Source organism: Pantoea sp. alder81 (assembly GCF_020179835.1).
GTDB lineage: Bacteria > Pseudomonadota > Gammaproteobacteria > Enterobacterales > Enterobacteriaceae > Pantoea.
This window is the reverse complement of the sequence record NZ_JAIUDA010000001.1, coordinates 805,671-921,013: the sequence shown is the minus strand read 5'-3', so window position 1 is coordinate 921,013 and position 115,343 is coordinate 805,671. Positions and strand designations below refer to the sequence as shown.

The 115,343-nt window shown below is 53.5% G+C and carries 101 protein-coding genes (1 of these 101 only partly in view); 50 read left to right on the top strand and 51 right to left on the bottom strand.

The window, feature by feature from the left end:
* Nucleotides 1-14 precede the first annotated feature (14 nt).
* Both LBW88_RS04375 and LBW88_RS04370 read left to right on the top strand, forming a co-directional pair.
* Nucleotides 15-1,277 (top strand): DUF1479 domain-containing protein, encoded by a 1,263-nt coding sequence (locus LBW88_RS04375; RefSeq protein ID WP_224928265.1) that lies wholly within the window; start codon nucleotides 15-17, stop codon nucleotides 1,275-1,277.
* A 42-nt stretch (nucleotides 1,278-1,319) separates the two neighbouring features.
* On the top strand, nucleotides 1,320-2,060 hold the full coding sequence (locus LBW88_RS04370) for a DNA-binding transcriptional regulator YciT (RefSeq protein ID WP_224928268.1): 741 nt from the start codon (nucleotides 1,320-1,322) through the stop codon (nucleotides 2,058-2,060).
* 11 nt (nucleotides 2,061-2,071) lie between these two features.
* Here LBW88_RS04370 and LBW88_RS04365 read toward each other — a convergent pair whose 3' ends face one another.
* Nucleotides 2,072-3,187, bottom strand: coding sequence for a GntR family transcriptional regulator (locus LBW88_RS04365; RefSeq protein ID WP_224928270.1), 1,116 nt, complete (start codon nucleotides 3,185-3,187; stop codon nucleotides 2,072-2,074).
* A 371-nt stretch (nucleotides 3,188-3,558) separates the two neighbouring features.
* Here LBW88_RS04365 and LBW88_RS04360 point away from each other — a divergent pair, with 371 nt between their 5' ends.
* From LBW88_RS04360 to LBW88_RS04330, 7 genes are all read left to right on the top strand, one after another.
* Entirely contained in the window at nucleotides 3,559-4,131 is a 573-nt protein-coding gene (locus tag LBW88_RS04360; protein WP_058960523.1) for an SIS domain-containing protein, read from the top strand.
* A 14-nt stretch (nucleotides 4,132-4,145) separates the two neighbouring features.
* Nucleotides 4,146-4,619, top strand: coding sequence for a VOC family protein (locus tag LBW88_RS04355; protein WP_224928272.1), 474 nt, complete (start codon nucleotides 4,146-4,148; stop codon nucleotides 4,617-4,619).
* A gap of 15 nt (nucleotides 4,620-4,634) precedes the next feature.
* Nucleotides 4,635-5,624 carry an autoinducer 2 ABC transporter substrate-binding protein gene (locus LBW88_RS04350; protein ID WP_224928277.1) on the top strand — a complete coding sequence of 330 codons (990 nt, stop codon included), beginning with the start codon at nucleotides 4,635-4,637 and terminating at the stop codon, nucleotides 5,622-5,624.
* A gap of 102 nt (nucleotides 5,625-5,726) precedes the next feature.
* Nucleotides 5,727-7,208, top strand: a complete 1,482-nt coding sequence (locus LBW88_RS04345) for a sugar ABC transporter ATP-binding protein (RefSeq protein WP_224928280.1) — start codon at nucleotides 5,727-5,729, stop codon at nucleotides 7,206-7,208.
* 27 nt (nucleotides 7,209-7,235) lie between these two features.
* Entirely contained in the window at nucleotides 7,236-8,237 is a 1,002-nt protein-coding gene (locus LBW88_RS04340) for an ABC transporter permease (protein ID WP_224930238.1), read from the top strand.
* A gap of 11 nt (nucleotides 8,238-8,248) precedes the next feature.
* A complete protein-coding gene (locus LBW88_RS04335) occupies nucleotides 8,249-9,256 on the top strand; it encodes an ABC transporter permease (RefSeq protein WP_224928283.1) in 1,008 nt (335 codons plus the stop codon).
* 27 nt (nucleotides 9,257-9,283) lie between these two features.
* Nucleotides 9,284-9,823 carry a GNAT family N-acetyltransferase gene (locus LBW88_RS04330; RefSeq protein ID WP_224928286.1) on the top strand — a complete coding sequence of 180 codons (540 nt, stop codon included), beginning with the start codon at nucleotides 9,284-9,286 and terminating at the stop codon, nucleotides 9,821-9,823.
* On the opposite strand, the gene LBW88_RS04325 is transcribed toward LBW88_RS04330, so the two are convergent.
* Genes LBW88_RS04325 through LBW88_RS04310 form a run of 4 tightly spaced genes read right to left on the bottom strand, consistent with a single transcriptional unit; the run spans nucleotide 9,820 to nucleotide 14,861 of the window.
* Nucleotides 9,820-10,776: a sugar-binding transcriptional regulator gene (locus tag LBW88_RS04325; RefSeq protein ID WP_224928289.1), complete on the bottom strand. Its 957-nt coding sequence runs from the start codon at nucleotides 10,774-10,776 to the stop codon at nucleotides 9,820-9,822. The two genes, LBW88_RS04330 and LBW88_RS04325, sit on opposite strands and share 4 nt — an antisense overlap.
* 23 nt (nucleotides 10,777-10,799) lie before the next feature.
* Complete coding sequence (locus LBW88_RS04320; protein WP_224928292.1) at nucleotides 10,800-11,738, bottom strand: sugar phosphate isomerase/epimerase family protein; 939 nt, start codon at nucleotides 11,736-11,738, stop codon at nucleotides 10,800-10,802.
* A 2-nt stretch (nucleotides 11,739-11,740) separates the two neighbouring features.
* A complete protein-coding gene (locus LBW88_RS04315) occupies nucleotides 11,741-13,267 on the bottom strand; it encodes a glycerol-3-phosphate dehydrogenase (RefSeq protein WP_224928295.1) in 1,527 nt (508 codons plus the stop codon).
* Between the two features lie 10 nt (nucleotides 13,268-13,277).
* The gene (locus tag LBW88_RS04310; protein ID WP_224930240.1) at nucleotides 13,278-14,861 is read right to left on the bottom strand and encodes an FGGY-family carbohydrate kinase; all 1,584 of its coding nucleotides are present in this window, start codon (nucleotides 14,859-14,861) and stop codon (nucleotides 13,278-13,280) included.
* Between the two features lie 379 nt (nucleotides 14,862-15,240).
* Between LBW88_RS04310 and LBW88_RS04305 the strand changes: the two genes are divergently transcribed.
* The 8 genes from LBW88_RS04305 (at nucleotide 15,241) to LBW88_RS04270 (ending at nucleotide 23,029) form a co-directional block, all read left to right on the top strand.
* Nucleotides 15,241-15,894 (top strand): DUF2291 domain-containing protein, encoded by a 654-nt coding sequence (locus tag LBW88_RS04305; protein WP_224928298.1) that lies wholly within the window; start codon nucleotides 15,241-15,243, stop codon nucleotides 15,892-15,894.
* Nucleotides 15,891-17,429 carry a sugar ABC transporter ATP-binding protein gene (locus LBW88_RS04300; RefSeq protein WP_224928301.1) on the top strand — a complete coding sequence of 513 codons (1,539 nt, stop codon included), beginning with the start codon at nucleotides 15,891-15,893 and terminating at the stop codon, nucleotides 17,427-17,429. The genes LBW88_RS04305 and LBW88_RS04300 overlap by 4 nt, the downstream gene beginning before the upstream one ends.
* Before the next feature lie 22 nt (nucleotides 17,430-17,451).
* Nucleotides 17,452-18,507 carry an ABC transporter permease gene (locus LBW88_RS04295; RefSeq protein ID WP_224928304.1) on the top strand — a complete coding sequence of 352 codons (1,056 nt, stop codon included), beginning with the start codon at nucleotides 17,452-17,454 and terminating at the stop codon, nucleotides 18,505-18,507.
* A gap of 69 nt (nucleotides 18,508-18,576) precedes the next feature.
* Nucleotides 18,577-19,524: a D-ribose ABC transporter substrate-binding protein gene (locus LBW88_RS04290; RefSeq protein ID WP_100700488.1), complete on the top strand. Its 948-nt coding sequence runs from the start codon at nucleotides 18,577-18,579 to the stop codon at nucleotides 19,522-19,524.
* Between the two features lie 155 nt (nucleotides 19,525-19,679).
* Nucleotides 19,680-20,546: a DeoR/GlpR family DNA-binding transcription regulator gene (locus LBW88_RS04285; protein ID WP_224928307.1), complete on the top strand. Its 867-nt coding sequence runs from the start codon at nucleotides 19,680-19,682 to the stop codon at nucleotides 20,544-20,546.
* Between the two features lie 219 nt (nucleotides 20,547-20,765).
* Nucleotides 20,766-21,809, top strand: coding sequence for a catalase family peroxidase (locus LBW88_RS04280; RefSeq protein ID WP_224928310.1), 1,044 nt, complete (start codon nucleotides 20,766-20,768; stop codon nucleotides 21,807-21,809).
* Nucleotides 21,809-22,360: a cytochrome b gene (locus tag LBW88_RS04275; RefSeq protein WP_224928313.1), complete on the top strand. Its 552-nt coding sequence runs from the start codon at nucleotides 21,809-21,811 to the stop codon at nucleotides 22,358-22,360. Before LBW88_RS04280 ends, LBW88_RS04275 begins: the two co-directional genes overlap by 1 nt.
* 78 nt (nucleotides 22,361-22,438) lie before the next feature.
* Entirely contained in the window at nucleotides 22,439-23,029 is a 591-nt protein-coding gene (locus LBW88_RS04270; protein WP_224928315.1) for a TetR/AcrR family transcriptional regulator, read from the top strand.
* 15 nt (nucleotides 23,030-23,044) lie between these two features.
* Here the strand turns inward: LBW88_RS04270 and LBW88_RS04265 are convergent, their stop codons facing one another.
* Nucleotides 23,045-23,245, bottom strand: coding sequence for a hypothetical protein (locus tag LBW88_RS04265; RefSeq protein WP_224928318.1), 201 nt, complete (start codon nucleotides 23,243-23,245; stop codon nucleotides 23,045-23,047).
* 319 nt (nucleotides 23,246-23,564) lie between these two features.
* Between LBW88_RS04265 and LBW88_RS04260 the strand changes: the two genes are divergently transcribed.
* Nucleotides 23,565-23,774 carry a glycine zipper 2TM domain-containing protein gene (locus LBW88_RS04260; protein ID WP_038646981.1) on the top strand — a complete coding sequence of 70 codons (210 nt, stop codon included), beginning with the start codon at nucleotides 23,565-23,567 and terminating at the stop codon, nucleotides 23,772-23,774.
* A gap of 79 nt (nucleotides 23,775-23,853) precedes the next feature.
* On the opposite strand, the gene LBW88_RS04255 is transcribed toward LBW88_RS04260, so the two are convergent.
* From LBW88_RS04255 to LBW88_RS04240, 4 genes are all read right to left on the bottom strand, one after another.
* Entirely contained in the window at nucleotides 23,854-25,224 is a 1,371-nt protein-coding gene (locus tag LBW88_RS04255; protein ID WP_224928321.1) for an amidohydrolase, read from the bottom strand.
* A gap of 137 nt (nucleotides 25,225-25,361) precedes the next feature.
* Nucleotides 25,362-26,342: a VOC family protein gene (locus LBW88_RS04250; protein WP_224928324.1), complete on the bottom strand. Its 981-nt coding sequence runs from the start codon at nucleotides 26,340-26,342 to the stop codon at nucleotides 25,362-25,364.
* A 10-nt stretch (nucleotides 26,343-26,352) separates the two neighbouring features.
* Nucleotides 26,353-27,729, bottom strand: coding sequence for an MFS transporter (locus LBW88_RS04245; RefSeq protein ID WP_224928327.1), 1,377 nt, complete (start codon nucleotides 27,727-27,729; stop codon nucleotides 26,353-26,355).
* Nucleotides 27,730-27,965: 236 nt separating this feature from the next.
* Nucleotides 27,966-29,195 carry a LysR family transcriptional regulator gene (locus tag LBW88_RS04240; protein ID WP_224928329.1) on the bottom strand — a complete coding sequence of 410 codons (1,230 nt, stop codon included), beginning with the start codon at nucleotides 29,193-29,195 and terminating at the stop codon, nucleotides 27,966-27,968.
* Between the two features lie 129 nt (nucleotides 29,196-29,324).
* Between LBW88_RS04240 and LBW88_RS04235 the strand changes: the two genes are divergently transcribed.
* The 8 genes from LBW88_RS04235 to LBW88_RS04200 all read left to right on the top strand — a co-directional run bounded on the left by LBW88_RS04235 (nucleotide 29,325) and on the right by LBW88_RS04200 (nucleotide 39,020).
* Nucleotides 29,325-30,062 carry a PIG-L deacetylase family protein gene (locus LBW88_RS04235; protein ID WP_224928333.1) on the top strand — a complete coding sequence of 246 codons (738 nt, stop codon included), beginning with the start codon at nucleotides 29,325-29,327 and terminating at the stop codon, nucleotides 30,060-30,062.
* A complete protein-coding gene (locus LBW88_RS04230) occupies nucleotides 30,059-30,781 on the top strand; it encodes a 4-carboxy-4-hydroxy-2-oxoadipate aldolase/oxaloacetate decarboxylase (protein ID WP_224928336.1) in 723 nt (240 codons plus the stop codon). The genes LBW88_RS04235 and LBW88_RS04230 overlap by 4 nt, the downstream gene beginning before the upstream one ends.
* Nucleotides 30,778-31,848: a 4-oxalomesaconate tautomerase gene (locus tag LBW88_RS04225; RefSeq protein WP_224928339.1), complete on the top strand. Its 1,071-nt coding sequence runs from the start codon at nucleotides 30,778-30,780 to the stop codon at nucleotides 31,846-31,848. The genes LBW88_RS04230 and LBW88_RS04225 overlap by 4 nt, the downstream gene beginning before the upstream one ends.
* Nucleotides 31,849-32,820: 972 nt before the next feature.
* Nucleotides 32,821-34,263, top strand: a complete 1,443-nt coding sequence (locus tag LBW88_RS04220) for a cytochrome ubiquinol oxidase subunit I (RefSeq protein WP_224928342.1) — start codon at nucleotides 32,821-32,823, stop codon at nucleotides 34,261-34,263.
* 15 nt (nucleotides 34,264-34,278) lie between these two features.
* Nucleotides 34,279-35,328, top strand: a complete 1,050-nt coding sequence (locus tag LBW88_RS04215; RefSeq protein ID WP_224928345.1) for a cytochrome d ubiquinol oxidase subunit II — start codon at nucleotides 34,279-34,281, stop codon at nucleotides 35,326-35,328.
* Between the two features lie 6 nt (nucleotides 35,329-35,334).
* Nucleotides 35,335-37,095: a thiol reductant ABC exporter subunit CydD gene (cydD, locus tag LBW88_RS04210; protein WP_224928348.1), complete on the top strand. Its 1,761-nt coding sequence runs from the start codon at nucleotides 35,335-35,337 to the stop codon at nucleotides 37,093-37,095.
* On the top strand, nucleotides 37,092-38,735 hold the full coding sequence (gene cydC / locus LBW88_RS04205; protein WP_224928351.1) for a thiol reductant ABC exporter subunit CydC: 1,644 nt from the start codon (nucleotides 37,092-37,094) through the stop codon (nucleotides 38,733-38,735). The genes cydD and cydC overlap by 4 nt, the downstream gene beginning before the upstream one ends.
* Nucleotides 38,736-38,849: 114 nt before the next feature.
* Nucleotides 38,850-39,020, top strand: a complete 171-nt coding sequence (locus tag LBW88_RS04200; protein WP_224928353.1) for a YlcI/YnfO family protein — start codon at nucleotides 38,850-38,852, stop codon at nucleotides 39,018-39,020.
* A gap of 368 nt (nucleotides 39,021-39,388) precedes the next feature.
* On the opposite strand, the gene LBW88_RS04195 is transcribed toward LBW88_RS04200, so the two are convergent.
* Nucleotides 39,389-40,306, bottom strand: a complete 918-nt coding sequence (locus LBW88_RS04195) for a nucleotidyl transferase AbiEii/AbiGii toxin family protein (protein ID WP_224928356.1) — start codon at nucleotides 40,304-40,306, stop codon at nucleotides 39,389-39,391.
* Nucleotides 40,290-40,835, bottom strand: a complete 546-nt coding sequence (gene abiEi, locus LBW88_RS04190; protein ID WP_224930242.1) for a type IV toxin-antitoxin system AbiEi family antitoxin — start codon at nucleotides 40,833-40,835, stop codon at nucleotides 40,290-40,292. The genes LBW88_RS04195 and abiEi overlap by 17 nt, the downstream gene beginning before the upstream one ends.
* 395 nt (nucleotides 40,836-41,230) lie before the next feature.
* Here abiEi and LBW88_RS04185 point away from each other — a divergent pair, with 395 nt between their 5' ends.
* Nucleotides 41,231-41,890 (top strand): DUF1345 domain-containing protein, encoded by a 660-nt coding sequence (locus tag LBW88_RS04185; RefSeq protein WP_224928359.1) that lies wholly within the window; start codon nucleotides 41,231-41,233, stop codon nucleotides 41,888-41,890.
* A gap of 3 nt (nucleotides 41,891-41,893) precedes the next feature.
* Here the strand turns inward: LBW88_RS04185 and LBW88_RS04180 are convergent, their stop codons facing one another.
* Complete coding sequence (locus LBW88_RS04180; RefSeq protein WP_224928362.1) at nucleotides 41,894-42,202, bottom strand: hypothetical protein; 309 nt, start codon at nucleotides 42,200-42,202, stop codon at nucleotides 41,894-41,896.
* Between the two features lie 109 nt (nucleotides 42,203-42,311).
* Here LBW88_RS04180 and LBW88_RS04175 point away from each other — a divergent pair, with 109 nt between their 5' ends.
* Nucleotides 42,312-42,590, top strand: a complete 279-nt coding sequence (locus LBW88_RS04175) for a VF530 family DNA-binding protein (RefSeq protein WP_224928365.1) — start codon at nucleotides 42,312-42,314, stop codon at nucleotides 42,588-42,590.
* Between the two features lie 207 nt (nucleotides 42,591-42,797).
* Nucleotides 42,798-44,228, top strand: a complete 1,431-nt coding sequence (locus tag LBW88_RS04170) for a purine-cytosine permease family protein (RefSeq protein WP_224928368.1) — start codon at nucleotides 42,798-42,800, stop codon at nucleotides 44,226-44,228.
* Nucleotides 44,229-44,264: 36 nt separating this feature from the next.
* On the opposite strand, the gene LBW88_RS04165 is transcribed toward LBW88_RS04170, so the two are convergent.
* A complete protein-coding gene (locus LBW88_RS04165) occupies nucleotides 44,265-44,816 on the bottom strand; it encodes a YbhB/YbcL family Raf kinase inhibitor-like protein (RefSeq protein ID WP_414004062.1) in 552 nt (183 codons plus the stop codon).
* Between the two features lie 112 nt (nucleotides 44,817-44,928).
* Here LBW88_RS04165 and LBW88_RS04160 point away from each other — a divergent pair, with 112 nt between their 5' ends.
* Nucleotides 44,929-49,530: an ATP-dependent helicase gene (locus LBW88_RS04160; protein ID WP_224928371.1), complete on the top strand. Its 4,602-nt coding sequence runs from the start codon at nucleotides 44,929-44,931 to the stop codon at nucleotides 49,528-49,530.
* On the opposite strand, the gene LBW88_RS04155 is transcribed toward LBW88_RS04160, so the two are convergent.
* The 6 genes from LBW88_RS04155 to LBW88_RS04130 form a co-directional block, all read right to left on the bottom strand.
* Nucleotides 49,515-51,614: an FUSC family protein gene (locus LBW88_RS04155; protein WP_224928374.1), complete on the bottom strand. Its 2,100-nt coding sequence runs from the start codon at nucleotides 51,612-51,614 to the stop codon at nucleotides 49,515-49,517. The genes LBW88_RS04160 and LBW88_RS04155 overlap by 16 nt on opposite strands.
* Before the next feature lie 349 nt (nucleotides 51,615-51,963).
* Nucleotides 51,964-53,079, bottom strand: a complete 1,116-nt coding sequence (locus LBW88_RS04150; protein ID WP_224928377.1) for a lactonase family protein — start codon at nucleotides 53,077-53,079, stop codon at nucleotides 51,964-51,966.
* 9 nt (nucleotides 53,080-53,088) lie between these two features.
* Nucleotides 53,089-54,432 carry an enolase C-terminal domain-like protein gene (locus LBW88_RS04145; RefSeq protein WP_224928380.1) on the bottom strand — a complete coding sequence of 448 codons (1,344 nt, stop codon included), beginning with the start codon at nucleotides 54,430-54,432 and terminating at the stop codon, nucleotides 53,089-53,091.
* On the bottom strand, nucleotides 54,410-55,765 hold the full coding sequence (locus LBW88_RS04140) for an MFS transporter (RefSeq protein ID WP_224928383.1): 1,356 nt from the start codon (nucleotides 55,763-55,765) through the stop codon (nucleotides 54,410-54,412). The genes LBW88_RS04145 and LBW88_RS04140 overlap by 23 nt, the downstream gene beginning before the upstream one ends.
* Nucleotides 55,766-55,962: 197 nt before the next feature.
* Complete coding sequence (locus LBW88_RS04135; protein ID WP_224928387.1) at nucleotides 55,963-57,195, bottom strand: type II toxin-antitoxin system HipA family toxin; 1,233 nt, start codon at nucleotides 57,193-57,195, stop codon at nucleotides 55,963-55,965.
* Entirely contained in the window at nucleotides 57,188-57,439 is a 252-nt protein-coding gene (locus LBW88_RS04130; RefSeq protein WP_224928389.1) for a helix-turn-helix domain-containing protein, read from the bottom strand. The genes LBW88_RS04135 and LBW88_RS04130 overlap by 8 nt, the downstream gene beginning before the upstream one ends.
* A 141-nt stretch (nucleotides 57,440-57,580) precedes the next feature.
* Here LBW88_RS04130 and LBW88_RS04125 point away from each other — a divergent pair, with 141 nt between their 5' ends.
* Nucleotides 57,581-58,615: an NADP-dependent oxidoreductase gene (locus tag LBW88_RS04125; protein ID WP_224928392.1), complete on the top strand. Its 1,035-nt coding sequence runs from the start codon at nucleotides 57,581-57,583 to the stop codon at nucleotides 58,613-58,615.
* A 309-nt stretch (nucleotides 58,616-58,924) separates the two neighbouring features.
* Here LBW88_RS04125 and rluF read toward each other — a convergent pair whose 3' ends face one another.
* Complete coding sequence (gene rluF, locus LBW88_RS04120; protein WP_224928396.1) at nucleotides 58,925-59,806, bottom strand: 23S rRNA pseudouridine(2604) synthase RluF; 882 nt, start codon at nucleotides 59,804-59,806, stop codon at nucleotides 58,925-58,927.
* 190 nt (nucleotides 59,807-59,996) lie between these two features.
* On the opposite strand from rluF, the gene LBW88_RS04115 reads away from it, so the two are divergent.
* Nucleotides 59,997-60,743 (top strand): HPP family protein, encoded by a 747-nt coding sequence (locus LBW88_RS04115; protein WP_224928399.1) that lies wholly within the window; start codon nucleotides 59,997-59,999, stop codon nucleotides 60,741-60,743.
* Nucleotides 60,744-60,778: 35 nt separating this feature from the next.
* On the opposite strand, the gene LBW88_RS04110 is transcribed toward LBW88_RS04115, so the two are convergent.
* The 5 genes from LBW88_RS04110 to LBW88_RS04090 are packed head-to-tail and all read right to left on the bottom strand — an operon-like array spanning nucleotide 60,779 to nucleotide 65,848.
* Nucleotides 60,779-61,690: a metallophosphoesterase gene (locus LBW88_RS04110; protein WP_224928401.1), complete on the bottom strand. Its 912-nt coding sequence runs from the start codon at nucleotides 61,688-61,690 to the stop codon at nucleotides 60,779-60,781.
* 12 nt (nucleotides 61,691-61,702) lie between these two features.
* On the bottom strand, nucleotides 61,703-62,521 hold the full coding sequence (locus LBW88_RS04105; RefSeq protein ID WP_224928403.1) for a carbohydrate ABC transporter permease: 819 nt from the start codon (nucleotides 62,519-62,521) through the stop codon (nucleotides 61,703-61,705).
* A complete protein-coding gene (locus LBW88_RS04100) occupies nucleotides 62,518-63,429 on the bottom strand; it encodes a carbohydrate ABC transporter permease (RefSeq protein ID WP_224928406.1) in 912 nt (303 codons plus the stop codon). The genes LBW88_RS04105 and LBW88_RS04100 overlap by 4 nt, the downstream gene beginning before the upstream one ends.
* A gap of 10 nt (nucleotides 63,430-63,439) precedes the next feature.
* A complete protein-coding gene (locus LBW88_RS04095; RefSeq protein WP_224928409.1) occupies nucleotides 63,440-64,717 on the bottom strand; it encodes an ABC transporter substrate-binding protein in 1,278 nt (425 codons plus the stop codon).
* A gap of 27 nt (nucleotides 64,718-64,744) precedes the next feature.
* On the bottom strand, nucleotides 64,745-65,848 hold the full coding sequence (locus tag LBW88_RS04090; protein WP_224928412.1) for an ABC transporter ATP-binding protein: 1,104 nt from the start codon (nucleotides 65,846-65,848) through the stop codon (nucleotides 64,745-64,747).
* 176 nt (nucleotides 65,849-66,024) lie between these two features.
* On the opposite strand from LBW88_RS04090, the gene LBW88_RS04085 reads away from it, so the two are divergent.
* On the top strand, nucleotides 66,025-66,336 hold the full coding sequence (locus LBW88_RS04085; protein ID WP_224928416.1) for a hypothetical protein: 312 nt from the start codon (nucleotides 66,025-66,027) through the stop codon (nucleotides 66,334-66,336).
* Here LBW88_RS04085 and LBW88_RS26580 read toward each other — a convergent pair.
* The 8 genes from LBW88_RS26580 to LBW88_RS04050 form a co-directional block, all read right to left on the bottom strand.
* Nucleotides 66,333-66,500, bottom strand: a complete 168-nt coding sequence (locus tag LBW88_RS26580; RefSeq protein WP_414004063.1) for a DUF4225 domain-containing protein — start codon at nucleotides 66,498-66,500, stop codon at nucleotides 66,333-66,335. The genes LBW88_RS04085 and LBW88_RS26580 overlap by 4 nt on opposite strands.
* A complete protein-coding gene (locus tag LBW88_RS04080; RefSeq protein ID WP_320442518.1) occupies nucleotides 66,490-67,107 on the bottom strand; it encodes a DUF4225 domain-containing protein in 618 nt (205 codons plus the stop codon). Before LBW88_RS04080 ends, LBW88_RS26580 begins: the two co-directional genes overlap by 11 nt.
* 219 nt (nucleotides 67,108-67,326) lie before the next feature.
* Entirely contained in the window at nucleotides 67,327-68,292 is a 966-nt protein-coding gene (locus tag LBW88_RS04075; protein ID WP_224928419.1) for a sugar-binding transcriptional regulator, read from the bottom strand.
* 107 nt (nucleotides 68,293-68,399) lie between these two features.
* On the bottom strand, nucleotides 68,400-69,257 hold the full coding sequence (locus tag LBW88_RS04070) for a phosphogluconate dehydrogenase C-terminal domain-containing protein (protein WP_224928422.1): 858 nt from the start codon (nucleotides 69,255-69,257) through the stop codon (nucleotides 68,400-68,402).
* Nucleotides 69,254-70,072, bottom strand: a complete 819-nt coding sequence (locus LBW88_RS04065) for a sugar phosphate isomerase/epimerase family protein (RefSeq protein ID WP_224928425.1) — start codon at nucleotides 70,070-70,072, stop codon at nucleotides 69,254-69,256. Before LBW88_RS04065 ends, LBW88_RS04070 begins: the two co-directional genes overlap by 4 nt.
* Nucleotides 70,069-70,845 carry a triose-phosphate isomerase family protein gene (locus LBW88_RS04060; protein WP_224928428.1) on the bottom strand — a complete coding sequence of 259 codons (777 nt, stop codon included), beginning with the start codon at nucleotides 70,843-70,845 and terminating at the stop codon, nucleotides 70,069-70,071. Before LBW88_RS04060 ends, LBW88_RS04065 begins: the two co-directional genes overlap by 4 nt.
* A gap of 11 nt (nucleotides 70,846-70,856) precedes the next feature.
* On the bottom strand, nucleotides 70,857-72,593 hold the full coding sequence (locus LBW88_RS04055; RefSeq protein WP_224928431.1) for a dihydroxyacetone kinase family protein: 1,737 nt from the start codon (nucleotides 72,591-72,593) through the stop codon (nucleotides 70,857-70,859).
* A gap of 1 nt (nucleotide 72,594) precedes the next feature.
* Nucleotides 72,595-73,929 (bottom strand): MFS transporter, encoded by a 1,335-nt coding sequence (locus LBW88_RS04050; RefSeq protein WP_224928434.1) that lies wholly within the window; start codon nucleotides 73,927-73,929, stop codon nucleotides 72,595-72,597.
* A gap of 443 nt (nucleotides 73,930-74,372) precedes the next feature.
* On the opposite strand from LBW88_RS04050, the gene LBW88_RS04045 reads away from it, so the two are divergent.
* From LBW88_RS04045 to LBW88_RS04035, 3 genes are all read left to right on the top strand, one after another.
* A complete protein-coding gene (locus LBW88_RS04045) occupies nucleotides 74,373-74,831 on the top strand; it encodes an RpiB/LacA/LacB family sugar-phosphate isomerase (protein ID WP_039328632.1) in 459 nt (152 codons plus the stop codon).
* Nucleotides 74,832-74,860: 29 nt separating this feature from the next.
* Nucleotides 74,861-76,852 carry a transketolase gene (gene tkt, locus LBW88_RS04040; RefSeq protein WP_224928438.1) on the top strand — a complete coding sequence of 664 codons (1,992 nt, stop codon included), beginning with the start codon at nucleotides 74,861-74,863 and terminating at the stop codon, nucleotides 76,850-76,852.
* A 247-nt stretch (nucleotides 76,853-77,099) separates the two neighbouring features.
* On the top strand, nucleotides 77,100-78,116 hold the full coding sequence (locus LBW88_RS04035; protein WP_224928441.1) for a lipoate--protein ligase A: 1,017 nt from the start codon (nucleotides 77,100-77,102) through the stop codon (nucleotides 78,114-78,116).
* Here the strand turns inward: LBW88_RS04035 and LBW88_RS04030 are convergent.
* From LBW88_RS04030 to LBW88_RS04020, 3 genes are all read right to left on the bottom strand, one after another.
* Complete coding sequence (locus LBW88_RS04030) at nucleotides 78,109-78,687, bottom strand: TetR/AcrR family transcriptional regulator (protein WP_224928444.1); 579 nt, start codon at nucleotides 78,685-78,687, stop codon at nucleotides 78,109-78,111. The two genes, LBW88_RS04035 and LBW88_RS04030, sit on opposite strands and share 8 nt — an antisense overlap.
* Nucleotides 78,684-79,280: an NAD(P)H-dependent oxidoreductase gene (locus LBW88_RS04025; RefSeq protein ID WP_224928448.1), complete on the bottom strand. Its 597-nt coding sequence runs from the start codon at nucleotides 79,278-79,280 to the stop codon at nucleotides 78,684-78,686. Before LBW88_RS04025 ends, LBW88_RS04030 begins: the two co-directional genes overlap by 4 nt.
* Before the next feature lie 498 nt (nucleotides 79,281-79,778).
* On the bottom strand, nucleotides 79,779-80,459 hold the full coding sequence (locus LBW88_RS04020) for a pirin family protein (protein ID WP_224928450.1): 681 nt from the start codon (nucleotides 80,457-80,459) through the stop codon (nucleotides 79,779-79,781).
* Between the two features lie 222 nt (nucleotides 80,460-80,681).
* Between LBW88_RS04020 and LBW88_RS04015 the strand changes: the two genes are divergently transcribed.
* Nucleotides 80,682-81,245, top strand: coding sequence for a TetR/AcrR family transcriptional regulator (locus LBW88_RS04015; RefSeq protein WP_224928453.1), 564 nt, complete (start codon nucleotides 80,682-80,684; stop codon nucleotides 81,243-81,245).
* Between the two features lie 2 nt (nucleotides 81,246-81,247).
* Here the strand turns inward: LBW88_RS04015 and LBW88_RS04010 are convergent, their stop codons facing one another.
* From LBW88_RS04010 to LBW88_RS03995, 4 genes are all read right to left on the bottom strand, one after another.
* On the bottom strand, nucleotides 81,248-81,832 hold the full coding sequence (locus LBW88_RS04010; protein WP_224948303.1) for a TetR/AcrR family transcriptional regulator: 585 nt from the start codon (nucleotides 81,830-81,832) through the stop codon (nucleotides 81,248-81,250).
* Nucleotides 81,833-81,964: 132 nt separating this feature from the next.
* On the bottom strand, nucleotides 81,965-83,389 hold the full coding sequence (locus LBW88_RS04005) for an efflux transporter outer membrane subunit (RefSeq protein WP_224928459.1): 1,425 nt from the start codon (nucleotides 83,387-83,389) through the stop codon (nucleotides 81,965-81,967).
* Between the two features lies 1 nt (nucleotide 83,390).
* A complete protein-coding gene (locus LBW88_RS04000) occupies nucleotides 83,391-86,552 on the bottom strand; it encodes an efflux RND transporter permease subunit (RefSeq protein ID WP_224928462.1) in 3,162 nt (1,053 codons plus the stop codon).
* Between the two features lies 1 nt (nucleotide 86,553).
* The gene (locus LBW88_RS03995) at nucleotides 86,554-87,702 is read right to left on the bottom strand and encodes an efflux RND transporter periplasmic adaptor subunit (protein ID WP_224928465.1); all 1,149 of its coding nucleotides are present in this window, start codon (nucleotides 87,700-87,702) and stop codon (nucleotides 86,554-86,556) included.
* A 142-nt stretch (nucleotides 87,703-87,844) separates the two neighbouring features.
* On the opposite strand from LBW88_RS03995, the gene LBW88_RS03990 reads away from it, so the two are divergent.
* Nucleotides 87,845-88,072 (top strand): hypothetical protein, encoded by a 228-nt coding sequence (locus tag LBW88_RS03990; RefSeq protein WP_224928468.1) that lies wholly within the window; start codon nucleotides 87,845-87,847, stop codon nucleotides 88,070-88,072.
* Nucleotides 88,073-88,122: 50 nt separating this feature from the next.
* On the opposite strand, the gene LBW88_RS03985 is transcribed toward LBW88_RS03990, so the two are convergent.
* From LBW88_RS03985 to LBW88_RS03975, 3 genes are all read right to left on the bottom strand, one after another.
* Complete coding sequence (locus LBW88_RS03985; RefSeq protein WP_224928471.1) at nucleotides 88,123-88,521, bottom strand: hypothetical protein; 399 nt, start codon at nucleotides 88,519-88,521, stop codon at nucleotides 88,123-88,125.
* A 109-nt stretch (nucleotides 88,522-88,630) separates the two neighbouring features.
* Nucleotides 88,631-89,776 carry a YncE family protein gene (locus LBW88_RS03980; protein WP_414004070.1) on the bottom strand — a complete coding sequence of 382 codons (1,146 nt, stop codon included), beginning with the start codon at nucleotides 89,774-89,776 and terminating at the stop codon, nucleotides 88,631-88,633.
* Between the two features lie 38 nt (nucleotides 89,777-89,814).
* Entirely contained in the window at nucleotides 89,815-91,815 is a 2,001-nt protein-coding gene (locus LBW88_RS03975; RefSeq protein WP_224928474.1) for a TonB-dependent receptor, read from the bottom strand.
* 468 nt (nucleotides 91,816-92,283) lie between these two features.
* Between LBW88_RS03975 and LBW88_RS03970 the strand changes: the two genes are divergently transcribed.
* Nucleotides 92,284-92,799 carry a DUF6622 family protein gene (locus LBW88_RS03970; RefSeq protein WP_224928476.1) on the top strand — a complete coding sequence of 172 codons (516 nt, stop codon included), beginning with the start codon at nucleotides 92,284-92,286 and terminating at the stop codon, nucleotides 92,797-92,799.
* A gap of 47 nt (nucleotides 92,800-92,846) precedes the next feature.
* On the opposite strand, the gene LBW88_RS03965 is transcribed toward LBW88_RS03970, so the two are convergent.
* Nucleotides 92,847-93,488, bottom strand: coding sequence for a glutamate racemase (locus LBW88_RS03965; protein WP_224928479.1), 642 nt, complete (start codon nucleotides 93,486-93,488; stop codon nucleotides 92,847-92,849).
* 138 nt (nucleotides 93,489-93,626) lie between these two features.
* On the opposite strand from LBW88_RS03965, the gene LBW88_RS03960 reads away from it, so the two are divergent.
* The 3 genes from LBW88_RS03960 (at nucleotide 93,627) to LBW88_RS03950 (ending at nucleotide 96,360) form a co-directional block, all read left to right on the top strand.
* Complete coding sequence (locus LBW88_RS03960; RefSeq protein ID WP_320442519.1) at nucleotides 93,627-94,247, top strand: LysE family translocator; 621 nt, start codon at nucleotides 93,627-93,629, stop codon at nucleotides 94,245-94,247.
* The gene (locus tag LBW88_RS03955; protein WP_414004064.1) at nucleotides 94,244-94,798 is read left to right on the top strand and encodes an AAA family ATPase; all 555 of its coding nucleotides are present in this window, start codon (nucleotides 94,244-94,246) and stop codon (nucleotides 94,796-94,798) included. Before LBW88_RS03960 ends, LBW88_RS03955 begins: the two co-directional genes overlap by 4 nt.
* 95 nt (nucleotides 94,799-94,893) lie before the next feature.
* Nucleotides 94,894-96,360 carry a catalase gene (locus tag LBW88_RS03950; protein ID WP_224928485.1) on the top strand — a complete coding sequence of 489 codons (1,467 nt, stop codon included), beginning with the start codon at nucleotides 94,894-94,896 and terminating at the stop codon, nucleotides 96,358-96,360.
* A gap of 59 nt (nucleotides 96,361-96,419) precedes the next feature.
* Here LBW88_RS03950 and LBW88_RS03945 read toward each other — a convergent pair whose 3' ends face one another.
* Entirely contained in the window at nucleotides 96,420-98,780 is a 2,361-nt protein-coding gene (locus LBW88_RS03945) for a membrane-bound PQQ-dependent dehydrogenase, glucose/quinate/shikimate family (RefSeq protein WP_224928488.1), read from the bottom strand.
* Between the two features lie 368 nt (nucleotides 98,781-99,148).
* Here LBW88_RS03945 and LBW88_RS03940 point away from each other — a divergent pair, with 368 nt between their 5' ends.
* Nucleotides 99,149-100,078, top strand: coding sequence for an aliphatic sulfonate ABC transporter substrate-binding protein (locus LBW88_RS03940; RefSeq protein WP_224928491.1), 930 nt, complete (start codon nucleotides 99,149-99,151; stop codon nucleotides 100,076-100,078).
* Nucleotides 100,075-101,394, top strand: a complete 1,320-nt coding sequence (locus LBW88_RS03935; RefSeq protein ID WP_224928494.1) for an NtaA/DmoA family FMN-dependent monooxygenase — start codon at nucleotides 100,075-100,077, stop codon at nucleotides 101,392-101,394. Before LBW88_RS03940 ends, LBW88_RS03935 begins: the two co-directional genes overlap by 4 nt.
* Before the next feature lie 63 nt (nucleotides 101,395-101,457).
* Here LBW88_RS03935 and LBW88_RS03930 read toward each other — a convergent pair whose 3' ends face one another.
* Nucleotides 101,458-102,750 (bottom strand): Fic family protein, encoded by a 1,293-nt coding sequence (locus tag LBW88_RS03930; RefSeq protein ID WP_224928497.1) that lies wholly within the window; start codon nucleotides 102,748-102,750, stop codon nucleotides 101,458-101,460.
* A 270-nt stretch (nucleotides 102,751-103,020) separates the two neighbouring features.
* Here LBW88_RS03930 and LBW88_RS03925 point away from each other — a divergent pair, with 270 nt between their 5' ends.
* The gene (locus tag LBW88_RS03925) at nucleotides 103,021-104,340 is read left to right on the top strand and encodes an MFS transporter (protein WP_224928500.1); all 1,320 of its coding nucleotides are present in this window, start codon (nucleotides 103,021-103,023) and stop codon (nucleotides 104,338-104,340) included.
* Nucleotides 104,341-104,343: 3 nt separating this feature from the next.
* Here LBW88_RS03925 and LBW88_RS03920 read toward each other — a convergent pair whose 3' ends face one another.
* Nucleotides 104,344-104,976, bottom strand: coding sequence for a DapH/DapD/GlmU-related protein (locus tag LBW88_RS03920; protein ID WP_224928503.1), 633 nt, complete (start codon nucleotides 104,974-104,976; stop codon nucleotides 104,344-104,346).
* A 131-nt stretch (nucleotides 104,977-105,107) separates the two neighbouring features.
* Here LBW88_RS03920 and LBW88_RS03915 point away from each other — a divergent pair, with 131 nt between their 5' ends.
* Nucleotides 105,108-106,010 (top strand): ParB/Srx family N-terminal domain-containing protein, encoded by a 903-nt coding sequence (locus tag LBW88_RS03915; RefSeq protein WP_224928505.1) that lies wholly within the window; start codon nucleotides 105,108-105,110, stop codon nucleotides 106,008-106,010.
* A gap of 62 nt (nucleotides 106,011-106,072) precedes the next feature.
* Here the strand turns inward: LBW88_RS03915 and LBW88_RS03910 are convergent, their stop codons facing one another.
* Nucleotides 106,073-107,167 carry an NADH:flavin oxidoreductase gene (locus LBW88_RS03910; RefSeq protein ID WP_224928508.1) on the bottom strand — a complete coding sequence of 365 codons (1,095 nt, stop codon included), beginning with the start codon at nucleotides 107,165-107,167 and terminating at the stop codon, nucleotides 106,073-106,075.
* Nucleotides 107,168-107,272: 105 nt separating this feature from the next.
* On the opposite strand from LBW88_RS03910, the gene LBW88_RS03905 reads away from it, so the two are divergent.
* Together LBW88_RS03905 and LBW88_RS03900 are read left to right on the top strand one after the other, a co-directional pair.
* Nucleotides 107,273-108,181: a LysR family transcriptional regulator gene (locus LBW88_RS03905; protein ID WP_224928512.1), complete on the top strand. Its 909-nt coding sequence runs from the start codon at nucleotides 107,273-107,275 to the stop codon at nucleotides 108,179-108,181.
* Nucleotides 108,182-108,224: 43 nt separating this feature from the next.
* Complete coding sequence (locus LBW88_RS03900; protein ID WP_224928515.1) at nucleotides 108,225-108,770, top strand: NUDIX domain-containing protein; 546 nt, start codon at nucleotides 108,225-108,227, stop codon at nucleotides 108,768-108,770.
* A gap of 225 nt (nucleotides 108,771-108,995) precedes the next feature.
* Here the strand turns inward: LBW88_RS03900 and LBW88_RS03895 are convergent, their stop codons facing one another.
* Both LBW88_RS03895 and LBW88_RS03890 read right to left on the bottom strand, forming a co-directional pair.
* Nucleotides 108,996-111,389: a TIM-barrel domain-containing protein gene (locus LBW88_RS03895; protein ID WP_224928518.1), complete on the bottom strand. Its 2,394-nt coding sequence runs from the start codon at nucleotides 111,387-111,389 to the stop codon at nucleotides 108,996-108,998.
* Between the two features lie 15 nt (nucleotides 111,390-111,404).
* Nucleotides 111,405-112,706, bottom strand: a complete 1,302-nt coding sequence (locus LBW88_RS03890; RefSeq protein ID WP_224928521.1) for an MFS transporter — start codon at nucleotides 112,704-112,706, stop codon at nucleotides 111,405-111,407.
* Nucleotides 112,707-113,081: 375 nt separating this feature from the next.
* On the opposite strand from LBW88_RS03890, the gene uxuA reads away from it, so the two are divergent.
* Together uxuA and LBW88_RS03880 are read left to right on the top strand one after the other, a co-directional pair.
* Nucleotides 113,082-114,260, top strand: coding sequence for a mannonate dehydratase (uxuA, locus tag LBW88_RS03885; protein WP_224928523.1), 1,179 nt, complete (start codon nucleotides 113,082-113,084; stop codon nucleotides 114,258-114,260).
* A gap of 134 nt (nucleotides 114,261-114,394) precedes the next feature.
* On the top strand, nucleotides 114,395-115,343 hold the 5' portion of the coding sequence (locus tag LBW88_RS03880) for a fructuronate reductase (protein WP_224928527.1). Its footprint extends 533 nt past the window's final position; the window shows 949 of its 1,482 coding nt (coding positions 1-949); it begins with the start codon at nucleotides 114,395-114,397; its stop codon lies beyond the right edge, outside the window.

The window sequence follows — 115,343 nt, the reverse complement described above, 5'->3', positions numbered from 1 at the left end:
ATTGGAGCGACAAAATGAATACATCCTTTACCTCAGTACAACAACCCGAAGATGCAAAGCAGCAAATCCGCCTGATGAAACAGGTGCTCAGAGAGCAAATCGGCGATGTTGAGGGGCTGTTTGAGCAGGTCAGGAGCAAAATCCTCAGCGAAATTGCTGCAGCACGCGAGGAAGAAGCGCGAAATGGCACAGCCTGGCCGCAGGTACATTGGGAGGACATCGCCGCAGGGCGTATTTCCGAAGAGGTGAAGGATCATATTCGTCGTCGCGGTTGCGTGGTGGTGAAACAGACCTTTGCGCGCGAGCAGGCGCTGGGCTGGGATGCATCGATGCTGGAATACCTTGATGAAAATGATTTTGATGAAGTTTATAAGGGACCGGGTGACAACTTCTTTGGCAGCCTCGATGCCTCACGCCCTGAAATCTATCCGATCTACTGGAGTGAAGCGCAGATGTCGGCGCGTCAGAGCGACGCCATGGCACAAACCCAATCCTTCCTGAATCGCCTGTGGAGATTTGAGTCCAACGGCACGCGCTGGTTCGATCCTGATGTCAGCATTATCTACCCCGATCGTATTCGCCGTCGCTTACCAGGCACCACATCAAAAGGGCTGGGTGCGCATACCGATTCTGGCGCGCTGGAACGCTGGTTACTGCCGGCTTATCAGCAGGTGTTCAGTAAAATCTTCAATAACCAATTCGATCAATACGATCCCTGGGATGCGGCACATCGCACGGAAGTGAATGAATATCAGGCCGGCACCACCACCAAATGTTCAGTCTTCCGCACTTTCCAGGGATGGACTGCGCTGTCAGATATGCAATTGGGTCAGGGCTTGCTGCATGTGGTGCCAGTACCGGAAGCGATGGCGTATCTGTTGCTGCGTCCGCTGCTGAAAGATGTGCCAGAGGATGAACTCTGCGGTGTTGCGCCGGGCAAAGTACTGCCCATCACAGAGCAGTGGCATCCTGAACTGATCGAGGGATTGTGTTCCATTCCAGCAATGGAAGCGGGTGATTCTGTCTGGTGGCACTGCGACGTCATCCATTCGGTTGCACCGGTTGAGGATCAGCAAGGTTGGGGTAATGTGATGTACATTCCGGCTGCACCTCTGTGCGAGAAGAATGCCGCCTACGCCACTCAGGTTGCCCAGGCGCTGGCAACCGGTGCCTCACCGGGTGATTTCCCTAAAGAGGACTACGAAGCCAGCTGGCGCGATCGTTTCACTCTGGACGCGTTAAACAGCAACGGGCGTCGCAGTCTCGGATTGGGTTAAGTTTCTGGTAAGCTGAATAAAATTTAAATTGAAGCAGGCACTATGAACGCACGTCATCAGCACATTATCCAACTGGTCAGCGAACGCGGCAGCGTCAGCGTCAGTGAACTGGCGCAGACCACCGGTGTTTCCGAGGTGACGGTGCGTCAGGATCTGAATGTTCTGGAAAAGGGTGGCTTTCTGCGCCGCGTGCACGGTTCTGCCGTGGCGCCAGAAAGCGATGATGTCGGCGCACGCATGCAAACGCGTTTTGCCGTCAAAAAACGTCTGGCGGAGTACGCCGCTTCGCTGGTTAATGCGGGTGAGACGGTGTTTATCGAAGGCGGCAGTACTAACGCCTTGCTGGCACGCGAGCTGAGCGAACGCGGTGATATCACGATCATTACCGTCAGCCATTACATCGCGGGATTGCTGCGAGAAAAGGGCGGTGATGTGATCATTCTTGGCGGGTTGTTCCAGAAGAGCAGTGAGTCGGTAGTGGGGCCGCTGACGAGATTGTGCATCCAGCACCTTAACTTCCATAAAGCCTTTATCGGTATCGACGGCTGGGATGCCATCACCGGTTTTACCGGCCGAGACATGCTGCGCTGCGACGTGGTTAACGCCATCATGGAAAAGCAGACGCACACTGTGGCGCTCACCGATTCATCCAAATTTGGTCAGATACACCCTTTCGCTCTGGCACCCACGCTGCCGTTTAAGCAGGTGATCACCGATAGCCAGCTTTCTCCGGTGTATCAGGATATATTGCGCCAGCAGCCAATGGAGTTAACGCTGATTTAGCGAGAAGGAGGCTAACAGGCGTGACAGGAAGCACGTACGATCAGTTCACCCTGTGCGATAAGGTGGAGTGGGCTGGCCTCAGGATTGTCCAGACGGTGCTTCATCGCCACCACCGCATTATGTCCAATAGCATTGAAGGGCTGTTTCCAGGTGGTTAACGGGATACCCAGTAACGCGGAATATTCATTGTCATCAAAACCCACGACGTTGATTTTGACTCCCTGCTGACTGCAGAGGGATAGCAACTTCATCGCGGTAAAGTCATTGGCACACACCACATCACGCGCGCCACTGGCCAGCAACTGGTGGATAAAATCAGCGTGATTCAGTTCGCCTTCATGCTGCCATTCCGGCTGGGGAGAAATGCCGGCTTCCTGCAACGCCAGTTGATAGCCAAGCATGCGCATATAAACCGTGTTTGCGGAGAAACGTTCACAAAGGAAATCAATGCGGCGAGGGCGATCGGCCAGTAAATGGCGCGTCATCACGGCACCTGCTGCGACGTTATCGATGCCAATTAAATCCCATCGGCTGCGCGCGGGCCAGCGCACCACGTCACTGTCAAGCAGCACCACACTCATGCCGTCGCGTTCCAGTTTACTGAGAATCAGTTGATTGATTTCAGCAGCGAAGGGATGAAATTCAATGGGTATAAAGAACACGCCTTTCACACCGCTACGTTGATAGCGCTCAATCACACCCTCAATCTTGCTGATGATGGCCTGCCGCGAAGCTCCCGTGCCCAGCGTCATGACACCGTTCCACACCAGATCAAAGTTGAAGGGCTGAGACAAGGCGGCAATGGATTTGAAGATCTGTTCAAACAGAAATCCACTTTCATTGGCTTCCATGCGTGGCGAAAGAATACCCAGCGCCATCGCGGGAGGCAGGTGAGCAATCTGACTGGGTTCAGAATAGGTAATGTAATGACCCGAACCCTGGGTACTGCTGATGAGTCCCTGTTCTCGCAAGCGTGACAATGCGCGAGACAGCGTTGGGCGTGAAACATTCAGCTCAGCACACAGCATCATTTCCGTCGGCAAACGTTCACCGCTGGCGTAATCGCCACGTTGAATACGTTGGGTTAATTCAAGATAAACGCGATCCAGCTTGCCTGATTTCGCCATAGTGCGGTTTGCCCGTTGATCAACAATTCCAGCGATGGAACACATTAAGGGAGTTAATAAGTAAAATCAACAATCTGAAAAACGTGCAAATTTGTAAACTATCTGTGGATGAAGATGAATATGGAATGATTACATCTGAACGGCTTGAAAGGAAAATAGCGCACATTCCGAGCGAAAACTTGTGATCAACTTCTCTAAACCTCTTTTTCTGCTCGATATGTAATCCATTTGTGTTTGATTTGTGATCAATTCCAAAAGAAAAAGTAAAAATGTTGCGTAAGGTTGTCATCAGTTGTCAGGCATTTAATTTTACAAATTTGTAAACATAAACCCTACATCTGTGCCTTTTAGGGCCAACTGAGGAATGACACATGTCTCAATACGCAGCATTGGTAGAGAAGGTCATTAATGAAAACCGCGACACGCTGTTGGCGGTTGATCCGCAGCAAATTGACCAGCTCATCACAGAAATCCGCCAGGCGAAAACCATCCAGCTCTATGCCATGGGCCGCATGCAACTTTCAGTGCGTGGCTTTGCCATGCGCCTTAAGCATATGGGATTTGACAGTTACGTCGTTTATGACACCACGTCGCCCTATCTTGGCAAGGGTGATTTGCTCATCGTGCATTGTGCCGTCACCAACGTAGAACTGAATATCATCAAGCTGGCGAAAGAAGCCGGTGCGCGCATCGTGTTGCTCACTGCCCACCCTGAAAATGAACATGGTCAATATGCGGATTTAGCCGTGCGTGTACCCGGCCAGATATTTGGCGGCGATCAGGAAATTCCCTCCATTCAGCCAATGTCCACCTTACTGGAACAGTCGCTATTCCTCTTCACCGATATCGTCACCATGATGCTGATCGAGCAGTGCGGTATCCAGATGGATGCGATGAAAGCCAGCCACACCAACCTCGAAGGGTTGCCTCATAAGTTTGCCTGAGCGGAGCGCATGCGATGAAAGACGGTGACATCATTCAGATTGCTCATCTGGTAGAAGATCTTGATGCGGCAATGCAGCACTACTGGGAAGCCTTCAACATGGGCCCGTGGGATGTCTATACCTACGGGCCACATAACGTGAATCAGTCGATTTACCGTGGCCAGCCAGCAGAGCACATCTACAAAATTGCTGTGTGCTGGATTAATGGCGTACAGATGGAATTGATGCAGCCAGTCTCTGGCTACAGCATCTATGACGAATACATCGAAAAGCACGGGTACGGCTTACATCATCTCAAACTCTATTTTGCCGATTGTGAAAAGGCGCTCGAAACCTACAAGGCACGCGGATATGACGTCGTGCAGAGCGGCAACATTGGTGATGACGTTTTCTATTACCTCGATACCGAGGAGCGTTTTCAGGGTGCCGTGATCGAAATCGGTAACGCTGGCTCCATTCCTGAACCTGAACGGCGCTATCCCGCCTGATAAAGGACACATATCATGATGAAAACGCGTAATGCTCTGACGTTAGCACTGCTGCTGGGCATAACCTCACTCTGCGCATCGCTGCCAGCACAGGCGGCAGATGAATACACTATGGTCGGCATTCCCAAGCTGCGTTCTGCGTGGTTTAACGACTATGAAACCGGTCTGAAAAAAGCCGCCAAAGATTTCAAAATCGATGCCTATCAGCAGGCGCCAGCCTCCGCTGATGAAGCGCAGCAGGTGCGCATTATCGAAGACAGTATTACTCAGGGTGCCAATGCCCTGCTGGTGGTGCCGAATAATGCCAGCTCGGTCGAGCCTGTGTTTAACCGTGCGCGCAGTCAGAAGATTGTGGTCATCACCCATGAATCAGTGAACCAACCGGGCGCCGACTATGACGTTGAGATGATCGAAAACGAAAAATTTGGTCGCTACATGATGGATGAATTCGCCAAACATGCCGGTGGCAAAGGAGAGTTTGCCATTTATGTAGGTTCACTGACTGTACCTGCGCACAACACCTGGGCAGATGCCGCGATCAAAGAAATGAAAGAGAAATATCCCGATATGAAGCTGGTCTCCGATCGCTTCCCGGTGAGTGAAGATCGCAACGCCTCGCGTCAGAAAACACTGGAGTTGCTCTCTACCTATCCAGATTTGAAAGGCGTGCTGGCATTTGGCAGTCAGGGTGGTCCAGGTGCGGCACAAGCGCTGCGCGAAAAAGGTCTGGTGGGCAAACTCACTGTCATCGGAACGACGTCCCCGAAAGAGAGTGCCACCTTCCTGAAGGATGGTTCCTTAACCGAATCGATTCTCTGGAGCCCGGGTGAAGCCTCTTACGCCATGGCCTACATTGCCAAAATGGTGCTCGATGGCAAGCGGGATCAGATTAAACAAGGTTTGGAAATCCCCACGCTTGGCGTCCCGACCATCAATGGTCAAAACATCATCTTTGATAAACCACTGACGGTCACCAAAGACAATTACAGCAAGTACGATTTTTAATCATAAGGGCGGCATTCGTGTCGCCCCAAACCCTGAACGTTTTATTGTTGAGGCGTCATCGATGATGCCCGTCTCTATCACCGCAGAGTGTGCGGAGGTCGTATGCAGTTTTTGTCTGTGGCGAACGTCACGAAAAAATTTGGCGGCGTGACCGCACTCAACGATGTCAGTTTTGATATCAATGAAGGTGAGGTGCACGGCCTGGTGGGTGAAAACGGCTGCGGTAAATCCACCTTAATGAAGATCATTGCTGGTGTTGAATCACGCGATCGCGGCAGCCTGGCCATCAAAAATCAGTCCATCCAGCGTTTCACCGCCATGGATGCGGTGAAGCAGGGCATTGGCATCATCTATCAGGATCTCTCGCTGTTTCCCAATCTCAGCGTGTTAGAAAACATCTATATCAGCCAGATGCTGAATGACCGTAAAGCACTGGTGCGCAGCAGCGCTTACAAAGATAACGTCGTCAAAATCATCGCTCAATTGGGGATTCATCTCGATTTAGACGCGACGGTAGACGAACTGCCGATTGCCAAACAACAATTGGTGGCGATTGCACGTGCGCTGGTTAATCAATCAAAACTGATCATTCTCGATGAACCTACGACCGCACTGACACGCAGTGAAATCAACAACCTGTTTGCCATTTTGCGCCAGTTAAAGCAGCAAGGCATCGCCTTCATTTTTATCAGCCACAAGCTGAATGAATTACTGGAGATCTGCGATCGCGTTACCGTAATGCGCGATGGCAAAGTGATTGACTGCCAGCCCACGGAAAAACTCACCAGCGGTGATATTGAAAATCTGATGTTGGGCTATGCCCTGACTTTTGAAACGCGGGCATCGAGTGCGACTGATGACGTGCTGCTCAGTGTGCGCCATCTCAGCAAACGCAACAGCTTTCAGGACGTCAGTTTTGAATTACGCAAAGGTGAAGTCTTAGGCATTGCCGGTCTATTAGGTGCCGGACGCACCGAACTGGCCATGGCGCTGTTTGGCGTGGAACCGGCACAAAGCGGCGAGATTTATTTGCATGGCCAACCCGTCACCATCAACAGCATCCATGCTGCGGTAAAACACGGTATCGCCTATGTTCCCGAAGATCGTCTGGCACAAGGGCTCATTATGGAGCAGAGCATCGCGGCAAATGCGGCCATTTGCACCCTGGATCACTTTCTGACCCCGATGCGACTGCTTAACAGTCAAAAAATGCGCGATACGGTTGAGGACTTGCTTAAGGGAATGCAGGTGAAATACGGCAGTCAGGACCAACCGATTCGCATGCTTTCCGGTGGCAATCAGCAAAAAGTGGTGCTGGCAAAATGGCTGGCGATGCGACCTCAGGTGTTCATTCTGGACAGCCCAACCGTGGGCATTGATGTGGGTGCCAAAAACTACATCTATCAAACCGTGAAAGCGAAAGCGCAGGAAGGCATGGGCATCATTTTTATTTCCGATGAGCTGCCAGAGCTGTTGGCCAACTGTGACCGCATCATCATGATGCAGCGCGGCAGGCTGGGCAAAAGCTGGCGCAGTGACGAAATTGATAATGAAACGCTGCAACATGAGATGGAGCGGCAATAACGCCCGCCGGAGGAGAGTATCGTGGATATGATGAAACTGCTCAAAGCGCGTGAGACCTTGCTGTTGGTGCTGATCGTCGTGCTGTCGATTGTGATCACCAGCATCAATCCCAACTTCATCAGCTTTGATAATCTGACCGACCTGCTGAAATCCTGGACGGTACTGGGCATCTTTGCATTGGGTGTGTTACTGGTGCTGATTTCCGGTGGGTTTGACGTTTCGTTTACCGCCATCGCTCAGGTGGCGCAATACGTGGTGGTATTCTGGTTCTTGCAACTCGGACTCGATAATATCTGGCTGGCGATATTATGTGCATTGATCCTCGGCGCATTAATGGGACTGCTAAACGGTATCATCATTTATTACTTCAAGATCACCGCCATCATTGTGACGATAGCCACTAACAGTCTGTTTTACGGCACTCTGTACGTGGTGACTCAGGGTGATTTGATTTACGACTTGCCGCCATCACTGCTCAGCCTGGCTGAGATCAAAATCTTCCCGTTACAGGCGGCAAACGGCGCCTGGTATGGCTTAAGCCTGGTGACCTGTTTGTGGTTTGCTCTGGCGATTTTCCTGCATCTGTTTCTCAAACATACCGTGCTGGGGCGCAGCATATACGCGGTAGGTGGCAATGCGCTCTCTGCGGAGCGCGTAGGTTTCAACCTGCGTCGCACAACGTTGTTCATTTATACCTTTGTCGGGGCCATTTCGGGATTTGCCAGCATTATTCAGGTGTCGATTGTGCAGACGGTGATCCCCAATTCCATTGTGGGCTCTGAGTTGCAGGTAATTGCAGCCGTGGTACTGGGAGGTGCATCGGTCACCGGTGGGCGTGGCAGCGTAGCGGGAACCCTGCTAGGCGTATTGCTGTTCGCAATCCTCAGCAATAGCCTGACACTGCTGAAAGTCTCGCCTTACTACTACAACGTCTTCACCGGTTTGGTGATTCTATTTAGCGTGTCACTCAATGCGCTGCAAATTCTGCGGCAGAAAAGGGCGCAGGTGCGTGTGGTGGTGGAACAATGAGGAGCAAAGCCATGAAAACTTACGCGCCCGCGCGCCTGCGTCTCAGTGCCGTTATTGCGGAGAATCTGTCACTGTATGTGGTGCTGATTGCAGTATTTATCCTGATGTTCGCACTCAACGGCGAGAAGTTTATTCGCACGCAGAACCTGATATCGATGGCCTATCAGTTACCGATTGTGGGTTTGCTGGCGATTGGCATGATGATTTCAATGCTGTCCGGCGGAATCAATCTCTCCATCATCTCAACGGCAAACCTCAATGGCATTATTATCGCCCTCGTCCTGCAAGCCCTCTCCTCACAGGGCATGAAACTGGCGGGTGTGGAACTGGTGTTACTCGCCGTACTGCTCGGGTTTGTAGCCTGCCTGCTGGTGGGGGTGATCAACGGCTTGCTGATCTCGATCCTCAAGATCCCCGACATTCTGGTCACACTAGGTACTATGACGCTGATTGCCGGACTAAATGTAGTGCTGACTCGCGGTTACACACTGTCGGGTTTTCCTGATTCACTGCTAAATATTGGCAATGGCACCAGTTTCGGCATCCCGAACGCGCTGATTCTGTTTGTGGTGGCGGCTATTGTGGCGTCAATCATCCTGAACAAAACCCGATTTGGTTTTAGCCTGTATATGATGGGTTCAAACGCGACGGCGGCACAGTACGCCAACGTTAATCTGGTGAAAATCACTGTGATGCAATATGTGTTCTCCTCGACGTTTGCGGCGTTGACTTCGCTGGTGATGATGGGGCAACTTAACTCGGTCAAAGCCAGCTATGCGGATTCTTATCTGCTGGTGGCGGTACTGGCCGCCTTTCTCGGCAAAGTGAGTCCGTTTGGGGGATTCGGCCGGGTTTCGGGTGTGGTTCTGGCGGTGATTATCCTGCAGATGATATCCAGCGGATTGAACCTGTTGCGCCTCGATCCTTTTATGATTACCGCGACATGGGGTGCGATAATTATCGCGATTGTGGTGTTCCGGGGATTGTTCTCTCAGATTAAACTGCGTATGGCTAAATAAAACATCAAAAAGGCGAATAAGGATTCAATGTTCCCTGAAATCACCTCCAAAAGACTGCACTATCGCCAGTTAGTTGCCGATGACTGGCGATTCTTTCTCTCGCTGCAACAGGATGAGCGCGTGATGCGTTATGTGGCCGATCCTCAATCTGAAGAAGAGATTCGACGTGACAGGTTCGAGATAAGATTGCCACGCTGGCAGAAAGGCAGCACCCATTGGTTGTGCCTGGTGATAATAGAGAAGGGTTGTTCAGCGCCGCTAGGTGTCACCGGATTTATCGATCGCGGTGACGGCATCGTGGAAGTCGGTTTTTTGCTGGCAGCAGAGTCTCAGGGCAAAGGGTTTGGTACCGAATCACTTCACGATATTGCGCGTTATGCGCTGAAGGATCTGGGCTTCCGTAAGCTGGTTGCCACCGTAACCGCCGGAAATGAGCCCTCACGTAGAACGTTACTTAAAGTAGGATTTCAGCAGGAAGGCACTTTGCGGAAAAGTTATAACCTCGCCGGTGAGTGGCGGGACGATTGGGTGTTTGGGTTATTCGCGGATGAATTAATGCCACTCTAATCTGCAATTAACGCCTGTGCCGTTAACTCATCGGTAATTAATCCGGTTACTAGACCGCTGGCCAGCACCGCGCGAATCGCGTCGACTTTGCTTAATCCGCCCACCAGCGCGACAATTTCCGCGCGGTGAGCAAGATCCAGTTCCACCGACAGCGTACGCGCCGTCAGGCTGTTGTGGATCATCTGTCCGTTGGCATCGAAGAAATGGCCGAGCAGTTCACCGACGGCGCCTGCAGCAGAAATATCGTTAATTTCAGCTTCATCGATCATGCCCGCTTCAACCAACTGCGCGGCAGGTTCTACGGTGCCGATCCCCACCAGTTTCACCTCGCTCTGCGCCGCCATGGCAAACACTTCGCTGACGCCGCGCTGTTTAAGCAGCACGTCGCGATCTTCCTGCGTGTTGGCGAAAAACGGCACCGGCATCATATACGCTTGCGCACCGGTTTTTTCCGCTATGCGATGCATTACATCATGTGGATTGAGCGCGTAGTTGCGCGTCAGACAGCCCAGCAGCGAAACGAATCGCATATGCGGGGCGTCAATGCGTGGGAGTTGGTGAATAGCTGCGGAAAGGGTGCGGCCATGTCCCAGTCCCAGCGTAATAGCAGGCTGAGCCGTGAGGAGATTGCGCAGGTAATCTGCGCCAGCCATGCCAAGCGTTCGCACCGGCAAGCCTTCTTCACCGAGGTCAGGCGCAACGTGGCAAAACCGCAGTCCGTGCTTTTCGCGCAGCTGATCTTCCAGCGCCACGCACGCCATGATATCGCCATCAATCGACACCTTCACCGCGCCCTCCGCGACCATTTTGGCAATCATGCGATGGGTTTTAACGGAGGGTAATCCCAAACGTTTGGCGACTTCAGCCTGGGTCAGGCCGCCCACGTAGTGCAGCCATGCGGCACGCAGGGCCAGAGAGTCATCGCGTTCAGCGGGAGTTGGAGCCGGTTTCATGTTTCTTTTCCTGATGATTAGGCTTAGGAAGCCAGATGCAAATCCTGCACGCCTGTATCAATATGCGGTGCCCAAAACGCAACGCTTTCCGCGATATCTGCCACCACCTGACGGTCTGTGGGTTCACGTTCCTTAAAACTCAGCTCAAGGCAAATCTCGTTATCCGTTGCGCCGCCGCGCGACAGTGCATCCAGCAATGGCTGCGGCTGAATGCGGCCGCCCGCATTGTACTGCAATGTGAAAGGTCTGTGACCGCCTTTGTCCATCATGCTTTGTTTTATATGAATAATCGGCGAGTATCGCGGCACCGCTTCTGCCCACGCGTAAGGGTCGTAATCACGTGGGTCCGCAGAAGTCACATCGCCATGATCGATATCCGCCATCATCCACATCGGCAGGGCAAAGGACTCACTGCTCAAACGCTGCTGCAGTGCGAGGCAAGCCGGAATGGTTTCACCAAACTCGCGTCCGATGCTCATCGGTTCCCAAAACAGGTACTTCAATCCGGCAGATTGGGCATGCTCAGCCACCTCGGCCCAGCAATCTATCGCGATATCGATCAACGCGTCCCGCCGCGCCGCATCGTTGAAATCCTGCTGCGTAAAAATGGCGAACTGCGATCCAACAGCATCGCCACCCAGTTCTGCGGTGATATCGGCGAAGGTTTTAAACCAGTCCACGTAGTAGCGCCGCACTTCAACGTCCGGATGACCAAAATGGTTGAGCCGACCATAAGGACCGGTCATACCCGACGTCACCCGCACGCCAGTTTCTCGCAGCGCCTGCTGCATCAGGCGTGTCATGCGCTTGATGGTGGCGGCGGGCCAGCCGGGATTAATAAATTCATGCGTTAATTGCAGATCGCGGATGCGGATCTGCTGTGCCACGGTGTGAATCAGATCCTGCGGATCGGCAAAGCGATTCACCAGCGGATTGGTATTCAGTGAGAGCGTCAAGGGCATGATTACGCCTCCTTACGCAGGGGTACAGCGGCAGCAAAGGTCGCGTCAAACCATTGGGCAAAATCCTGCTGCTGAACTTCGGTCAGATGCAACTTGTGCTTAGTGCGACGCCACAGCACATCTTCCGCCTGTTGCGCCCACTCATTTTCTACCAGATAACGCACTTCGGCTTCATACAGCTGTGCGCCGAAATGGCGGCCAAGATCGCTCAACTCACCGGCATGGCCCAGCACTTTCTCAATGCGCGTGCCATACAGGCGTGCATAGTGTTTACGCAGCGACGCGGGTAGCCATGGCCAGCGCGTTTTCACTTGCTCGAGGAAGCTCTCGAAATCGCCATTCGCCATGTCACCGCCCGGCAAAGTGGCCTCGCGTGTCCAGTCTGTTCCCATATTGGGGAAGAAGGGCGCGAGTTTCTGGATAGCGTGCTCTGCCAGCTTGCGGAAGGTGGTAATTTTGCCGCCAAACACATGCAGCAGCGGGGCGTTTTGCTGATCGTCGAGATCGAACACGTAATCACGGGTGACAGCAGAAGGATTCCCTTTACCATCATCAAACAGCGGACGCACGCCCGAGAATCGCGTAATCACATCGCTGGCGCGCAGTTTCACTTTGAAGTAGCGGTTGACCACATCGATCAGATATTGCTGCTCGCTGTCATCGGCGGTCACCGCTTCTGCCTTGCCCTGCCATGGGATATCGGTGGTACCGATTAACGCCTTATCACCTTCATAAGGGTTGATGAAAATGACACGCTTGTCGGTGTTTTGCACCAGGTAGGCCTGCTGACCTTCCCAGAATTTCGGCACGATGATGTGTGAACCTTTCACCAGCCGCACGCTGCGGTTGCTTTTGGTCTGGGTGACCTGGTTAACGATATCCAGCACCCACGGCCCCGCCGCATTCACCAGCACTTTGGCAAACACCGTACGTTGAGCGCCGCTGGCCTCATCCTGAATCATCACTTCCCACTTGCCGCTGACGCGTTTGGCGGAGACACAGCGGGTACGCGGCAGAATTGTCGCGCCGCGCTCTGCGGCATCCACGGCATTGAGCGCGACCAGGCGTGCATCATCGACCCAGCAATCGGAGTACTCGAAGCCTTTGCTGTAGCTATCAAGGATTGGGGCGCCTTCGGGATCGCGCATCAGGTCGAGGGATCGCGTGCCCGGCAGCTTTTTACGCCCGCCTAAGTTGTCATAGAGGAACAGCCCTAAACGCACCAGCCACGCCGGCCGGTCGGTCGGGCTATGCGGTAATACAAAGCGCATCGGCCAGATAATGTGCGGCGCGGCATTCAGCAGTACTTCGCGCTCGATCAGCGCCTCACGCACCAGTCGGAATTCATAGTATTCGAGATAGCGCAGCCCGCCGTGCACCAGTTTGCCCGAGCGCGAGGAGGTGCCCTGTGCCAGGTCATCCTTTTCACACATCATCACGGACAAGCCGCGCCCGGCCGCATCACGTGCGATGCCCGCGCCATTAATGCCACCGCCAATGACAAACAGATCCAGCGTATTTTCACTCATGGTTTACTCCTTAAAACTTATTCAGTGCGTGCCAGGCGGCAGGGAGATCGCTGCGGATCTGCTGATAATGGGGAAACAGCTGGTTATAGCGCTGCGACAGCTCAGCGGAGGGCGGTTCAGGCGCATCCAGCAGCGGGCGTACCCAGGTTTCCACGCACTGTGCCATGGAGGGATACGCGCCAATCGCCACCGCGGCCATCATCGCAGCGCCCGCTGCACCGGCTTCATCACGCTGGCTGATACGTACCGGCGCACCAATGCAGGAAGAGAGAATCTGTCGCAGCGGTTGAGAACGTACCGCGCCGCCAGTGAGACGAATTTCACCCGGCAAAGTACTACCCATCGCCTGATAACAATCACGCGCGGCCATACCAATGCCTTCAATCACGCCGCGCACCAGGTCGGCAAAGTTGTGCTGGTAGTTGAGTCCGGTGAAGCTGGCGCGCGCATCGGCGTTGACGAACGGCCCGCGTTCACCGGCAATCGAGATGTAGGGATGGAACAGCAGCGTGCCGGGTTCAGTTTTATTGAGCCACTGGTCGATGTGCGCCACCAGCCGCGCATGATCGATCTCACAGCCGAAACCGCTCAGCAATTCACTCGCCACGTTCAGCAGCCAGTCGAGATTGAGGGTGGATGCCATATTGGTCTGCACCTGCGTCACATAGCCTGGCCACGGCAGCGGAATGACATAACCAGTTTGCGCCGGATTGAGCCACACCTCATCAATGGTCACGCTGCGCAGGTGCACGCCAGTGGAACCGACAATCGAGCAGGCGGTATTGGATTCGCCGGTGTGCACGCCCGCGCCCAGTGCGGTCATCGCCATGTCCACGTAACCCAGCGAGATCGGTGTACCGGCGCGCAGACCGGTGAGAACAGCGGCCTCAGCGGTTAACGGATGGGTGATTTGCGTGCCATCAATAATTTCCGGCAGCAGATAGCGGCGATGTTCCAGCCCCAGCGCCGCGATAACGGTATCGTCATAACGCTGGGTGCGGAAGTTACCAAAGGTGAAGCTGGCCTCGGAAGGATCGGTGGCACGTACGCCCGTTAGATTGAGGTAAAGCCAGTCTTTGCAATGCAGCGCCACTTCGCTCTTCGCCAGCAGCTCGGGAAAGTGCTGGTCCATATGCGCCATCTGCGAACCCTGCTGGCAGGTGTTCAGCCCGGTACCGGTGGCTTTAAAACGCTCGGCCGCCAGGGCGTGTTGATTTAAAGCATCCACGGTATGCGCCGCACGCGCATCCAGCCAGATCCAGGCATCTCCCACTGGCTGATTGTTGGCGCCCACCAGCCAGGTCCCATCCCCTTGCGCGGTAACGGCAACAGCCACCACGCGGGAAGCGAGGTTCTCCACGCGATCGCCCAGTTTCTTTATCGCGTCCACGGCATCTTGCCAGGTCTGCGACATGGATTGCTGCGCGGCACCGCCTTCGCTGCGGTAATAGCGGTTACGCACGGAGGCGCACGCCAGCTGTGTGCCTTCCAGATCAAACGCCACCGCTTTCACCACTGAGGTGCCGGAATCCAGACCCAGAATGATATCGCTGTTACCCACGTACACCTCCGAAGGGAAGAAAAGTTGACTCATCACGCTGTGTTAATTCCCTGTGATGAATTTGCTAAATAATGTCTTACACCACTTCCCATGGAGATAACATATCTCATGTATTATTTTTCGATAAAACGAATAAATTTCACTTCAGTTAGCGAGTTCGATCACGAAAATGGCGATGATCACCTGCAAAGTGAAATGAGATATCACATGAGGAAGGCTTGTATGGCGGGCATCTTTAGCGCAAATGCGTGTGAGGGAGGGAATTTAGCGATCCAGATCGCGCTCCTGAAAAATTCGTGCGTCTGCTGTTGACAATTTAGTCACATCAGCACAATTCTCATCACAAGAGTTATCACATTTATAACATTTAATGCGGCGATTATCGCAGCAGATAACAGTGAGAGGTCACGTAATGTCCGATGTCTCAATGCTGGCACAGCAGCTCTCCCGGAAGCGCATCCGCCGCTACAGCATTATCGGTGTCGTAGTGGTCGCCGTGATCGCTGCCATGGCGCTGGATACCAAAGTCGTGAAGATCGGTTCCGAACAAGATGTGCAAGAGCAGGGTTTCTCCCCCGATAGCTTTGGTGAGAAAACTTTTCCCGGTATTCAGCAGGATGTGGAAGCGCGCGCAGTGGATGCCAAAACCCTCGCCGATGCGCTGAAAGCCAATCAACAGGAAGCGGTGCAGAAATACGGTGTGGGTTCGCCATTACCGGTGATCCCCGTCAAGCTGGAAGGTGTGGTTCAGCCAGGGCAGATGGGCATTTTCCCGGTGAAAGTGGACGGTTTACCGGACGGAAATGTGATTCGCCTGCAAACCGGTCCGGCCATCACCGGCACCGATTTGCGTGACGCCAGCGGCAAAATCCAGTTCGGCGATTTTACCAACCAGATTGAGTATCAAAATGCCGGATCGGCGATCAATCGCGCCATGAAAGCCAAAGTGCTCGATAAACTGGAGCGCGACACGTTGCCCGGCAAAACAGTGCAGGTGGTGGGCGTGTTCCGCCTGCTGACACCGAACAACTGGATGGTGACGCCGGTCAGTCTGGAGGTGAAATGAAACCTTTCAACGTGAATCCAGCGCTGCTGAAAGGCGAAGTGATCCTTGAAGCGCGCAACATCAGCAAGATCTATGGATCGACCCATGCATTGAAGGGCGTGAATTTTGAAATTCGTCGCGGTGAAGTCACCACGCTGTTTGGTGAGAACGGCGCAGGCAAATCCACGCTAATGAAAATTTTGTCTGGCGTGATTACGCCAACATCCGGGGAAATTCTCTACAACGGCGAAGAGAAAGTGTTTCGTTCCGCCACCGAAGCGCGCGACTGCGGCATCTCGATTATCCATCAGGAGTTGAATCTGGCTCCCAACATGAACGTGCGCGACAACATTTTTATGGGGCGCGAAATCATGAAGCCGGGTGGGGTGGATTATGCGGAAGAAGCGCGCATTACCGCCCATCTGATGGCGGCGCTGGAGGAGGAGATTGATCCGCTGACGCCAGTGGAAAACCTGCGTTTAGGGCAACAGCAGATTGTGGAAATTGCCCGTGCGCTGTCGGTGAATTCACAGATTTTGATTATGGATGAACCGACATCGGCGCTCAGTGCCACGGAAGTCGCGGTGCTATTCCAGGTGATCCGCGATCTCACCAGTCAGGGCGTGGCGATTGTGTATATCTCCCACCATCTGGAAGAGGCGCTGGAGATCACCGATCGCGCCGTGGTGCTGCGTGATGGCGTGATGACCGCCTACGCCAAACGCGATGAGATCGATCTTGAATGGATCGTGCGCAATATGGTGGGCGATCACTTTGACCTCGGCTCGCCACCAGAAGGGTATGACTTTGGCGAACAGGCGCTGACCGTGCAAGACCTGACGGTGAAAAGCAAAACCGGGATTCGGCTGGTGGATAACCTCTCGCTGGCAGTGAAAGCCGGGGAAATTGTCTGCATCTACGGCCTGATGGGCGCGGGTCGCACCGAACTGCTGGAGTGCATCGCCGGCCGTATTCATCAAAGCCAGGGCCGCGTTCTGCTGCAGGATACCGATGTCAGCGGGTTAACCATTCAACAACGTATTCAAATCGGCCTCGCGCTGGTGCCGGAAGATCGGCAGCGCGATGGCCTGGTGCAGACCATGTCGGTGGGCGAAAACCTGTCGCTCGCCAGTATCAGCGAATTTGTGCGCGGACTGGTGCTGTCACCGCGGCGTGAAAAGCAGCTGGTGACGGAGAGCATCCGCAACGTCACGGTGAAAACCGCAGGCGGCGAGGCGGCCATCGGTTCGCTCTCCGGCGGCAATCAGCAAAAAGTGGTGATCGGCAAAATGCTGGCCACCCGTCCAAAAGTGATCCTGCTGGATGAACCCAGCCGCGGCATCGATATCGGCGCCAAAGCGGAAGTGTTTCGTCTGCTGGCGGAGAACGCCAAAAAGGGGCTGGCGGTGGTGTACACCACCTCGGAAGTGGGCGAATGCCTGAGTATTGCTCATCGCATTGTGGTGATGAGCAAAGGGCGCATTAACGCCATCTTCGATTCCAGCGTGAGTAAAGAACGCATTATGGCCGCTTCAGGCGAGTCTCTGGTGGCATGACATGAAAAACGGAGCAAACGGTATGACAGACAGAACACACACGCTGGATTCGCCGCCAGTCGCGAGCAAAAAGAAGGCTGACAAAAGCCTTAATCTGGCGCGACTGCTGCTGGAAGGGCGCGCCTTTATTGCGCTGCTGGTGATTATTGCCACTTTTTCCCTGCTCTCGCCTAACTACTTTACCGGCGCCAATTTCCTGACCATGGCATCGCACGTGGCAATTTTTGGCTTACCGGCGATTGGCATGCTGCTGGTGATCCTCAACGGCGGGATTGATTTGTCCGTGGGCTCGACGCTGGGTCTGGCCGGGGTGATGGCCGGATTTATGATGCAGGGCATCAACCTTGAAGCGCTGGGCGTGGTGCTGTATCTGCCGGTGTGGGCAGTGGCGATATTAACGCTGGTGATTGGTGCGCTGGTGGGATTGGTGAATGGTGTGCTGATCGCCTGGTTTCGCGTCCCGGCGTTTGTTGCCACGCTCGGCACCATGTATGTAGCGCGCGGTATTGCCCTGCTGATCACTAACGGTCTGACCTACAACAAACTCTCTGGCACTGAAGCGTTGGGCAACACTGGCTTTGACTGGCTCGGCTTTAATCGCATCTTCAATATCCCGGTTGGCGTACTGGTGCTGGGCGTGGTGGCGCTGGCCTGTGGTTTTCTGCTGAGCCGTTCGGCGTTTGGACGCTGGCTGTATGCCTCGGGGGGTAATGAGCGCGCCGCCGATCTCTCCGGCGTACCGGTGAAACGCATCAAAATCAGCGTTTACGTGTTGTCGGGTATCTGTGCCGCGATGGCGGGGCTGGTGCTCTCTTCACAGCTCACTTCAGCCGGTCCAACGGCGGGCACCACTTATGAATTGACCGCGATTGCCGCGGTGGTGATTGGCGGTGCGGCCTTAACCGGTGGTCGCGGTAACGTGCGCGGCACGCTGTTGGGCGCATTTGTAATCGGTTTTCTCTCTGATGGCTTAGTGATTATCGGCGTCTCTGCCTACTGGCAGACGGTGTTCACTGGCGCCGTGATTGTGCTGGCGGTATTGCTCAACACCCTGCAATACGGCAAGCGCGGTCGCTAACTCACGCGCGCTGTCTGGCAGCGCGCGGTTATCCGTAAAACCTGTACCCTAAATAATAACGGAGCACCTATGTTCACAAAACGTCTGTTTATTGCTGCCGCCGCTATGGCGATCACTACTTTCGCCGCACCCACCTGGGCGGACAATGGGTTGATGACCATCATTGTTAACGATCCCTCCAACCCATACTGGCTGACGGAAGGCCAGGTGGCGCAGAAAGCGGCTGAGAAACTCGGCTACAGCGCGAAAGTCAGCGCGCACAAAGGCGATACCAATACCGAAAGCCAGCTGATTGATACGGCGATCACCAACAAATCCAAAGCGATCATCCTCGATCCTGCCAATGCCGACGGTTCCGTGGGATCGGTGAAAAAAGCCATCGCGGCGAATATCCCGGTGTTTATTATCAATGCCGAGCTGAACCAGAGCGGATTGGCCAAAGCACAGCTGGTTTCTAACAATGCGCAGGGCGCGGCGGTCGGCGCGATGGAGTGGGTGAAGCAGGTGGGCGACACCGCCAACTACGTTGAGCTGGTCGGCCCGCCGTCAGATAACAACGCCGCCACCCGCGCCAACGGCTTTGATACTGTGCTGTCACAGTACCCCACGCTGAAGAAAGTGGGTCAGGAAGTGGCCAACTGGGATCGTACCCAGGGCTTTAACAAGATGCAGTCACTGCTGCAGGCTAATCCGAACATTAAAGGCGTGATCAGTGGTAACGATGAGATGGCACTGGGAGCGATTGCCGCACTGAAAGAAGCCGGCAAGCTGAACCAAATCAAAGTCGGTGGTTTTGATGGTTCGCCGGATGCGGTTGATGCCGTGAAAGCCGGGACGCTGGCGTATACCGTGATGCAGCCAGTGGCGCAGTTCGCGCAGAAAGCGGTAGAGCAGGCCGATAGCTTCCTGAAAACCGGTAAAACTGGCGCAGCATCGGAAAAGCAGCTGTTTGACTGCATTTTGATTACCAAAGAGAACGCCGGTAACTTCGCGTCACCGTTTGTGTTGAAGCAGTAATGCGTGAAGTGCGGCTTTCGGGCCGCACACTGTCCAGCGGACGCGCTTCGGTGCGCCGCTGCAACCGTCCGAACTTCACATCATTTGCAAAAGGCGCGTTTCCGCGTTGTAATCACCCCGAACCCGCATTTCTGCATCACTTTCCTGGACGAAATATGGCGCACAACCCGCAGGACTCTTCTCTAAACGTCTTCATGGCCGAACCCTTACCCAGCGACAGCCGTCAGGCGCGCCAGCTGGCGCGACGTCAATTGATCGCGGAAGCCGTGATGGCAGAAGGCGCTATTCGCATTGAAGATATCACCGATCGTTTCGGCATCAGCCTGATGACCGCGCACCGTGATATTGATGAGATGGTTGAACGCGGGTTGCTGCACAAATCGCGTGGAGTGGTCTCCGCCACGCCAACCAGCTTAGTGGAATCCAGTGATATCTATCGTGCGACGCGTCAGCTGGAAGAGAAGCAAGCCATTGCTGAAGTGGCGGCTACTTACCTGGAACCGGGCCAGGCGATCTTCCTCGATGATTCCACCACGGTATTGCAGATGGCGCGTTTGCTACCGGCGCGCGCACCGTTAACGGTGATCACCAACTCCCTGACGCTGATGAATGAGATGCGCAACGGCCGCGATATCACGCTGATGGGGCTGGGCGGTCAGTTTTATCACTGGTGTAATGCCTTTATGGGCCGCATGACGCGTGAAGAGATCGCCAGCCTGCGCGCCGACGTGTTCTTTGTCAGCATGTCCGCCATCATCGATGACGCGGTGTTTCATCAGTCCGCGGAAACCGTCGAAACCAAACGAGCGATGTTTGATGCCGCGCAGAAACGCATTCTGATGATGGATAACACCAAATTCGAACGCCGGGCGCTGCACCGTTTTGCCCATCTCAGCGAGTTTGATGTGGTGATTGTCAATCAGGGCACGCCGGTGCCGGTGCTGCGTCGTCTGCAGGATTTGGGTGTGAACGTTGTGGTTGCGCCCATGAAGACCCACGCTATCTTGCGCGAAGAAGTCTGATTCCCTCTGTAGATTTACCCATTCAGATATCATAGTGCGCGGTCGGTCGGCCGCGACAGTCGTTATCCTGCCTGCAAATGGGTTTGACAACCCAATCTACCTACTAGTAGATTGGCACCTCTGCAACCGTGAATGATGACGGTGCAATTGATTGCCACGCGCTAATCATTCAGCTCGGGTAACTGCCTTGTCTTAATTTATGCCATGTTGAGCGAACCTATGAACAAGCCTTCTCTTACGACCGGCCAGACACTCACCCGTCTGGCCGCTATTGCAGTGGTTCCATTGATAGTCATCGCGCTGTTTCTTTGGGCGGGCGGCTGGTTAACACCGGATAAGTTAACCTCCGATAAGCTCATTACCGTGCTACAAAAATCTGGCGGGGAGCATCCCGGTTATCGGCGCAATCATGCCAAAGGCGTGTGCATCAACGGCAGCTTTGCCGCTAACGGCAATGCCAGCGTGCTGTCGCGTGCCGGGCTGTTTGCGCCGGGCGAAACCCCGGTGATTGGGCGCTTTGCCATTGCCGGTGGTAATCCGAACGCCCCGGATTATGCCGTGCCGGTGCGCAGCATGGCGTTAGCGTTTTATCAAAAAGATGGTCAGCAATGGCGCACCGGGATGAATGCCATGCCGATATTTCCGGTGAATAGCGTGGAAGGGTTTTACGACCTGCAAATTGCCACGCTGCCCGATGCGAAAACAGGCAAGCCCGACCCCGCAAAAATTCAGGCCTTTGTCCAAAAACATCCCGAAATAAAGCCATTCTTTGGCTGGGCGCAGCAGTATGTTCCTTCCTCAAGCTGGGCAAGCGATCGCTTTAATAGCCTTAACGCCTTCAACTTTGTTGATTCGGCCGGCAAGAGCCATGTGGTTCGCTGGAGTATGGTGCCGCACACCGAATATCAGCCGATTAACGCCGCCGATAAAAATGACAGCAACTTCCTGCAGAGCGATTTGCAACAGCGTCTTACTAAAGGGCCGCTGCAGTGGGATCTGATCATCACTGTCGCAGACGCACAGGATAAAAGCAGCGATGCCTCGATTGCGTGGCCAGCGGACCGTCAGACCGTCAATGCGGGCACCCTGACCATCAACCAAACCACGCCGCAGCAGCAGGGCGCGTGTAACGATATCAATTACGATCCTCTGATCCTGCCCGAGGGCATCACTGCTTCAGACGACCCGATCCTCAATGCTCGTTCATCGGCGTATGCCAAATCCTACAACGCCCGCACCCGTGAACAGGCAGGAGCACACTGATGAAACACACTGAGACTTTCCATCCGGCGCTGCGCGCCATTCACTGGCTGATGGCCGCCGCCATTATGGCCATGTTGTTTATTGGCGTAGCCATGGTCGCCACCGTCTCGTCACTGCACAGCCTGCTGGTGGCGATTCATAAACCGCTGGGCGTGATGATTTTGCTGTTGGTGGTGGTGCGATTGTGGCTGCGCTTTACCACCGTCAAACCCGCGCTGCCGTCCACGTTATCAAACGGGCAAAAAGTGCTGGCCCATCTTTCACATTGGGCGCTGTACGCCATGATGCTAGCGCAACCATTGATAGGTTGGGCGATGCTGTCGGCGGCAGGCTATCCGGTGAGTCTGGGGAGCAGTCTGGTGCTGCCGCCGATCACGCCAATCAGTAATGACCTGTATGCCTGGTTGCGTCCGTTGCATACCTGGGTTGCCTTAGCGCTGTTCGTCACGGTGATGCTGCATCTTGCCGCTGCGTTGTTCCATGCGCTGATTCTGCGGGATGGTGTGTTCAGAAGTATGACCGGCCGCCGTAAGCGCCCTGAAGCGCCTTGACATCCCGGCTGCAGGTCAGTAGGTTCAGTGCCAATTTACTGATTTGCAGCCATTTCATCTTCGCTGCCGGAGCCCCGCATGACCGTCGAACGTTCGCCCAAAGCCACCGAAATCATTAATCACACCCGAACGCTGCTCACCTCCGGCGGTTACAAAAGTTTCAGCTATGCCGATTTGGCAGAGCGCGTGCAGATTCGTAAAGCCAGTATCCATCATCACTTTCCGGGTAAGGCCGATCTGGTGCTGGCGGTGGTGAGTGATTATCGTGAGGAAGCGCGAGCCGGTATGGCCGCGACCAGTGAGCATTTCAGCGATGATCCGCTGGCGGAACTAAACGGTTATGTGAACTTCTGGGCAACCTGCATTAAGGAAAACAGCTCGCCGTTCTGTATTTGCGTGATGCTGGCGGTGGAATTGCCGACCTTGCCGCAAGAGGTGGCGGCTGAAGTGACCGGCCATTTCACCGATCTTTCCGCGTGGCTGACAGACGTGTTAACTAAGGGCGAAAAGCGCGGGGTGTTTATTCTGCGGGAAGGGGCGGAAAGGGAAGCCAAATCGCTGATGGCGACAGTGCACGGCGCGATGATAGCCGCGCGAGCGTTTAATAACCCCGAACTGTTCTTATTAATGATTAAACCGGTGCTGAACAATCTGGTTGTTGCCGCATAATAGCCTTGCGGCCATTTAGCCTCGCGACTCTTTCATCAGTAACAGAATCACTTTATCGACCAGATAAGGTGCCTGTTTATTTAATTCAGGATCATTGCGTAATTGCGCGGCAATATTCAACGCAAAGTCGCGTATTTTCTGCTTATCCGATTGCGTAGATCCAGAATCGGGGATCCGGTGGGCGGGATGTTGGTTGGGAAAATGAATGACACTCACGTTGCCCCCTGAAATATGTCGCTAGCGTTAGCTGAATAAACATTAATCTACTAGTTGGTAGGTTGGCAGTCAAGGAATGGATTATCAGTAAAGCACAGCAGGTTTAAACGCCCGTCAGGCGCCGAAAAAGGGACGTTTTGCACGGATTCTCGCCGCTTCGCCAGTACCGCCTGAAAATAGGAATTTTTACCTTCCGCCGTTTCACAAATCCTCTTAAATTAGCGCCGACGAGCAGTGCAAGTCGCCAACGATTTGGTGTCTTAACAACAATCAAATTAAAAACTATTGCATTCCATTTTTAATGGTAATGAGGATTTCGATGCTTTTAAAACGCAGCTGCAGTTTCGCCATTGTCGCATTAGTCTGTTTATCGGTTACCGCTTGTGGCATGTCGCACCGTGGACGTAATACGGCGATTGGTGCGGGCGTTGGCGCAGTAGGTGGCGCGGTATTAACCGGCGGAAGTACCTTTGGTACGCTGGGTGGTGCGGCCATCGGTGGTTTAATTGGTCATGAAGTCAGCCGTTAATACTTTCCGCTAAATTATTTCGTCGCACACTGAATGTGCGACGAAATAATGCCGAAAACACTTTGCCTCTATTTATCCATTAAATTTTCTTTAGCTGGCCAAATACCTGTTTACCGTTATGGAATGTCGCCATCACCGGAGCAACATGCGCCACCGCTTCAGCAGAACAACTCGCCGCCACTAACATCATCGTCGCGCTATCCTGTAACTTCGGCCACTGCTGTTCTCCCTGGCTGTTCAGCGGCAGCACCTCATTGGTGGCGATACCCAATGCGCGACTCAGTGAAAACTCATCCGGGCCACGATACAGCTGTGCATAGACATTGGCTTTTTCCAGCATGCTGCCGCTGCCAAAGGGTTGCCAGTGGTCGGCAATGGTATCGGTGCCGGACCATACCGGGACGCCCGCCGCACGCAGTTGTGGCAACGGCATGATGACGCGCCCAATCGGCACGGTGGTGGCGATGCTGAACTGCTGTTCTTTGAGCTCCTCGATCATCGCATCCAGTTCTTTACCGGACAACGTGCCCAGCGCAAACGCATGGCTGATGGTGACTTTGCCTTTTAGCTGCGGATTCTCGCGCACCGTTTTAAGCATATAGCGTATCGCGGCCAAGCCGTGCGGTTCGGTTTCATGCAGGTGGATATCCACCGGCGCAGCAAAATCGAGCGCGATGCTGAACATGGTATCCAGCGACTTCTCCATCGCGCCATCAACGTTGGTCGGATCCAGGCCGCCGACAAAATTGGCGCCCATTTTCATCGCTTCACGCATCATACCTTCGACCCTGGACCGCAACAGCCCATGCTGCGGAAAGGCGACAATCTTCGCGGTAAAGTCCTGACGGTGGTTAGCAATCGCCTGTTGCAAGTGCGCCAACCCGTCCAGCTTGCTGATCGGATCGATATTGCAGTGGCTGCGCGCTTCGGTGCTGCCTTTCGATTGCAGCAGGCCAATCAGCTTCTCGGCACGCATTTCTGAGGTCGGCACAATCTCAGGAAGAATCTGTTCCTCCTGATGAATCATATCAATCACGCTCTTACGCGGCAGCGGAGCGCGCCAGCCATCGCCATAAAAGGTTTTATCGAGGTGGATATGCATATCGCGCGTTGCGGGAAGCAGGATGTGACCCGCTGCATCCCAGGCGGGAAGGGTGCTGCTGAAACCCGCCGCGTGGATACCCGCGATAGTTGCGCCGTTGATTTCGATATCGTACAAACCGGTGCGCGTCGCGGTAATAACGCCATGATGACGTACAAAGGCTTCTTCCAGACGCACATTGCGCAACAGATAGTGGCTGACATCGATGTGCGTCAGGTTTTCAGGGCTACAGGCAGCCGCTGCAGCGGTACGGCTACTTAATCCGGCACTGAGCAGCGTACCTGCCGCAGTGAGTTTGATGCCAGCGGAAAGAAAGTCCCGGCGGTTGCCGGAAGTCATGAGGCTCATAGGTTATTTTCTCCTTGTAGGGGAGAATTACCCTACAAGGAGCGATAAGCGCTGTGCTGTGATTTTTTCCACTGATAACTATGGAGAAAAGTAATGACGCATCGGACAGCATCGCTATCCGATGTTCTGTTGAAGGGTTAATGATTTTGCGATTTGGGCATTGGCGGTGTGCCATGAGTATGAAACGTCTCAATGGTTTTCAGGCCCCACGCCTGGCCTTTCTTGCGTTCGCTTTCCGTCCAGACCACTGTCTGCCAGTCCGGCGCCAGAATCAGACGAGCGCCGGAATTGGCCAGCTCGACACGATTTCCCGCCGGTTCCCAGACATAGAGGAAAAATGTGCCCTGAATGGCATGTTTGTGTGGGCCGGTTTCAATGTGCACGCCGTTTTCCAGGAAGATGTCGGCCGCGCGCAGAATGTCTTCCCGCGTGTCGGTGGCGTAGGTCACATGATGCAGTCGCCCGTTGCCGCCACCGTGCTCTTCGGTACAGGCCAAATCATAGGTTTTATTATTGATGGTGAACCAGCAGCCACCAACGCGGCCATTATCCAGCTGAATCATCTCTGTTACGCGGGAGCCTAAGCAGGTTTCCATGAAGCGCTTGAACTCACTGACATCGGCTGCCAACAGGTTGAGATGATCGAGACGGCGCGGACAGGCGCCACGCGCATGGTAACGCTGAGACAGATTTTTCAGCGACGGGCGTTGATCGTCGGGAGCCTGATATCGGACCGTGTCGTAATAGATCTCAAAAATGTGGCCAAAGGGATCGGTAAAGCGAAATGCCTGGCCGTGGCCCTGATCGTCGTTGACCCAACCGAGCACTTCATAGGGGCTGGCTTCAATCGCCGCTACTCGTCGTTCCAGCGCGGCCTGCGAGGCGGCGCGATAGGCAATATGACCCACGCCGGTAGTGTGATGCCGCGTGAGTTTCAGGCTGTGAAATTCATAATCATCCCAGGCGCGCAGCCAGGCGTGATCGTCGTCCTGCGCGGTGATCGTTAAGCCATAAACATTGACGAAGAAGTTGAGGCTCTCTTCAAACTTGTCGGTGTAAAGCTCCACGTGAGCAAGATGTGCAATATCGAAGCAGGGTTCAGAAAGTTGAGATGTCATGAGGCCATTCCTATTTATTGAGGGTTTGTGACAGCGTCGGAAGGTCATCCAGCGCTGCGCCCTTTATTTTCAGAGACAGAGAAACATTACGATGAAGCACAATACTGATCGCGGCCAGTAAAGCGGGTAGAGCAAGAATATAGAAAATTGCCGACTGCGCCGGGAATGCGCCCATCAGCAATCCGCCAATCGAAGAACTCAGGATCGCACCGGTGCGGCCAATGCCGTGCATCCAGCTCACCCCGGTGGCGCGCATTTCAGTAGGGTAATAAGCAGGAGAATAAACCTGCAGACCATTCTGTGCGCCATTAATACACATGCCGATAATGAAAATGAATATGCCCAACGCCACCCCGGTAAACGCGAAGATGCCCTGTGCTAACAAGCAGAGACAACCCAGCAGATAGACCACGCCAATTACCACTCTCGCGTTGCACTTATCCATCAATGCACCGACCAGAATACCGCCAAGTGGTCCGCCTAACTGGAATAATCCCGCCAGAATCGCCGCTTGTTCAAGGGAAATGCCGCCCGAACGCATAATGGTCGGCAGCCAGCCGTTGAGCAGATAAATCACAAACAGCCCCATGAAATATGTCACCCACAGAATGATCGTGCCGCGGGCAAAACCGTGGTGGAAGAGCTGGGAAATGGTGCTGTTGCGATTGATCCGGGGAGAGTTGAGCACGAACGCCGTATCCTGCTGAAACTGGCCGCCCATGCGATTAAGCAGCGCGGCAATCTGCACGCGTGGTGCCCGGCGCACCACCAAATTCAACGCAGATTCAGGTAGCAGATAACTTAATAAGGGCAACAGAAGCAGCGGCAGTGCACCGCCGAAAATGAGCACAGCATTCCAGTGATAGTGCGCCAGCAATCCCGCGGCGATAAAGCCACCCAGCCCGGAACCGATATTAAAACCGCTGAACATCAGGGTAATCATCACGCCTTTGCGACGCTCAGGCATATATTCTGCCAGCAGCGTGACACAGTTGGGCATGACTGCGCCCAGCCCGAGTCCGGCAATGAATCGTATCATCGCCATTTGCAGCGGCGTGGTGGCGAAGGCGCAGATCAGACTGAAAGCGGAGAACATCAGTACCGCGAGCAGGATGATTTTTTTACGGCCAAAGCGATCGGATAAGGGACCGGCGATCAGTGCGCCAATCGCCACGCCAAACATCGCCGCGCCCAGAATCGGCCCCATCGCGGCGCGTGAGATATGCCACTGCTCTATCAGCGCCGGCGCAATAAATCCCATCACGGCGGCATCGTAACCGTCGAACATAATGATGATCAGGCAGAGGAATAACACGCGCCATTGAAAGGCCGAAATGGGTCGTGAATCAATCCAGGCTTTGATGTCGACCAGCTTATTTGTATTCATACGTTCGCTCTCTCTACGGGCACGCAAAGTCTATTGAATGACAAGTCATGATTAACTCATCCAGCTCCACGGTAAGCACCGTGCCGCAGGCTGTCTGTCAAAAAAGGCTTTTAGCGGTATGAGTTACGTTTATATTGTGAGCGAGTTGTCATAATCCACGGTGTAAATGCGGGTTTGTGCTGCCCGGTGGAAAGGGGGTATGGGTAAACGGCGTACTAACATTGTATGAATTTCGTTTAGGTCGCTGTTGTATGAGCTTCGGCGTTGATGCACTTAATCAGTGCCAGCGTGGCCGGGGAATGCAGCGCACCCGCGCGCAATGTGATGCCAATATCACGATGCGTATCGGGCAGAGTGAAGGATAAAGGTTTGAGCGTGCCCGACTTCAATTCGTACTCCAGTTGGTGCCATGACACGGCTGCCACCATGTCGGAGTCCATTAATAAGCCGCGCACGATCGCCAGGTCACCGCTCTCCACCACGGGTTTGGGTGCCGGAATGTGCAACGTGGCAAGGGCGTGTTCTAACAGATGGCGGGCCGGGCTGTTTTCACGTGGCAGAATCCACTGTGTGTCGGCGAGATCGGCAGCGGTTAACGTTCGACCGGCTAACGGGTGTTGTGGCCTGGCGAGCAGCACCAGTTCTTCGCTAAACAGTCGGCGATTATCGATATCAGTGACGTTGCTGTCATGACGCAAGGCACCGACAATCAGGTCAACGTCGCCTGCGCGGAGTTCGGTAATCAGCGTGCTAAAGGCACTTTCATTGGTCACGACCTTGATCGCCGGATGTGCCGTCACCAGGCGGGTGATCGCGCGGGGCAATAACACACTGCGACACAATGGCAGGGCACCAATATGCACGGTGCCCTGCAAAACCCCTTGCTGTGCGGCAAGATCTTCCGGGATATGGCGAATTTCATTCAGGGCGCGGCTGACATGTGGCGCCATTTCACGTGCGGCGGCCGTCGGCTGCATACCTCGCGGGGAGCGCTGGAACAGCACAATATTGGCTCCTTTCTCCAGCACCTTGAGCGCGGCACTGACGGCGGGCTGGCTGATATCCAGCGAGCTGGCCACGCTTTGCGTGTGCTGCAAATGAAACAGCCGTAAAAATATCTGCAGGCGTCTGACGTTGAACAACCAAATCGGTTCGGCGTCATCACGCATAGATTCGCGCTGTTTAAACCGGGCGAGAAGTGCGGGTATCTGTTTGAGTTCCTGAAGGGCGCGCTGGGCGCGGGGCAGCACGCATTTTCCCTTCTCGGTAAGCAGCATCCCGCTGGCATGACGTTCAAACAAAGGCGTCGCCAGAGTGTGTTCCAGATCACGTATCGATCGCGTTACTGCCGATTGCGTGCGAAATAAATCTCCTGCAGCTTCCGAGACAGTTCCCCGTTCGGCAATCATACAAAGTGACCTTAGCTGCATGATTTTAATGTGGTTACCGTCTTCACTTTCCAGCATGCCTTCTGCTCCTGATCCTCTGATAGTGATCACAACATAAATAAAAATCATAGCTCGTACAATGAAAGGCATTATTCGGCCTGGATGCTGCGTGTCAGGATGAAAAAAACGCAACAGAAGGGGAACACAATGGAAAACGCAGTGAAAAAGAGTGCTCTGGTGGTCAGTGCCCATTCAGCTGACTTTGTCTGGCGCGCAGGCGGTGCCATCGCTTTACACAGTGCGAGCGGCTATGACGTACACGTTGTCTGCCTCTCTTACGGGGAGCGCGGTGAGTCGGCAAAACTGTGGCGCAAAGGCAACATGACCGAGCAGACCGTGAAGCAGCATCGACAGGCCGAGGCCGAACGGGCAGCGGATGTGTTAGGTGCGAGCATTGAGTTCTTCGATCTTGGCGATTATCCCCTACGCGCAGATAAGGAAACGCTGTTCCGCCTGGCCGATGTGTTTCGCCGCGTGCAGCCACACTTTGTTCTGACGCACTCGATTGCCGATCCTTATAACTACGATCATCCACTGGCGGCAAATCTTACGCAGGAAGCGCGCATCATTGCGCAGGCAGAAGGGTATCGTCCGGGAGAACCGATTATCGGCGCACCGCCGGTTTACTGTTTTGAACCGCATCAACCTGAACAATGCTTGTGGAAACCGGATGTGCTGCTGGATATCACCCCGGTTTGGGAAAAGAAATACCAGGCGATTCAGTGTATGGCCGGTCAGGAACACCTGTGGGAATACTACACCCGCGTGGCATTGCAGCGCGGTGTTCAGGCCAAACGTAATACGGGGATTGCTTCGACGCGTGTCATCACCCACGGCGAAGGCTATCAAAGCCTGTTCCCACGGGTAACGGAGGATCTCTCATGATCGCGGTGAACCAGAAAGGCATCGTTGTCACGCAGATTGAGCGGGCCGATTCTGCTCTGATTGCGCAGTTTGCTCACGCCGGAGTGGCGACCGTCCACGAAGCGCAACAGCGGCAAGGTCTGCTTGATGTGCGGATACGGCCGATCCAGCAGGGCAGCTCGATCGCCGGCAGTGCCGTCACGGTGCTGGTTTCTCCCGGTGATAACTGGATGTTTCATGTGGCCGTGGAACAGTGTCGGCCGGGCGATGTGCTGCTGGTGGCGCCGACCTCGGATTGCCATGACGGCTTTTTCGGTGATCTGCTGGCCACCTCGCTTAAAGCGCGCGGCGTAGTGGCGCTGGTGGGTGATATCGGTATCCGTGACAGCCAGACCCTGCGTGAAATGGGTTTCCCGGTCTGGTCGCGAGCGGTGTTTGCTCAGGGAACGGTAAAAGCCACGCTGGGCTCGGTGAACGTGCCAATTATCTGTGCCGGCCAGCTGGTGTATCCCGGCGATATTGTGGTCGCCGATGACGACGGCGTGGTGATTGTGCCGCGAGCGGATGCGAACACCGTTGCCAAGGCAACCCAACAGCGGGTCGCCAATGAGGAGAGTAAACGAGTAAGACTGGCTGCCGGGGAACTTGGGCTGGATATTTATCAGATGCGTGGCACATTAGCGGAGAAGGGATTGCGCTATGTCGATTCACTGGATGCCTTGCAAAAGAGTACGTTATGAAACAGACGCTGATACCCTGCGTGTTGATGCGAGGCGGCACCTCTAAAGCCGCCTGTTTCCTTGCCAGCGATCTGCCGGAAGCGGGACCGCAGCGAGACCGCGTGTTGCTGGCCGTCATGGGTTCACCGGATCCCCGTCAAATTGATGGCATTGGCGGAGCCGATCCGCTGACCAGCAAAGTCGCGATTATCTCACCTTCGACGCGGCCTGATGCGGATGTCGATTACCTGTTTGCACAGGTTAACGTGGATAAAGCGGTGGTCGATTATGGACAGAACTGTGGCAATATCCTTGCCGCGGTGGCGCCCTTTGCAATAGAGAAAGGCCTGATAAGCGCGCAGGATGACATCACGCGCGTGCGCATCTTTATGGTCAACACCGGGCAAATCGCGGTGGCGCAACTCGCCACGCCTGATGGCATGGTGGAATATCAGGGCGATACGCAGATAGACGGCGTGCCCGGTTTTGGCGCAGAGCAAATTCTGCAATTCGAGGATATCGCCGGTTCCAGCTGCGGATCGCTGTTGCCGACCGGAGAGGCGCGTAATCGTTTTGACGGGATTGAGGTGACCTGCATTGATAACGGTATGCCCGTGGTGATCCTGCGTGCTGAGGATGTGGGATGCACTGGACAGGAAACCCGCGAGCAGCTGGAAAGCAACGCCGGGTTAAAAGCCCGTCTGGAATCCATCCGCCTGCAAGCCGGTCCGCTGATGAACCTTGGAGATGTGACCAAACGAACCGTGCCGAAAATGACTTTGATTGCGCCACCCGCTAATGGCGGTGCACTCTCCACGCGGACATTTATTCCCCATCGCTGTCACGCTTCTATTGGTGTACTGGGTGCGGTGAGTGTGGCCACAGCCTGCCTGATCCCCGGTTCCGTGACGCAGGGAATCGCGCAGATTACCGATGCCAGGCAGCAGCGTCTGGCGGTAGAGCATCCCAGCGGCGAGATTAGCGTGATGCTGACCTGTGATGAGGCAGGGAAGGTGACGCAAAGCGGCTTGATACGCACGGCACGACTGTTATTTGACGGACGGGTCGCCATTCCAGCCTCACGCTAAAACACGAAATACCCTGCACGCTGACGTTCTCCTGTGCTGACAACTTTATGGGTTGCCGGCATTTTCCATTCGCTCGCAAAACTCTTCGTTTCCACGCGTAACTTCATGCTTCCACTCACACTGCCTGGCCAGCCCCTTATTTGCCTTAAATTAATGTCGGCTAATTCATTATTAATGTGACAAGTGTGCGCACGGTGTGTCTTTAATGTTACGAGTCGGTATATTTAATAGCGAGATTTTTAAAGATTTAAAGGCGCAGGAATTAAGTGTTCTGAAAGTGATAATTGTTTTTTGTTTGTTAAATTAAATCGCTCGAGCTGTTATTAAAATACAATAACTCAATGCTTGTTAAAATTCCGTATTATTGATGTTGACCGTATGTCTACGGTAATTGTAACCCTGCTAAATAATAAGATAATCGCATCATTGCGGGATGAACGCTGATGATTTCTCCCTTCAATGCAACATGATTAACGCTCAAAACCCCGCTAAAACCTTGAATTAAGTTGATAAAAATCAAAGATTATTCATAAATTAACTGCCTGATTACATTTAATTCACATGAAAATCATTCATTTATACAGCGAATTTTTTCTTTTTGTTACAAGTTACCCCTTTAATTAGGATGCCTTTGTGTAAACGAAAATATAGAATAATTTACAGAAAAATTCTTATTACGAGCCGTGTCGATACCTACGCCTGCAAGTGTTATCGACAGACATTTCGTTAACAATCATGATTTATTTTCCCCGTTCTTTCTCCGGAACGAACGCCGAAGTGAATATCCTATTTTCCAGTCGTCACCTGTCTGGAAAATAAACTGTGGTTGTTGCTCGTAGTTAAGAGAAAGACGACAGTGCGGTACCGATTTCAACTTGTTATGCACGAGCTTGCTTCATCTCACTCCATAACATGTGAAACGGCGCTGGATTGCCGTTAACTAACTCGGTCACTCAAAAAAAGAAGATAGTCATGTTAAGTAACGATCTTACATCGCTGATCACGCGTATTGACTTCGCGCTAATTTCATCTATTCACATCATTTTTCCCCCGCTAACCATTGGACTGGCTGCACTGTTGTTCATCTCTGAACTGATGTGGGTCAGGAAGCAAGATGAGAAGTGGTATCGCCTGTGTCGCTTCTTTGAAAAGCTGTTTATCGTTAACTTCGGTGCTGGCGTGGCAACCGGTGTCACCATGGAAATGGCCTTTGGTATTCTTTATGGCCGCTTCTCGCAGGCTGCCGGCCCGTTCTTTGGTCAGGTGCTCGGCTATGAGACCATCACTGCCTTTATGTATGAAGCCGGCTTTATCGGACTGATGATCTTTGGCTGGGGCAAGATCAGTAAAGGGATGCACCTGTTTGCGACCTTTAACGTGGCGCTCTCTTCGACGCTTTCTGCGATGTGGATCCTGGTGGCTAACTCCTGGATGCAGACACCGACTGGCGTTGAGCTGCATAACGGCATCTTTATTGTGACCGACTGGCTGGCCGCACTGTTTAACCCGAATGCGCGCAGTGCTTTCCCGCATATGCTGCTGGCGAGCTTCGAGCTCTCGCTGTGCTTCGTGGTGGCCACCTGCGCCTGGTATGTCCTGAAACAGCGTCATGTTGATCTGTTCCTGAAGCCGCTGAAGTATTCACTGATGGCGCTGGCCGTGGTTGCCGCCGTTCAGATCTATATGGGTGACGTGCTGGGTGAAGCCACGCTGGAACATAAACCGGCCGCGCTGGCAGCGATGGAAGGGCACTACGATACCTATGATTCTGCGGGTAACGTCAACAGTGCCTGGCACATCCTGGGTTGGCCAAACAAAGAAGGCACCGGCCTCGCATGGTCAATCGACATTCCGCACGGTTTAAGCCTGATTGAAACCAAAACCTGGAACGGTACGGTAACGGGCCTGAACAGCTTCCCGAAAGATCAGCAACCGCCTGTGGTATTACCGTTCTACGCCTTCCGCGCCATGTCGGGTGCTGCGGGTGCCATGCTGCTGGTTAGCCTTTGGGGCGTCTGGCTGATTGCACGTCGTCGCATGACCACTGAGCTGGCTCCGCGCAATAAGCTGTTCCTGGCGCTGGCCGTTATCATGGTAGTCCTGCCTTATATCGCAGTGATTGCGGGCTGGTGGACGCGCGAAATTGGCCGTCAGCCATGGATCGTATATGGCCTGATGCGCACCGAAGACGGCATGAGCCCGATGACCATGGGTCTGGCGATCTTCTGGCTGGTGGGCTTCGCTATCTTTGAAACCGCTGTGGTGGCGGGCACCATCTGGTTCCTGGCAAAAGTGGTGCGTATGGGACCAGATTTGACCAGCAAAATACCGGGCGAAGGGCACGAGCATTTAGGTCACCTTGATATGCCTGCCAGTGGTCATGCTGACCATCCTGAATATATCCGTCCGGTTTGATGGGAGAAGAAATCCATGGACATGCTTAACTCGACTCAGCACTTCCTGATCATCGCCTGGTGGTTAGCATTTGGTATCAGCGTTCTTTTATATATCGCACTGGATGGTGCCGACCTGGGGGCGGGGATCTTCTCGCTCTTCGTCCGCGACCATGACGAGCGCGGTGCCATTATGTCGGCGATGGCCGGCACCTGGGATGCCAATGAAACCTGGCTGATTGTCGCCGGCGGTATTATGTTCGGCACCTTCCCGTTTGTGTACGGTTCGGCCTTTAGCTACCTGATGGTTCCGATGTCGCTGGTGCTTTGGGGCATTATGTCCCGCGCCGTGGCACTGGAGTTCCGTCATCTGGCTTCGCCATTCTGGCAGAAGTTCTCAGACGGCATCTTCGGCGTCGCCAGCCTCGCCGTCACCTTCTTTGGTGGAATGTGCGTGGGCGCATTGCTGCAAGGTTTCCAGATGGATTCTCCTGCACAGGGTGTTCCGACCTACGTGGGTGGCGCATTTAACTTCATCTCCGCTTTCTCCATCTGGACCGGTGTGGCTTCTTGTGTCGCCATGACGCTGGCTGGCGTATTGTTCGTGCGTGCTCGCTTCGAGAAAAACGAACCGATTCGTCAGGACGCTGCTCGCTGGACCGCGGTAATTTTCTGGCTAGCCATCGCCGCCGTGGTGATTACCTGGGTATGGAGTGCAGTGATCTTTGACTGGGCACGTACGAAATGGTTTGGTCCTCACTTCTGGATCTGGGGCTTGTTTGGTCTGATTGCGCTGGTGTGTATCGACCAGGTTCGTCGTGACACCCTGAAGGACAAAGATTTCGCCGCGGTGTTGTGGTTCAATGGCGCTGCGTTCATTCTGGGCTTTGGTATGCTGCTGACCATGTTCCCATGGATTGTGCCAGGCACCTGGACCATCTGGGCGGGCGCCAGTCCACAGGTTTCGCTGATTACCTTCACCATGACCATGGGTGGGTTTGTACCGGTAATGCTGATGTACAACTGGTATCAGATCTGGGTATTCCGCGGCCGTATCTCCAAGCTGGTTGGTCACGGGGGTCACTAAGACATCATGTCTGCTAGCTCTCCTCCTGGTAGAATAGCTGCCCGCCTGGCAGAACGTTGGCTTTCGAGCCTGCGTCGCCAGGCGGGCGGGTTATTTTCACTGTCCATCAGTATGGCGGCGCTCAATGCCATACTGATGATTGCACAGTGCTGGCTGTTAGCCTGGCTGATCAGTAACGCTGTCCTCGGCGGTAAAAACTTCACTGCGCTGTTGCCATATCTCTTATTGCTGCCGGTTGTGATGTTACTGCGCTCAGGTATCGATATCCTGCGTCAAGGCTTTGCATTCGAAGCGTCCGCGCGCATCCGCCAGGGTCTGCGCGGCATGTTGTTAGACCGCATCGCCACACTGGGTCCGGCATGGAGCCAGAATCAACGTACGGGCAGTATCGCCAGCTCGCTTGGCGAAGGCGTCGAAGCTATCGAAGCCTATTTTTCCGGTTTTCTTCCGCAAAAAATCATCATCGGCATTGTGCCGCTTGCCATTTTGGTGGCGCTTTTTCCTTTTGATTGGGTTTCCGGCTTGATCATGCTCATCACCGCACCGCTGGTGCCGCTGTTCATGATCGTGGTAGGAAAGGGCGCGGAGAAAATGAGCCTGAAGCAGTGGCACAAACTCAGCCTGATGAGTGCGCACTTCTTTGATGTGATTGCTGGCCTGACAACATTACGTCAGAGCAATGCGGCGCGTCGGCAAGCGAACATTATCGCGGCGATCTCGGACAGCTATCGCCAGACCACCATGAAGGTGTTGCGACTGGCATTCCTTTCATCATTGGTGCTGGAATTTTTTGCCACCATCAGCACCGCAATGGTGGCGGTGTATGTGGGATTCCGTCTGTTCTATGGCGAGATGGGCTTTCTGCCAGGGCTGTTTGCCTTGTTGCTGGCACCGGAATTTTTCCGTCCGCTGCGCGATTTGGGCACGCATTACCATGCCCGTATGGATGCGATTGGCGCGACGGAAGGTTTACTGGCGATCCTGAATGCGGAAGCGCCTGAATCGCCAGAGGGTCATGACGTGCTTCCGGCGAAACCGCGTGAAATCAACGTCGAAGGCGTTAGCTACCAGTATGAAGAGGGTGGCGGTGTCACGGATGTTTCCTTTACTTTGCGTAGCGGGGAAACACTGGCAATCGTCGGCACCAGCGGTGCCGGTAAAACCACCTTATCGCGAATGCTACTGGGCTTTATCTCGCCCAACTCAGGGCGCATCGTCATTGATGGCAAGGATCTTTCTTCATTAGATCTTCCCGCATGGCAGCAGCAGATTGGCTGGCTCCCGCAGCGGCCCACTCTGTTTGCCGGTTCGATTGCTGAAAATATCCTGTTGTCGCGTTCGGGTATCAGCCAGGCGGAGGTTGAAGCAGCGGCACAGCTGGCTCAGGCTGACACGTTTATCCATTCATTGCCGGCGCAATATGATTACCGCCTGGGCGACGGTGGAAAAGGGCTGTCCGGTGGGCAGATTCAGCGTATTGCGATGGCACGTGCTGTATTGAGTGCGCCAGCCGTAGTGGTTCTCGATGAACCCACTGTGGCGCTGGATCGCCAGACGGCACAGAAGATGATTGCCGCTTTGGGTGACTCATTACCGGATAGCGCACGCTTGATCATCACCCACGATACGGAGATCGCCGCTACGGCTGACCGAGTCATCGTGCTGGAGAAAGGGCGGGTGGTTGAATCGGGGACGCCGCAGGCATTGCGCGACCACGCTGGCGTATTCGCGGAACTCGAACGCCTGCAAAAAGGAGATCTCGCATGAATGATCTTTGCCATCTCCTGCGCCTGGCGCGGCCATGGCGTTTACGCATGGCGGTGGGGATTTTGCTCTCTGTGATTGTGATTCTCTCCAACGTTGCGCTGCTCGCCTTATCCGGCTGGTTCATCACTTCCATGGCGCTGGCTGGCGTAGGCTCACTGGCTCTGGAGTTTTTCACTCCGGCGGCGGCGATTCGTGGGCTCGCGGTATTACGTACCTTCGCGCGTTATCTGGAAAGACTGGTGACGCACGACGCAACCTTGCGCTTGTTGTCGGTTTTACGCGTCTGGTTCTATCAGCAGTTAGCGGATCTTGCGCCCGCGCGACTGCAGGATTTCCGTGATGGGGATGTGCTGGCGCGTTTTCGTGCTGATATTGACAGCCTCGACAACTTCTATCTACGCATTCTGACCCCAGCGATTGCAGGGCTGATCTCGGCGCTGATTATTTTGGCCGGGATTTGCTGGTTCTCACCTTCAGTGGCAATCATTGATGCCGTGGTGTTGATACTTGCGGGCGTGGTTGTGCCATGGATTGTGGCATCGTTGACGCAAGCCAGTGGCAACCAGATTGCCACCGTGCGTTCATCCGTTCAGGCTGCATCCACCGATTTGGTACGTGGATTAGCAGAGTTACAGATGGTCGGCGCCGTTAGTCATCAAACCGATCATTTGCGCCAGCTTTCTCAGCAACTGATCAGCGCACAGCGTCGGCAAGCCTGGATCAGCGCCAGCGGCGGGGCGATCTGCGCCTTAATGGGACAGCTCGGGTTATTTTTCGCGTTTATCCTGCTCTTCAACACCGGGCACGCGAGCGGCATTTCTGCCAGTGAAATCGTGATGTTGCTGTTCACCATACTGGCGAGCACTGAAGCGGTGGCTGGATTGCCTGCTGCCTTTGCTGCACTCGGCACTACGCGTGAAGCGGCACGCCGTCTGTTCTCCATGACGGAGTTGACACCGGCGATCGTCTTGCCTGAAACCAGCCCGATACCGGAAAGCAGCGAATTATCATTTGCTGCTGTGACAATGCGTTACACGCCTGATGCGCCTAAGGTACTGGATAAGCTGAGCTTTACCGTGCCCGTCGGCCATTGTCTGGCGATTTTGGGACCTAGCGGAGCGGGTAAAACTACCGTACTGAATCTGGTGCAAGGATTCTGGGAAACAACAGCTGGAGATGTGTCTATTGGTGGTCGCCCGGTCAGGACGCTTTCAGAAGATACGTTGCGTCAGATGATTTCGGTGGTTGGCCAGAAAACCTATCTCTTTAACGCGTCGATTCGAGACAACCTGCGGCTGGTTTCACCGGATGCGGATGACGAGACATTATGGGATGCACTGGCACGTGCTGCCTTAGACGAAGAAGTCCGTGCATTTCCGCTGGGGCTCGATACCCTGGTGGGCGAGTTAGGAGGGCGTCTGTCTGGTGGTCAAGCCCGCCGGATTGGGATTGCCCGCGCTTATCTTTCCCACGCGCCGATCGTACTGCTGGATGAACCCACCGAAGGGTTAGACGCAGTGAATACGGAATTGGTACTTAACTGCTTGAAAGAACTCATTAAGGGTAAAACCACGTTGCTGGTGACCCATCAGATTCAGCCACTTTCTCTAGCGGATAGTCGGTTACTGCTCGACAGATAATAACAAGAGCAGGGATCTGTTTTTTGGTTTATTTACATCTGCTTAGGGTCAATCTGAGCAGATGCTTAATCAATACAATAATAAAACTTGTGAGATAACTGACCAGGGATCACCATGGATAAAATGACAAACTCCAAAACCCGACGAAAGCATATTCGTTTCCCACATCTGCTGATTGATCAGATCGAAGAGAGTATGAAGAGCGAAAACATTCAAAACTTCTCAGCCTGGGTAGTTGAAGCTTGCCGTTTGAAAGCGCGGGATGCAGGCAACGAAAAGAAGTAGTTTTCAATTTCCCGTCAGTGGCAGGTCATCTTCGCTGGCGTGTTGCAGACGGGAAATCCAATCTGGTTTAAATCCTTCAAATTTCATCTCACATAAGTGTTCCGCGCTAGAAACAGCAGCGCCAGTAGAACGCAACACAGCATATTCAGCTCAACAAAACACAGGCATATTCGAGGCGGTCATCTTAAGTTAGCCAGATAATCAAAGGGCGCATAATGTATATTATGTTAAATAAGGCATCTGAAGGCGCACTCCAGACTGCGCTGGGCTATCTCCTACTGATATTTGATTGCGTTGCACTAAATTGCTAATGCCCCGTACTGACGTAAACGACTTCCGTTTCTCACTTGTCTTCACTTCTCAGCCGTTCACATCGTAAATGGCTCATCCTGGGCTTTACCGCTCAACTCATTCTGCAGCGATACGAGTAACGACAATAACCGCTCGCTCGCATAAGTGATGAATTCCTTGCGCCCTAATGTCCGGTCAAAAACCTGCTGTGGCAGGAATCTTTTCATCTCATTGTAAAAGCGTCCATCACCTACGATTGTTCCAACGCTTTGGATACGTTGTGACAGCAACGCTTCATAGTCAGGAATCTTATAGTCATTAATTTTTTTCCTCACTAAATCAATTTCATAAACAGCATTCTGCTGTAGTAACCAAGGCAAATCCCATAAATCGCGGTAACGAATATACCTGGTGGTTGCAGCTAATGAGATGAGCTTATCACTCATGATTTCGTCGAGAGATTCACACATAACCAGCGTATCGCTGTAACCATCAGGCAAAACGCTGTAATTGCGTGTCAATGACAACGGCTTTCTGGTATATGCAGGAATATTAGCGATTTCGATCTTGATACGTTGTTTCGGCATATCTCGTCTTTCTGGTGCTGTGGTTACTGACACCTGCCATTTATCAATTCGAATCTCTTCGTAACCGGGTTCATTCCTTAACTCAGCGGGTTCTTTCACCGCAACTTCTAATCCATACCGAGTGCCAAGGTAATCCTCGATACAGCTTTTAAGATTTTTAAGATCCGTGCCAGAAAAACCAATTCCACCTGCAAAATCAAGGTCTTCGCTAAAGCGATTGCCGCCATAGCACAGCCTCAATGAGGTACCGCCCTGGAATGTAAGGTCCTGCAGTAATCCTTCTCTATCCAGGCAAAATAGAATGTCGTAATGCAGTAGCTCTTTCTCAACCACATTTCGCATACCATCAAGTTCAGCTGACTCCATGGCTTGACCCACCAAATCGGCAAAATTAACCCTCTGATTCATTCTGGAGCTCCGTTGTATCGACCAGATGCAGGTTACGCCCTACCCGCCGCAAATCTCTAAGTGCTGTCTTCATCGTTGCCTGACGTAAAGGCGAGTCACCGATGTATGTGTCTTGCAAAATCTGTTCGGGAGAACGCTTGGTGTGCGTAAACTCAATGACGCCATAGGGCGTTTTATGTTCTTCAGAACGTCCAGTGGTCATCACTGTAATTCTGCTCATTGGAATCTGTGAGATAGCACCATAAGCAGATAACGCTGATTCCAGACTGAGATAGTTGTATTCCCCTCTACGCAGCGCCAATACCACCCTTTCAAGCGTGTAGGCATCTTTACTTCTGGCTAAGGCGTAAACATAAACGCCTCGAATAGCACGTGTAAGGATGCCGTCTTTTACTAGTCGATTTAAACCTGCTTTAAGGGTTTTCGCGCTATCTTCAAAAAAAATTTTGGCTAAATCCCGAAGAGTAAAGACATAGCGTCCTCTCTTATCAAACAGGTTCAGCTGCATAATAGCCGTCATTCTGTTCATAATTAAGTCTACACAAAGGCCAATAAAAGATGACTTATATGTAAACATAATCACATCCAAAACGTCAAGTGCACATGAAAACACCATATGTGTAGCCTTCATGTAGACTTACTTGATAGTCGATGCTCATGTTTAATATCACTGAGGTATTCACCTCAACCTCCATGAATCGCTTAAAATACCGACAAAAAAAGGCATCGCTACGTCAATAATCAGTAGCAATCCCACACGCGTAATCTCAGAATTCACGTAGCGACGTCAGCCAATATTGCTTTCAGTCAACTTTTAACCCGTCAGCGCGTCTGATTTCGATAGGATTCTCAGCCGTCAGCTCAGGCGTTTTTCCTGCCATCAACTACAGTTAACTGATTCAAACCTCAATAAAAAACAACATCATGCCCTTTTCTCTCACCACACATCTGTTCGCGCGGCTGCGTCTATTGATCTCGATTGTTGCCGGTGTTGTCTGCTATTTATTGCTGCCTGTAAAATTGGGAGAACTGCAACGCGTATTGATTGGCTGGAATGTGCTGGCGTGGCTTTATCTGTGGTTTATCTGGTTTCGCATGCTGCGTACCGATGCAGGTGAAATCAAGCGTATCGCTCAGATGCAAGATCAGAGCGCTGCGTTGGTTCTTGGCATGGTCATTGTGGCCTGCATGATCAGCATCGTGGCGATCATGAGTGAGCTTCCGGCTCTCAAACATCTCACCGGCACACCGCGTGTATTGCATCTGCTGCTGACCGCCATGACGTTGATTGTCTCATGGGCATTACTGCCGAGTTCGTTCGCCATGCATTACGCACATCAACATTACTTGCAGCGTAGTCAGGATGTCACACCGATGATATTCCCAGAAAAACCGGACGAACCGGCGTACTGGGATTTTCTCTATTTCTCATTCACCATCGCAGTCGCATCACAAACCGCTGATGTGGCAACGGGCACCACCGAAATGCGTAAGCTGGCGCTGCTGCAATCGGTGATCTCGTTTATTTTCAATCTGGCCATTCTGGGATTGTCGGTGAATGTGGGGGCCGGATTGCTGAGTTAGCGCTTAGCGACGCCCTTTATTAATGGTTGCGGACCAGTTGAAGTCACTGACCTCACTGGCAGACTGCGCTTCAGGTTTCTTACGGCGCGTCGGTGTCTTTTTCGCTTTGTCCGCTTTGGCTTTTTCTTTGGCTAACTTAATGGTCATGACTTGCTGACGCGCATCTGCGGTATATTCTTTCTCTTTTTTCGCATCAGGCTCTTTACCACTGCGCTGGCGATGTTTTTCCATTAACCCTTTGAAGATTTCATCCACTTCAATTCGCTCAGCTTCATTAAACTGGTCGATTGAAATCATTTTCTTATCGCTCATCGCGTTATTTCCTCAGTAAATGGCTAAGCTCAAGTCTACACCATTGCTGCCGGCGCGGCTTTCTTGTAATCTTGCCCGCCAATCATCCGCCTGCAAATTAGGACGTAACATGACCACTCACTCTTCTAAAGATCCCATGCACGGCGTGACGCTGGAAATGATTATTAATGCGTTAGTGGCGCGTTATGGCTGGGTCGAACTCAGTAAACTTATCAATATCAACTGCTTCAAAAGCGATCCTAGCGTAAAATCCAGCCTCAAATTCCTGCGCCGCACGCCATGGGCACGTTCTGAAGTGGAAGCACTCTACCTCGACTCTCTCGAGGAACCCACCAAACAAGATTCGGTAGATAGCGATTTTAACCCCTGGACTCAGGGCCAAAAATAAACACAGCGGCTAACCTTCTCCTCGCCCTTTCATTTTGATGACAACCTTGCCAGCGTCATCACAATTTCCAATGACCGGCTGCCTTGTAACTTCGTTTATCGCGTGACAATATCGATACATGTATATACATGTATCGCCTAATGCCATCACAACAGATAAACAAAAAATAACATAACGCACTGCGTTCATTGTTTCAGCGAGGAAACTATGTCAGCCGAATCACCTGCAGCCGATTATTCAGGCACAGAAAACCAGCGCCTGTCTGAAACCCGATCAATCGATTACATTCCGCTCCGCGAACGTCATGGCCACCCTTTCAGCCAGTTCACACTCTGGTTTGGCGGTAACCTGCAAATTACCGCTATTGTTACCGGTGCTCTCGCCGTAGTGTTGGGCGGCGATGTGGTGTGGTCGCTTGTGGGTCTGTTGGTGGGCCAGATTATCGGTGCCGCCATTATGTCGTTGCATGCCATTCAGGGCCCGCGTCTTGGCTTACCGCAGATGATCACCAGCCGCATGCAGTTTGGTGTGTTTGGTGCGGTGATCCCGCTGGTGCTGGTATGCATTATGTATGTCGGATTTTCGGCCAGCGGCACCGTGCTGGCCGGTCAGGCACTGGCAAAGCTGATTAATGTGAGCAACGCGATGGGTATGATCCTGTTTAGCGCCATCATTGTGGTGATTGCGGTGCTCGGATACCGGGTGATTCACAAGCTGGGAAAAGTGGCGAGCGTGATCGGTGTGCTGGCCTTCGCTTATCTGTTCATCACCCTGCTTTCCACGCATGATTTATCGGCGGTGTGGCAGAATCAGCACTTCACTATCGCCAACTTCCTGCTGGCCGTTTCACTCTCATCTTCCTGGCAGATAGCCTTTTGCCCGTATGTTTCTGATTACTCGCGCTACCTGCCTGCTAACGTATCGGCGAAGAAGCTGTTCAGTTCGGTGTTTTTCGGCACTGTATTAGGCACACAAGCCTCGATGACATTGGGCGTCATTGTGGCAGCAATTGCCGGAAAAGCGTTTTCCGGTAATGAAGTGGGATATATCGTTGGTCTGGGCAGTAGCGCCACTATGGCGATGGTGATCTACTTCGCCATCTGCTTTGGCAAGATTACTTTCACGACTCTGAATGCCTACGGCAGCTTTATGTCACTCACCACCATCGTGTCAGGCTTTCGTCAGCAAACGTCCCTCAGCCGAGGCGGACGTATTTTGTTTGTGGTGCTGATGGTCACGATTGCCTGCATTATCGCCCTGATCAGTGAGCCTGCCTTCCTCAAGTCGTTTACCCATTTCCTGTTGTTCCTGCTCGCTTTCTTTGTCCCATGGAGCGCAATCAGCCTCACCGATTTCTATCTGATCACCAAAGGGCGCGTGGATATTCCGGCGCTGTCACAGCCTGATGGCCGATACGGCCGCTGGAACTGGGTTGGGATTGTGGTGTATTGCCTCGGCGTGATGGTGCAACTGCCCTTTATTGATAATCCGCTGCGCCATGGCTCATTAACCTGGATATTTGCCGGTAATGATGTGTCGTGGATTATTGGCTGGTTTGCCACCGCATTAATGTGGTTAGCCGCGCGTAGATGGGATCGACGCGGGACGCTGGAAAGGTCAATCTACCCTGCTGAGTGACGTTGTCACGGCCGCCGTCTAAGGCGGCCGTTCTCTTTACTTATCGTTAGTAAAACGCCCGACAAGGGTTGCGGCACCCAAACTGTGACCTTTCAATTTGGCAATCAATTCATCATGTGTAAGTCCCGCAGGTAATTGATTCACCGGCAAGTCTGTGGCCACCATAACGAAGTTATAATGATGCATACCACTTCCCACCGGCGGACAAGGACCATAATAACTTGTGGTGCCTGGCGAATTCTTACCGCCGGTATAACCTTCGCCTTTAGTTAACTCGCCCTGCGCAAACTGCGTGCGATCCGCCGCGATGTTATAGGCCACCATGTGCGTCACGCCTAAGCCTTTGCCACCCACGGGATCGGTGAGCATCAGCGCAAAACTGCGGGTGCCGGCCGGCGCATTTGACCAGCTTAAAGCAGGCGACACATTGTCGCCAGTGCATGACGGGTTACTTTTATTGTTGCCCGCAAAGGTTTTATCCAGCATGGCACTGTCGTTAAAATCCGATGATTGCAGCGTAAATACCGGGGCAGCCAGTACGGTTCCCGGAAGCAGCGCCAATAATAGTGCGCGTTTGAACATCATCATTTCTCACTCCTGTTGATGAAAAAATCAGCCAAAACATCAAGTATATAACCTGATCACAATCATGCCGCAGACTACACTGCTGAAAGCCCTCTTTGAAACGCAGGAGCATCGGATGCCAGCCTCATCACTCGCGTTGTTTACCGCCGCCACGCAGCAATGGTTTCGCCACACTTTTAAAGCAGCGACGCCCGCTCAACAGCAAGCCTGGCGAGCCATTTCGAGCGGTAAAAATTGCCTGGTGATTGCGCCTACCGGTTCAGGTAAAACGCTGGCGGCATTTCTTTATGCGATTGATGCCCTGTTCCGTGAGCGCAGTGGCGCAGAACTGCCTGAGCGGAGCCACAGGACGCGCATTCTTTATCTTTCACCGGTCAAAGCACTGGCGGCGGATGTTCAGCGCAATTTGCAACGACCTTTGGCGGGAGTGGCTGACGAGCGGCGCAAACTCGGTGAACCGGAGATCGCGATTGAGGTGGGCATGCGTTCAGGCGATACGCTCAGCAGCGAGCGGGCAAAATTACAGCGCCGTCCACCTGACATATTGATCACCACGCCCGAATCCTTATTCCTGATGCTGACGTCGAAAGCTCGCGACACGCTGAGCGGCATCTCCACCGTGATTGTTGATGAAGTACATGCCGTGGCGGGCAGTAAACGTGGCGCGCATCTGGCGCTCAGTCTTGAACGGCTGGATGCACTGCTCGCGCACCCTGCGCAGCGCATCGGTCTCTCCGCCACGGTAAAACCCCCGGAAGCCGTCGCACAGTTTCTTGGCGGGAGTCGCGAAACGCTGATCGTTAATCCTGCCGCACAGCGTCCATTGCAGCTCACCATCCGTGTACCCGTTGAAGATATGACGGATATCCAGCAGCGCCCCGATAGCCGTTCCGTTCAGGATGCCACACTCTCTGCCGGTTCCATCTGGCCACATATTGAAGCCGGGATTCTGGATGAGGTATTACGCCATCGCGCCACATTGGTGTTTACCAATTCTCGCGGCTTGGCTGAAAAACTCACTGCGCGACTGAATGAACTCTATATGCGCCGCCTGGGAGAACAGCCCCCTGCGCCAGAAGCATCCTTTGCCTACGGTTCTTTTACCGCCGGCACGGAAAAACGCAATATCACACCGGATGACTTATTGGCCCGATCCCACCACGGTTCTGTCTCCAAAGAGCAACGGTTGGAAATTGAAAACGCGCTCAAAGCGGGAGAACTGCGCTGCGTTGTCGCCACATCAAGTCTGGAGCTGGGGATCGATATGGGCGATATCGATCTGGTGATCCAGGTGGGTGCACCGCCTTCGGTTGCCAGTGCGCTCCAGCGCGTCGGGCGCGCGGGTCACCAGGTCGGTGGCACGCCGAAAGGCATCATCTGGCCGCGTACCCGCCGCGATTTGGTGGATGCGGCAGTTATCGTCGAGTCAATGATGGCAGGTGAACTTGATGCGATTACCCTGCCACACAGTCCGCTGGACCTGCTGGCGCAACATACGGTCGCCGCCGCCTCAATGGACACCCTGGAAATCGACAGCTGGTTTGAGCTGGTGCGGCGCGCAGAACCGTTCAAAACGTTACCGCGTAACGCATTTGACGCCGTATTGGATATGCTAGCCGGGCGTTATCCTTCCGATGAGTTCGCCAACCTGCGACCCCGCGTCATTTGGGATCGACAAAACAATACCCTCACCGGGCGGCCTGGCGCGCAGCATCTGGCCGTCACCAGCGGCGGCACCATCCCGGATCGTGGGATGTTCAGCGTTATGCTTCCCGAAGGTGAAGAACAGACGGGCGCACGTCGCGTCGGGGAACTGGATGAAGAGATGGTCTATGAGTCGCGAATTAACGACATCATTACCCTGGGCGCGACATCCTGGCGTATTCAGCAAATCACCCATGACCAGGTTGTGGTGGTGCCTGCGCCGGGCCGTTCAGCGCGTCTGCCATTCTGGCATGGCGACAGCCTTGGCCGTTCAGCGACACTCGGTGAAACGATTGGTGGCTATTTACGACACGCCAGTAATGAGGCGTCACTGCCCGGCGACAGTCTTGACGCTAATGCCCGACACAATATAAAAAGCCTGATCGCAGAACAAATTCAGGCAACGGGCGAATTGCCAACCGATCGCAACCTGTTGATTGAGCGCTGTCGGGATGAAACCGGCGACTGGCGTCTGATCCTTCATTCGCCATATGGCCAGCGTGTGCATGCACCCTGGGCGCTGGCGGTTGCGGAACGCATTGGGCGCATCATGGGCATCGATCCAGCCGTGGTCGCCAGCGATGATGGCATCGTGGCACGTTTCCCCGATAGCGAAGGCCGGGTGCCCGGTGCCGAGCTCTTCTTGTTCGAGCCCGATGAACTGCAACGCGTCGTGACGGCATCCGTTGGGCATTCGGCGCTGTTTGCCGCCCGTTTCCGTGAATGTGCTGCCCGCGCCCTGCTGTTGCCGCGCCGCAATCCCGGTAAACGTTCACCGCTTTGGCAGCAACGTTTGCGTGCAGGCCAATTGCTCGAGGTGGCACGTCAGTTTGCAGACTTTCCCATCCTGATTGAGACGGCACGCGAATGTTTGCAGGACGTTTACGACCTGCCTGCACTGCATCATTTGATGGCACGTATCCATCAGGGTGACGTGCGGTTAACCGAAGTCACGACAGAAACACCCTCGCCGTTTGCCGCACCGCTGCTGTTTGGTTACGTCGCCGAATTTATGTATGCCAGCGATGCGCCTCAGGCGGAACGGCGCGCTTCGATGCTGGCACTCGACAGCAATCTGCTGAGTGATTTACTGGGCCAGGTGGATATGCGCGAACTGCTGGAACCCGCAGTGATTGCGCGTGTTGAACAGGAATTGCAGCGTACCGTGGCGGAGTATCAGGCGCGCAGTATTGAAGCTCTGATAGATATGCTGCGCGAGCTGGGTCCGCTATCAACCGAAGAACTTGCCGCCCGTTTTACGGGCGATGACCCGCTTGAGCCCGGTTTGCTCGCCCTGCAGCAGGTGCAGCGAATCATCAATGTAAACATTGCGGGTACCGCGTGCTGGACGGTGGCTGAAGATGCAATACGTCTGCATGATGCGCTGGGTTGCGCTCTGCCTGACAATCTCCCTGCTGCACTGCTCGAACCGGTTAACCGCCCATTGCATGATCTGCTGGGGCGCTACGCACGCACGCATGCGGTGTTTACCAGTTTGCAGGTAGCCCAACGTTTTGGCCTCGGACGCGCCGTTGTCGATGAAGCTCTGGAACAACTTCGCCAGCAAAATAAATTGTTTAAAGGCGATTTTCTGTCCCCCGAACCTGATGAGTCCGCGCAGTGGGCAGCCGAAAGCGTGTTCCGCCGCTTGCGCGTGCGGTCGTTACAGTCCGCGCGCGACGCGACTCAACCCGTTGTACCGGCCGCCTATGTGGCGTTTCTGCTTGAGCGTCAGGGGCTGTTGAGTGATGCGAGCGCCCGGCAGACACAAGGCGCCTTCTCAGGGCTGAATGGCGTGGTCAGAGTCATTGAACAACTGGCGGGCGTGGTGCTGCCAGTATCATTGTGGGAATCACAAATCTTCCCTGCACGCGTTCGGGATTATCAGCCTGCGATGCTGGATGAATTGTTTTCATCGGGAGAAGTGATTTGGGTCGGTCATACTTCATCAAACGTGCATGACGGTCTGGTTTCCCTGCATTTGACTGAGTTCGCCAGCGAAACAATCCCTGCTTTAGATAATCAAGTGACGTTGTCACCCATTGAGGCGTACTTACTGGCGCTGATGCAGGATGGCGCGGGTTGGTTCGTCAGGCAGCTGCTCCCGCGCATAACCGAAAGCCTGGATAACGGAGAAATGATTGATCCAACGGACGTTTATCAGGCTCTTTGGCAACTGATCTGGCGCGGAGTCCTCACCATCGATACCTGGTCGGCGTTGCGACATCTTAGCCAAATGGCCATCACACCCAAACCGCGCCCTGTGCGTGCACGCCACGGACGGCACAGTCGCGCCAGTTTTAACGCCAGTCGCGCCGCAGAACCCCGTTTATCACTGAACACCATGGCCGGTCGCTGGTCGTTGATCCCTCGCCAGCCGATTGCCGACACCGAACGCGCGCTGGCATTAGCAGAAAATATGCTCGATCGATTTGGTGTCATCACGCGGGGATCCGCTATCGCCGAGCAGATCCCCGGCGGCTTTCCGGCGTTGCAACCAGTGCTGCGCGGGATGGAAGATGCCGGCCGACTGTTGCGCGGGCGTTTCATTGCAGGCATGGGCGCGGCACAGTTTGCCGATAACCCTGCTATTGATCGACTGCGTCAACTCGATGCGGGCAAGCCAGTGCGGCATGCTCACGTCGTCGTATCTGCAGTTGACCCCGCGAACCCCTACGGTTTAACACTGCCATGGCCGCTCAGTATCACCGGAGCCAAACCCACGCGCCGCACGGGCGCTTTCGTGGTGATCGCCAGTGGGCACGTGCTGCTTTACCTTCCACCTGGCGGTAAAGAGCTGATGACCTTTGATGCGCAGGATAGCGACGAAGACCTTCATGCCGCGCTGGTAGCGCTGGGCCAGGCATTAAAGCGCGAGAAGCACCTTAATTTCATCCTCGAGCGCATTAACGATCAATCTGTCGGACAATCCAGTCTGCTCACCGCGTTAAAAGAAGCCGGTTTCTCCCGCGTACCCAAAGGCTACAGCTGGGACGGCTACCAGGCGCGCTGACGATAATCCTGTAGTTGCATCCTCTCCAGCTGGCGCGGCGTAGCAACGGGCCACGGTTGCTGCGGGAACAGGTAGAGCCGGATGCTGAACAGATGGAACAGCGGCGTCAGCAAACCGTCATCCTGTTTTGCCAGCCGTTCCAGCATCAGCAGCAGCCAGTCGAGTTCGTCCAGTAAATCCTGATGAGGCGGTGTTTGCAGCGATTTCAGGCGACGCTTCAGGAACAAGGCCAACTCGTGAAACATCTGTCCGCTGTCCAGCTGATGTTTTGCCAGCAGATCTTTATGGCGGGCGTAGTAATCAAAACTGTTCACGCCCAGCCACACTTCCGTCAATAACATTCCGGCAGTCGACATATCCGGTTGTGGATCCAGTCGTAAACGCGGCAGTACCACGTTGACTTTATCCAGCATCAAACTGATAAAGCGTTGTCTGCCCAGCAGCGATGAACCGGTACGTTCAAGTTCTTTAATGAAGCGCAACAGCTCACGTAACCCCTGACGTACCGCGCGCCGCGCCGTCCATGAGGGGCGTTTGTTGCGCATCAGCACGGTCACAATCACCGCAAAAAGCACGCCAGCCAGCGAGGCAATCGCATTGTTAATCAACAACACCAGATCCGGCTTGAGATGATGGCCTAAACCGATAAAACCAGGAATCTGGATAGCAACGCTGATACCAATCATATTGGTTGAGGGGCGCGCAATCATCAGGCCCAGTATCAATAAGCCCGGCAGCAGACAAATAATCAGTGCTTCAAATGAGGTCGCCTGCGGCAACAGCAGCGCCACATAAATCACGCTGATAAAGATGGCCACAATCACGCCGCGCACAAACAATTTCATTGAGGTCAGTGGCGTATCCATACTGGCAAAAAGTGAACTCAGGATGGCGGCCATCACCGGTGCCGAAGCGCCATCGTGCCAACCCGTGCCAATCCACAGTAAACAGGAACCAAAAATCGCGCAAAAGGCGGTTAATGCAGAAAGTCTGATCAACCCTTTGTCGTAGAAACGATGGGTGCGTTTGCCGCGGGCGGGCGTGGTGTCGCCCGAGAGATCGCTGACCAGCCCGCCGACGCTTTGATAGGCACCCGCAATGCGCACAAAGTCCGCCATGCGCTCCAGTAAACCGGTAAACAGCAGGCAGTGCTCAATCGGTAACTCCCCGTTACGCCAGGCTTGATTGATATCATTCTGACAACGACTTAATTCCAACTGTATACCGCTGGTCTCCCCGACGGCTTCGCCATCGTTTAGCCAATGCAAAAACAGACGGAACGCCACCGCGACGTTGTCCGGGAAGGTAATCTGCAGCGCTGATAATCGCTGCAGGCGCAGCTCAATCGCGGTGAGCGTGGGGATCAAATAAGAGAGATGTTGATACTGCACGCTGACCAGACGAATCAAACGCCGCGCCGCATCGCCTTCATAGACGCAGTGCGTAATCAGAATTTCCACTTGCTGTGGATTAGTCGCCATACGCGTCAGAATTTCATCGCGCTCAGGAGATTTATCGCCAGAAATGCCTGACAGCAAATCGTGGCACAACTTGCGGGCATTCAAATACCACTGGCTGACACTCTGCTCCAGCAAGCTACGCATCGATACCGGAAACAAAAGTGCGTGCACCAGACTGCTGCACACTGTACCGACCGCGATCTCTTCAATACGGGATAACACGGTATTGGTGATCGACAACGGCGTCATGACTTCAGGAAAACCCATGATTGCGGCGCTGTAGCCTGCCAGCATGAACACATAGCTTTTCGGTGTGCGATCGTGCAGCGAAAGGTAAAGACACACACTCACCCACAGCGAAATGATGAAGCTGAAAAGTAATGGGTGTTCAACGGTAACGGGAAAAACAAAGAAGATAAACACGCCGCCCAGCAAGGTGCCGAGCATACGAAACAATGATTTTGAAATGGTGGACGCAGAATAAAGCTGGGAAGCGATGAAGACCGTGGTAATCGCCCAGGCCGGTTTATCCAGGTTGAGTTCGAGTGAAAAGTACAATGCCAGAAAGGCAGCCAGACAGGTTTTTACAGCAAAAAAAACGGTGTTTTTTGTAAACCACTGCATGACAGTATTGAGACCAGACGGCACTAAGTGCGGCGTATCCTGCCAGAATATTCAATCTACTCACGGCGATAAATATGTCAGATTGTTACAGCATCAAATTTGGTGATATTGGCTGGCAATCAATATCAGGATAATTGTTAAGGGTTACTAATGGTCAAGGCAATAAATCCATATCCATTTACAGAATCTCTATGATTTATAAGCCTATTGATCCAAGACTTGTCATCAGTCAGATAAATGTGTTCTGGATCACACTTTTCCAAATAACCCCTGTGATAACAACGGCTCCATAAAAACATTTCGCGCAATCTGGCGCAGAAATTTGCGCCAGATCATCGCAAGGTGAAAGTCAGTTGCTCACCACCATTACCCAGTTCGCATCTTTGCCAGCCGGTGCTTCACCCACACGCTTCAGCGAACCACTTTTGGCATCAATGGCGTAGCTTCTTGTCACCGCGCTTTTTTCACCGCTGGCGATGAGCCATTTTCCGTCTGGCGTTATGGCAATACTGCGCGGCTGCTTCTCAACCGGCCAACTGCCAATTAGCGTCAGTTTGCCACTGTGTGGATCAACCTGGTATCCGCTTACCGTGCTGCTGGTACGTTCGGTCACATACAGGAAATGACCGTTTGGCGTTAGGTGAATATCGGCTGACCAAATCCGTGGCGTGGTATCACTGTAGCCCGCTGGCCGCTCAAGTCCATGCTGCAACTTATACTCTGTGGCCACAGCGTTGGGTGTTTCACTGACTTTGACCAGCTCGCCGCTCGGTTCACGGCGAAACTGGGTGATGATGCCGCCCATCTCGCCGACGTTATATAGATAGCGTTGATCCGGTGATAACACCGAATGACGCGGGCCATTTTCGTCGGCGGTTTTTACATAACCGTTGCCCAGCGCGCTTAACTCACCCTCACCACTCAGCTTCAACTGCAATACGCGGTCAGTGCCGAGATTGCCGACGTAGGCGGTTTTACCAGCATCATCAACGATCACCGAATGTGCCGCATGGCCGGTTTTATAACTGCCAACCGGTGGCGCGATCACTTTGCCATCTTTGCCTAGCCGATAGACATGCACCACATCGCCATCGTAAGAGGCACCCAGCAGGAATCGCCCCTGCTTGTCGGTGCTGATATAGGGATAACTGGCCGTAGCCGGCACTGCTGCCTTCTGATTAAGATCGCCGGTTTCGCGATCGATCTGCCAGCTAACCAGTTGCAGTGGTTTGCTGCGAATGGCCGCATATAAATGCTGATGGTCGGCACTCAGTGCCAGCGGCATCACTTTTCCGCCTGCCTGAGTGCGGCCAAGCAATTGCAATGCGCCGGATTGTTCGTCCAACGCGTAGCGGGCGATGGTGCCATCATCGGCTTCTGAGACGTAGACAAAGGTCTTTGCCAGCAGCGGCGCGCTGAGCGCCATCGCTGTGAGTAATGTGGCTACCTGAAAGGTTTTCTTCATGTAAATTCCTTAGCGAACCAGAGCCGGACGTTTCGCGTCAAAACGCCAGTTATCAATCAAAAACTGCATGCCCAATGCATCGTTACGGTTTTTATCAGGCAGTGCGTTATAGAGGGCATGTGCCTGTTCGACGCGCTCCATATTCAGTTCAATGCCCAAACCTGGTCCCGGCGGCAGCTCCAGATAGCCATCACGAATTTGCGGGGGCTGGTGGCTGAGTTGCTGGCCATCCTGCCATATCCAGTGCGTATCAAAGGCGGTTTGACGATCGCCGGGCGCTGCGGCACCAAGATGAGCAACCATCGCCAGTGAAACATCAAAGTGATTATTAGAGTGGCAACCGGTGGTAAGGCCCCATTCGTTACACAGCTGCGCGACAACGTTGGCGTTGCGCATCGTCCAGAAATGGGGATCGGCGAGCGGGATGTCGATAGCATTGAGCTGCAGAGCATGCTGTAACTGCCGCCAGTCATTGGCGATCATATTGGTAGCAACCGGCACACCAGTGGCGCGACGGAATTCCGCCAGCGTCTCGCGCCCGGAATATCCCTGCTCTGCGCCACAAGGATCTTCCAGGTATGGCACTTTGCCTGCCAGCTGTTTACCAAAGCGAATGGCTTCATCCAGCGACCAGCTGGCATTGGGGTCCACAGTGACGCGAGAGTGTGGAAACCGCGACAGCAAGGCTTCTACGGTTTCTACTTCCTGCTCGCCATGCATGACGCCGCCTTTTAGCTTGAAGTCCCGAAAACCATATTGTTCTACTGCCGCTTCTGCGAGCCGCACCACCGCAGCACTGTCCATTGCCGGTTGATGGCGTTGCCGGAACCAGCCATCCGCTTCGTCATCACCCGAACGGTAGTGCATATTCGTGCGTTGACGATCGGCGATATAAAACAGATATCCCAACACCGGAATGCGCTCCCGCTGTTTACCGCTGGCGAGCAGATCCGCTACCGGCAGATCAAGGAATTTACCCTGCAAATCGAGCAACGCAGCTTCAATGGCCGCCGCCGCGTTGTAAAACTTCTCAGGATTCATCTGCGGAATATGAATGTCGTTGGTGTGCGAAGTCTGCTGCTGCCGCGCGTCGCTGGCAAAGAGTTGACTGAGCGTGGCGTTAGCGCGCATCAGCGAGCTGCCAATGATCAGAGGGCGAAACTGTTCCAGCAGTTGCAACGTTGAAGCGTGGCACGGTGATTCCCCCACGCCGCTGTTGCCCGCTGAATCAGTCAGTAGCACCAGAATACGGGTGAAGTAGCAGTTATGCGCCCCGCCGATGTTCAGCAGCATGCTGTCGTATCCGGCAACCGGAACGATGCGCATCGATTTAATGACTGATGTGTCGGACATGGTTTCTCTCCGTGTGACCGAATGCAGGGGGAACAGGTTTACGACGCAGCAGCAGCCAGACCCCGGTGATAACCGATACGCTGGTCAGCGCATACAGCCCGCCGGTGGTGCTGCCGGTATGCAGTTCAAGATAGCCAAACACGGTGGGTGCAAAGAATCCGCCGAGGTTACCGATTGAGTTGATGAGAGCAATGCCGGGCGCGGCGATTGAAGCAGGCAACTCGCTTTGCGGCATTGGCCAGAAAAAGGCGGCGCTGACTTTTGAGCCAATACAGGCGACGATCATCGCGACAAAGCCAAACCAGGGTGTCCCGGTGGTGGCCATAAAGGTGCCGCAAGCGGCAATGAGCATGGCAATGCCCAGCCCTTTGTCCAGCTTATCGCGGTAGCGGTCGGTGGTTTTACCCAGCAGGAACAAGGCAACAATGGCACATAACCAGGGAACGGCGGTCAGCAAACCAATTTCAAAGCTGTTATAGCCCTGAATGCGCTGGATAATTTGCGGCAGCCAGAAGACCAGGGTGTAACCGGTCATGGTCATGGTGAAAAAAATCAGGCAATAAAACAGCAAGCTGCGATCGCGCAGTAAACCCCAGCGGCCATACTCTCTGGCATTCACCTCACGTGCGGCGTCTTCTAAGGCTAACTGTGCTTGGAGAGCACGCTTTTCACTGTCACTTAGCCATTTGGCATCCTGAGGTTTCGAGACCAGTACCAGCGCGGCCAGCAAACCGATCACAATCGATCCGCCCCCTTCCAGGAACATCACCCATTTCCACCCGGCCAGCCCATTCACCTCATGCAGCATCAGAATGGCGCCGGTCAGCGGGCCGGAAAAGAGAAACGCGCTGGCTGTGGCACTGAGCACCATCGCGGTTGCCCGTCCGCGCCATGCGTTCGGGACCCATTGGCGAAAGTAGAATAAGACGCCAGGGAAAAAACCAGCCTCTGCCACGCCCAACAAAAAGCGCAGGACATAGAAATGCAGCGGCGTGCTTACAAACCCGGTTAACACGACGACCATACCCCAGGTGATCATGATGCGAGTCAACCACACGCGCGCACCCAGTTTTTTCAACATCATATTGCTGGGCACTTCGAATAGCGCGTAACCAATAAAGAACAATCCTGCGCCCAAACCAAAGGCCGCGGCACTGATCCCCGCATCCGTCTGTAACTCGGCTTTGACGAATCCGATATTGGCTCGGTCAATCTGGTTAACAATCAGCATCAGCGCCAGCATCGGGATGATGCGACGGAAAAACTTAGCGATTGCGGAGGCGATATGCGCGTCGTGATCTGCTGCTAAATCATAAGATTGTTGAACCGTCATGCGTCACCTGTTGGGTTAATTGCACCGCTATAGGTATACGCAGCCGATTAAAGGGCGGTTATGTGAGAATGCCCGAGACCGTTTGTGCAGATGTTGAAGGGGCTTTAATGTTCAATGCGTTAGCGGTTTTCACTGCGTAAAGTTTTGTGTGGGTTTGTGCGCTGGCTCACTGGGAAGGTAGATGCCTCTCTACGCTATCAAAGTAGTGAGTCAGTTTTTCGTTTTTTAGGTCGTTTGACGTCAGTGGTTAAAAATACATTGTTAGTCGCCACGCTGCGAGTAAGAGAATGGGCAATGGATTCCCTAAGCGCAGGGAAATCATCGAAAATCGGGTTGTTATTTATTTGGTCACTGATGATATCTGCGAACTGTTCAATGATATCAGAAGGCTTGATGATTTTAAGTTCACGCGCAAACTTCAGCAGATTATCTCGATTGGGGAATGCTTTGCTTTTATTTAATTTAAGCGCCAACTCTTTATCCGTAGTTGGATAAATGTCTGTATTGACCACGTCATAGAGTGGGGATAACTTTGGCGATCCATTATTGTCACTGGCATACAGTAATGAAAAGTTCTTTAAATGCGCGTCACCGTTCCCTACCATGCAGCTAAAAATAACATAGCGCCAATACAACTCAACCTGGGACTGATCGCGCGTAAACAAACTCACAATTTTCCCACCCGTTTCATAAGAACCACTGTATTTATGATCTGATGTTTTCCCCGATAGCACACAGAAGTCCTCCATGGCGAGACGCTTATTATGCTGAATATCAAAGCGTTCCATGATAAATAATTCTTTATTATCAGAAAGCCAAAAGTCGGCCACCGGCAAGCCACAAAGCTTCGCCAGGGACATACAGATAAATTCATTTTCTGCTAATCGTGGGTACTCCTCATCACCCGTTTTCGCTATAAGATTGGGGTACAAGACGGTGCCACGATTCTCAGTACTGATCATTACTTTAGGTTGCACACCTGAAATAGAGGTTTGTAGCAGGTATTTATTCAGCAAATATTGAAAAGCGCTTTCTTTATGATCCCAGCGCAGTAAATCGTCCAGTTTTTCCGGCGAAGGCCGGGGGAAGTCAATCTCACTTTTATACGATAATGCGCCTATTCCAGTGTCCTGCTGTAATGCGAGAAAAAGCATATCACTCACGTTTCCCACATAACGGCGTAAACGTTCAGCAATGTGGTAGCGAACATAGCCTTCAGGTATGTTCATCTCAAAAATATTAAATAATCGACTACCGTTATAACCGATCCGATTTTCCGCCAACATGGTAAGCGATACTGGGCGCGCCATTTCAGACAAATAACTGAAATTGTAACTTCCCCGTTCATGCAACAATCTGCCGCTGTACTCACCCCCGCTAAACACGTCAATGTAACGCAGTGGCTTTGCCAATTGGTTGAAATCATTCATCGTTAAACAGTGCCTCCAGTTCATCCAGTTGCGGTATGCCCGCTGACTGCACGGAAAGTTTTAGTTCGAGCGCATTGAGATACAACGTCAACACCTTGAGCGACCCTGAATAAAGGCCGTTCTCAATCTGTGAGATCACTGTGCGGTGAACACCTGAATGCAAGGATGCTATGGCTTGCGTCCACTTTTTCGCCTTACGTTTTTCCTGGCACTTTCTGCCGATATCTTGCATGCCTGGCAGCATACGCCTCCAAATGTTGTTATATAGCAACATTCATGTAAAAAAGACCTGATTGTTATTATATAGCAACATTTTAAGATTGCGACAAACTCTTAAACAGGTTTCAACTACACTTGCCTGATTCAAATGAGTAAAGAGGTTTACATGACGCAATCACCTGACAGCAATCAAGCTTGGCTACTGGCATCTCGCCCCGATGGCGAACCTGTTAAAGAGAATTTCCGGCTCGTTGAACAACCTATTCCCTCTATCAAAACCGGTGAAATGCTGCTCCGCACGGTGTACCTCTCACTGGATCCTTATATGCGTGGGCGCATGGATGACAGTAAATCCTATGCGCCTCCGGCACAAATCGATCAACCCATGGTCGGCGGTACGGTTTCTCAGGTGGTTGAATCGCAGCATCCCGATTTCAAAACCGGTGACTGGGTACTGGCAGGCAGCGGATGGCAACGTTATGCCGTCTCGGATGGCGCCGGCGTGGCGAAAATCGGCGATCTGCCCCACCCATCCTGGGCGCTGGGTATTCTGGGGATGCCCGGCTTCACCGCTTACATGGGCCTGATGGACATTGGCCAGCCAAAAGCGGGCGAAACCCTGGTGGTTGCCGCCGCGACGGGTCCGGTGGGTGCCACCGTCGGGCAACTGGGCAAGCTCAAGGGCTGTCACGTTGTTGGTGTTGCGGGCGGTGAAGAGAAATGCCGTTACGCGATTGAAAAATTGGGTTTCTCCGCCTGTATTGATCACCATCGTGAGGATTTTGCTGAACAGTTGGCGAATGCCTGCCCGGACGGGATTGATATTTATTTCGAGAACGTAGGCGGTAAAGTGTTTGATGCCGTGTTCCCGCTGTTGAACACCGCCGCGCGCGTTCCGGTTTGTGGACTGGTTTCAACCTATAACAGTAGCAAAACCCTACCCGCTGGCCCTGACCGCACGCCGCAAATTCTCTCGGGGATTCTCAAACGCCGTATTCACATGCAGGGCTTTATTATCTTTCAGGATTACGGTGATCGGTATCCGGAATTCCTGCAAGCGATGACGCCATTGGTTGAACAGCAGAAAATTCATTATCGCGAGCATATGATCGATGGATTGGAAAACGCGCCTCAGGCGTTCTTCGATATGTTGAAGGGCAAGAACTTTGGTAAAACCGTGGTGAAAGTGGCTGAAGAATAGTGACTGAAGCCGGTTATTCCAAATATTAAATAGCCGGCTAAATAACGGCGTTATGTCTGTTTTGTTTGCGGTAATAGCAGTTCTTTCAGAATCTTAGTGCGCTGCCGTTGAGTTAGCCAAAACGCGCGCGGAACCCAGGCTGGACGTGGCTGGGCTGCATACAGGTGCTGCATTTCTTTTAACCAGGTTACGTTACTCATTGTTCCCTCCTTTGTTGAAAAAAGTATGGAGGGAGAAACCCTGAACAAATAGTGAGAAGATTATAAAATTTGTTCAGGGTTTAATCAGTGATGGCGAAGCTATTACCGTTTAACGCCCTTTCTTTTTACGGCCAGGCTGCGCAAAGCGCTGACGTCCTGCCGGTTTAGCCGTGGTTTTCTCAGGCAGCTTTGCACCGTTCGATGCAATTTTTTTTGCTGCTGTTGCCGGCTTCTTCTTCGCCTGGCTTTGCTGTGTTTTTTGATCTTCTGAAGAGGAATCTTCGATCAAATTAAACAGGTCAATCAATTCGTCATCGGTGAAATCGCGCCATTCACCCAGCGGGATGCCTTTCAGGCTCACATTCATGATGCGGGTACGTTCAAGCCTGGTGACTTCAAAGCCAAAATGCTTGGTCATACGACGAATCTGGCGGTTTAGCCCTTGAACCAGCACGATGCGGAATACAAAGGTCGATTCTTTCTTCACCTTACATTTTTTCGTCACGGTACCCAGCATCGGCACGCCTGCGCCCATCCCGGCAATAAATTCATCAGTGATCGGCTTATCCACGGTCACCAAATACTCTTTCTCGTGGTTGTTACCGGCTCGCAAGATTTTATTGACCAGATCACCGTGGTTGGTAAGGAAAATCAGGCCCTGCGAGTCTTTATCCAGACGACCGATCGGGAACACGCGTTTGCTGTGGTTAACAAAATCGCCGATGTTATCGCGCTCACCCTCTTCCATGGTGGTGATAATTCCCACTGGCTTGTTGAGCGCAATCAGCACCAGGTCTTCTTCATTGCGCGGCTCAATCAGCTGCCCATTCACTTTCACTTCATCCCCGGCAAAGACCTGTGCGCCAACGGTAGCGCGCTTGCCGTTAATAAAAACGTTGCCCTGTTCGATGTAACGATCGGCATCGCGTCGCGAGCAGATTCCGCTCTCGCTAATGTATTTGTTCAGGCGCGTGGATGAGTTAGGCAGCATGGTTCCTCCGAAAAAAAACGGACTATACAACAACCTTAGACGTTGTGTAAGACACGGTTAAACATCATTGCACCAGCTTGCAACCTCATCACCACTTGATAACAGCACACTAACATTGTGGTTGTTACCAAAGGATCGATCAGCGACAATCGCCATCCATCGCTTTTTCTTATGACAGAGTATTATCTTCATGACACACCTGCGTCGCGCCAGCTGGATAACATCGCTGCGGACTTTCCTCGCCCGTCTTTGGCCTCATCCGTTGCCGGTCGCCAAAAAACAGATGGCTATAGCCAGCATCGGCGCGGGTCTCGGCCTGATGATCACCAGCCTGACCAGCCATTGGCTACTTGGCGAGGTCAACTTATGGTTTGTGGCCCCGATGGGAGCTTCAGCGGTGCTGCTTTTCGGACTGCCGAATAGCCCGCTAGCACAGCCCTGGTCAATTGTTGGCGGGAATCTGGTCGCGGGTGTGATCGGTGTAACAACGGCAATGTATGTGCCCTATCCCGCTGTAGCTTGCGGCATTGCAGCTTGTCTGGCGATTGCCGTGATGTTTCAGCTTCGCTGCCTGCATCCACCCAGCGGAGCAGTGGCGCTGACAGCGATTCTGGGTGGCAGTGGTGTGCAGCAACTGGGGTATCAGTTTATTCTCTCTCCTGTGCTACTCAATTCCGCGTGCCTTGCTCTGCTGGCGATCATTTTCAATAATCTTGCTGGTCGGCGCTACCCGCATCCGCTGGCCGCCAACGAACCCAAAACGAATCCAGTGGCATTAGAAGTACCCATCACTCGTGATGACCTGCATCAGGCGCTTGAGAACGGCCAGCTTCTCGACATTGACGAAGATGATTTGCAGCAGCTTTTACAGCGTGCTGAAGAGATTGCGCGTCGTCGCCAAGACCTGCCGGTACAGCCGCTGAAGCGCGCCAGTTAAATAGCAGGCGGCATTAAACCCGCCTGCTAATAGCATCAAAACAAACCGCGACTTATTTCCCCGCCGAAGCCGTTAATCCTTACAGCATTTCCATCCACTTCTACCACCGCAAAGGGTACTTCGCTTGGGCCATCGAGCATGCCCTTCATGGTATAAAAGCCTGTCTCACCAATGGTCGCAGAGTTGCCGCGGTGGTCATGTCCAGAGAAGCAAAATCGTATGTTGTAACTAGTTAGGAGATCCACCAGCACATTGGCGTTCATCAGAATATGAGTGGTGTGAGGTGCCAGCGGATAATGGCCAAACACACCCACTTTCTCACCCAGTTGCTGAGCTTCAATCAGCTGCTGTTCAATCCAGATCAACTGCTGTTGGCCTACGGAACCGTTCCATGGCTGAGCCTGGGGTTGTCGCTGCGCCTGTAGCTCCCTCAGCAAAGTTTCCGCCTGGTAGTAGTCATCACCATTCTGCGCATTGCAGTACAAACTGACATCATTGCCGTCATAAACGATAAAGCGCCACCCCGCCAGGCGAAACGCGTAATAACTTTTGGGTAACGCCGCACGGTTATTGAGATGCCCGGCAATAGTTTGCGCGTCATGATTCCCCAGTACCACCGCATGTGGATGTATCAACTGGTCATAGAGCGGAAGAATGGCAGCATAGCTTGTCCAGTTACGGTCAACCAAATCACCCAGCGTCACGACAAAATCCAATGGCTGCTGATTCAGAGCTTCAATCGCCTGCGGCAACTTGTTGAGAGCATTGCGATAATAGAGATTATTCGCAATATCAGCCCCGACATCGGCATATTGCGGATCTGCAATGACACCGAAGCGCAGCACGTTATCCATCAATGCAGGACGTAAATCAGGTAAGGCATAAAGCTCGGCCACATCACCGAGAAGTTCTTGCTGCGAGGATGTCAGTGGATGCGGAATTGTCACGGAAAGCACTCCTTAGCGAATACCGGCACGCATAAACGACTGAATAAATTGACGCTGAAAAATCAGGAACAGCACCAGCAGCGGCAAGGTGGTCATCAAAGTTGCGGCACCAATTAGCGCCCACTGCACGCCCTGCTCTGGCGCGGAGAACAGCTGTAATCCGACAGTGAGCGGTCTGACGTTGACGGAATCGGTAATCACCAGCGGCCACAGGAAATCATTCCAGTGGAAGCTAATCGAGACCAGGGCAAAAGCGATGTAGATCGGTTTCGCCAATGGGATGTAGATTTTGCGCAAGATATAAAATCGGCTAGCACCCTCCACGATAGCGGCCTCTTCCAGCACCAGTGGGATGCTTTTGAACGTCTGACGCAGCAGAAAAATGGCAAAGGCTGAGGCGAAATAAGGCAATGCAATTCCCGTTAAGGTATCGCGAAGGCCTAACGCACCGATGGTTTTGTAGTTGTTCAGAATCAATACATCCGGGCTGATCATTAACTGCAGCAGGATCAGCGCGAAGATAACGCCTGAGAGCTTCATTTTGAAGCGCACCAGCGCATAGGCCGCCATCGTCGCTAAAACTAGCTGGACGGCCACGATCATCAACACCAGCAGCGTGGTATTAAGGAAGTAGCGTGCGAAAGGCGCGGCATGCCAGGCCTTAATAAAATTATCAAAGGTTAGCGGCGAGAACAGCGAGAAACTGGCCTGGTCCGATGCCGGATGGATTGCCACCCACACCGCTACCAGAATCGGCAGTAGCCACAGCAGTGCCGCCAGCCAGATGGTCAGGTTCAGACACCAGCCACCCAACGAGTTCGTCTTCTTCATTGATAATGGGCTCGCTTGTCCAGCAGCGTAAATTTAATCAGCGCAATCGCCGCCAGGATCACCAGTAACACCACGGTCATCGCCGCAGCAGCAGGCATATCCCAGAAACTGAATGCGGTGCGATAGATATAGAACAGCAGCAAACTACTGCTGTTATTGGGTCCGCCGTTGGTCATGGCAATCACCTGATCGACAATGCGGAACGCATTCATCGAAGCATTGATCAACACAAACAGCGTGGTCGGCATCAGCAGCGGCCATTGCACACGACGGAAAAAGTAACCGCGTGAGGCCCCTTCAATCGCCGCCGCTTCATTGAGGCGAGGATCGATCTGTTGCAACGCGGCGAGATAGAAAATCATAAAGAAGCCCGCCTCGCGCCAGACAGAAACCGCCATCAAACAGTAGAGCGACGTGCCCGGCTCACCGAGCCAGTTCACGGCCGGCAGTGAGAACAGTGCCAGCAACTTGTTTAATAGCCCGAGCTGCGGGGTATAGAAAAACAGCCACAGATTGGCGATGGCAATCATGGGGAGCAGTGAAGGAATAAAGAACGCGGCGCGCACCAGCGAATTCGCCGCCAGACGCCGGTTCACGGCCAGCGCCATCATCAAAGCCAGCGTGACGGCCAGCGGAATGGTGATAAGTGCATACAGTAAGTTATTCCACAGCGACTGGATGAAGATATCGTCATCCAGCAAAGCCATGTAATTATCCAGCCCAACAAACTGGGCCGGATGATTATTACGGGAAGCGCTGAACAGACTCTCCCAGATCGTCGCCACCGCTGGATAGTGGGTGAACAGCAGCAAAAAACTCAGTGCTGGCAAAATCAGCAGGTAACCATAAAGCTGCGTCGACCAAAATGCGGGGCGACGCTGTGGCGTACTGGCAATCATCGTGCTCATCGCGCTTCCGTTACTGGTAGGACTTTAACAGACGATCCGCTTGCTTCTGCGCACCTTCTAGCGCTTCTGCCGGAGTTTTCGCTTGGGTCACAGCCGCTTCGACAGCATGGTTCAACGCATCCTGAATCTGGACGCTGTTATAGGTCGAGAGTTCCGGCTGGGCATACTTGAGCTGCTCACGCGCAACCAGCGCCTGCGGCACCTCTTTCACGTAGTCTTTCATCACCGTGGTGTCCCATGCAGCCGGAGATGTCGCCACATAACCGGTCGCGATACTCCAGCGCGCAGCCTGCTCCGGTGACGTCACCCAGCGGATAAACTCCATCGCGGCTTTCTGCTGCTCTGGTGAGGCATTCTTAAACACGTAAAGGTTACCGCCGCCGGTTGGGCTGCCACGCTGGGTTTTTTCTGGCAGCATCGCCACACCAAACGGGAATTTGGCGTTATCGCGCACGTTGGTCAGGTTACCGGTGGTGGTGACCATCATGGCGGTTTTACCGCTGATAAAGTCCTGTGGCGTGGTACCCCAGGCAATTGCGCCTTTTGGTGACACTTCCTCTTTCTGACCCAGGTCGGTCAGCCACTGCAGCGTCTCAACGTTGCCCGGTGTATTGAAGTTCACGGCGGTGCCTTTACCGTTATCCAGACGACCGCCGTTGGTGGCAGAGAGTCCCTGGAAGTTCCAGTAGCCGTTAGGCGTTGAAGGAATCTCGATACCCCACTGACTCACGCCGTTAGCATCTTTCACCGTCAGCTTTTTACTGAACTCGACCACTTGCTGCCAGTTTGCCGGCGGTGTATCGCCATTCAGGCCGGCTTTTTCGAAGGCCTGCTTGTTCCAGTACATTACCACCGTTGAACGCTGGAAAGGCACGCCCCAGACTTTGCCGTCAATGTGACGCAGGAACGCTGGGTAGAATCCATCGATCCATTTTTTGCCTTCATCACCCAAAGCCAGATCGCTGGCAGCGACAATCGCACCGGCATCAATCAGGGAATACGCTTCGATGTCGCCGATCACGGCCAACTGAGGCGCATTACCACCACGAAACGCGGTCAGCGCTTTGGTGACAGTGGTGGCGTAGTCACCGGTATACACCGGCTGAATGCTCACTTCTGGATGCACTTTTTCGAAATCAGCCACCAGCGCGTCCACGGTGTGGCTGACTTTGCCACCCACCGCAATCGGATAGTACATCTGCAATTTGACAGGATCGGCCGCAAAAGCGGAAACCGTAGTGCAGAGCAGTAAAGCAGAGGCCAGACGTGAGTAACGAATCGCAGACATGATTATCCCTTGGGCGAAAAACAACGGTTAAACAGCGTATTTTTTCTGTGAAACAAACATCTGTTGCTCAGCAGACGCACAGCGCTTGCCGGTCGTGGTGGAAAACAGATATTGGCGGGCTGCGGACCACTGCAAGCCGACCTGACTATCCTCGACAAAATGCTGCATGCCGGGCACTTTTACGGTGATGGCATCGGCCAGGCCAGCCAGTTGGCACACCAGCAAGGTGTCAGCGCCCATGTATTCGTAACTGATCACCCGAGCTTTTAACGCAGCGTGTTCAGGTGAAATCAGCTGAATATCCTCGGCGCGCAGGCCCAGACTCAAAGCGATTTCTTCGCATTGCTCAACCACCGGCGCCTGCAAATGGCTCAGATAATGACGGTTATCTTTGTTGTGCAACGGCAAGATGTTCATGGGTGGTGCGCCGATAAACTGCGCGGCAAAGACGGTGGCAGGATTGTTGTAGAGATCGTTCGGCGTGCCTTGTTGCTCAATGTGGCCGTCATTCATCAGAATAATGCTGTCCGCCATGCTCATCGCTTCGGTCTGGTCGTGCGTGACATACAGCATGGTAAGCCCCAGCTTCTTCTGTAAGGCACGAATCTCACGGCGCATGCTTTGGCGCAGCTTGGCATCGAGGTTGGACAGTGGCTCATCCATCAGACACAGGTTGTTATTCGCGATAACCGCCCTTCCCAACGCCACACGTTGCTGCTGGCCACCAGAAAGCTGCGACGGCAGACGATCAAGCAACTTATCCAGTTCCATCAGCTTGCTAACGTCTTCAAGCCGGGCCGCAAAAGTCTGCTTATCTTCACTGCGCGCCTTTAAACCAAACAGCAGGTTCTCGCGGACATTCAGATGTGGAAACAGCGCATAGGATTGAAATACCATCGAGAGCTTGCGCTGTGATGGAGGCAGATGAGTGATATCGCTGTGCCTGAAATGGATCTCGCCGCGATCGGCGGTTTCCAGCCCGGCAATGGTGCTCAGCAGCGTGGATTTGCCACAGCCGGATGGCCCAAGCAATGCAACAAAGCTCCCTTCTGCAGCATCAAAGGTGATGTCATTAAGGGCAATTTTATCGCCCCAGGCTTTAGTGATGTGATGTAGCGAAAGGTGGCTCATGCATCCGCAGTCCTGAAAACAGAATGGCGGTAAGCTAGCTCAGGGAAATGAAGGATTTATGTTGCTGAAGTGACGGTTGAGTGACTGAAATAAATCTCAGATAACATGACGATAAAATTGGCATTATTCTGTGGTAGTCTCGGATAAATACCCCATTGAGTGAGGATGCAAGACTGATGGCCACCAACGAACAGACATTATTGGATTCCGGATTTACTCAGAAAGACGTTCTGAAACTCAATAGATACCAAAGAAATAACCAATTAACGCTCGATAACGTCATTAGCGACTTGTCTAAACGCTTCCAGTCTGCATTATTATTGACGTCTGGTCTGGTGCTGATTTATATCATTACGCTATTCATCGCCTCACGAGAAAACCTCATTTCAATGGGCATTGCACTGATCGTCGCCCTGGCCATCACCTGGTTTTTTCAACCTCCGGTTTTGGCCTGGAAATCATGGCAGTTTCATAAAAAGCAGCGTTAGTGTTGTGGTTCTTGATTGCCAATAAGATCAACGATGATCTTCGCTTTTAACCCATACCCCACCATTTTCATCGTGATCTTAGGCATGCTCATGCTACTGACCTTGCGGTAATAGTCACTCGGCAGGTAGTGGAAAAGTCGCCATGTTCCAGGTTTACGCAGCAAGGCTCACTGTGTTATAGAAGACAAGTCCGCTTTCCGCTTTAAATCCCATAAATTCTGCAGCATGCATCGCGCCATCAGCAATAGCCCCTTGTGACTCAGGCTTATTCATCAATTGATGGTTCACCTCACGAGAAATCCCATTCACACCGTCCATGACGAGGGTTGCACCCACTAACATACCAATGGGCGTCATGGTGCCAGCTAACGCGACACCGCCTGCAATTGCCAAACCTGATAGCACCACCTTCACCGCACTGATGACATAGCCAACAATGCGATCGTTCTCTTTGACCCACTCAACCTTGGCGTAAAGTTGCGCGGCCCTGGTCTTCAGCATCGTTGATTGCTGAATTAAACTGTCACGCTCAGCACGCAAGTTTTTAATACAGAGCATACATTCTTCATCAGTCTTGGCCTTACGGGCCAGAGTAAACTGCTGATCAATATAGCCCTTAATCTCTTGCATAAATTTGATCCGGGATAGGCCATCACGTAAATGCTGTGAACCTACACGATTCGCGGCCTGGATAAGATTGCGTGCTTCGAGATTGACCATAGTATCGCTCCATGCACGGTTTTGTTGTCCGGCCAATAATGCTGCATCCATCAGTCTCACTCCTTTTAATATGCCCTAATATTCTTTTACCTGAGCTTGAATACATTAAAGTGACATGTGAATAAGATTTATGGAGATAATGATGATTAATTCGTGACGTTTTTCAATTTAAGGAGTGTTAACTGAGAATGGGCGTAATAGTAGGCGCAGTAAGAAAATTGGATGGCGACAAAAGAGCTGCACCGCTTAGTGCCGCCATGAAATAATACCCTACTGCGACATACTCAAAATCGTCCGAATATTTTGCGCCGTGGTGGCAACAATATCGATCGCGCCGGTACGCAGTGCCCCGAGCAGCGCCATTGCTTTGGTATTCTCGGAGGCAATCGCAATCACGCAGGGAATTTTACGCAGTTCTTCGATGCTAAGACCAATCACGCGATCATTCATCACCGTATCCACATGCTGCCCCTGTGAATTGAAGAAGTCATAGCCTGCGACATCCCCGGTCACACCTTGATTAACGTGCGCATCAATGATCTCATGCGGCGTAAACCAGCCGAGTTTCACCATGTAGCTGTTTTCATTCATATCACCGATACCCACCAGCGCGACATCCGCTTTGCGTGCACGATCGAGCGTCTCTTTGATGGTGCCGTTCTGCATAAAGGCATCGCGCAGCGCGCGGTTCTCAACATAGGCGGGGGCGTACAGGGTTTCACTGATGCCGCCAAACTTCTTGGCGAGTCGACGGCTGATGTGATCGGCATTAATCGCATCACCAGGACGATGAGTTCCACCAATACCGCTGATGAACAGGCAGTTACGTGTGGACACCTGGCCGGGATAATCGGCGACAGCGGCGACGTTGCGCCCTTGCCCAACAGCAACAATGGCATTGTCTTTTAATGATTGCGCAAGATGGGCTGAGACTAACGCCGCCACCTGACGACGCTGTTCTTCATCGTCCGGAGAATCCAGTGCGATGAGGGCACGTTGCAGTTGAGGGAAACGGTTTTGCAGTTGTTGTTCCAGACGCGTACTGAACACCGGATGGTAGCGCACATTAATTTCGACGATGCCCTCTTCGCGGGCGCGCTTAAGCAGTCGGCCAACCTTAATGCGGGATATCCCAAACTTACGCGCAATCTCCTCCTGGGTGATTTCGTCCTGATAATAGGCCACCGCAATTTCTGTCAGCAGCTCGGAGTCCTGAGAAAGCGTGTTTTTTTCCATCCGTTACCTGTCTTGTATCGTGACACCTGATTTAGGGAAGGAGTTATATCATTGATACGACTCGCTTCGCCAGACAGCAGCGAGGCGAGTCGCAGGTTGCGTCACGCTTAACGCTTGATGGCGTCGATTTTCAGCATGCGAGCAATCACGATATCCAGTTCTTTCTGATCGAAGATCTGTTTCCAGTCTGGCTTCACAATCTTCTCGCGACCGTATTCCATCGCGATCATGCAGGCATCAGAGAACGGGTTGGTGGCGCGGAAGGCCACTGCCAGTGCGATCTGAATATGGCCATACAGCATCGCTTTGGCGGCTTCTTCCGGCACGCCGCTGTGCTTCACGGTCTCATCCAGCGCTTCTTTCATAAATGCGCCCACCATGCAGGCAACGGTTTCCACCAGCGTTGGCTCAAGATAGGCCAGCTGCGTCACAGTCACCCAATGCACGGCTTCTACCGGACCATACATCACGCTGATCACTTTGCTCAGTTCTTCTTTCTGCGCATCGGAGCCGGTTTCATAGGACGCTGCTACGTGCTGTACCGCCGCGATACCACCGAAGGCATCCGCGTGCTCTTCTTTGGTGTAGCGCTCAAGGAAGACGGATGGATGGCATGGGTGCGCCACCGCATATTCGATGCCATCACGATGGGCGATCAGGTTTGCATAAGCTGCGGCTGGATCCAGCGTCAGCAGGATCGCGCCAGCCTTCATCTGCGGCACAACACCTTCAGACACTTTACCCAAAACGATATCCGGCACGGCCAGAATCACCACGTCACTGACCGGCACTACAGAGGCGGAATCTGACAGTTCACGACCTTGCGCCGTCACTTGTTCCTGCGCCTTCGGTGAGTTCTCTACGTAAAACACCTGGTAATCGCTTTTCTGGAAGTTGGCAGAAATGCGCATACCCATTTTGCCGCCTGCGCCAATTACGGTGATGGTTTTCAATGCATTGCTCATTGGTATAACTCCTGATCTTGTTTACTACGTAAGAATTCAACGGTGCGGCGCGTCCATTCGGCTTCGCGCTCGCAGGTCAACACGGCATCGTCCTGCCACGGCAACCAGTGTTCGACGATTTGGTTAATCTCTCTTTCTGCCGGGCGCACGCTGGCGATCATCCGGTCATAGTCCAGTAAGCCCTCGCCCATCAGGCAACCAGCATAGGTAAAGCCGACCCAGCCATCACGACGCGTAAAGGCAAAGTCTTTGATATGCAAATTGCCGACGCGGGCCGCCGTATTGGCAATCACCTGTTCTGGCAACTCCAGTCCTGCCACGCAGTTGGCGGGATCGAGACACACGCACAACCAAGGCGACAGAAACTTGTTAATGACCGACATCATCGCGCCGCTGTTGACCTGCTCATAGGTCTCCAGACACAGACGCACCTGCTGACGCGCGAAATCAGGAAGCACCGCCGCAATTAACTCTGCCGCTTCATCGAGTGACGGACGGTGATCGGCGGTGTAGAACATGGAGCGCACCACGTGGGCATCGAGAATATTCGCCATGTGCAGATAGCGACGTAGATGTGCGGTGCCCAGTCCACGCGTGCCCAGCTCCAGCGTGATGCCCAGCTTGTCGGCCAGATGACGGAGATCCTGCAACTGCTCGTCAGACCAACTTTCAATCGCCGGATAATCACAAATCTGGAACACCGACACGTCCATCTCGGCGGTCTGCTGCAGCATCTGCTCCAGCGTCAGCGGATGCGGGACCTTGCTGGACATGCGCCAGAAAAAGGCATAGGTACTGAGTCCGATACGGCTCATGAACGGATCTCCTTCGCCAGCGCGCTGGCTTCTTCAATGATCTGCGCCAGTGCATTCGGATCGTGGGCAAAGCGGCCAAGGAACAGGCCATTAACGTCTGCTCCCAGGCGCTGAATCAGCCCCGGTCCGGCGCTGCCGCCGTAAATAATTTTCAAGGTGATGCCATCCGGCGTTTTCAGCTGTTGCAGGCCAGAACACACTGCACGGATATAGCTATCGGGTGCAGGTTGTGGGGCACCAATCGCCCATTGCGGCTCATAAGCAAAGAACACTTCGCCGCGTAAACCTTGTTGCACTGCATCGGCCAATGCTTCCGCCAGTTGCAGCTCGCACAGCGCGATGGCCTGCTCAGGCTCGGCCTGCTGTTCTTCACCGATGCACAGCACTGGCGTTAATCCGTGGCGCAGCGACATGGCTACTTTGGCGGCGATCTGCGCTTTATCTTCATGGAAATGGCGACGACGTTCGGCGTGCCCGATTTCGGCCAGTGAGCAACCGAGTTCCTGCAACATGCTGGCACTAACTTCACCGGTCCAGGCACCATTTTCAGCCTGACAGACATCCTGACCGCCAAAACGCACTGGCGTTTTTGAGAAAATTTCAGCCACGGCGGGAATAGCCGGGTATGCAGGCAGGACAAACAACCCGACATCACCGTTCTTCACCGCTGGCAGCTGCGCCAATCCGGCCACTTTGCGGCACCAGTCCAGCGTCTGCTGATAGCCGAAGTACATTTTCAGGCTAACGCCAAGCCAGATTTTAGGCTGAGACATCATTACGCTCCTTACTGAGAGGCTTTATGTTCTTTGAGCAGCTCGCCAACGGTATTGACGATCATCGCCAGAGAAATCGCACCCGCATCCGGGGTACCGACACTTTTCTCGGCTAACGGACGCGCGCGACCCATTTTCGGCACCAGCTGTGCCGTGTCCTGTGCGGCCTTATCGGCAACTATCGCGGCGGCCAGCCAGGCATCCGTCAATGAAGCACCCTCCGCAACCGCTGCATTCAGGCTGTCGCTAAATGGCACCAGCACATCCACCATGGTTTTATCACCGACTTTGGCTTTACCGAAATGCATAATGCCGTCTTTGGCATCGCGCACGCCGGTAGCGACGCGTTGTGCATCAGGCGACTGGCTATCGCCGATGGCCGTACCCAGCGCAGTCAATGCCACGCCCCACAGTGCACCCGAGGTGCCACCGGCTTTATCGGCCCAGGCATCCGCAGCACGGCACAACAGGCTGCCTGCACCTGCGCCACGTGCAGCCACTTCACGCGCTTTCTCAACCGCGCCTAGCACGCCTCGTTCCATACCGATACCGTGGTCACCGTCACCGGCTACCGCATCGATATCTCCTAATTTTTTTGCGTTACGCTGCAATAAATCCGCCACCGACTCCAGGATGTGTAACACGCGCTGCGCGCTCTGCTGTGACTCAGCTGAAGCCTGCGGTAATGCTTCTTCCGTGCTCTCTTCACGCTCTTCCGCACTTAAGGGTTCAGCGATCAGCACGCTTCCTTTGCGATAGGCCGGTGCATTTGCCGGCGCACACCACAGTGTCTCCAGCTCATCGTCCAGCCACATCAGCGTCAGCGATGCGCCCGCCATATTGAAGCTGGTAACAAACTCACCGACATCCGGCTGAACCACTTTTAGTCCTGCGGCGTCCAGCAGTTGTGCCACGCGGCGATACACCACGAACAACTCTTCATACTTCACCGATCCCAAACCGTTGAGGATCACCGCAACGCGATGACCTTCAATCTGTTTAACGTCGGCAGGCACTTCGCTCAGCAGACGTTCAACAAACAGCTCGGCCAGCTCATCGGCACTCGGCACATCAGTCTCACTGATGCCCGGCTCACCGTGGATGCCCAGTCCCAGCGCCATGCGCCCTTTTTCAACTTCAAACAGTGGATGCGTGGCACCCGGCAAGGTACATCCGCCAAATGCCACACCGAACGTCCGCGTACGATCGTTAGCATGCTGGGATTTGCTGAGCACGGTCGCTAAATCGTCGCCCGCTTCTGCCGCGGCACACGCCGCTTTGAACACACATAAATCACCGGCCACACCGCGGCGCTTCGCCAGTTCGTCTTTACTGGCGCTGGAGATATCATCCGTCACCGCCAGAATTTCACAGGCAATCCCTTCGGCACGCAGGCGTTCGCATGCCTGGCCGAAGTGCAGTACATCGCCTGCATAGTTACCGAACATCAGTAACACGCCAGCGCCGTTGTGCGCCGCTCTAGCCACGTTGTAGATCTGCTGAGCAGACGGCGAAGCGAACAGATTCCCCATTGCCGCGCCGTGAGCCAGACCTTGTCCAACCAACCCGGCGAAGGCCGGATAATGACCGGAACCGCCGCCCACAATCACCGCTACAGTATTGGGTTGGCTACGCGTGCTGCGCACCACACCACCGGTGACCTGACGAACTTTATCGGCGTTGGCGGCGACAAAGCCTTCAATGAGTTCAGCGGCAAAGGCTGAAGGTTGATTAAACAGGTACGTCATTTTAGTGCTCCTGTGCGATAGAGGTCGGCTGAGACTGCGGGCGTTTACGATTCAGTAACAGCATGAGGACGGCAGACAGCAGCATGAATCCGCCGACCACGAACATCGGTAACTCATAGCTGTTGGTGGCATCGTGCAGTGCACCGGTGATGTAGCCCGCGGAGAAGCCCGCCACGTTTCCTAAGGTATTAATCAGTGCGATGGCCGCTGCGGCTGACGCGCCGGTCAGGAACTGCGTTGGCAGCGTCCAGAAGTTAGGCAAGGCAGCAAAAATGGAGCTGGCGGTAATCGCGATCACCATGATGGTGGTGAACGGTGAGTCCATATACAGCGCGAGTGGCACGCTGATGCCGCCAGCCAGCGCCGGAATCGCGATATGCCAGGTTTTGCAACCACGACGCGTGGCGTCTTTTGACCAGAAGTACATCACCACGGCAGCAATCAGGTACGGCACACCGGTGATCAACCCTTTCTGCATCACGTTAAAGGTGGTGCCGAACTGCTGCTGGAAGCCCGCGATAATGGTTGGCAGGAAGAACGCCAGAGCATACAGACCATAGATAAAGCCGAAGTAGATCAGGCACAGCATCCACACGCGACCGTTACCCATTACTGAACGCAGACTGTGTTTCTGATGGCCCTGCTTCTGCTGATGCTCCGCTTCCAGTTCGTTGGTCAGCCAGGTTTTCTCTTCAGCCGTTAACCACTTCGCCTGACGCGGTGAATCCACCAGCCAGAACAACGCCACGATACCGATCAGAATCGCGGGGATGGAAACCCCCAGGAACATCACGCGCCAGCCATCCAGTCCAAACAGACCGTGCTGCTGAATTAAGCTTGCGGCCAGCGGTGCGCCGAATACCACGGTTAGCGGCTGGGCCAGATAGAACAGCGACAGGATTTTGCTGCGATGGCGTCCCGGCACCCACATGCTCAGGTAAAGGATGGCACCTGGGAAGAAGCCCGCTTCAGCGATACCCAGTAACAGGCGCAGCGTATACAGGCCTTCGACACTGCTCACCCAGGTGAACAGCAGCGAGACGATACCCCAGCTGATCATGATGCGCGCCAGCCAGCGACGTGCGCCGAACTTATGCAGCGCCAGGTTACTCGGCACTTCCAGCAGGATATAGCCGATAAAGAAGATGCCCGATGCCAGACCGAACTGCACGCCCGTCAGGCCAAGGTCCTGCGTCATGCCGTTAGGGCCAGCAAACGAGATCGCGGTGCGATCGAGGAAGTTGATAAAGAACATCAGTGCCACGAACGGCACCAGACGCCAGGAGATTTTGCTGATAGCGGATTTCTCAACCGCCGTCATGTTTTGCTGACTCATAACGCACCTCCGTGACGTGCGTGGTTAAAGCTGTTGTTTGGTGTTGACCAGACGCCAAAAGAGCGCTGGCTGCAGGTGTACTGAGAGGTACGGTGTAAATGACACATGTTCGAGTCCTCAAGGGGTCTTCTTGTACATAGGTATCGTTATGCGAACAAATGAACACTACACGTATAAATGTACATCTCTCAACCGCAATGATTGAAAATGTGAGCCTGCTCATGAGATTTGATTTTGGTCCTGAATCGGAAAAATACGCAGAAATGCGGCGGAATCAGCGTGGTATCAGCGCCCTTCACGCTTTTCATCACAAAATCAGCACGCAAGACATATGAACAACCATTGAACATATGATTGTATTTATGGCAGGCTATCGATGAACATCTTCTCGCCTGCATAACAAACGTTCAGGCATCAGAACTAAACCCTGCTGGAGAATGACGATGAAAACTATCGCAATTGGCGCCGATGATGCGGCTATCGAATTGAAAAACATCATTAAAAAACTGCTTGAAGAGAAAGACTTTCAAGTGACGGATTACACCAATGACGCGCAAAACGACCGTCCGATGTACCCGGATGTGGCTTTTGCACTGGCAACCGCTATCCAGAAGAACGAATTTGAGCGCGGAATTCTGCTGTGCGGCACCGGTATCGGCGTGGCAATCGTGGCCAATAAAGTAGAAGGCGTGCGTGCGGCACAGTGTCATGACACTTTCTCCGCTGAACGTGCCCGGAAAAGCAACAATGCTCAGATCATGACCATGGGCGCACGCGTTATCGGTCCAGAGCTGGCGAAGAACATCGTCAATGCCTGGCTGGCCTCTGAGTTTGAAGGTGGTGGCTCCACCGCCAAAGTCGAGAAGATCGGTTACTACGAACAAGTTTCACATACTAAATAATCACCGACTTCTCACCTCTGGAGAACCTTATGTCAACACGCCGGGAAAGAGCCAACGCCATCCGTGCTTTAAGCATGGATGGCGTGCAACAAGCCAAATCAGGCCATCCGGGTGCCCCCATGGGCATGGCGGATATTGCGGAAGTTTTATGGCTCGACTTTTTGCAGCACAACCCTTCCAACCCCAAATGGGCCAACCGCGACCGCTTCGTATTATCGAATGGCCACGGTTCGATGCTGATTTATAGCCTGCTGCACCTGAGCGGCTACGACCTGCCACTCAGCGAACTGAAGAATTTCCGTCAGCTGCATTCAAAAACGCCGGGTCATCCGGAATACGGCTATACGCCGGGCGTTGAAACCACCACCGGCCCGCTGGGTCAGGGGATCGCCAATGCCGTCGGCTTCGCGATTGCCGAACGTACGCTGGCGGCGCAGTTTAACCGTCCTGGCCACGACATCGTTGATCATCACACCTATGTGTTCATGGGTGACGGCTGCATGATGGAGGGCATTTCGCATGAAGTGTGCTCCATCGCCGGCACCCTGAAGCTGGGTAAGCTGGTGGCCTTTTATGATGACAATGGCATCTCTATTGATGGTCACGTGGATGGCTGGTTCACCGACGATACCGCCGCCCGTTTCGAAGCGTACGGCTGGCATGTGGTGCGTGACGTAGACGGTCACGACGGCGACGCGATTACGAAAGCGGTTGAAGCAGCCAAAGCGGTCTCGGACAAGCCTTCTCTGCTGATGTGTAAAACGGTGATCGGTTTCGGATCGCCAAACAAAGCCGGCACCCATGATGTCCATGGTGCACCGCTGGGCGACGACGAAATTGCACAGACCCGCCAACAGCTGGGCTGGAATCACGCGCCGTTTGAAATCCCTTCAGAACTCTATGCACAGTGGGATGCCAAAGAAGTCGGTCAGGCAAAAGAGTCCGCGTGGGATGCCAAAATAGCGTCTTATGCCGAGGCTTATCCGGAACTGGCCGCTGAGTTTACACGCCGCGTGAACAACGAGTTGCCTGCCAACTGGGAAAGTGAATCACAAGCCTTTATCGAACAGTTGCAGGCGAATCCCGCCAAAATTGCCAGCCGTAAAGCGTCGCAGAATACGATTGAAGCCTTCGGCAAGATCCTGCCGGAATACCTCGGCGGCTCTGCTGACCTGGCACCAAGCAACCTGACCATGTGGTCGGGCTCAAAGCCGATCAATGAAGATCCTGCTGGGAATTACATTCATTACGGCGTGCGGGAATTCGGGATGACCGCGATCGCTAACGGTATCGCGCTGCACGGAGGTTTCCTGACGTACACCGCCACCTTCCTGATGTTTGTTGAGTACGCGCGCAACGCGGCACGTATGGCGGCGTTGATGAAAGTGCGTCAGATCATGGTCTACACCCATGATTCCATCGGCTTAGGCGAAGATGGCCCAACCCACCAGCCGGTTGAGCAGATGGCGAGCCTGCGCGTGACGCCGAACATGAGCTTATGGCGTCCGTGTGATCAGGTTGAATCTGCGGTGGCATGGAAATATGCGATTGAGCGCGTCAACGGCCCTACTGCCTTGATCTTCTCGCGTCAGAATCTGGCGCAGCAAGATCGCAGCGCGGAGCAACTGGCCAACGTGGTTCGCGGCGGTTATGTGCTGAAAGACAGTGAAGGGATTCCAGAACTGATTCTTATCGCCACCGGTTCCGAAGTTGAACTGGCGGTTGCTGCTTATGAGCAATTGACAGGCGAAGGCCGTAAGGTGCGCGTTGTTTCGATGCCGTCTACCGATGCTTTTGACAAACAGGACGCGGCTTACCGTGAGTCTGTATTGCCGAAAGCGGTTGCTGCACGAGTGGCTATCGAAGCGGGCATCGCCGATTACTGGTTCAAGTACACTGGCCTGCACGGCGCGATTGTCGGCATGACCACGTTCGGCGAGTCTGCACCGGCTGAACTGCTGTTTAAAGAGTTTGGTTTCACCGTTGAAAACGTGGTTAAAACGGCAAAATCGATTCTGTAACCCGTAGCGTAGTCGCCGCCCCTGGCGTTATGTTGGGTTGCATGCACCTTCAGGCGGCAGCAATGCCGCCTTTCCATTGAGATACCTGCACAGCATCAATAACTGATCGGCGTAACGCCATATATTGCGTCCCCACACCAACAGGATGCGCATCCGACACTTTACGACACTTCCCCCGCTTATCTTTGCATCCGATTACGCGTATTCTGTCCTCCGCTTGCCCCTTTCTCACGGAACTGGAGGAAACATGTCCACCCTACGTTTGCTGATCTCTGATTCACACGATCCCTGGTTTAACCTCGCAGTGGAAGAGTGCATCTTCCGTCAGATGCCCACCACTCAGCGCGTTTTATTCTTATGGCAAAACGCTGAAACCGTGGTGATTGGCCGCGCTCAAAACCCGTGGAAAGAGTGCAATACGCGTCGGATGGCGGAAGATGGCATCAAACTGGCGCGACGCAGCAGCGGCGGCGGTGCGGTGTTTCATGATCTGGGCAACGCCTGTTTTACCTTTATGGCCGGTAAACCGGAATACGATAAAACCGTCTCGACGGCGATTATTTTGCGGGCACTGGAAAAACTGGGCATGCCCGCCGAAGCCTCGGGGCGCAACGATATCGTGGTTAATGTGAATGGCGATATGCGCAAGATTTCCGGTTCCGCCTATCGCGAAACGCCGGACCGCGGTTTTCACCACGGCACTTTCCTGATGAGCGCCGATCTGTCGCGCCTTGCCGATTACCTGAACCCGGACATCAAAAAGCTTCAGGCTAAAGGGATCACCTCAGTGCGTTCCCGCGTAGCGAATATCGCGGACTTTATTCCTGATATCCGTTTTGCTGACATCCGTCGTGAGGTGATTGCTGCTTACTTCGCGCATTATCATGAAACCTGCGAGCCCGAATATATTTCACCTGAAGCCTTACCCGACCTTCCCGGCTTTAAGGAGCAGTTTGCACGCCAGAGCAGCTGGGAGTGGAATTTTGGCCAGGCGCCTGATTTCTCACATCTGCTGCAAGAGCGTTTTGTCTGGGGTGGCGTTGAGATTCACTTTGACGTCGAGCGCGGCAACATTACCCGCAGCCAGATTTTCACCGACAGTCTCAATCCCGCACCGTTAGAAACGCTGGCGATGCGGCTGCAAGGAGTGGCCTATCGCCCGGAGTCACTGCAGGCTGCAATGTTAAAACTCATTGCGGAGTTTCCGGAGCAGCAGAAGGAACTCACCGAATTAGCAAACTGGCTGGTGAACAGCATCAGATAAGATGGCGCTGCACCAGCGCCTCAATCAGCCCCTGCAACTCTTTAACGCCATCCAGTTGTCGGATATCGCTACACACCACGGCATTTGAAATGGCGTCTGCCGCTCCCAGCAATCCCCACAGGCTGGATTGCGGCAGCTTCGCTTCAGCAAACCACAGACGAAACTTCGCCATAAAATCGAGTTGGTATTTGCGCTTCACCTCGGCCAGTTCTGGCGTGCTGTTGAGCGCTGACAGCACATCGGGGATCTCGCGCCCCTGAGTGAGCACACAGTTCACGTAGCAAGTCGCCACCGTGCTGGCGCGTTCTGCCAAATCGTCACCTGCTTTAACCATCGCCGCATCAATGACAGCGTTTTGCCGCACATCAAAGTCCTCATACAGCGCAGCGATCAGCCCGTGGCGGGTGCCAAAATGCTCATACACCACGGGCTTGCTGACACCCGCTTCAATGGCCACTCGCCCAAGAGTAAGGGCATCGCTGCCGTGCTCTCGCACCAGATTCCATGCTGTGCTAATCAGCTGCTCGCGGCGGGCGTCGAAGGTCATACGCTGGCGCGTGGGTGAGCTCATACAGGTTCCTTCAAAGTGAAAAGTCGCTGCCCTAATTGCCGGGCAAGCGCGTAATGCGCATCAGGATAACCCTCATCGGACGGCAACAACAGTTCGCTGGTGATCACCGGCGCGCCGCAATAGCCAAATATTCCCTCATCAATCTGAATTCGCATGCTGCTGAAATAGCCACGTCGCAGGTAAGTGCGCGTATTCGCCGCGCCCAGTGCCAGCAGATGCACCTGCAGATGGCCCAATTTCTTTATGACCTTTTCGCCGGTGTCGTCATATGCCCAGCCTTGAGTAAACACCCGGTCAATCCACCCTTTCAATTGTGCCGGGAAGGACCACCAGTAAATCGGATACACCAATACCAGCGCATCGGCACGGTTCAGACGCTGCTGTTCCGCCAATACATCAGCAGGCGAAGGAGTTCCCGATTTGAACTGATCGATATCGGCCTGATTGAAGCGGGGGTCGAATTCCTCAGCCGCTAAATCAGCAATTTCAACACTGTGTAAGCCGCTGGCTGTGATGCCTTTAACCAGCTGTTCAACCACAGTATGCGTGTGTGAATGGTGGTCTGGATGGGCGGTAACGATAAGCGTGTGCATGGGGTTAACCTCCGATATTGATTGACCTACTATTGGTAACTTACTGTTGGTAGGTTGTCAATTATTCGTTTGCTGCTGGACTTGAGCGTGTGATGCCATTGGTTGGGATGATGGGTGATCACAGCGTTTTGGGATTGGCTAGTGGCCGCGTGGTGGCGTCGATAATAAAGGCTGAGGTTGGTTGACTCGGTTGCTGAGTGGCGAAGGTGGTTTTGTCAAAACGGGCACCGTGTTAATGGCCGTAGCACCTCTGATGCTGCAAGGGCTATTCGCAGCGCTGAGGCTTTTACGTTGGGCCAGGAGATCCACGCAGGGATGCGTGGATCAGTTCGGGGCCGACCAGGGATGGTCGATCCCCGAACGTTCCGTAGGCACGACGTGGAAGCCGAGGGCACCGCGTCAGCGGCGCGAGGACTGCCCGGCAGCAGCAGAGGTGCTACGGCCCACACCACCGCACACAAAAAAGGCTACCATTGATTTAACAATGGCAGCCTTCAATTACACAAACGTGACAACGTCACTGACCAAAAATGCAATCACAGTCGCGTCACGCTCGCCTCGGACTACATGCAAGGCGCCCTGCTCGCTGATGGAATCCCCCGGCATCAAGCGCTCATCACCAACACGCACAATACCATCCAGCAATGTCAGCCATGTTGAGTAACCGGCGATATAAGGCACTTCCACTTGTGCGCCCCGCTCCACTTTCAGATCATAAATAAAAACTTCCTGACCCAACCGCAGCGGTGCATCGCTATTTTCAGGTCCCGCCAGTAGCGTCCACTCATTAAGCGGTAACCCATCAGCGCGAGTGAAATCCAGAGTGCGTGGCGCACCGCCGCTTTTTGCCGGACGGATATAAACCTGCAGCATCTCGGTTTCAATAAAAGGCGCAGACTCTTCATAACGCACCCCAGTGCCCGCACTCACCACCATGGCGCGTTTAGCATTGAGCGCGGTCTTCTCGCCATTTTCAGCAAGGTGCTGAGCCGACCCGCGCCACACGTAGCTAAAAATCTCTTCGTCCTGACGCGTGTGCATCGGAATACGCGCATCCATTTTCAACGACATCTGATCAATAATCGCCAGCGGGCCAAAAGCCTCACCGGGTCTTTGCCGGCGGATGGTAAAGGGGCCGTATTCAAACAGTTGGTCCCGCTGGGCACGCATTACGTTCATGGTTTGCTCCTCAAAATGTTGCTATGCACATCATGATAGCGACATGAAAATCGCAGAACAGGTGTTCAATTTGCTCGCTTATGTCAAAATTTTTGAATATTGATAACCAGTAGCAATAATAAGAGTGAGAAACGAGTCAAATGCCGCCAGTTTTCAGCATTCAGGATTAGTCAGCCTGTTCATTTTTGCGTAAAATACGCTTTTCCGTGATGAGTAAATAACATGAATCGCAGCGAACAGATTCTTGATGCAGCCGAGCAGTGCATGCGACTAAAAGGTTTCCATCAAACTTCCATTCAGAATATTGCCAGCCAGGCTAATGTCAGCATTGGTTTAATTTATAAATATTACAAAAACAAAGAAGCCATTATTGAAGCGCTGGTGACCAATGTCGTGCAACGCATGATTGCATTATTAAATGCTGATTTTGAGCGAATTGCCCATGCGGGTGGCATGACGCATTCGGTGCAGGATATTGTGCCGCCTGAGGTCGAGCACAGTATTGTGTTGCTGATGGAGGTGTCATCTGAAGCCACACGCAATGAGCGTATTCGTCAGATAATGAATGATGCGTGGCTGGTATTAAAAAACAACTTTATTGCTCAGGAGCAGACGCTTAATCCGGCGCTGAAAGCCGACGTCATCAACACCCGGCTGCATACCATCTCACTGGTGATTGATGGGATGATCATTCGCCGTTGCATGAAACAACGTGACGTTCCCGACGGGTTTATGCCTTTTTTTGATGCTATCACGCGTGACATCAATCAGCATGATATGGCCTGAAATCAGCCAAACAAATGATGTGAAAGGATGCCATTGATCCTCCCCTGTTCTTGATGATCCAGGTTCTTATCGCCAAATGCGCGACAGGCAACACCGTCTACCAGCATTAACAAAAATTGGATACGCTCATTGCGCTGCTGTGGACTCACGTGAGCATACTGACGGCTAAAGGCTTTTTCCAAATCAGCAATCAATAGCTGTTCTTCCTGTGCCAAAACTTCCCGCACAGATTGATTGCGCGATGCTTCCGAATACATCTCCAGCAATAAACAGCGGTCCTGATAGGGCCAATCCTGCCAAAACGAAGATTCCGCATTAATAATATCGGTGGTGCTGATTTGGTGCGGCAGATTATCTTGCAAAAAAACGCGCCAACTCGTGGCGATACTTTTTATTGTTTCGCTAACAATTAATTCTTTGCTATCAAAGTAACGATATATCTGCCCTGCTCCCAAACCTGACTCACGACTGATATCGGCCATGCTGGCACCGTGAAAACCGGAGCGGCTAAAACATATTTTTGCAGCGGCGATAATTATTTGCTGCCGCTGTCGCACGAAGGCGTCATTCTCTGATTTGCTCAACATAACTCCTAAAATGACCGTCACGTAATTATTATTTTTTCATATCATACGCGAAGGGATTTATAGCCGAAATGGCGGCTATAAATCCGGTTACATTTTTCCCCAGGTCGTTAACGCATCGACCTGGGGCGATCATCACAGTTTCAGTTCAGATTCTTTCAACGCCGTACCACCACCCAACACTTTGTAGAAGGTATTAAGGTTTTGGTAATAGGCCTGCTGCACGCTAACCAAACTGGTGCGCGCGGTATACAAGGTGCGCTGAGCGGTTAACGCATTCAGATAAGTGTCCACACCATTCTGATAACGCAGGTCGGCCAGATGATAGTAAGTCTGCGATGCGGCAACATTATTACGTTGGCTGGTCAGCTGATCGTTAATGGTGCCGCGCCGCGCCAGCGCATCCGCCACTTCCGAAAACGCGGTTTGCACCGACTTCTCATACACCGCCACGTAATACTCTTTCTGCGCTTTGGTGTAGTTGAGATAGGAAACGTTATAACCGCCTTTGAAAATCGGCAACGAGATGCTGGGCGCAAACGACCAAATGCCCGCACCATTTTTGAACAGCGATGACAAATCAGAACTTCCGACGCCACCGCTAGCGGTCAGGGTAATGCTCGGGAAGAAGTTAGCGCGTGCCGCCCCGATATTGGCATTCGCCGCTTTCAGGTTATGCTCGGCCTGCAACACATCAGGGCGATTATTCAGGGCATCCGAAGAGATCCCTGCTGGCACAGTTTTCAATGCATTGCCGATGGACTCGATATTCTCAGGCAGCAGCGCGTCAGGCACGCTTTTTCCCACGACCAAATCCAGCGCATTCTTATCCTGCGCCACGCTGGTGGTATAGCTGGCCACATCCGCTTGCGCAGAGTGATAGGTGGTTTCTGCAGAAGCAACATCCACCATCGAATCCACGCCATTTTGCAGACGTTTGCGCGTTACTTCCAGCGACTGGCGCGCACTTTCCGCCGTCTCTTTGGCGATCGCCAGATTGCTGCGGTCGGCGGCCAGCTGTAACCAGTAATCCACGGTGTTATACAGCACCGTCAGGCGCGTGCTGCGTGCGCCCTCCAGCGTGCCGAGATAGGTTTCATACTGCTGACGCGACAGGCTTTGGTTCTTACCAAACAGATCCAACTCGAAGGAGCTGACGCTGCCCTCCGCCGAATAGGTATTACTGAGGGCCGTTTGATTTCCCTCCCCGGTTAAGGCACGTGACCGCGTGCCGCTCACGCCTGCGCTCAGGGTTGGGAACAGATCCGCACGCTGCTCACCATATTGAGCATGAGCTGATTTCACACTCGCCACTGCTTCACGCAGATCGCGACTGCTGTCCAGCGCCATCGCCACCACCTGGCGTAACTTCGCATCCAGCACATAATCCTGCCAGCTGATATCACGATAGTTAGCCGGTGTCCCTTGCAGTGAGCGATAGGCATCACCGCTTGGCGCAGTGGTGCTTATCGCATCCTTAGGACGATCGTAGTGCGGATCGAGTGACACGCAACCCGCGAGGAAGCACGGCAAAAACACCATTAAAAGTTTTGCAGACATATTACTCCTCCGCCTTCACAGCAGATTCAGTTGACTGTGCATCGTCATGCGGAATCGCCGGGAATACGCGACGGACCAGAACAAAGAACAGCGGAACAAAGAAGATGGCGAGCAAGGTCGCGGTCAGGGTGCCGCCGATGATGCCGGTCCCGATCGCAATACGGCTGTTAGCCCCGGCACCCGTGGAGATGGCGAGCGGCAGCACCCCGGCGGTGAACGCCAGTGAGGTCATGATGATAGGACGCAATCGCATGGTGGCAGCGTGAATCGCGGCTTTCACCAGATTCTCGCCTTTGCGGTAGTTATCCTCCGCGAACTCCACAATCAAAATCGCGTTCTTCGCTGATAGCCCGATGATGGTCAGCAACGCCACCTGGAAATAGACATCGTTTTCCAGTCCACGCAGCGTAATCGCCAGCAACGAACCGATAACGCCCAACGGCACCACCATCATCACCGAGAACGGCACTGACCAGCTCTCATACAGCGCAGCGAGACACAGGAACACCACAATCAGCGAGATGCCATACAACGACATTGCCTGGTTGCCCGAGAGTTTTTCCTGATATGAGAGCCCGCTCCACGCAAAGGTGGTGCCAGCCGGCAGTTTGGCCGCCAGTTTCTCCATCGCGGTAATGGCATCGCCCGAACTCTTACCGGAGGCTGACGATCCCTCTATCTCATACGAGGCCAGACCGTTATAACGCGACAGCACATCAGGTCCGTACGCCCATTGCGACGAGGCAAATGAAGAGAACGGCACCATGGTGGTATTGCTGCTGCTATCCGTTCCGCGCACGTACCATTGATCGATATCTTCCGGCTTACTGCGGAACTGCTGGTCGCCCTGAATATAGACTTTCTTCACGCGGCCGCGGTCAGTGAAGTCATTGACGTAGCTGCCGCCAATCGCTGCGCTCAGCGTAGTGTTAATGTCACTGATGGTCAGACCCAGCGACTGCGCTTTGGCATCATCAATGCTCACATCTAATTGCGGCAAATCAGGCAGTGAGTTTGCACGTACCGCACTCAACACCGGATCCTGATTGGCTTCGGCTATCAGCTGGTTACGCATCTTCAACAGCTGGTCACGGTCGGTCGCCCCGCGCCCTTGCAGTTCGAAAGTAAAGCCGTTTGACTGTCCAAGGCCAGAGACCGAAGGCGGTGACAAAACAAAAATCTGCGCATCACGAATGCTGGAGAGTGCCGCCATGGCGCGGCCGGCAATCGCATCAGCGCTGTTCTCGGTGCCTTTACGTTCACTCCAGTTTTTCAGCGAGATAAAGCCAATACCGGCGTTTTGTCCGCTACCGGCAAAACTGAAGCCGTTGACCAGCATGCTGACGTTAACGTTATCTTTCTCTTTGGTGGCGAAGTACTGCTGCACCTGGCGACGGACTTCACTGGTACGGTTTTCCGTGGCGCCCGGTGCAAGCTGATACTGCACCATGATATAGCCCTGATCTTCGGTTGGCAGGAAGCCGGTCGGCAGACGCATATAAAGCACGGCACAGCCAATCAGCAGCACACCGTACAGCAGCAGATAGCGCACTGAACTCTTCACCACATGGCCGACGCCGTTCTGATAGCGTCCCTGCACTTTTTCGTAGCTGCGGTTGAACCAGCCGAAGAAACCTTTGGTGCCACTTTCGTGATTATGCGGTTTCAGTAAGGTGGCACAGAGTGCCGGCGTCAGCGTCAGCGCCACAATCACCGACAGCACCATTGACGACACAATGGTGATCGAGAACTGACGATAGATCACGCCGGTTGAGCCACTGAAGAAGGTCATCGGCAGGAACACCGCTGACAGCACCAATGCAATCCCCACCAGCGCGCCGGTGATCTCTCTCATCGATTTTTCGGTGGCCTGTCGTGGTGGCAATCCCTCTTCGCGCATCACACGCTCGACGTTTTCTACCACGACGATCGCATCATCAACTAATAAGCCGATGGCGAGCACCATGCCGAACATGGTTAAGGTATTAATCGAGTAACCGAACAGTGACAGCACACCAAAGGTGCCCAGTAACACCACCGGCACGGCAATCGCTGGGATCAATGTGGTACGAATGTTCTGCAGGAACACGAACATCACGATGACCACCAGGATCACCGCTTCAATCAGCGTTTTTACCACCTCTTCAATTGAGATTTTCACGAAATCGGTGCTATCGAGTGGATAGGCAATTTCATAGCCAGCGGGCATGCTGCTGCGGAACTCATTGATGGTGGATTTTACCGCTTCAGCAGTGGAGAGCGCATTGGCACCCGATGCCAGCTGCACGGCGATACCCGATGCCGGATGACCGTTCGCCAATACGTTGGCGCTGTAGTCTTCATCACCCATCTCGACGCGTGCCACATCACTCAGGCGCACCACCGATCCGTCCGCCTGGCTTTTCAGTACGATATTGCGGAACTGTTCTGGGGTTTGCAGACGTGAACGCGAACGCACCGTCGCCACCAATTGCTGCTCTTTACTGGCTGGCTGTGCGCCCAACTGACCGGAAGAGACCTGGGTGTTCTGGCTCTCCAGCGCGGTGGTGACATCCGACGGCATCAGTGAATAAGAAGCAAGCTTGCTTGGGTCCAGCCAGATGCGCATCGCGTATTCGGCACCAAACACCTGTACGCTACCCACACCGGTCACACGGGCCAGCGTGTCTTCCATATTACTGACCATATAGTCAGCCACATCGGAAGAGCTGCTTTTATTGGTTTTATCGTACACCGCGAGGATCAGCAGGAAGTCGCTCTGCGCTTTCTCTACGGTGACACCCTGAGTGGTCACCGCGGTAGGCAGACGGCTCTCTGCTTGCTGAACCTTGTTCTGCACCTGGACCTGAGCGATATCTGGATCGGTGCCCTGCTGGAAGGTGACGTTGATTTTCACCTGCCCGGTCGATGCCGTGCTGGTGGAGTTAAAATAGAGCAGACCATCCAGTCCGGTGAGCTGCTGCTCAATCACCTGAGTGACGCTGCTCTCCAGCGTTTCCGCCGATGCACCGGTATAGGTTGCCTGGATACTGATCTGCGGTGGCGCAACGTCAGGATATTGCGCCACAGGCAGACTGTTAACACTGAGCAAGCCGAACATCATAATGCAAATGGCAATAACCCAGGCAAACACCGGCCGACGAATAAAGAACTGAGCCAACATATCAGTTACCCTCGCTGGTCGCGGCTTTATCGTTTGGCATCACTTCCACGGCTTTCACACTCATGCCCGCCTGCACTTTTCCTGTACCTTCAACAATCAGCTTGTCACCGCTGTTGAGGCCAGAGGTAATCAGCCACTTATTCCCAATCACGCGGTCAGCCACCACTTCACGGCTCTCGACTTTGTTCTCTTTATCCACCACCAGCGCCGTGGCGTTGCCTTTAGCATCACGCGTGATGCCTTGCTGCGGTGCCAGAATCGCATCGGATTTTACGCCGTTGGTCACATTGGCTCGCACATACATGCCCGGCAGCAGTTCATGTTGCGGATTAGGGAAGATGGCGCGCAGCGTCACGGTACCGGTGGCTTCGTCTACCGACACTTCCGTCAACTCCAGCTTGCCCGGATGGTCATAGGCACTGCCATCTTCGAGTTTCACTGTAACCGGTACGGCGTCAGTGCTCTGCTGCAACGACGCCTGCTGACGTTTCAGTTTCAGCAGTTGCACGCTGGATTGGGTCAGGTCGACATAAATCGGGTCGAGGGCACGAATGGTCGCCAGCGCGGTGGTTTGACTGGCAGTCACCAGCGCTCCTGGCGTCACCGATGAAATACCAATACGGCCGCTGATCGGCGCTTTGATCTGGGTGTAATTCAGATTGATGCGCGCACTTTCCACGGCGGCACGATATTGATCCACCGACGCCACGTTTTGTTGATAGGTTGCCAATGCATCATCAGCATCCTGACGCGATACGCCATTCTCTTTCACTAATGCAGCGTAACGCTCTGCTTTTAATTTGCTGCTTTTGACTAACGCCTGTGCGTTCTTTAATTGTGCGAGCGCTTGATCGTAGCTGGCCTGATAGCTGGCAGGATCGATTTGATATAGCACCTGACCCGCTTTCACTTCATCGCCTTCAGTAAACAGGCGCTTGAGGATAATGCCTTCAACCTGCGGGCGAACTTCGGAGGTCATACTGCCAGTAACACGCCCGGCAAGTTGGCTGTCCAGCGTAACCGATTCGTTTTGCAACGTTTTCACGCCCACTTCCGTGGTGGTTGCCGCGGCTTGTTGATTGCTGCTTTGATCACAAGCGGCGACTAACATCACCAACCCGGCGATCACACTGCGCTGAAAATTCTTCATGAATAACCCTGTAGTGAACGTTCATTCTCAAGTTGAAGTCTATCAAATTAGCACTACCTCAACTGTCAGGAAAATGAAAAGAGATTAATCGTGCCGTGCTATCGCTCCAACAAAACCTTTAGTAGTGGTGGCCGAGCAGAATATGACACCGTCATCTAAAGCCACTGTGGCGCCTGCCCCTGCTACACCCGCGCAGATTTATTTGCGCGCAGCGGACGCTACCCAGCTCACTCAGTTAGAAATCAACGGCAAGCCGCAAAACACGGAAGAACAGGATGGCATGAAAAGGTTGAGTTTGGTTCCGGGAGACTATCAGTTGCAGGTCACGCTTAAGCAAGGGGGACAACTGGCAGCATTCGCTACAAATTGATGAGGGGAGCGGCACCTGGCTGGTAAATGTGCCGACTCCCGCAGGCTGATTTATTCGACCACGTTGCCATTTTCGCTAAACAGCACCTTGTCGCCCTGCGCCTGGTGCTGTGAAACCTGCAGCGTCCAGACGTGGTTGTCGTCGTTACCCGCACCTGCTGCAGGTGACAGCACATAGCTATAATCGCCGTTGCGGAATATATAGCCGCGGAAATCATGTGACGGGCCGATGTTCAGCGTCGAACCCTTAATCGTCAGTTCGTGATGGTTCTTTTTATTGATCGAGTGATAGATGATGCCATCGCACTCCACATCGCCCTCAACGCATTTGCTGGTGTCCAAATACACCTGATAACTTTTGCTGTCGAAAAACGGTTTTTTGGCAGATGGCGTCTGTGCCATCACGTGGAGTGAAAAACAGACCAGTGATAAGGCAATTAACTTTTTCATAATTTGATATAAATTCCTTTGTGAGGCAGCGGTGGATTGATGACGTTTTACGGCTCCCGGTTACTGCAGGATTACATCATCAATCACACCGCGACTTCATACCGCGCTGTTACTCGCTGATACGTACCACACTCTCTAATGTTCCCGCTTTGGTCGCCGCACCGTCATTTTTCACGGTGACAAACAGGGCCTGATTAGCTTCGTCCAATGCCAGGCTATTGGGGTGCGGAGGCAACGCCAGGGTGTTAATTCGTTGCAGCGATCGAGCATCAAATATCGTCACCGTCCCTGCGCCCTTTTCGACTCTGACACCGTTGCGGTTGGTGACATAAATACGCTGCTGCTGCGCATCCAGCAGTAAACCAATCGGCACCTGATCGGTATCCACCTTCGCCAGGACCTTGCCGCTGTCTGCATCCAGGGCAAACAGCTGATGTCCGCTGCTGCGCCGAGTGTAGGTGCGTCCCAGATAGTTATTACGCGGCTTGTCACGATCGATACCCTGGTCAACGCCCAGCAGACGATGTCCCTGCGGGTCATAGACCAGATTAAGCAGTTGATCGGCTTCAATCTCCTGCGTATGCGTGATCTGCAGCGTATCCGCGTTCAGCGTCATCAGCTGCCCCTGCATATTGGAGACAAACACGCGGCGCCCCGCTTCATCAATCGCAATACCGGTGGCGTAAAAGCCAAAACCTGGAATGACTTTCTCAAGCTGCTGCTTGCGGGTCTCCACCACGAACAGCACGCTTTCCACGCCGTAGCCCAGACCGGGTAAAAACAGTCGACCGCTGCGCGCGTCATATTTCACTTCACGTACTTTGTACAAGTAATCATCGCTGATACCGAAGCGCTGTAACTCCTCCAGCAGATAGGCTAAACGCTGGCCGCCAATCCCCGCCGTGCGATAAGCCGCGGCCAGATTAACTTTGTTTTGCAACACGATATCGTGCAGCGCCCGATTAGCGGCGGTATCTACCACGCCAACGGCGCCGTTAAATCCCTGGCTAAGATAGAGGCGATTGTGACTGTCATCCAGCGCCACACCGAAACCTTTAACCTGCTGTGGAATGGTGGCTTCGGCTTTTAACGTCAGCGGATTAAGGCGCAGTACGCTGGATTTTGCTTCCTGTTTCCAGTCGGGCGCACTGACAAACAGCGCATTTTGCTTCGGACTGTAGGCCATTTCTACCAACGCCGGAGCCAGCGCCTGACGCACGTTTTCCGCATTCGCTGCAACACTCGCCAGTAGCATCAATGAAGCCATGAATTTTCCTTTCATCATCTCTCTCCTTAGAATGTCAGTTCTAACGCCGCACCTATCATGCGCGAGCGTTGCAGCGTGGCACCATAAACATCGTTGCCGCTGACCATGGTTTTACGATCGGAATCAAACAGGTTTTGAGCGAACAGCGTGGCGCGGCCATACAGGAAGGTGTAAGCCAGTTGCGCGTTGGCTGACCAGTAAGAACCAATACGTCCGCGTGAGTCGTTGTCATACGCTGAATAATAGGAGTCGGAGAAGGCGACGTTGCCGCTGACTTCCCAACCGGCAGCGATTTGCCAGCTTGCCCCCATGTTTGCGGTGTAAGCGGGTGCACGCGCCAGGTCATGCCCTTCAACGCCGCTGTTGGCAAACTTCTTAATCCGCGTTTTCAACAAACCCACGTTGCCAAACAGATTGAGATCCCAACGTGGCGTCCAGTTAGCCCCCAGCTCTGTGCCATAGGTTTCAACCTTATCGGCATTGCGGATCACCGATGAACCGCTGGCCAGATAATACGGTAGCTGCATGTCTTTATAATCGTTGTAGAAAATGTTGCTTGTCAGTACCAGATTTTCCGTCGCCTGATGGCGGCTATAAAGCTCGTAGTTCCAGACGTACTCGGAATCATAGGTGTAGCTGGTAATCGGCGCGCTGAGGGTGATCCCGGCTCCGCCGGCGTTATATCCGCGCGCGATACGAGCACCATAGGTCTGTCCCGGCTGCGGCTTCCAGGCGACATCCACTTTTGGCAGGAAGACGTTGTAGGTTTCATCGAGATCGACGCGCACGCTGCTGCTGCCACCTACGCGGCGTCGATGTTCACTCTCCACACGGCTGGCGGCGGTGATGTCCACCTGTGGCGTAATGGCGTAGGTCATTTCGGCGTAGGCCGATTGGGTGCGCGTTGAGTCTTTGAAGGTCGATCCGCCAAAGATATAGACCGATTCATCCTGTGAGGCATCAAAGTAGCGCAGGCCTGCCAGGCCGCGCAGGCGGCTATCACTGTCACCAAAATGCAGCACCGGCTCGACATGCACTTCACGTCCATCAATTTTCGCGTGTGGCTGAGTGAGCGCGGTATAGCGGTTGATGTTGAAGCCGGTATAAATCAGTTTGTTCTCCAGCCTCAATGTGGGGCTGGCTTCCCACGCCATGTCCCAGATACCGCTGTTCACATTGCTTTTGAACACCGGTCGCCGCCATTCATAGCGTGAATTGGTGGGATGCGGCATGGGGTTGAGGCTCTCGTTTTGCGGCGCACCGGCATCCGAGTGGTTAAAGGTCAGTTTAGTGGTGAGATCACGCAGCCCCGCCGGATTGAGCAGCAGTTTGGCGCGCGCATTGGTGGTTTGCACTTCGCGCGGATCGCCCACCGGCGTGTAAGCGGGCAGATCGATGTCACTGCGGCGGCGCTGCCGATCAACGCTGACACGAAACGCCAGTTGATCATCAATCAGTGGGCCACTGGCCATCGCCGCCAGTTGTGAGGCGTGCTGATTACCGAATCCGCCCTTGAGCGCACTCTCCCATTCGAAGCTGGGATCTTTGGTGGTCATCACAATCGCACCGGCGATGGCATTGCGACCCTGAATGTAACTTTGAGGCCCACGAAACACTTCAACGCGGTCTAAATCCCACAGCGATTGCGGTCCGTAAGCCTGTTCATTGTAGGTGAGCGCTCGGCCGTCCAGTGATAACCCTAAACGCGGGCGAGTGCCGCTGAGGAACGCCCCTGCACCCGTCGAGGGACCGGAGCCATCCACCCCGCGCACCGTTGGCAGATCGTTGCCGATACCGACATCGACGGTGTTCGCGGTCATGCGCAATAAGTCTGAAACGGTTTCAGCGCCGGGCAGGGAATCAATCCTGCGGCTATCAAAAACCTCAACGCTCGAACCGGTATCAAAAATCGATCGTTCCGTTTTCTCTCCGGTGACCACCAGCTCTTGTTCATCCTGATAGTTACGCTCCCGGCTACTGGCAACTTCCTCCGAGTCCTTTTCTGCGGCGGCGGCGGAACCCGACATGCCAATACACAGGCCGATAGCGATACTGATGGCTTTACGACGCGCATAATAGCCGTGGTGTGTGGTAATAGACTAACGCATTTCGCGTGTCTCCTTCATCCCAAAGGTTTAAAAAAACATTCATGTTTATTGACACAACCCACATTTTATTGAGTGCCATCAGCCTTTATTCCCCTGACTAACGGCAATAGCAGAGCCACCTCTTTTGCAGAGGTTGTTATAAGAAGATGATCGTGAAGCGTAAAAAAGTGTTGCCAACCATAATCACTAATATCGATTGATGCAAATAAATATTACACCGTTGTGAAAGCGTATTGTTATTAGCGGATCTATTAACCTGTAGGGTTAAACGGTTTTTACCGCCCAACCAACATTTGCACTAAAATAATCTCACAGTGATGTGATTTTAAATCACAAGCGGGTTATTAATGCTTTTTGTTAACCTTGCTCAGGCTACTGGAGACAAAAATGGGACTTATTGAACTGATTAAACATACGCCAGCCTGGGTATGGGTATTATTCATCTATCTGATTTTCCGTGGCATTAAGGCACTAAAGACCCGTGAAGTCGCGGTACAGAAGCTGTTCTACATTCCTGTGCTGTTTTTAGTTTGGGGCTTTTATGGCGTATTTCGGGAAACCACCTGGGTCGCTTATACGCTTTTTTCTATGATTATCGGTTTACTGATTGGGGGTATCATCGGTGCCATGTTGTCTCACGCGACAGGCAAACCCACCTCCAGTGAAAATCGCGGCACGATTATTCGCCCAGGTTCGGTGTTGCCATTAATATTTATGTTATTAGCCTTTTCCGCCAAATATACGCTTTCCGTTTCTGTGGCTTTACACCCTGAATTAATCGCTTCCCTGTCATTTAATCTGATTCACGGTGCAATCAGCGGCGTTACTGCGGGGATATTCTGGGGGAGCATGCTGGTTTATTTCATTCCCTGGTATCGACAGCGTAAGAGATTATCCATTTAGCGGGTAAAAAAGGGAGGACGCCACCCTCAGGCGCCCTCTCCGCGACATTAACGCTTTGCGATCACCGCGGCTAATGCCAGCTGCGGAATCGTCAATGGACGCTCGCTCTCCGGCATGCTGTTTGCGGCGGCCGCCATCGAGACCTGCGCCAGTGCGACCTGTCGTGCGCCCTGCTCACGCCCCCGTTTTACCGCATCGGCGATAAGCGCGTGATAGCGTTGATGATCACCCGCCTTAAATGCGGCCCAGGCGTCAGGAATCAGTGCGACCTGCGGCTGTTTTTCCGCTGGCAGCGTCGGTGGACAGAACAACAGACGGGTAGCCGCTAAAGTTGATTCAGCCGCGCAGAGCACCAGTGCAGCCCCTGCCATTTGATGCAGATGATCTGCCAGCATCCGATCTGCGCGATATACCGGGCAGCCCGATTTTTGCGGCTGGAAGGTGTCGGCCACGGGCCCCAGCGTTGAACAGGTGATCACTATCGCATCGAACCACGGAGTGAAACTGTGCAGCAGCTGTGCCAAACGGTGCCGCTGCTCCTGCGTCATACCGCCACTCAGCTCGGCTTCAGCCAGCAGGTGTGGCATCACAATATGGCTCAGTGTATGGGGAGGTAATTCAAGGGAGTGTGCCGCGTGATCGAACAGTGCGATATTACTGGCGGCGGTGTGCAGGCAAGCGATGGTCATGGTCGTCCTTATTGTTGTGCTATTTAAATGTCCGCTTAGTCCTGGCGGCGTGATTGCAGCGGTAGATTATTGCTTCACCGTCTAATAATATTCAAAATTATTTAACATTCATTAGCCGTTACCCTCATGAACCTGCACGTGCTCGCCTTTATCATTGCGATTTTACCGGTGGCCTTGTCGCCAGGAGCGAGTTTCACCCTCGCGATTAACAACACGCTGGTGGCAGGCTCGCGCGGGCTGGCGGCGATCATTCTCGGCACTGCGCTCGGTATTTATACCCATGCGCTGCTGATTGGCTTAGGCATCAGCGCCCTGTTAGTACGATCTCCCATTATCTTTAATCTGTTAAGCGTGGCGGGTGCCGCTTATCTATTGTGGCTTGGCATACAGCTGTTGCGTCGAGGTCGTCATATTTCCCAACCCGTAGCCTCCTACCGCAGCGCCCGAATGGGGATTAAAGATGCCTGGCTAGCCAATGTGCTTAACCCCAAAGCGGTGATGCTGTATCTCACCGTGGTATCGCAATTTGCTGGTCGTGATCATGCATTACTTCATTATTTGCTGCTGGCCTCAATACATGTCGCCATCATGGCGCTGTGGCTGGTCATCATCTGTTTTACGCTGCTGACTTCAGCGCGAGTGATCAATATCCGTAAGCTGTCCATCGCCATCAACATCGGTGGCGGGCTGATACTGGTGTTCTTTGCTATCAGCAATTTGGTTCAGCTTTTTATGACATTAAAAGGATTTTCATCATGATGGCATTAAGCGACTTCGGCCCACGCATCTGCATTTTGGGGCCCTCAAACAGCGGTAAATCGACGCTGGCTCAGGCTATCGCCAGCAAGACAGCGCGCCCGCTCATCCACCTGGACCAGCTTTATCATCTGCCGGACACGCACTGGCAAGCGCGTGCTGAAGCAGATTTCCGGCAACTGCATCTCGAGGCTATCGCAGGGGAAAGCTGGGTCATGGACGGCAATTATGTGCGCACGCTACCCGACCGCTTAACGCGTGCCAGCGGTATCATTCTGCTTGACCTGCCACCGACTCAAAGTTTCTTTCGCTATCTTCGTCGTACGCTGTTTGATGCCCAGCGCATTGGTGGTGTTGTCCCCTCACATCAGCGCGAGAAGTTGACCTGGGAAATGACGCGTTATCTGCTTATCACCTCTCGGCGCCATCGCCCGCGCAACCAACGCATGTATGCGGAATGGACCTTACCCAAGCTGTTGCTTAGCTCCTCAGCAGACATTAACCTGGCCTATCGCGAATGGGGTCTTCTCTCAGAGCACCCTTCAATACGTTAGTTCTGCTCTTAACCAATCTCCCGCTTCGCCTGCAAGTTTGGCCTGCGCTGCTACCTTTAGTGGGTTGTATTAACCTTACAAAAGCTGGAGATATTATGAGCAATGACGATCGTAAACCGACCACCACGGATGCAGGCATTCCGGTTGCCAGCGATGAACACTCTCTTTCAGTTGGGCCAGATGGTCCGCTGGTGCTGCACGATCACTACCTGATCGAGCAGATGGCGAACTTCAACCGCGAACGTATTCCAGAACGCCAGCCTCACGCCAAAGGCAGCGGCGCATTTGGCCATTTTGAAGTGACAGATGATGTCAGCCGCTATACCAAAGCGGCAGTATTTCAGCCCGGCACCAAAACTGATGTGGTGATGCGCTTTTCAACCGTTGCAGGTGAACGCGGCAGCCCGGACACCTGGCGCGATCCACGCGGTTTTGCCCTTAAGTTTTACACCAGCGAAGGCAACTACGACATGGTGGGCAACAACACGCCGGTGTTTTTTATTCGTGATCCGATGAAGTTTCAGCACTTTATCCGCTCGCAAAAACGCCGTGCCGACAACAATCTGCGTGACCACGATATGCAGTGGGATTTTTGGACGCTGTCGCCAGAATCGGCGCATCAGGTCACCTGGCTGATGGGCGATCGCGGCATTCCCAAAAGCTGGCGTCATATGAACGGCTATTCAAGCCACACCTACATGTGGGTCAACGCGCAAGGTGAGAAGTTTTGGGTGAAGTATCATTTCAAAACCGATCAGGGCGTGGAGTTTCTGGCGCAGGAAAACGCAGATACGCTGGCTGGACAAGATGGTGACTACCACACCCGCGATCTGTTTAACGCGATCAAAAGCGGTGAGTTTCCCAGCTGGACCCTCTACATGCAGGTCATGCCGTTTGCCGAAGCCGAGACCTATCGCTTTAACCCGTTCGATCTCACCAAAGTCTGGCCGCATGCCGACTACCCGCTGATTAAAGTGGGCAAATTGCAGCTCAATCGCAATCCTACCGACAACCATTCGCAGATCGAGCAGGCTGCGTTTGAGCCAAACAATCTGGTACCGGGCATTGGTCTGAGCCCTGACAAAATGTTGATTGGTCGTGTGTTTGCTTATGCCGATGCACACCGCGCGCGGTTAGGTGTGAACTACAAACAAATTCCGGTCAATGCGCCGCATTCCCCGGTGCACAGTTACAGCAAAGATGGTGCGATGCGGATGAATCCGGTCTCCGATCCGGTGTATGCACCCAACTCCAAAGGCGGTCCGGTGGCGGATGGCGAGCGTTATCCCACCGACTCCACCTGGGAATCACAAGGCAACATGGTGCGTGCGCCGTATACGCTGCGTAAGGATGATGATGATTTCGGTCAGGCCAATACGCTGGTGAATAAAGTGATGGATGATGCGGCACGCGATCGGCTGGTGAACAACGTCAGCGGGCATTTGTTAGATGGCGTTGAGGAACCCGTGCTGTCACGCGCGTTTGAGTACTGGCGCAACATCGATAGAGTTATAGGTGACCGTATTGCACAGCAGGTGCAGGCGGAACGTGCAAAACGCTAAATAAAAAAAGGGCGCCGCTGCGAATAGCGTGCGCCCCTCTTCATTACTTCATTACTTCATTACTTCAAACGGAACGCCACTACGCTGTCACCCGCCTGGGTACCCAGCGAACCGTGACCGCCTGCCGCAATCACCACGTATTGCTTACCGTCTTTACCCATAAAGGTCGACGGCGTGGCTTGTGCGCCAGCGCTCAGCTCGGTTTGCCACAGCAGTTCACCGGTGGTGCTGTCGTAAGCGCGGAAGAAGTTATCCGCGGTTGCGCCATGGAACACCAGGTCACCTGCTGTCAGCAGTGGACCACCGTGCGCCACCATGCCCATCGGGAAGCCGATTGGGAAGCGGCCTGGCAGGAAGCTGGTTTTCAGGTTTTTAGTCACACCCACACGGCGCAACCACTCGGTTTTACCGGTTTTCAGATCCACACCGACCATGCGACCCCAAGGTGGCGCGATACATGGAATGCCGAGGCCTGATGCCAACTGCTGAATGTGAATCGCGTAGTCACCCTGGAAGTTTTCGTTCCAGTATGGCTGGCCATCTTTGGTGAACATACGCTGTGTTTCAGTCTGCGGCGTACGCTTGATCAGATTGTATTTGTAGGCCAGACGCACGGGCGCGGCAATCAACATCTGACGCTGAGGATCGACTGCCACTGAACCCCAGTTGAACACGCCAATGTTACCCGGGAAGATCAGCGAACCGGCTTCAGTTGCTGGCGTCCATGGGTTGCCATCGTAACGCAGTGAACGGAAGTCCATGCGGCATGACATCTGATCGAACGGCGTGATGCCCCACATTGATTTTTCGGTCAACGGGTCTGGGATGAAGTTCAGGCTCGACACCGGTTGTGTCGCGGCAAACTTCTCACCCGGCACACCACCTTCAGTGGACACCTTCACCTGATTAACCGGATACACCGGCTGACCGGTCAGACGATTCAGCACAAACAGGTTGCCGGTTTTCGTTGGCAGGATCACCACAGGCTGTTTCTGGCCCTGGTAATCGATATCCAACAGCGACGGCTGTGATGGGTTATCGCGGTCCCACAGATCGTGGTTGGAACTCTGATAACGCCATTTAAACTGACCGGTCTGCAGATCCAGCGCCACTAATGCGTCGCGGAACTTCTCGGTATTGCTGTTGGCATCACGTTCGATACCCACTTCATCCGGTGACGCGTTACCAAACGGCACATACACCAGACCATTTTTCAGGTCAGCACTCAGCGTGCCCCAGGCAACTGGCGTATCCTGCGGATAGTTCTGTCCCGCAGCGATTGGCGCAGTATTTTCCGGGTTCGACGGATCGAAATTCCATACCAGACGACCGGTTTCGGCGTCATAGGCACGAATCACGCCTGACGGGTTGCCACTGTTGAAGCCGTTGTCCATCACAGAACCACCGACAATCACCAGCTTGCCTGCCACCAGCGGTGCTGCGGTTTGCATCAACGCATGTGGACGCACTTCGCCCATGTTGGCATGCAGATCCACCACACCGTTGGTGCCGAAATCAGCACAAGGTTTGCCGGTATCGGCATCCAGAGCAATCAGCTGTGCATCGGTAGTGGCGTTGAAGATGCGCTTACGGCAGATAGCCGGGGCGGCTGCTGAATCCTGCGCGGCAACCGGGCTTTGCTCGTAATAGCTCACGCCACGACAGGTCTGGTGCTGCTGCAGGTAAGAACGATCTTTATTCGGCGTATATTTCCATTTCACCGCTCCGGTTTCCGGATCGAGTGCGTGCACTTCGTTATGTGGGGTACAGAAATACAGCATGCCGTTGGCTTTCACCGGCGTCGCTTCGAAGGTGTATTCGCTGGCATCCGCATCCTGACGCAGATCGCCAGTGTGGTAAGTCCAGGCCACTTCGAGGTTTTGCACGTTCTCTTTGGTGATTTGATTCAGTGAAGAGAAACGCTGGCCATCAGTCGTCCCGCCGTACGCGGTCCAGTCGTTAGCGGCGCCCTGCTCGCTAGCTTGTTCACGCGCATTGCTAATTGTGCCCGCCTGCGGTAACGGATCGTAGAAGCACAGACCGATCACCACCACAATCATCACGATCACCGTGCCACCCAGGAAGGTGTGGAAGCGGCGTTCGCCCTGATACAACGGTTTAACCACCCACGGCATTGCCAGCCAGACGCCGATCACGCCGAAGAGGTCGCCGCGCGGGATCCACTGCCATTTATCAAAGCCCACTTCCCAGATAATCCAGGCAAGGGTAATCCACATCAGAACCGCATACAGCGCCAGCGCACTACGCTGGTTTCTGAACAGTAAAATGGCGGTGATCAGTAAGCCCACCGCCATCAGTGCATAGAACGCACTTCCGCCCAGCATCAGCAGCTTCCCACCCATATAGAGCAGCGCTAATGCCAGAATCGCCAGCACGATACTGGTTAATTTGTTAACCATGCCAATCCCTCAACGTTTTTCATTAATTTCCACCCAAAATAATCCTACATAAACTCAACAGAATTTTAACTTACGTTATCGAAGAGTAAAAACCCGTTGCTGAGTGTGTCGTTAGCTCCGCTTATGAATGTAGCCGGGCTAATCACTGACAAATCAGGCAGCCTTCAATCTGTGATTGAAATCACGTTTTATTTTTCGCAGTGAGAATTAATCATTAGTGAGGATAAATCGCATTTTTTGATAACGTTAAGTGCGTAATCTTTCACCATCCGCGGCTTTTGCGGTAACTGCATATCGTTGCGCGGATTTGTTACTACGCCTGCTGTAGCGGAAAACTTACGCTGTTTTCTTTTTCTCAGGGAAACACCATGAAAGTTACGCTTCTCGTCAGCGCATTATTAGCTGCCACTTTTACCTCTTATGCCGCCAACACGGAACTCGTGGTGGGCGACCAGAAAGGCAATGCCCGTGCCGTGATGTCCGCAGCCGGTGAACTCACCAACGTGCCTTATGAAATCAAGTGGTACGAATTCCCTAACGCTGCGCCGCTACTGGAATCACTCAACTCACAGCATCTGGATGCCGGATTAGTCGGTGATGGCCCGCTGGCTTTTGCTGTAGCGGCAGGGGCTAAAATTCGCGCCATTCAGGCCTCGCAATATTTGGGTAACGGGTTGCTGGTCAAAAAGGACAGCGCTGTTCATACCATTGCCGATCTCAAAGGCAAAAAAGTGGCCACGGTGAAGGGCTCATCAGGTCAAAACATGGTGCTCAACGCGCTACACCAGGCCGGATTGCCTGATGACAGTGTTAATTTTGTTTTCACCACGCCTGCTGAGGCGACATTGGCATTGGATAACGGTGCCGTGGATGCGGTGGCCACATGGGAACCCTATGTCTCTTTTGCAGTGGCTCAGTCAGGTGATCGCATCGCCATTGACGGCAAGGAGGCACCGGTCTCCAACTATCTGGTGGCCACCGATAGCGCCATCAGCAGTAAACGCGCGGAGCTGGCTGATTTCCGACAGCGTCTGATTCGCGCCCGCGCCTGGGGCGTGGCTCATCCGCAGGAGTATGCGAATGGCATTGCGTCGTTGTTGCGCCTGCCTGATACCGTCGCTCTGAGTAAAGTTCAGCGTGAAAACAACGCTCCGGTGGAAGACTACGCGCTGGTGGCGCAGCGTCAGCAGGCAGCCATTGATACTTTCGCACGCAGCGGATTGATCAAGCCCGGCCTGCAAGCGAGCAGCCTGGTCGATGCATCCTTCTTTGGCAAAGAGGGAACCCCTAAACCATGATGAATCTGGCGTTGTATCTCGACTCGGGCATTCATCAGGGTGGCTGGCGTCATCCGCAGGCCGCTACGACCGGTGGCCGTAACTGGCCGCTGTACCGTAAAATTGCCCAACGCGCTGAAGCGGCAAAACTCGATATGATCTTTGTAGCGGATAAGCTGGCGATTGATGATGTGTACGGCGGACATCTGGCGCATACCGTACAACACCGCCAGGTGGGCTGGTCTGAGCCGCTCACCTTGCTGGCCGCGCTGGCGGCGGTCACCGATCATATTGGCTTAGGTGGCACCGTCTCTTCCTCCTATTCCGAGCCCTATACCACCGCGCGACAATTGGCCAACATTGACCACATCAGCGGTGGGCGCGCTGCGTGGAATGTAGTGACTTCATTAACCCATGCAGAAGCACGTAATTTCGGCCGCAGCCAGCACTTCAGTCATGAGGATCGCTATCGCCGCGCGGCAGAGTTCATCGACGTGATGAAAGCGCTCTGGGACAGTTTCGAAGAGGATGCGTTGGTGGTGGAAAAAAGCCGCGCGCGCTTTGCCGATCCGGCACGTTTTCACCGTTTCGATCATCAGGGCGAGTCTTTCGAGGTGCAAGGTCCACTGAACCTGCCCCGTCCGCCGCAAGGGCATCCGGTGGTGATTCAGGCTGGTGTTTCTGAGGCTTTTATCGATTTGGCCGCCCAGCACGCGGAGATGCTGTTTGTGGTGCAACCAAACCGGGAACGCGCACAGCAGTTCTATCAAACCATTAAGGAGCGTGCGCAGCACTATCAGCGTCAGCCTGATCAACTGCGTATCATGCCGGGATTAGTGCCGATTGTCGGCCACAGCGAGCAGGATGCACGCGATCGCGCTGAATACCTCAAGTCCTTGATCACCGTGGAATCCGGCCTCAGTTTTGTCTCTGCCAGCATGAATATCGATCTGTCACAGTATCCGGTGGATGGTCCGGTGCCCGATTTGCGCGAGCAGATTACCGGCAGTAAAGGACGTTTTCAGTACGTGATTGCCAACGCCATAGAGCAGAAACTCACTCTGGGAGAGATGGCCAAACGCTACGCGGAGAGTTTGTCATTCCCCTCACCGACCGGTACGGCGGATCATATCGCGCAACAGATGACTGAGTGGTATCAACATCAAGCTTGTGATGGGTTTGTTATTCTCCCCACCTACATTGATGAAAATGAAGATCTATTCCTCAGCCAGGTGGTGCCTCGTTTGCAGGATGCGGGCGTGTTTCATCAGGATTATGCTGCGGGCACGCTGCGCGAACGTTTAGGACTGACTAAGCCAGCTAATCGCTTTCATTAATGCGTTCACGCATGATCGCAAGCAATCTCAAAAATCATGTTTATTGCGATTACTTGCGATCTCTCAGCGTTTTTTCAACCACTCTTTAAGTTTCCAGAGTGAGACCGGTGCTTGATAAACCGTGCCCTTGCCCTCTTTGATGGGCCTCAGTAACCCCTGATCGGCAAGATTTTTTAAACGACTGCGTGCGGTATTATCGGCGACACCGAGTCTGGATTTCACACCGGCGGCGCTCAACAAAGAACCCGGCGCATGCAGCGCAATGGCCATGATGTCCAGCTCACCCTTCGCCAACGTCATATTTTCCTCTACCCAGTGCACCAGCCGCGACCGCTCCTGACGCAGCGTAGTAATTTGATCTGTGAATGCGTTCACTGCTCGCATCACTATTTCACACTGAAACTGGACAAAATAGGTCAGGTCGAGCTCATCCGTTTCGCTGTAAAGGTATGACATACCGTATTTGACGGCGGCCGCTTTGAGGAGTTTGCTGATCGATATATAACGGAACGCATGATAGCCACGACGAATCAAATGATGATAGAACAAGCCCCGCGCCGTGCGGCCGTTGCCATCATTAAATGGGTGGATATAACCCATGGCAAAGTGCAAAACACAAGCCACCAGCAATGGGTGTGTTCCCTGCTGTTCAAGAAATTCGACTTCAGCGCATAACGCATCCAGCATGCCGTTTAATAGGGTGTGATCGGGCGGTTGATGGATAATTTCGCCGTCACGTCCTGCGACAAAAACATCGTTATTGCAGCGCACCTCCCCCGGCCGATATTTTTCGTCATTGATACCTGCACAGGCAATGTGATGCATGTGCAGAATATCGGCACGCGTTAGCGGTCCCTCTCCCATCGCGGCAATATGCTGCATCAGCCGCCAGTTCCCCATAATCATGCTTTCATCTTCGTTACGGGGTTCCCGGCCTACCGCCAGCAGTTCCATCGCCACGCGTGAGGTCGTTGCTGCGCCTTCGAGCTGACTGGAAGAGATCGCCTCTTCCATGATCAATTGGGACATCAGATAGGAGGCCGCGTCCTCATCAGTAGGCTGGCCATTGCGCGCAAACGTCATGCGATCCACCAGAGAAATGGCCGCGTTGATTTTTGCGGTAAAGTTGCAACTGACTTCTTGTGACGCGATGACAAAATGTTGAGCCGTGCTGCGACGTTTGAATTTTAATGCACTCCACACCGCCAATCGTTCGTCACTATCCCGGATTCGACGGCTGAGTTCGTCAAAGTGCAAATAGCGCGCATCCCACTCGGAATAGCGGCTAAGCCATTCAGCGTTTTCAATACTGGTCTGTGTCTCAAGCAGTTGTTGGGGGGGACGACGCAATCTCATCGCAAGCAATCTCAAAAATGGGTTATTTTGAGTTTACTTGAGATGACGCGGAGTTACCAATATGGCATTCACGTATAAACACAAATTGAAGACTGCACGCACTATAAAAGAACGCTTATCTGATCATGCTGGTGCAGCCAGGCTTACGATGGGCACGCCCTTGCTACAGTAAGGCCTTACACCGCACACTCGCGCTAATTATTAGCAGCCTTACTACTTTGGCATCAGCTTTGCTTAATGATTCCTGTGTTCTTTTTCAGGAGTCGCGCTATGCAAGCATCCTCTACTCGCTACACTATTTTTTCCCTGCTGTTTCTCATCGCGCTGATCAACTACGTTGATCGCGGCGCACTCTCGTTTGCTGCTAACGCCATCTCCCAGGAGTTTCACTTCACCAAAGTGCAACTGGGTGCGGTATTAGGCTATTTCGGTTTTGGCTACCTGTTCGGCTCGCTGTGCGGCGGCTTCCTGGCTGACAGGCTTGGCACCAAGAAAGTGTGGTTGATGGCGGGTATCTTGTGGTCACTGCTGGAAATTGCCACCGCGTGGGCCGGTGAAGTCGGCATGGCGCTGTTTGGTGGTTCGGCCATTATGGGATTTGCCGCGTTGCGCATCCTGTTTGGTTTTTCAGAAGGTCCGGCCTATGCGTTGATGAACAAAACCATCGCCCACTGGGCCCCGGATAATGAACGGGGTTTTGCGCTGAGCATCGGCTTGCTCAGCACTCAGGTGGGTTCACTGCTGACCGCGCCGATTGCCGTGGGCTTGCTGCTGTTAACCGACGACTGGCGCATGATGTTTATTCTGCTCGGGGCCTTCTCGCTGTTGGCGATGTTACTTTTCGCACGCAACTTTACCGACACGCCGCTGCTGCATCCCCGCGCCAATGCGGCGGAACGTCAGCTGATCATCAATGGGCAAAAGCGTGAAAGCCAACATGACGGTGCGCTGCCATGGTGGCGTTTCTTCACCAGCCGTACCCTGGTGTGCAACGCACTCGGCTACTTCAGCTTCCTCTATATCACCTTCACGCTAGTCACCTGGCTGCCGAAGTATCTGCAGGATAACTTCCACTACGATCTCCATTCGCTATGGTATGTGGCGATGATTCCATGGAGCGGTGCCTGCTTTACTGTGCTGCTCGGTGGTCGTATTGCCGACCGCCTGTTGGCGCGTTTTAACAATTTACGCCTGGCGAGAAATGTCTTCGCTTCAGTCACTTTATGCGCCACTGCGTGCTGTTTTATGGCCATTCCATGGGTGGGGTCAGCGGCAGGCATTATCGCACTGATGACGCTGGGTAACGCTCTCAACGCGCTGGTGAATAACGTCTATTGGTCAGTGGTGATTGATGTGACGCCGAAAGCATCAGTGGGCGCTTACAGTGGGATGACGCTGGCGATCGCCAACATCGCTTCTATTATCTCTCCGATGCTGTCCGGCTGGCTGGCGGAATATTACGGATACAACGCGATGTTTACCGTCACCGCCTGCATCGCGTTTGGCAGTATGCTGGCGATGACGCTGTTGCAACCGGAAAAACGCCTGCAGGCCGATGATCCAGCCGTGGCAGCACCACAGGCGTTGTAGTTTTTACACCGCGTGCCGCTGGCAGAAGGCGGCGATATCCGGCGATTGGAAATCCGCCAGATGCGCCATCAACTTCTCCAGCGGCCAGTTCCACCAGGCAATCGCCTGTAACTGCGTCGCGATTTCGGGCGTGAAGCGTCCACGGATAACTTTCGCAGGGACGCCGCCGACAATGGTGTAAGGTGCCACATCTTTGGTCACCACCGCGCCAGCAGCCAATACCGCGCCATCACCAACAGTGACGCCCGGCAGTACAATCACTCCGTGACCAATCCACACATCATTGCCAATGATCACACGATCGTCGCGGCGGTCGGCAAAGAAACCCGCATCGCGCTGCGCCTGAGGATCATAATATTCCGGGCAATAAGTAAAACGATGCTGGGAAGCGCGATCCATCGGATGGTTAGGCGCACCAATGCGTACCTGATTGGCAATGGCGGTAAAGCGCCCAATCTGTGCATCAGCGACGCAACAGTGCTCGCCGAGGTAAGAGAAATCACCCAGTTCGCTATATTCAAGATAACTTTCCGCAAGAATTTCACATTGCTGACCAATGTGGGTTTCGCGCATACGCACGCTAGGATCGATGATCGTGTGTTGCAGTTTAGCCGGTTGAACAGCGGCAAGTGCCATAGCAAGCTCCAATGTGGTCAGATGTCTGGATAACGAGTTGTTTCATGACAACTTCGAAGCACAACACTAAAGCGGCAAGATGACAGAAATGCTATCGTAGCGCCCCAGTTGAGGGCGAATAGGGAAAGGGAATGAAATCACCGTGGTCACTGCTGGCACTTTTATGGTCAGCTGGACAGGCATCTGCTGCACTGCCCGCTGATATTAAAGCGGGCGATATTGTGCAGGTGCAATTGTCGCAACTGCATCCTACACAGGCAGCCATTGGCTATCGCCAGTTGGATTACAAACTGCATCGCTATCAAGCCGATCCCAAAAAGCTGTTCGATGATTTCTGCGAGAGCATGGGACAGAAAGGCGTGGATAAATTCAGCAGTAAATCACGCATCTCCGATCCGGACAGCTTTACCTGTAAAGCGCCCGTGGGTGCGCAACCCGGACCGATGAAGACCGCCGTCATCGCCCCGGATAACGCACTGTATCTCACCGATGGTCACCATACTTTCAGTAACTTCGCCGACATCGGTGGTTTAAAAACCCATGTCCAGGTGCGTATCACCAATGACTTCCGCAGCCTGAAAACCATGAGTGCTTTTTGGCAGCAGATGGAAGCTGCGCATCTGGTCTGGCTGGATACCCCGAAAGGCAAGATCAAACCGGATGCGCTGCCAAAAGTGTTGGGCCGCAAGCATATGCAGGATGATGAGTATCGCTCAATGGTCTACTTCGTGCGCGATATCGGCTTTGAGAAAGAGGACAATCCCCCGCCGTTCCTGGAGTTCTATTGGGGAAAGTGGCTGGAAACCGTGCTCCCGCTAAAATCTTTCGATCTGCATGACCGCAAAGGCTATGGCAAAGCAGTGAGTGCCATTGCCGAAAAAATCACGGATATTCCCAGGGACACGGTGATTGCGCAAAGCGATAGCGGTGCGCTGACCGCTGAAAAGCTCGGCGCAATGAAAAAAGTGAACGAAAAGAAATTGGACAAGCTGATTTCTGAAGATGGCAAACTGGGTTGGGCTTTCAAACAGTAATGGCAAGCACGGGGCGTACATTACACCCGTGCTTATTACCCTCTTTTACCGCGGTTAAATCATTACCCCAACTCGCAATCCTTCACATCAGCGGAAGGGGCTAGCAGATTTTTATCAAACTCACGCATTGGCGCTGCATCACGGATACGCATCGGCCAGTCAGGGTTCGCCAGCGCGCTTTTACCCAACGCGACATAATCAGCGCCCTGCTCCAGCGCCTGAGACGCGCTGCTACTGTCTGACAGCGAACCATTGGCCACAATCGTCAGGCTCGGCGCCACCTCACGCGCAATCTGCACCAGCGAAAGCGTATTGCCAGGAAATGCTGGCTGCAGTGCGTCGTATTCGGTGAGATGCAGGTAATCAATACCTGACTCAGCCAACAGAGAGAACGCCTGTTTTGCGCCCGCTTCCCCTTCCTGCCACTTATGATGGAAATCATTCACTTTGCCTTGTGAAATACGTACACCTAAAGTGACATCGTGGCCTATACGCTGGCGTACCGCGCGGATCACCGCCAGGGTCAGTGACAGGCGAGCAGCGATATCACCGCCCCATCGATCGTGACGCTGATTGGTGTAATCCGTGAAGAATTGATCGAGCAGATAGCCATTCGCGCCGTGAATTTCGATACCATCAAATCCCGCTACGCCAATGGCGCGTGCAGCAGTTTCGGCAAAGCTTTGAATAACCGCCTGAATCTGATCCTCACTCATTTCTCCAGGCAACGCGTAATTGCCATGTCCATGATAAAAACCCAGTTGCTCGCCACGCGGTTGCACCACCGAGGGCGCGAGCGTGTCGTTACGGTAGATATTGCCCTGAGAAATCGCCCCGGCATGCATCAGTTGCGCAATGATCCTGCCGCCATGCTGATGTACACCCTCAGTGATGGCACGCCAGCCGGCAACCTGTCGGCTATTGACCAGGCCTGCCTGGAAGGCATACGTCTGCGACCAGGCTTCATCGATATACAGCCCTTCCGTAATGATGGTGCCAAAACCACCGCGCGCGAAACGTTCGTAATAGTGCTTCATGCGGTCGCCCGGTACGCCATCCACCGTGGCGGAGATACGTGTCATGGGAGCCACCATGATGCGATTTTTCAGTGCGAGTCGATTTAAGGTACCGCTCTGAAATAAGTGTTTATCGGCCATTAGCTACTTCACATTCCCTGATTATCGTCAGAGCGCATTATAGTGTGTCGCTTTAGCGGTAAAAATGACCGAAGATGATACGTCTGTATAACGGAAATCGTTAAAATGAACTCCAAAGATATTGAGGTTTTCCTGATGGTGTCGCAAACGCGTAGCCTGACGCAGGCGGCTCGGCGGCTGAATGCGACGCCGATGACGGTGTCGCGTCGGCTGGCTTCGCTGGAGGAAGATCTTGGCGTGCGTCTGATGCACCGTACCACCCGCGCCATCGCGCTGACCGTGGAGGGAGAAGAGTTTCTGCCCTATGCGAAATCGCTGGCGGAAACTGAGCAGAGCGCACGCAATCTGTTTTCTCCGCACCAGCAAGGTGCGACCGGACAACTGCGGATTACAGCGCCATCGGGATTTGGTCGCCGCACCATTATTCCGCTGTTGCCTGCCCTGATGGAGGCTAATCCAGAATTGCGCATTGAGTTTCAACTAAGCGATGACGTCACAGACCTGGTGGGTTTGGGTTACGATGTCGCCATTCGCATTGCGCCGCTGCGTGACTCCCGTTTAGTGGCTCACCGTCTTGCTGACAATCCGCGTATGCTGTGTGCTTCACCCGGTTATCTTCAACGCTTTGGCACGCCTCAGACATTAAACGACTTACATGATCACAACTGCCTGCGACTTTCCGGCGTAGTGCAATGGAGCTTTATCATTGACGGGCATATTTCCAGCCTGAGCGTGGAAGGTCGTTTCAGTGGCAGTAACGTGGAGGGAGTGCGCACCCTGTGCATGGCAGGCAGTGGCATCGCCCAGTTATCAGAGTGGGATATCCGTGAAGAGCTGACCGCGGGCGATCTGGTCGCCATTGAGTTGCTGGATGCCCAACCGCAAATGCTCGGCGTTTGGGCCCTGTTCCCGACCACACGGCAATTACCCGCACGTGTAACGGTATTCCTGAATGCTTTAAAACACGCGATGGAAAAAACAGATAAGTTACCTGTCACCACAACACAGTTTTAGGCTTAAATCGGTGACTCACTGATTCATTTCCTGGAGGCCCCATTTGAAACCTGAAATTCATACCCTTGCATCGACAGAGATCTATCGCAATCGCTGGATGACACTCAAAGAAGATAAAATTCAACGAGCTGACGGTAGCGAAGGTATCTATTCGGTGATTGAAAAGGATGACTTCGTGGTGATTCTGCCAGTGGAGCAGGACAGCATTTTTGTGGTTGAGCAGTATCGTTACCCGGTAAGTGAACGCACTATTGAGTTGCCACAAGGCAGTTGGGAGCTGAATCCCGATGCTTCACCGGAAACGCTCGCCGCAGGCGAACTGCAGGAAGAGACGGGATTGATTGCCGATCGCTGGCAATACGTTGGCTATCAAAAACTGGCGCAGGGATACTCTGCGCAAGGCTATCACATCTATCTCGCCAGCGAATTACGCTACCAGGGGCAAAATCTGGATGCCGAGGAAGTCGGGCTCACCGCACGCAAAATGAAGATCAGTGAGTTTCTGCAACTGGTGCTGGAAGGCAAAGTCACCGATGCCACTTCAGTGACCGCGTTTTTACTGGCGCGGGCGAAGGGGTTGATTGATTAATTCAAAGATAAAGCTCGATTTTTCGTTGGCTAATATGAGCTGAATGAAAAATATTGGACCAATGAAAAGAGGGATTTCCTTGAGTCATCGGGAGTTTGAAGTGCTGTTCATGAATAACGAACTGATGATGTTGTTGCGTGTTATTCCCAGGGCACGCTGCTAAGGCAGGACCCTGTAAGTGTGAGGAGTGTGCATGGCTGCACACTCCTCCCTAAACAAAGACGCTTAGTGACTCGCTATCTCTGCCAGCACTGCTTGCGCATCTGACGCAGCAACCGCTACACCATCAATATAAAGCTGGCGCAGTTCTCCAGCTGGTAAGGCAATCTGAAGCGTTTTCCATGCCGGCTGATAATCGCCTTTGCGCTGGAAGTTAAGATGAATCGCCTCGGCATCGCTGCGCATTTCCCAGTTTAGCCACAGCGCATTACCCTGCTGATAACCCCAGGACTCACCGTCATCCTCGAACACCAGTCCGTTACTCACGCCTTTTCCCTGTAATGGATAAAGCTGCAGCGTCCGGCGGTCATCTGCTTGCGCATCAACATGGCGCAGACGCTGGCTCAGTGGCAAGGCCGCACCGGCGCGGACCAGCATCGGCTGGGTTTCCAGCGGTGCAGGCAGCGTGATCGATTGACCACCGCTGTACCACTGCTGGGTCGCAAAGTCATACCAGCCGGTTTGGTTATCCGGCAGCCACAGAGTGCGTTCACGCTGACCCGCTTCAACCACACTCGCCACTAATACATCACGGCCCAGCATAAACTCATCGCACTCGGCAAAGGTCTGCGCGTCATGCTCATGATCGAGGAACGTCGGGCGCAGCATCGGTTCATCATCCGCGTGCGCTTGCCACAGTAAGGTATAGAGATACGGCAGCAGGCGATAGCGGAGTTCTATCGCAGCACGAATCGCAGGCGTAACCGACGGATACATCCACGGCTCATTCACCGTGTGATCGTCATTCCACGAGTGAATGGTGAAACGCGGGTGCATCACGCCGTTTTGTACCCAGCGCACAAACAGTTCGGCGTCCGGCTTATCACCTGAGAAGCCACCCACATCGTGCCCGACGTTGTACAGACCCGATAAGCTCATCCCGAGGCCCATGCGAATGTTGTAGCGCAGTGAAGTCCAGTTGGTGCGGTTATCACCGCTCCATGTCTGCACGTAACGTTGCATCCCGGCACAGCCAGAACGTGAAATCAGGAACGGACGTTTTTCCGGCGCGAAACGCTGCTGCGCTTCCATCGAGGCACGCATCATCAGCAGCGGCATCACCGGGCGAATATGCTTGATGGCGATCGGCGTACCAAAGCCATGACAACGCGCTTCGCCATCCCACACTTCATATTCGTTGTTGTCATTCCAGGTCGAATCGATGCCCTTCGCCAGCAACTGTTGCGTGACGTTCTCCTGCCACCAGGCCACCGCTTGTGGATGAGTGAAATCAAGGTGCGAACCTTCGTCGTCCCAAAACACCGAACGCTCTGGCGCATCTTCTTCTGAGTCGCGGATAAACAAGCCTTGCGCCGCGACTTCTTCGTAGCGCGGATGGTCCTGCAACAGGCAAGGTTTGATGTTGGCAGCCAGACGCAAACCGGCATCGTGGAATGCCTGACTCATCACTTCCGGCTGTGGCACTTTGTCGTAGTTCCAGTTGAACACGTAGCGCTTGTTGTTGATCGAGGTGTATCCCGAAGACAACTGGAACGAGTCGCACGGAATGTCGTGATCCTCGCACAGACGGATGAAGTTCATCAGCTGATTTTGCGCATCCGGCGCATCGGTGTAATGCATGGTTGAACCGCTGTAACCGAGGCTCCATTTCGGGCCAAACAGCGTTTTACCGGTCAGGCGCACGAAGGCCTTGGTGACATCCAGCACTTTGCTGCCAACAAACAGGTAGTAATCAATATCACCGCTTTCCGCCTGCCAGCGACGATAAGGAAGATGATAGTTATCCAGTTCATTACCGAGATCAAACCAGCTACTGCTGAGGTTATCGTAGTAGAGGCCAAAGCTCACATCGCTGCGACGTGTAATGGTAAACGGCACGTGCTTATACAGCGGATCGGTCGATGAAGCGTTGTAACCCATCGCATCCAGGTTACGCATCTCATAGCGCTTGCCATTGCGTTGAAGATCACCGGTTTTCTCGCCCAAACCATAATAGGCATCATCGTTCATACGGCGCTGGTAGTGCGCCACGCCATCACCGTGCGCGTTGATCTGGTAAGCGCTGGTTGGGCGGTCACAAGTCAGCAATTGCCAGGTTCCGGCGCTATCACGATGTTGCCACTCCAGCGCCAGCGGTTGATGCACAATGACGCGCAACACATCGGTGGAGACCACCAGTGTGTCGCCCTCTTCTTCCAGGGTGAATCCTGGCAGGGTAAAGCCCGCCAGGCTATCGCGCGGGCGCCCTTCCCATGGCACATCGCTGTCTGGCGCTATGCTCCAGGTGCGATCCAGTGCATAGCCACTCTGGCGTTTAATCGAAACACGGAACATGCCGGATTCCAGCACGAAGAGGTTCAGCTGGTATTTCCCATCGACGGTTAACGCAACATGGTGTTGATCAGAATGAGTGAGTGACCAATTTTTTAAGGTTTTCATTGTTACCTACTTTATTCAGGCGCGCTGGGCGCGACGTTCAGCGATAAATGCAATCAGGAAGACCGCGCCAATCAGGTCGAAGAAGCCCATGGCGACAAATAACGGGTTAAAGCCAATTTTGTCGGCGGTGACGCCAATCACCAGCGAGAACAGGAAACTGGAGATCCACGCGAAAGAACCGCGCATGCCGTTGACGGTGGCCATCTGGCCTTTATCAAACTTCTCCACCACCAGCGCGCTAAGCATGCAGGAGATGATCTGGTGCCCGAAGCCCCCAATCGAAATCAGCGCAATCGCCACATACGGATCTTTGGTCAGCGCCACTAGCGCAAGAGAAAGCATCAGGAAGGCGCCGGTGACCGAGCTGGCCACCACCGAGTTGACCAGTCTTAAACCAAACAGCCGAGTGTAGAGACGTGTCAGATAGCCACTGGCGACGCTGCCGAGGTCCGCTGCCAGGAATGGCATCCAGGCGAACATGGCGATCTGCTTAAGATCCATGCCGAGATCTTTAGCCAGATAAAGCGGCACCCAGAAACTGAGCACACCCCACGCCGGTTCAGCCATAAAGGCAGGAATGGCGATACCGTAAAAACGTTTATTTTTCGAGACGCTCTTCAGTGCTTTGAAGAAAGGGAGTTTGACGGCAGGCGGTTCATTATCCTGACGAATAAATTCCAGTTCCGATGCCGACAGATTGGGATGAATTTCAGGATCGCGATACAGCAGCCACCACAGCACCACCCACGCCAGCGCCAGACAACCGGTAAACAGGAACGCGCCCTGCCAGCCAAAAGAAGCATGAGCGAAGTAAATGATCGGTGGTGCCAGCATGGCGCCAATCGAGAAGCCCACGCCTGCCCATCCCGCCGCAACCGGGCGCTCTTTTTTCGGGAACCATTCACCTAATACCTTGGCGTTGGCCGGCGTGGCAGCAGCTTCCGCTCCACCCATCACAAAACGCAGAATGGCCAGATGCACCCAGCTCGCCGCACCTGCATGGAACAGACAGGCAACAGCCCAGACCGAGGCACAAATCAGAAAGCCGACCTTAAGGCCGATCACATCAATCAGCCAGCCACAAATCGGTTGGAAGAAGGTATACGCCAGCTGAAAGGCACCGACGATCCATGAATATTGTTCAGTGGTGATGCCAAGGCTGGTTTTCAGCTCAGGCGCCAGAATGCCCAATGAGTTACGGGTGATGTAGTTGACGGTGACGCCCGCTAAGAACAACACCAATACCCACCAGCGCAAATTGCGGAAGGTGCGTTTGCTGCCAGCGGCAGCGATCCCTGGATTCAAACTGCGGTTCATCTGGTTCTCCATTCTTTATTAACATCATGAGCTTACAAATCCTGTGGTGAATGCGCGGGCAAGCGATAAACCGGAAATATCGTTGGCTGCCGCCCAGGAATTGTTGCTTGTTGTTGAGGAGCGACTTCAGTGAGTCATCTCTAACCATCCGCCAGGAGTGAACCACAGATGCTTAAGCTGGTCGCCCGTCAGATGCCGCAATTGTGATCTGGTTAACCAAAATGGCTTGTGAGGTTGACATGAGCCGTCAAAGAGCCGAATTTTAGGCCCTGAGAGCGCAATCTTAACCATGAGCGATGCGCTAACCGATAAATAGGTCAACCAATATAAGAATAGTCTTGAGTTGCATCTTCAGGACCCAAATGAGGTAACAACATGAAGCAGACCTGGCGCTGGTATGGCCCGAATGACCCCGTTTCCCTTGCTGATGCACGACAGGCTGGCGCGACCGGAATCGTCACTGCCCTGCACCACATTCCGAATGGTGAAGTGTGGTCGGTAGACGAAATTATGCAGCGCAAAGCCATCGTGGAAGCGGCGGGTCTAGTGTGGTCAGTGGTTGAAAGCGTGCCGATTCACGAAGAGATCAAAACCGGCAGCGGTGAGTGTGAGAAGTGGATCCGTCATTACCAGCAGTCGCTGCGAAATCTGGCGCAATGCGGTATTAAAACCGTCTGCTACAACTTTATGCCGATCCTCGACTGGACCCGCACTGACCTCGAATACCTGTTACCTGATGGCGCAAAAGCGCTGCGTTTCGATCAGATTGAATTTGCCGTATTTGAACTGCACCTCCTGCAGCGTCCGGGGGCAGAAAACGATTACACCGCCACGGAAATTGCTCAGGCGGCTGACCGTTTCGCCACCATGAGCGAAGAGCATAAAACCCGCCTGACGCGCAATATCATCGCTGGCTTACCGGGTGCCGAAGAGGGTTACACGCTGGATCAGTTCCGTGCGCAATTGGCCCGTTATGACGGTATCGGCAAAGCTGAGTTACGTGAAAACTTCGCCACCTTCTTGCGCGCGATTATTCCGGTGGCAGAAGAGGCCGGCATACGTATGGCGGTGCATCCGGATGATCCACCGCGTCCAATTCTGGGTCTGCCGCGCATCGTTTCCAACGCGGAAGACTTGCAGTGGATGATCGATACCGTACCGAGCACGGCGAATGGCTTCACCATGTGCACCGGGTCTTATGGCGTATTAGCTGAAAACGACCTCGCCGGTATGGTTAAACGTTTTGGTCCACGTATTTACTTTGCGCACCTGCGGTCAACCAAACGCGAAGAGAATCCAAATACCTTCCACGAAGCGGCGCATTTGGGCGGCGATGTCGACATGTTTGCGGTGATTAAGGCGATTGCTGAAGAAGAACATCGCCGTAAAGCGGCCGGTCAGGAAGATTTGATTCCGATGCGCCCGGATCATGGTCACCAGATGCTCGACGACTTGCGCAAGAAGACTAACCCCGGTTATTCGGCGATTGGTCGTCTGAAAGGATTGGCAGAGATTCGCGGCGTGGAGTTAGCGATTCACCGCGCTTATTTCTGAAAGTTTAGCGCCGTTGTGGTCGCCATCAATGGCGACCCTACAATCCATCGGAAGGCTACACGGGGCCTCTGCCCAAAATGCAACGGTCCGATGTAGGGTGCGCATTTATGCGCATCGGGTCGAATGGAGTTTACATGGAACATAACCTTGCCAGCGGCGAACTAAAAGTGAACCGCCCCGCCTGGAATCACCAACGGCTGGTACCGCGTATCGTACATATTGGCTGTGGCGCATTTCATCGCGCGCATCAGGCGCTTTATCTGCATCATCTGCTTGAAATCAGCGACAGTGACTGGGGTATCTGTGAGGTCAACCTGATGTCGGCAAGCGGCAAACTGTTGGTGGAGCAACTGCGCCAGCAAGATCTGCTCTACAGCGTGACGGAAAAAGGCGCCGAACAGAACCAAGTTCATATCGTAGCCGCCATCAAAGAGGCGTTACATCCGGCACTGGATGGGCATGATGGCATCATCGAAGCGCTGGCTCGCCCGGAAACCGCAATCGTCTCATTAACGGTGACTGAGAAAGGTTACTGCACCCAAGGTGCCAACGGAGAGTTGGATGCTGACAACCCGCTGATTCAGCATGATCTTGCGCATCCCGCCACACCAAAGTCCGCGATTGGTTTTATCGTAGAAGCGTTGCGTGTGCGTCGTGAACGTGCCGTAGGACCGTTTACCGTGCTGTCCTGTGACAACCTGCGCGATAACGGCCATGTTGCCCGCGCTGCTGTGGTGGGCTTTGCGCAGTTGCGCGATGCGGAGCTGGCGAAGTGGATTGGTGAGAACGTTACCTTTCCCAGCAGTATGGTTGACCGCATCGTGCCGGCGGTGACTGACGAAACACAGCAGGAAATTCGTGCGCTACTGGGCGTTGATGATCCCTGCGGCGTGGCGTGCGAGCCGTTTCGTCAGTGGGTGATCGAAGATGATTTCGTCAACGGTCGTCCTGACTGGGATCGCGTTGGCGCGCAGTTTGTGGCGGACGTTGCGCCCTTCGAAATGATGAAACTGCGCATGCTTAACGGCAGCCACTCGTTTCTCGCCTACCTCGGTTATCTGGGCAACTGCGAGACCATTGCCG

Bases quoted from the DNA above. Each gene is read 5' to 3' on its own strand.
- LBW88_RS04375 (WP_224928265.1), top strand. From the start codon at position 15: ATGAATACATCCTTTACCTCAGTACAACAACCCGAAGATGCAAAGCAG.
- LBW88_RS04370 (WP_224928268.1), top strand. From the start codon at position 1,320: ATGAACGCACGTCATCAGCACATTATCCAACTGGTCAGCGAACGCGGC.
- LBW88_RS04365 (WP_224928270.1), bottom strand. From the start codon at position 3,187: ATGGCGAAATCAGGCAAGCTGGATCGCGTTTATCTTGAATTAACCCAA.
- LBW88_RS04360 (WP_058960523.1), top strand. From the start codon at position 3,559: ATGTCTCAATACGCAGCATTGGTAGAGAAGGTCATTAATGAAAACCGC.
- LBW88_RS04355 (WP_224928272.1), top strand. From the start codon at position 4,146: ATGAAAGACGGTGACATCATTCAGATTGCTCATCTGGTAGAAGATCTT.
- LBW88_RS04350 (WP_224928277.1), top strand. From the start codon at position 4,635: ATGATGAAAACGCGTAATGCTCTGACGTTAGCACTGCTGCTGGGCATA.
- LBW88_RS04345 (WP_224928280.1), top strand. From the start codon at position 5,727: ATGCAGTTTTTGTCTGTGGCGAACGTCACGAAAAAATTTGGCGGCGTG.
- LBW88_RS04340 (WP_224930238.1), top strand. From the start codon at position 7,236: ATGATGAAACTGCTCAAAGCGCGTGAGACCTTGCTGTTGGTGCTGATC.
- LBW88_RS04335 (WP_224928283.1), top strand. From the start codon at position 8,249: ATGAAAACTTACGCGCCCGCGCGCCTGCGTCTCAGTGCCGTTATTGCG.
- LBW88_RS04330 (WP_224928286.1), top strand. From the start codon at position 9,284: ATGTTCCCTGAAATCACCTCCAAAAGACTGCACTATCGCCAGTTAGTT.
- LBW88_RS04325 (WP_224928289.1), bottom strand. From the start codon at position 10,776: ATGAAACCGGCTCCAACTCCCGCTGAACGCGATGACTCTCTGGCCCTG.
- LBW88_RS04320 (WP_224928292.1), bottom strand. From the start codon at position 11,738: ATGCCCTTGACGCTCTCACTGAATACCAATCCGCTGGTGAATCGCTTT.
- LBW88_RS04315 (WP_224928295.1), bottom strand. From the start codon at position 13,267: ATGAGTGAAAATACGCTGGATCTGTTTGTCATTGGCGGTGGCATTAAT.
- LBW88_RS04310 (WP_224930240.1), bottom strand. From the start codon at position 14,861: ATGAGTCAACTTTTCTTCCCTTCGGAGGTGTACGTGGGTAACAGCGAT.
- LBW88_RS04305 (WP_224928298.1), top strand. From the start codon at position 15,241: ATGTCCGATGTCTCAATGCTGGCACAGCAGCTCTCCCGGAAGCGCATC.
- LBW88_RS04300 (WP_224928301.1), top strand. From the start codon at position 15,891: ATGAAACCTTTCAACGTGAATCCAGCGCTGCTGAAAGGCGAAGTGATC.
- LBW88_RS04295 (WP_224928304.1), top strand. From the start codon at position 17,452: ATGACAGACAGAACACACACGCTGGATTCGCCGCCAGTCGCGAGCAAA.
- LBW88_RS04290 (WP_100700488.1), top strand. From the start codon at position 18,577: ATGTTCACAAAACGTCTGTTTATTGCTGCCGCCGCTATGGCGATCACT.
- LBW88_RS04285 (WP_224928307.1), top strand. From the start codon at position 19,680: ATGGCGCACAACCCGCAGGACTCTTCTCTAAACGTCTTCATGGCCGAA.
- LBW88_RS04280 (WP_224928310.1), top strand. From the start codon at position 20,766: ATGAACAAGCCTTCTCTTACGACCGGCCAGACACTCACCCGTCTGGCC.
- LBW88_RS04275 (WP_224928313.1), top strand. From the start codon at position 21,809: ATGAAACACACTGAGACTTTCCATCCGGCGCTGCGCGCCATTCACTGG.
- LBW88_RS04270 (WP_224928315.1), top strand. From the start codon at position 22,439: ATGACCGTCGAACGTTCGCCCAAAGCCACCGAAATCATTAATCACACC.
- LBW88_RS04260 (WP_038646981.1), top strand. From the start codon at position 23,565: ATGCTTTTAAAACGCAGCTGCAGTTTCGCCATTGTCGCATTAGTCTGT.
- LBW88_RS04255 (WP_224928321.1), bottom strand. From the start codon at position 25,224: ATGAGCCTCATGACTTCCGGCAACCGCCGGGACTTTCTTTCCGCTGGC.
- LBW88_RS04250 (WP_224928324.1), bottom strand. From the start codon at position 26,342: ATGACATCTCAACTTTCTGAACCCTGCTTCGATATTGCACATCTTGCT.
- LBW88_RS04245 (WP_224928327.1), bottom strand. From the start codon at position 27,729: ATGAATACAAATAAGCTGGTCGACATCAAAGCCTGGATTGATTCACGA.
- LBW88_RS04240 (WP_224928329.1), bottom strand. From the start codon at position 29,195: ATGCTGGAAAGTGAAGACGGTAACCACATTAAAATCATGCAGCTAAGG.
- LBW88_RS04235 (WP_224928333.1), top strand. From the start codon at position 29,325: ATGGAAAACGCAGTGAAAAAGAGTGCTCTGGTGGTCAGTGCCCATTCA.
- LBW88_RS04230 (WP_224928336.1), top strand. From the start codon at position 30,059: ATGATCGCGGTGAACCAGAAAGGCATCGTTGTCACGCAGATTGAGCGG.
- LBW88_RS04225 (WP_224928339.1), top strand. From the start codon at position 30,778: ATGAAACAGACGCTGATACCCTGCGTGTTGATGCGAGGCGGCACCTCT.
- LBW88_RS04220 (WP_224928342.1), top strand. From the start codon at position 32,821: ATGTTAAGTAACGATCTTACATCGCTGATCACGCGTATTGACTTCGCG.
- LBW88_RS04215 (WP_224928345.1), top strand. From the start codon at position 34,279: ATGGACATGCTTAACTCGACTCAGCACTTCCTGATCATCGCCTGGTGG.
- cydD (WP_224928348.1), top strand. From the start codon at position 35,335: ATGTCTGCTAGCTCTCCTCCTGGTAGAATAGCTGCCCGCCTGGCAGAA.
- cydC (WP_224928351.1), top strand. From the start codon at position 37,092: ATGAATGATCTTTGCCATCTCCTGCGCCTGGCGCGGCCATGGCGTTTA.
- LBW88_RS04200 (WP_224928353.1), top strand. From the start codon at position 38,850: ATGGATAAAATGACAAACTCCAAAACCCGACGAAAGCATATTCGTTTC.
- LBW88_RS04195 (WP_224928356.1), bottom strand. From the start codon at position 40,306: ATGAATCAGAGGGTTAATTTTGCCGATTTGGTGGGTCAAGCCATGGAG.
- abiEi (WP_224930242.1), bottom strand. From the start codon at position 40,835: ATGAACAGAATGACGGCTATTATGCAGCTGAACCTGTTTGATAAGAGA.
- LBW88_RS04185 (WP_224928359.1), top strand. From the start codon at position 41,231: ATGCCCTTTTCTCTCACCACACATCTGTTCGCGCGGCTGCGTCTATTG.
- LBW88_RS04180 (WP_224928362.1), bottom strand. From the start codon at position 42,202: ATGAGCGATAAGAAAATGATTTCAATCGACCAGTTTAATGAAGCTGAG.
- LBW88_RS04175 (WP_224928365.1), top strand. From the start codon at position 42,312: ATGACCACTCACTCTTCTAAAGATCCCATGCACGGCGTGACGCTGGAA.
- LBW88_RS04170 (WP_224928368.1), top strand. From the start codon at position 42,798: ATGTCAGCCGAATCACCTGCAGCCGATTATTCAGGCACAGAAAACCAG.
- LBW88_RS04165 (WP_414004062.1), bottom strand. From the start codon at position 44,816: ATGATGATGTTCAAACGCGCACTATTATTGGCGCTGCTTCCGGGAACC.
- LBW88_RS04160 (WP_224928371.1), top strand. From the start codon at position 44,929: ATGCCAGCCTCATCACTCGCGTTGTTTACCGCCGCCACGCAGCAATGG.
- LBW88_RS04155 (WP_224928374.1), bottom strand. From the start codon at position 51,614: ATGCAGTGGTTTACAAAAAACACCGTTTTTTTTGCTGTAAAAACCTGT.
- LBW88_RS04150 (WP_224928377.1), bottom strand. From the start codon at position 53,079: ATGAAGAAAACCTTTCAGGTAGCCACATTACTCACAGCGATGGCGCTC.
- LBW88_RS04145 (WP_224928380.1), bottom strand. From the start codon at position 54,432: ATGTCCGACACATCAGTCATTAAATCGATGCGCATCGTTCCGGTTGCC.
- LBW88_RS04140 (WP_224928383.1), bottom strand. From the start codon at position 55,765: ATGACGGTTCAACAATCTTATGATTTAGCAGCAGATCACGACGCGCAT.
- LBW88_RS04135 (WP_224928387.1), bottom strand. From the start codon at position 57,195: ATGAATGATTTCAACCAATTGGCAAAGCCACTGCGTTACATTGACGTG.
- LBW88_RS04130 (WP_224928389.1), bottom strand. From the start codon at position 57,439: ATGCTGCCAGGCATGCAAGATATCGGCAGAAAGTGCCAGGAAAAACGT.
- LBW88_RS04125 (WP_224928392.1), top strand. From the start codon at position 57,581: ATGACGCAATCACCTGACAGCAATCAAGCTTGGCTACTGGCATCTCGC.
- rluF (WP_224928396.1), bottom strand. From the start codon at position 59,806: ATGCTGCCTAACTCATCCACGCGCCTGAACAAATACATTAGCGAGAGC.
- LBW88_RS04115 (WP_224928399.1), top strand. From the start codon at position 59,997: ATGACACACCTGCGTCGCGCCAGCTGGATAACATCGCTGCGGACTTTC.
- LBW88_RS04105 (WP_224928403.1), bottom strand. From the start codon at position 62,521: ATGAAGAAGACGAACTCGTTGGGTGGCTGGTGTCTGAACCTGACCATC.
- LBW88_RS04100 (WP_224928406.1), bottom strand. From the start codon at position 63,429: ATGAGCACGATGATTGCCAGTACGCCACAGCGTCGCCCCGCATTTTGG.
- LBW88_RS04095 (WP_224928409.1), bottom strand. From the start codon at position 64,717: ATGTCTGCGATTCGTTACTCACGTCTGGCCTCTGCTTTACTGCTCTGC.
- LBW88_RS04090 (WP_224928412.1), bottom strand. From the start codon at position 65,848: ATGAGCCACCTTTCGCTACATCACATCACTAAAGCCTGGGGCGATAAA.
- LBW88_RS04085 (WP_224928416.1), top strand. From the start codon at position 66,025: ATGGCCACCAACGAACAGACATTATTGGATTCCGGATTTACTCAGAAA.
- LBW88_RS04080 (WP_320442518.1), bottom strand. From the start codon at position 67,107: ATGGATGCAGCATTATTGGCCGGACAACAAAACCGTGCATGGAGCGAT.
- LBW88_RS04075 (WP_224928419.1), bottom strand. From the start codon at position 68,292: ATGGAAAAAAACACGCTTTCTCAGGACTCCGAGCTGCTGACAGAAATT.
- LBW88_RS04070 (WP_224928422.1), bottom strand. From the start codon at position 69,257: ATGAGCAATGCATTGAAAACCATCACCGTAATTGGCGCAGGCGGCAAA.
- LBW88_RS04065 (WP_224928425.1), bottom strand. From the start codon at position 70,072: ATGAGCCGTATCGGACTCAGTACCTATGCCTTTTTCTGGCGCATGTCC.
- LBW88_RS04060 (WP_224928428.1), bottom strand. From the start codon at position 70,845: ATGTCTCAGCCTAAAATCTGGCTTGGCGTTAGCCTGAAAATGTACTTC.
- LBW88_RS04055 (WP_224928431.1), bottom strand. From the start codon at position 72,593: ATGACGTACCTGTTTAATCAACCTTCAGCCTTTGCCGCTGAACTCATT.
- LBW88_RS04050 (WP_224928434.1), bottom strand. From the start codon at position 73,929: ATGAGTCAGCAAAACATGACGGCGGTTGAGAAATCCGCTATCAGCAAA.
- LBW88_RS04045 (WP_039328632.1), top strand. From the start codon at position 74,373: ATGAAAACTATCGCAATTGGCGCCGATGATGCGGCTATCGAATTGAAA.
- tkt (WP_224928438.1), top strand. From the start codon at position 74,861: ATGTCAACACGCCGGGAAAGAGCCAACGCCATCCGTGCTTTAAGCATG.
- LBW88_RS04035 (WP_224928441.1), top strand. From the start codon at position 77,100: ATGTCCACCCTACGTTTGCTGATCTCTGATTCACACGATCCCTGGTTT.
- LBW88_RS04030 (WP_224928444.1), bottom strand. From the start codon at position 78,687: ATGAGCTCACCCACGCGCCAGCGTATGACCTTCGACGCCCGCCGCGAG.
- LBW88_RS04025 (WP_224928448.1), bottom strand. From the start codon at position 79,280: ATGCACACGCTTATCGTTACCGCCCATCCAGACCACCATTCACACACG.
- LBW88_RS04020 (WP_224928450.1), bottom strand. From the start codon at position 80,459: ATGAACGTAATGCGTGCCCAGCGGGACCAACTGTTTGAATACGGCCCC.
- LBW88_RS04015 (WP_224928453.1), top strand. From the start codon at position 80,682: ATGAATCGCAGCGAACAGATTCTTGATGCAGCCGAGCAGTGCATGCGA.
- LBW88_RS04010 (WP_224948303.1), bottom strand. From the start codon at position 81,832: ATGTTGAGCAAATCAGAGAATGACGCCTTCGTGCGACAGCGGCAGCAA.
- LBW88_RS04005 (WP_224928459.1), bottom strand. From the start codon at position 83,389: ATGTCTGCAAAACTTTTAATGGTGTTTTTGCCGTGCTTCCTCGCGGGT.
- LBW88_RS04000 (WP_224928462.1), bottom strand. From the start codon at position 86,552: ATGTTGGCTCAGTTCTTTATTCGTCGGCCGGTGTTTGCCTGGGTTATT.
- LBW88_RS03995 (WP_224928465.1), bottom strand. From the start codon at position 87,702: ATGAAGAATTTTCAGCGCAGTGTGATCGCCGGGTTGGTGATGTTAGTC.
- LBW88_RS03990 (WP_224928468.1), top strand. From the start codon at position 87,845: ATGACACCGTCATCTAAAGCCACTGTGGCGCCTGCCCCTGCTACACCC.
- LBW88_RS03985 (WP_224928471.1), bottom strand. From the start codon at position 88,521: ATGAAAAAGTTAATTGCCTTATCACTGGTCTGTTTTTCACTCCACGTG.
- LBW88_RS03980 (WP_414004070.1), bottom strand. From the start codon at position 89,776: ATGCTACTGGCGAGTGTTGCAGCGAATGCGGAAAACGTGCGTCAGGCG.
- LBW88_RS03975 (WP_224928474.1), bottom strand. From the start codon at position 91,815: ATGTCGGGTTCCGCCGCCGCCGCAGAAAAGGACTCGGAGGAAGTTGCC.
- LBW88_RS03970 (WP_224928476.1), top strand. From the start codon at position 92,284: ATGGGACTTATTGAACTGATTAAACATACGCCAGCCTGGGTATGGGTA.
- LBW88_RS03965 (WP_224928479.1), bottom strand. From the start codon at position 93,488: ATGACCATCGCTTGCCTGCACACCGCCGCCAGTAATATCGCACTGTTC.
- LBW88_RS03955 (WP_414004064.1), top strand. From the start codon at position 94,244: ATGATGGCATTAAGCGACTTCGGCCCACGCATCTGCATTTTGGGGCCC.
- LBW88_RS03950 (WP_224928485.1), top strand. From the start codon at position 94,894: ATGAGCAATGACGATCGTAAACCGACCACCACGGATGCAGGCATTCCG.
- LBW88_RS03945 (WP_224928488.1), bottom strand. From the start codon at position 98,780: ATGGTTAACAAATTAACCAGTATCGTGCTGGCGATTCTGGCATTAGCG.
- LBW88_RS03940 (WP_224928491.1), top strand. From the start codon at position 99,149: ATGAAAGTTACGCTTCTCGTCAGCGCATTATTAGCTGCCACTTTTACC.
- LBW88_RS03935 (WP_224928494.1), top strand. From the start codon at position 100,075: ATGATGAATCTGGCGTTGTATCTCGACTCGGGCATTCATCAGGGTGGC.
- LBW88_RS03930 (WP_224928497.1), bottom strand. From the start codon at position 102,750: ATGAGATTGCGTCGTCCCCCCCAACAACTGCTTGAGACACAGACCAGT.
- LBW88_RS03925 (WP_224928500.1), top strand. From the start codon at position 103,021: ATGCAAGCATCCTCTACTCGCTACACTATTTTTTCCCTGCTGTTTCTC.
- LBW88_RS03920 (WP_224928503.1), bottom strand. From the start codon at position 104,976: ATGGCACTTGCCGCTGTTCAACCGGCTAAACTGCAACACACGATCATC.
- LBW88_RS03915 (WP_224928505.1), top strand. From the start codon at position 105,108: ATGAAATCACCGTGGTCACTGCTGGCACTTTTATGGTCAGCTGGACAG.
- LBW88_RS03910 (WP_224928508.1), bottom strand. From the start codon at position 107,167: ATGGCCGATAAACACTTATTTCAGAGCGGTACCTTAAATCGACTCGCA.
- LBW88_RS03905 (WP_224928512.1), top strand. From the start codon at position 107,273: ATGAACTCCAAAGATATTGAGGTTTTCCTGATGGTGTCGCAAACGCGT.
- LBW88_RS03895 (WP_224928518.1), bottom strand. From the start codon at position 111,389: ATGAAAACCTTAAAAAATTGGTCACTCACTCATTCTGATCAACACCAT.
- LBW88_RS03890 (WP_224928521.1), bottom strand. From the start codon at position 112,706: ATGAACCGCAGTTTGAATCCAGGGATCGCTGCCGCTGGCAGCAAACGC.
- uxuA (WP_224928523.1), top strand. From the start codon at position 113,082: ATGAAGCAGACCTGGCGCTGGTATGGCCCGAATGACCCCGTTTCCCTT.